Origin of the sequence: Allobosea sp. TWI1241 (assembly GCF_039673065.1) — a bacterium.
Taxonomy (GTDB): domain Bacteria; phylum Pseudomonadota; class Alphaproteobacteria; order Rhizobiales; family Beijerinckiaceae; genus Allobosea.
The window spans coordinates 1-113119 of sequence record NZ_JBDJKW010000005.1 but is presented as its reverse complement, the minus strand read 5'-3'; the positions used below and the strand labels follow the sequence as shown (position 1 = coordinate 113119).

Here is a 113119-nt window from a genome sequence, read left to right as displayed (position 1 = left end):
CATCTGCGCGGCGCTGAGCCTGTTTGCGCTGCTGCGCACCAACGATCTGAACTTCCGTGCTGCCACCCAGGCGCAGCTCGCCCTGCTGACCGAGCGCGTCAACGCTCAGGTCCTGGCGGTAGTGATGGATTCGCGCGGCATCTACATGGCGCGTACGCCGGCCGAGGTCGAGCGCTTCGGCTCGGCCAACGAGGCCCGCTTCCCGACGATGCGCAAGCTCGCGGCGGAGCTGGTCGCAACTGCGCCGGTAGATCAGCGCGAGGCCGCGAAGCAGCTCGAAAAGTCGATCCACGATTTCATCGGATTCCGCACCGAGACGGTACGGCTGGGGCGCCAAGTGTCGGTCGCAGCCGCTAACGAGCAGGGCAACAACGAGCTCAACCGTGCCAATCGCGAGACGCTCAACAAGCAACTCGTTGCTTTCAGCGAACTCACCGACCGCAACGCCGACGTTCTGGCTGCGGATGCCGCGACCTTCAGCAAGCAGGTCATGTGGATCCTGCCGCTCGTGCTGCTGACCATGCTGGCCGGCGCCCTGGGCGCTGCCATGGTCTTCGCCCGCAGCGCCATCACCAAGCCGCTCGGCGACATGACCGAGGCGATGAACGGCATCGCCTCGGGCAAGCTCGACACCACCGTGCCGCATGCCGAGCGCGCCGACGAGATCGGCGCCATGGCCTCGGCGCTGCGGGTCTTCCAGGAGAACCTCGTTCGGGTCCGTGCGCTCGAGCAGCAGGAGCGTACCGCCGCCGAGGCGCGCCTACGCTCGGCCGATGCCATGGCCTCCGTGGTCTCCGATGTCGGCGTCGTCGTAGCGGCCGCCGCCGCCGGCGACTTCTCGGCCCGGCTCCAGATCGCCCATGGCGATGCGCAGATGCAGCAGCTCGTCGACGGCATCAACGAGATCAACGCGGTGGTCGACAGCGCCACCACCGAGTTCGCTCAGGTGCTGCAGGCCATGGCCGAGGGCGACCTGACCCATCGCGTCGACACCGCTTATCGCGGCCGCTTCGCCGACCTCAAGGCGTCGATCAACGAGACCGCCGGCAAGCTCTCGGAGGCGCTGCGAACCGTGCAGACCACCGTCGCCGATGTCGGCCTCTCGGCGCGCGAGATCGCGACCGGTGCCGACGATTTGTCCAAGCGCACCGAGGAACAGGCTTCGGCGCTGGAGCAGAGCGCCGCGACCACCGAGGAGCTGGCGGCCTCCGTCAAGGCCTCGGCCCAGTCCTCCAAGCAGGGCGTCGTGCTCGCCGGCGAGGCGATGTCGGTGGCGCAGGCTGGCGGCGCGGTGGTGACGGACGCGGTCGCCGCCATGGCCCGGATCGAGGACGCCTCGCAAAAGATCTCCGACATCATCCGCGTGATTGACGACATCGCCTTCCAGACAAACCTGCTGGCGCTTAATGCGGCAGTGGAAGCGGCGCGTGCCGGCGATGCCGGCAAAGGCTTCGCCGTCGTCGCCTCCGAGGTACGCACGCTTGCGCAGCGCTCCGGCGAGGCGGCCAAGGACATCTCCACCCTGATCTCCTCCTCCAACAGCGAGGTCGGCGAGGGCGTTAGGCTGGTGCGGCAGGCCGGCGAGGCGCTGACGCGCATCGTCGACGCGGCCCGCAAGGTGCAGGAGACGGTCGCCGAGGTCGCCGCGGCTTCCGCGGAGCAGGCGAACGGCATCGACGAAATGAGCCAGACCGTCGCGCATATGGACGAAATGACCCAGCAGAACGCGGCGCTGTCGGAGCAGAGCGCGGCTTCGGCCGCGGCACTCTCGGGCAAGATCGGCGAGCTCGACACGCTGGTCGCGAGCTTCCGCACCGCGGCCGGCCCGGCCGGCGGTGCGATCATGACCGCGGCCGCCATGCCTGCCGGCCCGCGTCCCGCCCCTGCGCTGGTCGAGCGCCGGGCCCCGGCCGCGCGCAGCGAGTCCGCGGCGGAGCCGGAGCGCCTGCGCCGGCTGGCCGAGGCGGCCTTCGCCCAGCAGAAGGCGGCGCCGCAGCCGCGCCGCGCGGCGGGCGGTTCCCGCGGCGGCGATTCCGGCTGGGAAGAGTTCTAACGCCCTCGGGCGGTCCCGGCCGCCCGGCCGGGCTCAGGATCCGATGCCGCGGAGCGACGCCGCGCTCCGCGGCATTGTCGTGTCGGGCTGCCCGCTTTCGCGGCAGCCGCACGCCGGCTCATGCAGCCGCTGCCTGCCCGCAGGTCACATCGGGCCTTGCGCTGGCGGGCCGCTTCCGGCCTGCTTGCCCCATCGGCCCGCCGCATCGCGGGCGGGCAGGGGGGGGGCGACGCGGGGATGGGCAGCAATCTCAGGATCGATGGGGAGCGCCTGCTCGCGCGGCTGGCGGCCCTCGCCGCGATCGGCGCGACGCCGGAGGGCGGCTGTCGCCGGCTGGCGCTGACCGACGAGGACCGGCAGGGGCGCGACTGGCTGGTCGCCGAGATGCGCTCGCTCGGCCTCGACGTCCGCATCGATGCGATCGGCAACGTCGTCGGCATCCTGAAGGGCCGTGAGGACGGCCCGGCGGTGATCATGGGCTCTCATATCGACACGGTCGGCACCGGCGGGCGCTATGACGGCGCGCTCGGCGTCGTCGCCGGGCTCGAGGTTCTGGCGACGCTGCGCGCCGCCGGGATCGTGCCGCCGCGCGACATGGCGGTGATCGCCTTCACCAATGAGGAGGGCGCCCGCTTCCAGCCGGACATGCTCGGCTCGCTTGTCTGGGCCGGCGGCATGACGCTCGACGCAGCCTATGCGCAGGCCGATGCCGAGGGGGCCGGGCTCGGTGCCGAGCTGGCGCGGATCGGCTATCGCGGGCCGGAACGGCCGGGCTTCCTGCCGGCCGGTGCCTATTTCGAGCTGCATATCGAGCAGGGGCCGGTGCTCGAGAGCGAGGGCGGCGGCATCGGCGCGGTGACGGGCGTGCAGGCCATCACCTGGCTGGAATTGACGCTGGGCGGCAAGCCGAGCCATGCCGGCACTACCCCGATGGGCTATCGCCGCGACCCGGGCCTGGCCACCGCGCGCCTGATCGTCTTCGCCAACGAGCTGACCGGGACCATTCCCGGGCAGCTTGCGAATTGCGGCGTGGTCCGCGTCAGCCCCGGCAATGTCAACGTGGTGCCCGAGACGGTGACGATGACGCTCGACCTGCGCAATCCCGACGATGGCGGCATTGCCGAGGCCGAGACGGCGATCCGCCGCTTCTGCGCGGAATTGTCGGCGCGCGACGACGTCACCATCGCGCTGCGCGACCTCGCCCGCTTTCCCGCCACGCCCTTCGACGAGACGCTGATCGCCGGCATCGAGGCCTGTGCGGCCGAATTCGGCCTGCCCGTGCGCCGGATCATCTCGGGGGCCGGCCACGACGCGCAGATGATGGCGCGGCTCTGCCCGACCGCGATGATCTTCATCCCCTCGATCGGCGGGCTCTCGCACAACCCGGCCGAACGCAGCACCGACGCCGACATCGTCGCCGGCGCCGGCATCCTCCTCGCCGCCGCATGGCGCGCCGCCAACGCCTGACCCGGAGAAAGCCAGATGATCGACATCGCCTCGTTGTCCGCCGCCGAGCTCGGCGCCCGCTTCGCCGCCAGGGAGCTCTCGCCGGTGGAGGTCGCCCGCGACGTGCTGGCGCGGATCGAGCGTTTCGAGCCGAGCGTGAACGCCTTCATCGTGCGCGATCCGCAGGTCACGCTCGCCATGGCCGCCGAGTCCGAGGCGCGCTGGGCCGTCGGGCGCGCGCTCGGCCCGCTCGACGGCGTGCCGGTGACGATCAAGGACAATCTCGGCGTCGCAGGCTGGCCGATGCGGCGCGGCTCGGCGGCCGTTGGCTCGGACGCCCCGTTCGAGCAGGATTCCCCGGCGACGGCCCGCCTGCGCGAGGCGGGCTGCGTCTTCCTTGGCAAGACGACCATGCCGGAATATGGCTGGAAGGGCGTGGCGGACTCCCCGCTGACCGGCATCACCCGCAACCCCTGGGACATCGCCACCGGCCCGGGCGGGTCCTCCTCGGGCGCGGCGGTGGCCGCGGCGCTCAATCTCGGCTGCATCCATCTCGGCACGGACGGGGCCGGCTCGGTGCGCATCCCGGCCGCCTTCGCCGGCGTCTTCGGCCTGAAGCCGAGCTATGGCCGCGTGCCGGCCTGGCCGATCTCGACCATGGGCTTCCTCGCCCATCTCGGCCCGCTGACCCGCACTGTGCGCGACGCGGCGCTGGCGATGAACGCCATCGGCCGCCCCGATCTGCGCGACATGACCGCGATGCGAGACCTGCCGCCCGATTTCACGCAAGGCCTCGACGCCGGCGTCCGCGGCCTGCGCGTCGCCTGGTCGCCGCGCCTCGGCCTCGACGTGCCGGTCGATGCGGACGTGGCGCGGCTGACCCGCGAGGCGGCGCTGGCCTTCGGCGAGCTGGGCGCCACGGTCGAGGAGGTCGACCCGGGCTTCGACGATCCGATCGAGGTGCTGATGACGCTCTGGGCCGCCGGCGCGGCGCTGGCGCTGCGCAATGCCGGTGCGGCCGAGCGCCGGCAGATGGACCCCGGCCTCGTGGCTGTCGCCGAGCAGGGCGAGCGCATCGATTCCGCGGCTTATGTCGACGCGCTGCTCAACCGCCGCAACGCGCTGGCGCTGCGCATGGCCCGCTTCCACGAGCGCTACGATCTGCTGCTCACGCCCTCGCTGCCGCTGCCGGCCTTCGCCACCGGTCGCAACACTCCCGCGAGCGGCGCCTATGGCGACGACTGGACCCGGTGGACCCCGTTTACCTACCCGTTCAACATCACCCAGCAGCCGGCGGCCTCGGTACCCTGCGGGCTGACGCGCGACGGGCTGCCGGTCGGCCTGCAGATCGTCGCCGCCTTCGGCAATGACGCGCTGGTGATGCGGGCTTCCGCCGCGCTGGAGGCGGCACGGCCCTTCGCGCGCATCGACGCGCCGCGGGGCGAAGCCGGTTGAGAACACAACTTCGTGCTGCCGTCTCGGAGCTGACGCATCATCGTGCCGAATATGGCCGGTGATGCGTGGTTTTCTTGATTATGGCACGATGCGTGCAGGTCCTTTTCCCGTCCGGAGCGGCCGGTCTGCGGTGTTGTCAGCAGGGATTTTTCTGCCCACACTTCAGGCAAGGCCGCCCGCCAGAGGTTGCCGCTCGAGGGGAGAGACCAACAATGGATCGCAGGACGTTTCTGAAGACCGCTGCCGGGACCGGCCTCGTGGCGGCCTCCGGCGGGCTCGCCATGCCGGCCTTGTCGCAAGGCGCTGCCGCCAAGACCCTGCGCTTCGTGCCGCAGGCCAATCTCGCGAATTTCGACCCGATCTGGGGCACGCAATACGTCGTGCGCAACGCGGCCCTGATGGTCTGGGACACGCTCTACGGCATCGACGACAAGTTCCAGCCCAAGCCGCAGATGGCCGAGAGCGGCGAGGTCTCGTCCGATGGCCTCACCTGGACCTTCAAGCTGCGTCCCGGCCTGAAATTCCATGATGGCACGCCGGTGCTCGCCAAGGACGCGGTGGCCAGCCTGATCCGCTGGTCGGCGCGCGATCCGATGGGCCTGATGATCCGCGCCCTGCAGAACGAGATCACCGCCGTCGACGACCGCACCTTCAAATGGGTGCTGAAGAAGCCCTTCCCCAAGATGCTGTTCGCTCTGGCCAAGAACAACGCGCCCTGCACCTTCATCATGCCCGAGCGCATCGCCAAGACCGATCCCTTCCAGCAGATCACCGAATATGTCGGCTCCGGGCCGATGAAGTTCCTGCGCGAGGAATGGGTGCCGGGCGCCAAGGCGGTGTTCGAGACCTTCAAGGACTACGTCCCGCGCGACGAGCCGGCCTCCTGGCTGTCGGGCGGCAAGAAGATGCTGCTCGACCGCGTCGAGTGGATGATCATCCCCGATGCCGCCACCGCGGCCGCGGCCCTCCAGAGCGGCGAGGTCGACTGGTGGGAGATCGCGCTCTCCGACCTGGTGCCGGTGCTCAAGAGCAACAACGACATCGATCTCGGCATCGGCGACCCGCTCGGCAATATCGGGTCGTTCCGCATGAACCACCTGCATCCGCCCTTCGACAATCTGAAGATCCGCCAGGCGGTGCTGACGGCGCTCAACCAGGAGGACTACATGCGCGCCATCGTCGGCGACGACGATGCGCTGTGGAAGCCGATGGCGAGCTTCTTCACCCCCGGCACGCCCCTCTACACCGAGGAGGGCGGCGACATGCTCAAGGCGCGCAACGTCGCCGCCGCCAAGAAGCTTCTCGCCGAGGGCGGCTACAAGGGCGAGCCGGTGGTCTGCGTCGTCGCGCAGGACATGCCGGCCGTGAAGGCGATGGGTGACGTCACCGCCGAGCTGCTCAAGAGCATCGGCATGAAGGTCGACTTCGTCGCGACCGACTGGGGTACTGTCGGCGCCCGCCGCGCCCAGAAGACGCCGCCGAGCCAGGGCGGCTGGAACATGTTCCACACCTGGCATGCCGGCGCCGACTGCGTGAACCCGGCTTCCTACACCGCGATCCGCGCCAATGGCGACAAGGCCTGGTTCGGCTGGCCGGACGTGCCGGCGGTGGAGACCGAGATCACCGCCTGGTTCGATGCCAAGGACATGGCCGAGGAGAAGGCGGCGATGAACCGGCTGAACAAGGTGGCGATGGAGAACGTCGTCTTCGCGCCGACCGGCTTCTTCCTCGGCTACCAGGCTTGGCGCAAGCGGCTCAAGGGCGTCACCAGCGGCCCGTTCCCGGTGTTCTGGGGGGTCAGCAAGACCTGATCGCGGTCAAGGCGTCGCCCGGGCGCTGGCCCGGCCGACGCCGAGCCCTGCCTGCCTGCCCGTTTCGGATTGATCCAGTTCGGAACGGGCCGGCGCCTGCAAGCCCACGCTCAGGATTGCGATGCTCGCCTTCATCGTCAGACGTATCATCACGACGATCCCCGTCATGGCTTTCGTGGCGCTGTTCGTCTTCTCGCTGCTCTACATCGCGCCGGGCGACCCGGCCGCCATCATCGCCGGCGACCAGGCCACGCCCGAGGACGTCGAGCGCATCCGGCTCAGCCTGGGGCTCGACCGGCCCTATCTCGTCCGCTTCGGCGAGTGGTTCTTCAAGGTGCTCCAGGGCGACCTTGGCACCTCGATCTTCACCAACTTGCCGGTCACCCAGCTGATCGCCCAGCGCATCGAGCCGACCGTGTCGCTCATGGTGCTGACGCTGATCATGGCGGTGGCCGTCGCGGTGCCGCTTGGCGTCGTCGCGGCCTGGAAGGCCGGCACCTGGGTCGACCGCGTCGTGGTCGGCTTCGCGGTGCTCGGTTTCTCGGTGCCGGTCTTCGTGATCGGCTACCTGCTGGCCTATGTCTTCGCGCTCCAGCTGCAATGGGTGCCCGTCCAGGGCTACACGCCGCTCTCGGAGGGCGTCGGCCCCTGGCTGCGCAACCTTATCCTGCCGGCGATCACGCTCGGCACGGTCTATATCGCGCTGATCGCGCGCATCACCCGGGCGACCATGCTCGACGTGCTGCAGCAGGACTATGTCCGCACCGCCCGCTCCAAGGGCGTCTCGCAGAACAGCATCCTCTATCTGCACGCGCTCAAGAACGCGGCGGTGCCGATCATCACCATCATCGGCATCGGCGTCGCCCTGCTGATCGGCGGGGCGGTGGTCACCGAGAGCGTCTTCGCCATTCCGGGCCTGGGACGGCTGACGCTCGATGCGATCCTGCGCCGCGACTACCCCGTGATCCAGGGCGTCGTCCTGATCTTCTCCTTCGTCTATGTGCTGGTGAACCTGATCATCGACCTGATCTACACCCTCGTCGATCCGAGGATACGCTATTGAGCACCCGGCCTTCCTCCCCGATCCCGGCCGGCCTGGCGGTCGCCCCGGATCTTCCCGACGTCCTGAAGGCGCGCAAGCCGCTGACCGGTTTCACCGGCTTCCTGCGCCGCAATCCCGCGATCGCGATCGGCGGCTTCCTGCTGCTGCTGATGCTCCTGATTGCGGTGTTCGCACCCTGGCTCGGCACCAAGGACCCGACGGCGATCTCGCCCTCGCGCCGCACGCGCCTGCCGTCCGAGCTCTACTGGTTCGGCACCGACATGCTCGGCCGCGACGTCTATTCGCGCGTGCTCTACGGCGCGCGGGTCTCGCTGCTCGTCGGCTTCTCGGTCGCGGCGCTGGCCTCGGTGGCCGGGCTGATCATCGGCCTGTTCTCGGGCTTCGTGCGCTGGGCAGACGGCATCATCATGCGCGTCATCGACGGCATGATGTCGATCCCGCCGATCCTGCTCGCGATCGCGCTGATGGCGCTGACCCGCGGCTCGGTGCAGAACGTCATCATCGCCATCACCATAGCGGAGATCCCGCGCGTGGCGCGGCTCGTGCGCGGCGTGGTGCTGAGCCTGCGCGAGCAGCCCTATGTCGACGCGGCGGTCGCCGCCGGCACGCGCACGCCGATGATCGTGATGCGCCACATCCTGCCCAACACGCTGGCGCCGATGAGCGTCCAGGCGACCTATATCTGCGCCAGCGCGATGATCGTCGAGGCGATCCTCTCCTTCATCGGCGCGGGCGTGCCGCCGGCCACCCCGTCCTGGGGCAACATCATGGCCGAGGGCCGTGCGCTCTGGCAGGTCCGCCCGCACATCATCCTGTTCCCCGCCGTGTTCCTGTCGCTCACGGTTCTCGCCGTGAACATGCTCGGCGACGGCCTGCGTGACGCGCTCGACCCGCGCATGGCCAAGAGGCTCTGACATGCCGCTGCTCGAAATCGACAAGCTCCAGACCCATTTCCGCACACCCGACGGCATCAACCGCGCGGTGGACGGCGTGTCCTTCGCGATCGAGGCGGGCCAGACGCTCGCCGTGGTCGGCGAGAGCGGCTGCGGCAAGTCCGTCACCGCCATGTCGATCCTGCGGCTCATTCCCGAGCCGCCGGGCAAGATCGCCGGGGCGATCCGCTTCCAGGGCCGCAACCTGCTCGACTGCTCCGACGCCGAGATGCGCGCCATCCGCGGCAACGAGATCTCGATGATCTTCCAGGAGCCGATGACCAGCCTCAACCCGGTGCTGACCATCGGCCGCCAGATCGGCGAGACGCTGCGCCTGCACCAGAAGCTCTCCAAGGCGGATGCCAAGGAGCGCGCGGTCGAGATGCTGCAACTGGTCGGCATCCCGGAGCCGCGCCGGCGCGTCGACGAATATCCGCACCAGCTCTCCGGCGGCATGCGCCAGCGCGTGATGATCGCGATCGCGCTCGCCTGCTCGCCCAAGCTGCTGATCGCCGACGAGCCGACGACCGCGCTCGACGTCACCATCCAGGCGCAGATCCTCGACCTGATGCGCGACCTCAAGCAGCGCGTCGGCGCGGCGATCATGCTGATCACCCATGACCTCGGCGTCGTCGCCGAGGTCGCCGACCAGGTCGTGGTGATGTATGCCGGCCGCAAGGTCGAAGAGGCGCCGGTCGGCGAGCTCTTCGCCAATCCGCGCCATCCCTACACGCAAGGCCTGCTCGGCGCGGTGCCCAAGCTGGGCTCGTCGCTGACCGGCCATGTCGAGCGTCTTGCCGAGATTCCCGGTCTCGTGCCCAGCCTGAAGAAGAAGATCGAGGGCTGCGTCTTCGCCGGCCGCTGCCCAAAGGTGGCCGATCTCTGCCGCCAGGTCGCGCCGGGGCTGGAGACCAAGGCGCCCGGCCATGTCGCCGCCTGCCATTTCGCGCCGAAGGACGCCGTCGCGGCATGAGCCAGAGCCAGCCCATCCTTGAGGTCAACGACCTCAAGAAGCACTATCCGATCCGCGGTGGCCTGCTGTCGGGCATCACGGCGAACGTCTATGCGGTCGACGGCGTCTCCTTCAGCATCGCCCGCGGCGAGACCCTGTCGCTCGTCGGCGAATCCGGCTGCGGAAAGTCGACCGTCGGCAAGGCGATCCTGCGGCTGTTCGACATCACCTCCGGTCAGGTCGTGCTCGGCGGCCAGCGCATCGACCAGCTCTCGGCCGCCAAGCTGCGGCCGCTGCGCCAGCGCGTCCAGGTGGTGTTCCAGGACCCGTTCTCCAGCCTCAACCCGCGCATGAAGGTGCGCGACATCCTGGCCGAGCCGATCACCAATTTCGGCATCCTTTCGGGCCGCGAGGCCATCACCGAACGCACCATGCAGCTGATGGACAAGGTCGGCCTGCCGCGCGACGCGGTGCATCGCTGGCCGCACGAATTCTCGGGCGGGCAGCGCCAGCGCATCGGCATCGCCCGCGCGCTTGCGGCCGAGCCGGAGATCATCATCTGCGACGAGGCCGTCTCGGCCCTCGACGTCTCGGTGAAGGCGCAGATCGTCAACCTGCTCTGCGACCTGCAGAAGGAACTCGGCTTGGCGCTGCTCTTCATCAGCCACGACCTGGCCATCGTCGAGCACATGACGCACCGCGTCGCGGTGATGTATCTCGGCAAGATCGTCGAGATGGGCGAGAAGACGCAGATCTTCGGCGCGCCCAAGCATCCCTATACCGAGGCGCTGCTCTCGGCCGTGCCGGTGCCGGACCCGACGGTCAGGCGCGAGCGCATCCTGCTCAAGGGCGACGTGCCGAGCCCGGTAAACCCGCCCAAGGGCTGCCGTTTCAACACGCGCTGTCCCTATGTCTTCGAGCGCTGCCGCAGCGAGGAGCCGCCCTTGCGGCCGATGGCCGAAGGGCACGTCGCAGCCTGCCATCTTCACGATCGGCCGGCCGCGGAGAACCCGCTCGCCAAGCAGGGCGCGCCTGCGCCGGCTGCCGCTTGACCGGCGACGTAGCGGAACCGACCATCGCCTCATGACCAGCCAAGCCTCCGCTCTCCCGGCCACCGATTTCCTGTCGAATCCGTCGCTGGACCGCTCCGCCGCCTATGGCGACGATCTCCGCTCCATCCTCTCGCTGGCCGCCGGCCGCGTTGCCCACCAGGCCATCTCGGCCTGGGACGGCTATGCGCCGACGCCGCTGCGCGACCTGGCGGCGCTCGCCGACAGGCTCGATCTCGGCAAGGTGCTCTACAAGGACGAAGGCTTGCGCTTCGGCCTCAACAGCTTCAAGGCGCTCGGCGGGGCCTATGCGGTCGATCGCCTCGTCGCCGCGCGCGGCGTGCAGGGGCTGACCGTCGCCTGCGCCACCGACGGCAATCACGGCCGCTCCGTCGCCTGGGGCGCGCGCCGGGCCGGCGCCAAGGCCGTGATCTACATCCATGAGGGCGTGACCGAGGGCAGGGCGGAGGCGATCCGTTCCTATGGCGCCACGGTGGTGCGCGAGGGTCGCACCTATGACGACAGCGTGCGCGCCTGCAGCGAGGCGGCCGCCCGCAATGGCTGGCAGATCGTCTCCGACACCTCCTGGCCGGGCTATGAGGACGTGCCCAAGGACGTGATGCAGGGCTATTCGGTCATGGCGATCGAGGTCCAGGCGCAGCAGCCGGCGGCACCGACCCATGTCTTCGTGCAGGGCGGCGTCGGCGGGCTCGCGGCCGCCGTGCTCTCCGACACCTGGGAGCGGCTCGGCGCGCAGCGGCCGATCTTCGTGGTGGTCGAGCCCGAGACGGCCGCCTGCCTGATCGAGTCGGCCCGTGCCCGGGCGGTGACGGCGGTCGGCGGCGATCTCGACACCATCATGGCCGGGCTCGCCTGCGGCGGGCCCTCGATCCTGGCCTGGCGCATCCTGCAGCCCGGCGCCGACGCCTTCATGACGATCCGCGACAGCGATGCCGCCGAGGCGATGCGCCAGCTGGCGGCGCTCGGTGTGGTCGGCGGCGAATCCGGCGTCGCCGGTCTGGCGGGGCTCGCCAAGGCGGCCGCCGACCCGGCGCTGCGCGCCGCGCTCAAGCTCGATTCCGCCTCCGTCGTCCTCTGCTACGGCACCGAGGGCGCGACGGATGCGGAGGTCTATCGCGGCATCGTCGGCCGCACCGCCGAAGAGGTCCGAAGATGAGCCGCATCCTCACCGTCGCCGCGGCCCAGCTCGGCCCGATCCAGCGGGACGAGAGCCGGGCCTCGGCGGTCCGCCGCATGATCGCGCTGATGCGCCAGGCCAAGGGCCATGGCTGTGACCTCGTCGTCTTCCCGGAAGCGGCGCTGACCGCCTTCTTCCCGCATTGGTGGATGGAGGACGAGGCGGAGATCGACGCCTATTTCGAGAGCGCCATGCCCTCGAACGAGACCGCGCCGCTCTTCGCCGAGGCGCAGCGCCTCGAGATCGGCTTCCATCTCGGCTATCCGGAGCTGGCGATCGAAGGCGGCCGCAAGCGCCGCTTCAACACCGCGATCCTGGTCGACAAGAGCGGCACGATCGTCGGCAAGTACCGCAAGATCCATCTGCCCGGCCATGCCGAGCACCGGCCGGACGCCGCCTACCAGAACCTCGAGAAGCGCTATTTCGAGACCGGCGATCTCGGCTGGCCGGTCTTCGAGGCGATGGGCGCCCGGCTCGGCATGATGATCTGCAACGACCGGCGCTGGCCCGAGAGCTATCGCGTCATGGGCCTGCAGGGCGTCGAGATGATCGTGCTCGGCTACAACACGCCCAAGCACAACCCCTGGGCGCCGGACCACGACCGCCTCGGCGAGTTCCACAACCACCTCGTCATGCAGGCGGGCGCCTACCAGAACGCCAGCTGGGTGATCGGCGCCGCCAAGGCGGGCGTCGAGGCCGGCGTCGACCAGCTCGGCGGCTCCTGCATCATCGCGCCCAGCGGCGAACTGGTGGCGCAGGCGGTGACCGAGGGCGACGAGCTCGTCTTCGCGCGCTGCGACCTCGACCTCGGCAAGAGCTACAGCCGCTCGGTCTTCAACTTCGCCATGCACCGCGAGCCGCAATGCTACGGCATGATCGTCGAGCGCAAGGGCGCGGTGATCGCCTGAGCCCGGTCGCGGGCCGATATCGCCAGGAGATGCCCGGCCGACGCGAACGGCGGGCACGACGGACCACAGGCCGGGAGCCAGCATGACCCACGATCTCATCCTGAAGGGCGGGCGCGTCATCGACCCGTCGCAGAAGCATGACGGCGTCGCCGACATCGCCTTCACCGGCGGCAAGGTCTCCGGCTTCGGCAAGGACCTGACCGGCGCCCGCGAGATCCGCGACGTCTCCGGCTATATCGTCACCCCGGGCCTGATCGACCTGCACACCCATGTCTACTGGGGCGGCACCTCGCTCGGCATCGACGCCGACGAGTTCTGCCGCATGTCCGGCGTCACCACCTCGGTCGATACCGGCTCGGCCGGGCCGGGCAACTGGGCGGGCTTCCGCAAGCACGTCATCGAGCCGAGCCAGGCCCGCATCCTCGCCTATCTCCACGTCTCGCATGCCGGCATCTACGGCTTCGACCATCGCGTCATGGTCGGCGAGAGCGGCGATCTACGCCTGATGAACCCGATCGACTGCGCCGCGGTCGCCGACGCCAACCGCGACTACATCGTCGGCATCAAGGTCCGCGTCGGCCTGCACGCCTCGGGCACCTCCGGCACCGTGCCGCTCAATATCGCCCTGCAGGTCGCCGACGAGGTCGGCATGCCGCTGATGTGCCATATCGACCATCCGCCGCCCTCCTATGAGGAGGTTCTGGCGATGCTGCGCCCCGGCGACGTGCTGACCCACGCCTTCCGCCCCTTCCCGAACGCGCCCTGCACGGCGCAGGGCACGGTGAAGCCCGAGGTCGTCGCCGCCCGCAAGCGCGGGGTGATCTTCGACATCGGCCACGGCAAGGGCTCGTTCTCGTTCAAGACGACGCGCGCCATGCTCGCCAACGGCTTCGAGCCGGACGTGATCTCGTCGGACGTGCACAAGCTCTGCATCGAGGGCCCGGCCTTCGACCAGGTCACCACCATGTCGAAGTTCCTCTGCATGGGCATGGCGCTCAACGACGTCATCGCCGCCTCGACGGTGAACGCCGCCATGGCGCTGAAGCGGCCCGAATACGGCTCGCTCAGGGTCGGCTCGCTGGGCGATGCCACCATCCTCACCGTCAAGGAGGGCCGGTTCGACTATGTCGACGTAGTCGGCGAGCACCTGATAGGCGACCGCAAGATCGTTTCGGAAGGCGTGGTGCTCAAGGGCGCCTGGTGGCATCCGAAGCGCAGCGGCAAGTTCCGCAAGCTCCAGGCGTGAGCGCGGCCGGGCGCGGCGGCATCCACCGGCGCGCGAATCCCCCAAAGCCGGTAGAACAGGCGGCGCGACATGTCCGGGGCGGTCCCGGGCACGCTGCCCGGTTGCTGTGATGACGATATCTCCCTTTGCCTGGCGCGCCATGGCCGCCGCCGACCTGCCGGCGGTCGCGCGCGTCGCCGCCGAGGTCCATCCCGACTATCCCGAGGGCGAGCCGGTCTTCGCCGAGCGGCTGGCGCTGCATCCGCAGGGCTGTCTCGTCCTGGCGCGGGGGGAGGAGATCGGCGGCTATGTGCTGAGCCATCCCTGGCGCCTCGGCGAGGTGCCGGCGCTCGACAGCCTGCTCGGTGCGCTGCCGGGCGATGCCGACGCCTGTTACATCCACGACATCGCCCTGCTGCCGCAGGCGCGCGGCGGTGGCGCCGCCGGCGCGGCCGTCGCCCGGCTCGCGGGCCATGCCGCCGAGGCGGGGTTCGCCCGCATGGCGCTGGTCGCGGTCGGCGGCTCGACGGGCTTCTGGCAGCGCCAGGGCTTCCGTGACCTGCAGGACGAGCGGCTTGCCCGCAAACTCGCCAGCTATGACGATGCGGCCCGCTACATGGTCCGCGACCTCTGAAGACGGACGAAAGGGAGAGAACGATGAGTGCCGACGAGAAGCTCCGCAGCCTGGGCCTGACGCTGCCCCAGGTGCCGAACCCGGTCGCGACCTATGTCAGCTTCAAGCGCGTCGGCGACATGGTCTATCTCTCCGGGCAGGGACCGAAGCGTGCCGACGGCACCTATCCGACCGGCAAGGTCGGCGGCGACGTCTCGCTGGAGGAGGCCTATGAGCATGCCAAGCAGACCGGGCTCGGCCTGCTCGCGGCGATGAAGACGGCCGCGGGCTCGCTCGACAAGGTCGAGGTGGTGAAGCTGCTCGGCATGGTCAACGCGGTGCCGGACTTCTCCGACCATCCCAAGGTGATCAACGGCTGCTCTGACCTGTTCGTCGCGGTGCTCGGCGACAATGGCCGTCATGCCCGTTCTGCCGTCGGCATGGGCTCGCTGCCCAACAACATGACGGTGGAGATCGAAGCGATCGTGAGGATCCTGCCGTGACGACGCCGCTCGCCGAAGAGATCGCCCGCATCCACGGCACGCCGGCCGTGGTCATCGACCTCGACAAGGTCGAGGCCAACATCGCCCGGCTGCAGGCCGCCTGCGACGCCGCCGGCGTCGCCAACCGCCCGCACATCAAGACCCATAAGTCGCCGGAGCTCGCCCGCCAGCAGATCGCCGCCGGTGCGCGCGGCATCACCTGCCAGAAGCTCGGCGAGGCCGAGATCATGGCCGATGGCGGGATCGACGACATCCTGATCAGCTACAACCTGCTCGGCGAGCAGAAGCTGGGGCGGCTCGGCCATCTCCAGCGCCGCGTCCGGGTGATCGCTACCGCCGACAACCCCGTCACCATCGCCGGTCTGCCGCAGGCGGCGGAGATCGCCGGGCGCGACCTCGAGGTCGTGGTGGAATGCGACAGCGGCCGCAAACGCGCCGGTGTCGAGACGCCCGGCGAGGCGGTCGCGCTCGCCAAAATGATCGCGGGGTCCAAGGGGCTCTCCTTCGCCGGCTTCCTGATGTATCCGCCGGAGGATGGCTGGGAGGCGACGCAGGTCTTCCTCGACACCGCCAATGCCGGGTTGCGCGATGCCGGGCTGGAGGCGCGCATCGTCTCGACCGGCGGCTCGCCCAACATCCCCAATATCGGCAAGCTGAAGGGCGCCACCGAGCACCGCGCCGGCACCTCGATCTTCAACGACCGCATGCAGATCGCAGCCGGCGTCGCCGGGATCGAGGACTGTGCGCTGACCGTCTACGCCACCGTGGTCAGCCGGGCAGGGCCGGAGCGCGGCATCCTCGATTCCGGCTCGAAGACCCTGACCAGCGACAGCGGCGGGCTCGACGGCCACGGGCTCATCCTCGAATACCCGCTGGCGAAGATCGCCAAGTTCGCCGAGGAGCACGGCTTCCTCGACCTTTCCGGCAGCAATGAGCGGCCAGAGGTCGGCGAGATCGTCCGCATCGTGCCGAACCATGTCTGCGTCGTGGTGAACATGGTGGACAAGCTCGTCACCGTGCGCGGCGACAGGCTGGTGGGCGAGCTCCCTGTCGCGGCACGCGGCCGGCTGACCTAGCGCTGCCGCCTGCGCAGCCACCGCATGGCCGGGCGCGCCCCGGTCATGATGCTCCGAGGACGGCGCAGCCGCGCCGTCATTCCGGATGGCGGGCGTTCCAGGACGCGGCGTAGTCGGTGCAGTAGCGGTCGATCTCCGCCTGCTCCGGCGGGACGGCGTTGCGGGCGCGCGACGGCGCGAAATGCTGGTAGGGCAGATGGCGCTGATGCGCGACGCGCCAGAGCCGGCGCAGCTCCTTCAGCGGGTCGGCATGGTCGTCGACGCGGATGTCCATGGCCGGCACCGGATCCTGCGTCCAGATGCGGATCGAGGCCGATTGGCGGCCGCGCTTGTCGCCGCCGGCCTTCTCGCCCGCCTCGAGCGCGACCAGCAGCCGCTCGTCGAAATCCAGGGCCGAGTGCTTCACATAGGCCTTCAGCGTCTCCTCGACGACCTCGGGGCCGGCGAGCATGTTGCCGGCCACCGAGACCTGCGGCCCGTCCACCGCCCCGCACCAGTCGACGCAGGCATTGCCGGTGAAGGAGGCGGTGCGCCCGTCGCGGTCGATGACGTGCAGCTGGCGATGGGCGCGGCCCTCGTCCGAGCCGGTGAGGATCGTGATCACCTCAACCGCCGAGCGCCCCTCGCGCAGCAGCGTCAGCCCGTCGACGCCATAGAGCGGATTGGTGAAGGCCTGGGTCGCCAGCGCGCCGAGGCGGCCGCCACCATGCGGGACGCGAGCGCCGACCGCGAAGGCGCAGGTGGAGACGGCGACGCCATAGGCGCCGGTCGCGGCGTCGCGGGCGACGATGGACCAGGTCATCAGTACTCTTCCTCAGCGTCCGCAGGCATAGGCCTGCATGAGACGGGGCGTCGCCGCCGCGCGCAAGAGGCCGTCGGCGCTCTTCTCGGCGGCGGTGAGTCGCCCCACCGTCCAGGCGGGAGCCTTTTCCAGCCGATGGCCGCGCCGCGCAAGCTCGGCCATCGCGGCAGCCCCGATGCTCTCCTCGACCGTGAGGTGCCCCGGCCGCGCCTCGCGCGGATAGAAGGTCGAGGGGAAATGCTGGGTATGGAACAGCGGCAGGTCGATCGCCTCCTGCAGGTTCAGCCCGTGATGCACCCGGCGCAGGAACATGCCGAGCTGCCACTGCTCCTGCTGGTCGCCGCCCGGCGTGCCGAAGGCCAGGCGCGGCGCGCCGTCCTCGAAGGCGAGGGTCGGGGTCAGCGTGGTGCGCGGCCGCTTGCCCGGCGCCAGCGAGGAGGGCAGGCCCTCGTCGAGGAAGAAGGCCTGTGCCCGCGAGTTCAGCGGGAAGCCGAGTTCGGGGATCACCGGCGAGGATTGCAGCCAGCCGCCGGAGGGCGTCGCCGCGATCATGTTGCCCCAGCGGTCGATCACGTCGATATGCACGGTGTCGCCGCGCCGCGACGAGGCGACCATGGCGGCGAGCGTCGGCTCGCCGACCGTCGCGCCGCCGGTCGCGCCGTTCTCGCCGGCGATGCGGAAGGCGGCGCGCGCCCGCTCTACCTGCGCCTCGAAGCCGGGAACGAGGCCGGGGCGGATCTCCAGCGAGGCCATCTCGCCGATCTGGGCGCGGCGCGTGGCGCCATAGGCGTCCGAGAGCAGCGTCTCCAGCGGCACGTCAACGAAATCCGGGTCGCCGTAATAGGCCTCGCGATCGGCGAAGGCGAGCTTCATCGCCTCGGTGACGTAATGCGTGAATTCCGGGCTTGCCGGCCCCATCGTGCCGAGGTCGATGCCCTCGAGGATCTTCAGCGTCTGCAGGAAGACCGGGCCCTGGCCCCAGGGGCCGATCTTGAACACCTCCCAGTCGCGATAGCGCACGCTGGCGGGTGTCTCGTAATGTGGCGTCCAGCCGGCCATGTCATCGGCGGTCAGCAGGCCGCGATGGCGCCGGCCGGTCGAATCCATTGCCTCCGTGCCGCGGCAGAAGGCGTCGATCGCCTCGGCGACGAAGCCTTTGTACCAGGCGTCCTGCGCCGCCTGGATCTGCGTCTGGCGGTCCGGTCCGGCGGCCTCCGCCTCGCGCAGGATGCGCTTGTAGGTCTCGGCCGCCGCGACGTTGCGGAACAGGCTGCGCCCGGCCGGCACGGCCCCGCCGGGCAGGTAGACGTCGCCGGAGCTGCGCCATTCGCCGCTGAACAGCGCGGTGAGCCCGGCGATGGTATCGCTGACACGCGGCAGCAGCGGGTGTCCGTTCTCATAATAGCCGATCGCCGGTTCCAGCACCTCGCGCAGCGGCAGCAGGCCATGGTCGCGCAGCAGCGTCATCCAGCCGCCGAAGGCGCCGGGGATCACGGTGGAGAGCAGTCCGTCGCCGGGAATGACGTCGATTCCGAGCGCCTTGTAGGCGGCGATGGTCGCGGCCTGCGGCGCCGGCCCCTGCGCGCAGAGCACCTCGGTGCGGCCGGTCTTCGCCGCGTGGAAGATAGCGGGCATGTCGCCCGCCGGCCCGCAGAGATGCGGCTCGACCACCTGCAGCACGAAGGCGGCGGCGGCGCAGGCGTCGAAGGCATTTCCGCCCTTTTCCAGCATCGCCATGCCGCTGGCGCTGGCGAGCCAGTGGGTCGAGGTCACGACGCCGAAGGTGCCGAGGATTTCGGGGCGGGTGGTGAACATGCAGGCGGTCCTCGGCGAGATGGCGTCTGGCGGCAGTCTAGCGCCTGATCGCGGCAGGGCTATGCTCGGCACCGCGCAGGCCGGTCAGCCGGCCGGCGCATGGCGTCGCGCCATGGCGGGGCTGTCGCTCCGCCGCGCGATTCTGGTATGCAAGATTCCTGAGGCGTCCTTCTGCCGGCGCCCGAGCCTGAATAGAGAGTGCCGAACCATGCTTCTGGGTGTGATCGCCGACGACATGACGGGCGCGACAGACGTCGCGCTGATGCTGAACCGCGCCGGCATGCGCACGGTCCAGGTCATCGGCGCACCGGCCGAGGGTGCCAGCCTGCCGGACGCCGACGCGGTGGTGGTCGCCCTGAAATCGCGCACCAACCCCGTCGAGGAGGCGATCGCCGATTCGCTCGCCGCCTGCGAGGCCCTGCTGGCCGCCGGCGCCCGCCAGATCCTGTTCAAATACTGCTCGACCTTCGATTCGACCGAGCGCGGCAATATCGGCCCGGTCGCGGATGCGCTGATGGAGCGCCTCGGCGCCCGCCAGGCCATCGTCTGTCCGGCCTTCCCGGCCAATGGCCGCTCGATCTTCAACGGCTATCTCTTCGTCGGCGAGGTGCCGCTGCACGAGAGCTCGATGAAGGATCATCCGCTCACCCCGATGCGCGATTCCAGCCTCGTCCGGCTGATGGGCGCGCAGGCGAAGCATCCGGTCGGGCTCGTCTCCTACGCTACCGTGAAGCAGGGCGTCGACGCGGTGAGCAAGCGCCTCGCCGAGCTCGAGCAGGACGGCAGGCGCTATGTCGTGACCGACGCGCTCGACAACGACCATCTCATGGTGCTGGGCGCCGCGATCGCCGACCATGTGCTGCTGACCGGCGGGTCGGGCATCGCGATGGGCCTGCCGGAGAACTTCCGCAAGGCCGGCCTGCTGCCGAACCGCGAGACAGCGAGCCATCTCGCCGCCGCCGCGGGCCGCCCCGGCATCATCTCGGGCAGCTGCTCGACTGCGACGCGTGGCCAGATCCGCCAGGCGCTCGAGGCCGGAATCCCGGCGCTGAAGGTCGATCCGCTGGCGCTGGCCTCCGGCACGCAGACGGCGGCCGAACTGGCCGACTGGGCGCTCGCCCAGCCGCAGGACAAGCCCTTCCTGGTCTATTCCAGCGACGATCCGGCCGAGGTCGCCGCCGTGCAGCAGAAGCTCGGGCGCGAGCGTGCCGGCGCCATCGTCGAGGAGGCCTTCGCCGAGCTGGCGCGCCGGCTGGTGGCAGGCGGCGTCTCCCGCCTGCTGGTCGCCGGCGGCGAGACCTCCGGCGCCGTGGTGCAGGGACTGTCGATCCGCACGCTCGAAATCGGCCCCGAGATCGATCCCGGCGTGCCGTGGACCCGCGTGGTCGAGGGGCCGGAGCTGGTGGTCGCGCTCAAATCCGGCAATTTCGGCGCGCCCGACTTCTTCCTGAAGGCCTGGAGCCTGCTGCGCTGACGTGACCGCCTTCCGTTTGCGGGACGAAACCTCGTAGACTGCGGGCCGGATCTCGGATGGGGGCAGGCATGGCGTTTCTCGGCGATCTCCTGACGACGGTGGCGGATCGCGGCCGCGCGCTGATCGGCTTCGAGCGCACGGGCAGCGGCCGGCGCCGGCCGCTCGCCGATCTCTGCGAGGACCTGCTGTCCGGTCGTGGCGAGGCCTCGGGCATGGCGCTGGCGCAGGCCGTGCTCGACGAATGGGACCGGCTCGACGCCGAGGGCCGCCTCGGCTTCTTCCGCCTGCTGCTCACCCATTTCGGCCCGGACCATGAGCGCCTCGCCGCCGCGCTCGAAGCCTATCGCGAGGACGGCGATGCCGGCCCGCTGCATCTGGCCTCCGAACCGCGCCGCCAGGAGCTGTTCCGGCGCCTCAACCTGGCGCCCGGCGGCACCCGCGTGCTGGTGCGCATGCGCGAGAGCCTGTTCACCGCGATGAAGGAGGAGCCGGCGCTGGCGGCGGTCGACGCCGATTTCCGCCATCTCTTCGCCTCCTGGTTCAATCGCGGCTTCCTGGTGCTGCGCCGCATCGACTGGCGCACCCCGGCCAATGTGCTGGAGAAGATCATCCGCTACGAGGCGGTGCACGCCATCGCCGACTGGGACGATCTGCGCCGCCGGCTCGAACCCGGCGACCGGCGCTGCTTCGCCTTCTTCCATCCGCAGCTGATCGACGATCCGCTGATCTTCGTCGAGGTGGCGCTGACCCGCGAGATTCCGGGCCGCATCGACGACCTGCTCAGCGACGAGCGGGCCGTGCTGCCGGCGACGTCCGCGACGACCGCGGTGTTCTATTCGATCTCCAACTGCCAGGAGGGGCTGCGCGGCATCTCCTTCGGCAATTTCCTGATCAAGCAGGTCGCCGAGGATTTGAAGCGCGAACTGCCGGGGCTGGACGTCTTCGTCACCCTGTCGCCGGTGCCGGGCTTCGCGCGCTGGCTCGGCCGGGCGCTGGACGAGCCCGGCGCGATCGGCCTCTCCGAGGAGGAGGCGGCGCTGCTGCGCCTGCCGCAGGTCGAGGTCGCGGCGCTGGACGAGGCCGGCCGGGCCCGGCGCGACAAGCTGCTCGGCCACGCCATGGCCGACTACATGTTACGCGCCCGCAGCCCGGCCGGGCGGATCGTCGATCCGGTGGCGCGCTTCCATCTCGGCAATGGTGCGCGGCTGGAGCGGATCAATGTCGGCGGCAACCTCTCGCCGCGCGGCCTGCGGGAAGCGCATGGCGTCATGGTCAATTACCGCTATGAACTCGCCGATATCGAGGCCAATCACGAAGCCTTCGCCAGCCGCGACATCGTCGTCGCCTCGTCGGCGGTGAAGAAGCTTCTGCGCCCGCCGGCAGGCTGAGCGCGACGGACGGTTCGGAAACGCTGAAAGGACCCGAAAACATGGGCAACTACCTGTTCGATCTCGTACGGGCGCGGATTCCCGCCCCCGATGCGCCCTTCGCGCTGCTCGATGACGGACGCAGGCTCAGCTACGCCGACATGGTCGCGGTCTCCGCCCGCTTCGCCAATGCGCTCGTCGCGCTTGGCGTGAAGCCGGGAGACCGCGTCGCCGTGCAGGTCGAGAAGTCGATCGAGGCGCTGATGCTCTATCTCGGCACCGTCCGGGCCGGCGCCGTCTTCCTGCCGCTCAACACCGCCTATACCCCGGCCGAGATCGAGTATTTCCTCGGCGATGCCGAGCCGGCGGTCTTCGTCTGCGATCCCGCCCGCGCCGAGGCGCTGCGCCCCTATGCCGAGAAGGCCGGCGCCAAGCTGGAGACGCTCGGCATCTGGCGTTCGCCCGAGGTCTCGGCCGGCACGCTCGCCGACAAGGGGCTCGCCGCCTCGCCCGAATTCGCCGACGTCGCCCGCGGCGCCGACGACCTCGCCGCCATCCTCTACACATCCGGCACCACCGGCCGGTCGAAGGGGGCGATGCTGAGCCATGACAACCTCGCCTCGAACGCGCTGGCGCTGGTCGATTACTGGCGCTTCACCAGCAAGGACGTGCTGCTGCACGCCCTGCCGATCTTCCACACCCACGGGCTCTTCGTCGCCACGAACACCATCCTTTTCTCCGGCGCCTCGATGATCCTGCTGCCGAAATTCGATCCGGACCAGGTCTTCAGATACCTGCCGCAGGCGACCTGCATGATGGGCGTGCCGACCTTCTATGTCCGCCTTCTGCAGGACGAGCGGCTGACCAAGGCGGCGACGGCCCATATCCGCCTGTTCGTCTCGGGGTCCGCGCCGCTGCTGGCCGAGACGCACCGAGCCTGGCGCGAGCGCACCGGCCACGCCATCCTCGAGCGCTACGGCATGACCGAGACCAATATGAGCACCTCGAACCCCTATGACGGCGACCGCATCGCCGGCACGGTCGGGTTCCCGCTGCCCGGCGTCTCCGCCCGCGTCGTCGATCCCGAGACCGGCGCCGCGCTCGCCCGAGACGAGATCGGCATGATCGAGGTCAAGGGCCCCAACGTCTTCAAGGGCTACTGGCGCAACCCCGAGAAGACCGCGGCCGAGTTCCGTCCCGACGGCTTCTTCATCACCGGCGACCTCGGCAAGATCGACCCGGCCGGCTACGTCCACATCGTCGGGCGCGGCAAGGACCTGATCATCACCGGCGGCTACAACGTCTATCCCAAGGAGGTCGAGGCCGAGATCGACGAGATGGAGGGCGTGATCGAGAGCGCCGTCATCGGCGTGCCGCATCCCGATTTCGGCGAGGGCGTCACCGCGGTCGTCGTGGCCAAGCCGGGCGCCAGCATCACCGCCAAGGGCATCGCCACCGCGCTGGAACAGCGGCTGGCGAAGTTCAAGCAGCCCAAGCAGGTCTTCGTGGTGCCGGAACTGCCGCGCAACACCATGGGCAAGGTCCAGAAGAACCTGCTGCGCGAGCAGTACAAGGACATCTACGCCCCGGCGCTGAAGGCCGGCGAATAGCGACGGACCAGCCGCCCCGCTGCGGCGGGGCGGCGATCGCGTCAGGCGGCGAAGCGGCCATAGGGCACGCTCCGCCGCGCCGATTTCAGCGCGCTCGCCCACCAGTGCAGCTGTGCCAGCATGGTCGCCATGGCGCGCTCGGCCCGTTCGGTCGCGAGCGGAAGTTCCTGCGCCTCGAGCTGGTCGGAGGCGTGGGCGAAGCAGACCCCGTCGCGGATCGGTGCGGCGTGGAGTTCCCCGAAGACCAGCCGCAGCTGCTCGACCGCCCGCAGCCCGCCCGAGACCCCGCCATAGGACACGAAGGCGACCGGCTTGCCCTGCCATTCGTGGCGTGCGGCGTCGATCAGCGCCTTGAGCGGCGCCGGAAAGCTGCGGTTGTATTCGGGCGTCACCACGATGAAGGCGTCGGCCCGGTCGAGCCGGGCATTGCGATCGGCGGCGGCCGATGCGTTGCTTTCGATCAGGTCGGCGGTGAACGGCCCGTCCCCAGCGACCTGTGCCAGCGTCCAGCGGGTGATCGCCGCGCCGGCCCCGTCTGCGCGCGTGCTGCCGCCGATGATCGCGAGATGGATGGGAAACAGGGAGGCGGGCGGCATGACGGCTCCGGCGCGGGCGGTTGCGGAGCCTGCGCCTATAGGACCTCAACCATTGTCGAGGTCAAGCCGTCCCCGCGCGCCTCGCCGGTGACGCGCCGCCGCCTCAGCCGGCCCGGTGCAGGGTCGCGAGCGGGAAGCGCGCCAGATCGCCCAGGAGTTCGACGAAACCCTTCGCCTGGTGCTCGGCGGTCGCCTTGCCCTTGGCGGCCGTGGCGAGACTTGCGTCGCCGACCGCGCCGGACGGGTGGACGTCCTGCGCCATCCAGGCCAGCGCGTGCACGCCGGTCGGGCGCAGATGGGCGTAGCCCTCTTCCGCCATGGTCACGGTCAGCGGCTTGAAGCGGCCGGCCGCGCTCATATCGACCAGGTCTGGCCGGAAATGCAGCATCAGCGAGGTCTCGACATCGCCGCCATGGATGCCGTGGCGGGCGTCGAATTCGTCATAGAGCCCGTCGGGCAGGCCGAAACCGCTCCAGGAGGTGGTGACGACCGCCATGCCCTGCGTCACCCGCAATTCGCGCGCGACCACCTTCATCGGGTCGACATTGCCGCCATGGGAGGTGACGAGCACCAGCTTGCGCAGGCCGGCGCGGCGAACGCTCTCGCCGATCTCCAGCCAGCTGCGGATCGCGCTCTCCCACGAGACGGTCAGCGTGCCCGGCGAATGCAGGTGCTCGTTCGACTTGCAGACCGCCTGCGTCGGCAGCACCAGCACATCGAGCCCGGCCGGAACCTGCGGCATGGCCAGCGCCAGCATCGCGTCCATCACGGAGGTGTCGACCGAGACGGGAAGATGCGGGCCGTGCTGCTCGATCGCCGCCAGCGGCAGCACCGCCACCGTGCGCTCGGGCGAGAGGGCTGCGAAATCGGTGGTCTTGAGGTCGCCCCAGAAGCGCGCGGTCATGGTCGTGGTCTCGTCCTGTCTTGCAAGCGGCGCGAGCATAGCGATGGCGGAGCGCGAAGGAAGCGTGTTGCACGCGTGCCCTGCCTTGTGAAAACCGCGCGCGAAGCATTCCGCCTGCGCCGTCACCATGGCATAGAGGGCGGAACGGCGAGCCGCCCGGGAGGCCTCTGGCCCGGCCGCCGCCGCAAAGACCGAAGGGAACGGCCATGACGATGAAGTACCGTCTCGACCGGCGCGCCGCGCTCGGTCTTCTCGGTGGCACCGCCGCCTCGATGCTGGTGCCGATGCCGGGTGCGCGCGTCAACGCGCAGACGCTCGACAAGGTCAGCTACCAGACCAACTGGCGCGCCCAGGCCGAGCATGGCGGCTTCTATCTCGCGGCGGGCAACGGCATCTACAAGAAGTACGGCCTCGAGGTGGATATCCGCCCGGGCGGGCCGCAGCAGAACCCGACCCAGCTGCTGATGGGCGGCCGCGTCGACATGATCATGGGTAACTCGCTCGAGGCGCTGCATTTCGCCGCCGAGAATCTGCCCTTCCTCTGCGTCGCGGCGATCTTCCAGAAGGACCCGCAGGTGCTGATCTCGCATCCGGGGCAGGGCAACGACACGCTGGCCGACCTCAAGGGCAAGCCGATCCTGATCGCGGCACAGGGCCGTGTCGCCTTCTGGCCGTTCCTCAAGCAGAAGTTCGGCTACAAGGACGAGCAGGTCCGTCCCTACACCTACAACATGGCCCCCTTCCTCGCCGACAAGACGGTGACGCAGCAGGGCTATCTCTCCTCGGAGCCCTATGTCATCCGCCAGGCCGGCATCGATCCGGTGGTGCACCTGCTCGCCGATGCCGGCTTCGAGAACTACAACACCACCATCACTACCTCCCGGAAGATGGTCGGCGAGCGCAAGGAGGTGCTGCAGCGCTTCGTCGACGCGACGCTCGAGGGCTGGGCTGAGTACATCAAGGGCGGCGAGGGGATCGCCGCGGCCAATGCCCGCATCCTCAAGGACAATCCCGACATGGACGCCGCGAAGCTCGCCTACGCGCTCAAGGTGATGAACGAGTACGGCATCATCCGCTCGGGCGACGCCGAGACGCTCGGCCTCGGCGCGATGAGCGACGCCCGCTGGGCCCGCTTCTACAAGACGATGAACGAGACCGGCGTGGTGCCGTCGGGCGTCGACATCGCCAAGGCCTACACCCTCGACTTCGTCAACAAGGGCATCGGCAAGGCCTGAGGGCCGGCCGCGACCGGCGGGATCAACAGAGAGCGGGACCACTGAGTTTGGACACGTCTTCCAATCGCCCGGCGGCGGGTACGGCGTCGGGCGTCGGCGACGGCACGCCGCTGGTTTCCATCCGCCATGTTTCCAAGCGCTTCGGAAACGGCACGCTCGCGGTGCGCGACGTTCATCTCGATCTCGCATCGGGTGAGTTCGTCAGCCTGCTAGGCCCGTCGGGTTGCGGCAAGTCCACCCTGCTGCGGATGATCGCCGGCCTGGCGGCGCCCTCGGAAGGGTCGATCGACTGGCCGGCGGAAGCGGGCGGCAAGCCCGGCGAGGGCAGGGGGCTGGGCTTCGTCTTCCAGGACCCGACCCTGATGCCCTGGGCTGACACGCTCTCCAACGTCATGCTGCCGCTCAAGCTGCGGCATGTGCCGCTCGACGAGGCGCGCGACCGCGCCGCCGAGATGCTGGCGCTGGTCGGGCTCAAGGGCTTCGAGAAATCCTATCCGCGCGAGCTTTCGGGCGGCATGAAGATGCGCGTCTCGATCGCGCGCGCGCTGGTGCTGCGCCCCAAGATCCTGCTGATGGACGAGCCCTTCGCGGCGCTCGACGAGATCACCCGCCATCGCCTCAACGACGACCTGCTCGGCCTGTGGTGGAAGGAGCGCTTCACCGCGGTCTTCGTCACGCATTCGGTGTTCGAGTCGGTCTATCTCTCGCAGCGCATCGTGGTGATGGCGGCGCGTCCCGGGCGCGTCATGGCCGATCTCGATGTCTCCGCGCCCTATCCGCGCGACGAACTGTTCCGGACCTCGGGGGATTACGCGCGGCTCTGCCGGCTCGCCTCCGGCAAGCTCAAGGAGGCGATCGGCTCATGAGCACGCCTGCCGTGCCGCATGACGGCACCGACGCCGAAGCCAGGCCCGTCGCCAGCGTCGAGCGGCGCGTGCTCGGCGTCTCGACCGAGGTCTGGCCGCGCATCCTCGCCCCCTTCGCCATCGGCGTGGTGGTGCTCGGCCTCTGGGAGTTCCTGGTGCGCTGGTATGCCGTGCCGGCCTATGTGCTGCCCGGCCCTGTCCTGATCGGCGAAACGCTGGTCGCCGACTGGGGCACGCTGTTCGGCTCGCTGCTGATCACGCTGCGCATCACCTTCCTGGCGCTGGCGGCGGCGGTGATCGTCGGCGTCTCGCTGGCGGTGCTGTTCACCCAGTCGAAATGGCTGGAGATGGCGCTGCTGCCCTATGCGGTGATCCTGCAGGTGACGCCGGTCGTCGCCATCGCGCCGCTGATCATCATCTGGGCCGGCGACATCAACCTGTCGCTGCTGATCTGCGCCTGGCTCGTCGCCTTCTTCCCGATCCTGTCCAACACGATCCTCGGGCTGAACTCGGCCGATCACAACCTCGTCGACTATTTCCGGCTGAACGGCGCCACGCGCTGGCAGACGCTGCGCTATCTCAAGCTGCCGGCCGCACTGCCCTATTTCCTCGCCGGGCTGAAGATCTCGGGCGGGCTGGCGCTGATCGGCGCAGTCGTCGCCGAGTTCGTCGCCGGCACCGGCGGCTCGGAATCGGGTCTGGCTTACCGCATCCTGGAATCGGGCTACCAGCTCAAGATTCCGCGCGTCTTCGCGGCGCTGCTGATGATCTCGCTGACAGGCGTGGCGATCTTCCTGGCGACCAGCACGATCTCGCATCTGCTGCTGCGGCGCTGGCACGAGAGCGCGCTGAAGCGCGAGAGCTGAGCGGGCACGGGCAGCGACGGGCCGCCCTGGCCGCTCAGGCGAAGAAGCGCAGCCGGTCCTGCACTGGCAGCGCGCCGATCGCCCGCAGGTCGGCTTCCGAATAGCTGACATCGACACTGGCCGAGGTCGCCGCCGGCTCCTCGGGCAGGGGCTCCGGCTCGGCGCCCGGTTCCGCCAGCAGCAGGTCGCGCTCGCTGACCAGCGAGCTACCGCGTCGCCGTAGCCGCGCATGGTGCGAAGGCGCGCCGTCTGTCAGCGGCATGCGCGCCTGTGTCTCGACCTCGACCACGTCGATATCGGCCGGGTCGGTCGGCGAGTGCCGAGCCATGCCACGCGCGCCGGCGACCGCCATGGCGGGCATCGGCAGCGCCGGCTGGGCCGGCAGGCGGCCGAGCCGGGCGGCGACGGCCTCGATCGCCGAGGCCGCCAGATGGATCACGGTGCTGCGCCGGTCGATCCGGTCGCAGATCTCGCCGGCGCCGCCGCTCTCGCGCAGCGACCAGGCGGCTTCCTGGATGTCCTCGACGGCGGAGAGAATGCGGGCGGTGCAGTCCTGCACATGTGCGCTCAGCCCGGTGCCGTCGTCCACGGCGGGACGCGTGGGGGTCTCGCCGCCCGCCTCGCCGCCGCCTGCGGCCTCGCGGACGAAGCTGTCGAGCCGCTCGATCGCCGCGAGCACGGCGGTGGTGTCGGCCTGGCGGTTGCGGCGGGCGTATTCGGCGAGGAACCAGCGGCCGCGCCCCGTCTCCATCACGGCGGCGGCGATGGCCTCGTAGTCCATCTCGCTGAGCGGAGTCAGCGATCGCGTATCGCTCATGGCTAGCCTGCTCTCCGTGGGCTGGCCGAATCGCGACGCGCCGCCCCAAGATGCCCAAACGGCACGGTGCCGGGTGATTGTTTAAGAAATCGCTGCGGCGGGCATGTCCTCCCCTGATCCGAACCGGGCCGGTCCGCCCGCCTTCCTGGCGGGCCGTCTCTCGCTGATGCAGGCGACGAGCTTCGCCGGCATCGGATTCTACATGCCGTTCTTCCCGGTCTGGCTCGGCTCCAAGGGGCTCGGCGACGTCGAGATCGGCTATGTTCTGGCGGTACCGATCCTGGTGCGCGTCGTCGCCGCCTCCTGGATCACCGGCCTGGCCGACCGGCATCTGCCGCCGGTCCTGCTGCTCGCCCTGCTCAATGCGTGCGCCGCGGCGGCCTATCTCGGCCTGGCGGGGCTCGACGGGCTGCTGCCGATCGCGCTCGGCACCACGCTGGCGGCGGTCGCGCTCTCGGGCGTGGTGCCGCTCGCCGACATCCTCACCACCGCGCAGGTGCGCGCCGGCTGGCGCATCGACTACGGCAAGGTGCGGCTCTGGGGCTCGGTCGCCTTCGTGCTCTGCAACCTGCTCGGCGGCTATCTCGTCGCCCGCCACGGCGCCTGGCCGATTCCCTTCGTGCTCGCCGGCTGCAGCCTGCTCGCCGCGCTCGCCGCTCTGCAGGCGCCGCGGCCGCCGCCGCTCGACCTCGCAGCCGGGGAGGGCGGCACGCCCTCGTCCCGGCGCTTTCCGCCGGTGTTCTGGTTCGTCATCTTCGCCGCGGCGCTGGTCAACGCCAGCCATGCGGCGCTCTACGCCTTCGGCTCGCTGCACTGGCGCCGGCTTGGCATCGGCGACGAGCAGATCGGCCAGCTCTGGGCCGTCGCCGTCGTCGCCGAGATCGCGGTCTTCCTCGTCGCCGGGCGTATCGTTTCGCTCGGTACCGGCGGGCTGCGCTGGATCGCGCTCGGGGGGCTCGCCGCCATGTTGCGATTCGGGCTGATGGCGGCGGAGCCCGGCTTCGCCGTGACCGTGCTGCTTCAGCTCCTGCACGGAGTCACCTTCGCCTGCACGCATATGGGCGCGCTGGCCGCCGTGTCCGCGCTGGCGCCGGCGGGCCGGCGCGCCGCGGCGCAGGGTCGCCTCGTCGCGGCTGCCGCCCTGGCCATGGGCAGCCTGACCGTGCTCGCCGGCTATCTCTACCGCACCTTCGAGGCCGGCGCGTTTTTTGCGATGATTCCGGTCGCCGCGGCCGGAAGCGGCCTCGCCCTGCTTGCCATCGCGCGTCTGCGCAGCGATACAGGCCGGGGGCGAGCATAGTATTTCCGCGGGGAACGGACGGAGCTACATGGCTGTCGCCGACGACGCCGAGCCGCAGGCGGCCTATCGTGACGAGAGTGGCGCCCTCGCGATCACCCTCTCCGGGGACTGGACGGCCGTGCAGGCGCCCCGCCTCGAACCGCTTGTGGCGGAGATCGCCGCGCGCGTGCAGGCGGTCGCGACCGCGCAGCTCGACCTCTCCGGCATCGCCCGGCTCGACACGCTGGGCGCCTATCTGCTGCGCCGCCTCGAGCGCACCGCGCAGGAGGGCGGCGCCGAGGTCAGCCTGACCACCAGCCAGCCGGCCCACGCCACGCTGATGGAGGAGGTCAGCCTCAACCCGGCCGACTATCAGCCGCCGAGTACCGTGCTCGGCCCCGTCGACATCCTCGCCAATGTCGGACGCGCGGTGACGCGCTTCGGCCGCGACATGGTCGGCGGCGCGGTGTTCCTCGGCGAGGTGATGACCGCCTGCCTCAGCGTGCTGCTCGGCCCGCGCCGCTTCCGCGGCCCCTCGCTGGTCAACCAGATCGAGCTGATCGCCTTCAGCGGCGCGCCGATCATCATCCTGATCTCGTTCCTGGTCGGCTGCATCGTCGCCCAGCAGGGCATCTTCCAGCTCCAGCAGTTCGGCGCGACCGTCTTCGTGGTGAACCTCACCGGCATCCTGATCCTGCGCGAGCTCGCGGTGCTGCTGACCTCGATCATGGTCGCCGGCCGCTCGGGCTCGGCTTTCACCGCCGAGATCGGCTCGATGAAGATGCGCGAGGAGATCGACGCGCTGCGGGTGATGGGGCTCGACCCGATCGAGGTGCTGGTGGTGCCGCGCATCATGGCGCTGGTGATCTCGCTGCCGATCCTCACCTTCATCTCGACCATGTCGGGGCTGTTCGGCGCCGGGCTGGTCTCCTGGCTCTATGGCGGCATCGGGCTCGACACCTTCGTCGAGCGCCTGAAATCGGTGATCACCTGGAAGCATTTCGCGGTGGGCCTGATCAAGGCGCCGTTCATGGCCTTCATGATCGGCCTGATCGCCTCGATCGAGGGGCTCGCCGTCAAGGGCTCGGCCGAATCGCTCGGCCGGCAGGTCACCGCCTCGGTGGTGAAGGCGATCTTCATGGTGATCGTCGTCGACGGCCTGTTCGCCATGTTCTTCGCCTCGATCAATTTCTGAGCGGATCCCGATGCGTGACGATTCGCAGCTTCAGGCCGGCACGGCCCAGCCCGATCCCGAGGACGGGCAGGAGGCGGTGATCCGCGTGCGCGACCTCAAGGTCGCGTTCGGCGACAAGGTCATCATGGACGGGCTCGACCTCGACGTCAGGCGCGGCGAGATCCTGGGCTTCGTCGGCGGCTCGGGCACCGGCAAGTCGGTGCTGACCCGCACCATTCTCGGCCTTGTGCGCAAGCAGCGTGGCACGATCGAGGTCTTCGGCGAGGATGTCGACAAGCTTGACAGCAGCCATCGCAGCCGGCTCGAGCGCCGCTTCGGCGTGATGTTCCAGCACGGCGCGCTGTTCTCGGCGCTCAGCGTCAAGCAGAACATCCAGGTGCCGATGCGCGAATATCTCCAGCTCTCGCCCCGGCTGATGGACGAGCTCGCCATGCTCAAGCTCGAGATGGTCGGCCTCAACCCGGACGCCGCCGACAAGTCGCCCTCCGAGCTCTCGGGCGGCATGATCAAGCGCGCGGCCCTGGCGCGCGCGCTCGCCCTCGACCCCGAGATCGTCTTCCTCGACGAGCCGACATCCGGGCTCGATCCGGTCGGCGCGGCGGAGTTCGACGCGCTGATCATGACGCTGAAGCAGACTTTGGGCCTGACCGTGTTCATGGTAACCCATGACCTCGACAGTCTTTTCGTCGCCTGCGACAGGATCGCGGCGCTGGCCGACAAGCATGTCATCGCGGTGGGACCGCTGGCGACCATGCTGGCGTCGGACCATCCCTGGTTGAAGGCCTATTTCGGTGGCGAACGGGCGCTGGCGCGCCTGCCCAAGCAAGACATGAGGACCTGAACGGCACCATGGAGTCGCGCGCCAATTACGCTCTTGTCGGGCTGTTCACGCTGGCGGTGATCGCGGCGATGTTCGGTTTCGCCTTCTGGTTCAGCAGCACCGGCACCGGCCGCAAGCAGGATGTCCGCGTGGTGTTCACCGGCTCTGTAACCGGCCTCGGCCGCGGCTCCAGCGTGCTGTTCAACGGCCTGCGCGTCGGCGAGGTCAAGCAGATCGGGCTGCAGCCCGACGATCCGCGCCGCATCTACGGCGTCATCGAGGTCGAGAGCACCACGCCGCTGCGCGTCGACACCCGCGCCCGCATCGAGGCGCAGGGCCTGGCCGGCGTCGTGGCGCTGCAGCTGATCGGCGGCGATTCGGATGCCGCCGTGCTGCAGGCCCAGCCGGGCGAGCCGCTGCCGACCATCTATGCCGAGCGTTCCGAGTTCCAGGACATCATCGAATCGGTCCGCAACGTCGCCCGCAAGGCCGACGAGGTGCTGGGCAGCCTGGACGGGCTGATCAAGGAGAACGCCGGCTCGATCAGCACCACCGTCCGCAATGTCGAGAAGTTCTCGAGCGCGCTCGGCAACAATGCCGACGGCGTCGACAAGCTGATGGCGAGCTTCGGCCAGATCGCCGAGACGATCAGCCCGCTCACCCAGAAGTTGGGTACGCTCAGCGAGGAGCTCACCGCCACGGTGCGCGCCATCGACCAGAAGAAGATCGCCGGCATCGTCGACAATATCGACAAGTTCACCGCGGCCCTCGGCGGTTCCAGCGCCGACGTCTCGAAGACGGTGCGCGAGGTCGCCTCGATCACCGAGAAGCTCAACCGCGCGGCCGACCAGGTCGAGGGCGTGCTCAAGGCCGCCCAGTCCTTCCTCAACGCCGAGGACGGGCAGGGCGCGCTCGCCGAGGTCGGCAACGCCGCCAAGTCGATCCGCGTGCTCGCCGACAATCTCGACAAGCGCACCGCCGAGATCACCACCGGCATCAACCGCTTTACCGGCCCGGGCCTGCGCGATTTCGAATCGCTGGCGGCCGACGGGCGGCGCACGCTCTCCGATCTCGACCGGACGCTGCGCAACCTGCAGCGTAATCCGCAGCAGTTCATCTTCGGCGGGCGGCCGCCGCTGCCGCAATACGGGGGCTCCCGCTGAGATCGCCGCAGCCTGCTCGTTGGGGGCGGCGAGGGGCTGCGTATCTGTCGCTGCATCGTTTATCGCCGGGGACTGGATTTCCCTTCCCGGCCCGATGCGTTAGGTCGGAATCGTGATGCGAGACATGTCCAAACTGCCCGCCCTTCGCCTTCCCCTCGTCGCCCTCGCGGTCTCGCTCGCCCTGGCGGGCTGCGGCGGCGGCGCGGCGCCCACCACCTTCGACCTCTCGGCGCCGAGCGATTTCGGCCGGGTCGGCGGCTCGCGCGCCACGCTGATCGTCGCCGAGCCGACGACGGTGCAGGCGCTCGATTCCGACCGCATGATCGTGCGCGACGGCAGCGGCTCGCTCTCCTTCCTCGGCGGCGCGCAATGGGCCGACCGGGTGCCGCGCCTCGTCCAGACGCGCCTGATCCAGACCTTCGAGAACGGCAGCCGCATCGGCTCGGTCAGCCGGCCGGGCGAGCGGATCGTGCCCGATCTCCAGCTCAATACCGACATACGCAGCTTCAATATCGACGCGCCCTCCGGCCAGGCCGTGGTCGAGATCACCGCCAAGCTGGTCGGCGACCGCAACGGCAAGATCCAGCGCGCCAAGCTGTTCAGCGCGCGCGTGCCGAGCGTCGCCGGCGACGGCGGCGCGGCCGCACAGGCGCTCGACCGGGCGCTCTCGCAGGTGATGATCGAGATCGTCCGCTGGGCCGGCCGGGGCTGAGCTTAAGGGGTGTCTGGCCGGTTATGTCGCCGGCCCACCCCACGTTAAAGCTGCCCGCGGCGCGAAGGGCCGGGTTGGGCGTCGTGGACGATGCGGCTGGCGTCTTCCAATCCGGCGAATCTCCGCTAGATTCCCGTCAGGCGTCGCCCACGCCTCCCCCCTCCAGCCGGGGCAGCACCATCGTGCAGGGCTTCGCCATCATCTCACCGACTATTCGGGTCTACGCATGAGGAGGGATTGCGACGGTCACCCGCGATAGGAGGTTCGTGATGAGATTATCCGCTCCGGTTCGTCGCCTCAGGCATCGTGCGAGGCAATTGGCGCGTTCAGAGGGAATTCCTCTGCATGCGGCGCTGGACCGCGTCGCCGCCGGTGAGGGCTTCGCCCGCTGGAGCCTGCTGGTGGCGAAGGCATCGGCGCTCGATAGGGTCAGCGGGGTGCTGGCGCATCTCAGCCATGGCGACATGCTCCTGCTGGGCGCACGGCCGGGGCAGGGCAAGACCCTGTTCGGTTTCGGCTTGATGGCGGCCGCGATGAGGGCGGGCCGCAGCGCTGCGCTCTTCACCCTGGAGGAGACGGCAGGCGACGTCATCGCGCGGTTTCGAGCGATGGGCATCGAACCATCGGCCTTGGAGCCCCGCTTTCGGCTGGAGGATGCCGACGAGATCAGCGCGTCCCTGATCACGGCGAAACTGGCGAGCGCACCGCCCGGAACGATTGCGACGATCGACTATCTGCAGCTGCTCGATCAGAGGCGCGACAAGCCTGCGTTGAGCGAGCAGGTTGCGGTGCTGCGACGCTTCGCCCGAGAGAGGGGCGTGATCCTGATCTTCCTCTCGCAGATCGACCGGTCCTACGACCCGTCCGCCAAGCCGTTTCCCGATCTCACCGACATCCGGCTGCCGAATCCGCTCGATCTCGGATTGTTCAGTAAGGCGTGTTTCCTGAACGAGGGGGCGATGCGTTTCGAGAACGGCCTGCACTGAGGCGTGCTGCACGCCGTTCCGGCGCGAAGGCCGTTGCCTGCAGAAAAGGAAAGGCCGCGCCTCCCGGAGCGGCCTTTCGTCGTTTCGGCCTGTCTGCGCCGCTTACTCGAAGCGCCCGCTGGCATGGGCCAGCATGGTGTAGACCTTGCCGGTCTCCGAGGTCAGGTAGGTCTTGGCCACCATCGAGTCGCGGTCGTCCTTGGCCGCTTCGCCGAGCAGGCGCTCGAACTCCTCGATATAGCGGTCGACCGTCTCCTTGAACTCGCTGTCGCGGCGGTACTTGCGACGGATCTCGTCGAAGGTCTGCTGGCCCTGCAGCGTGTAGAGCCGGCGCGTGAAGACGTTGCGCTCACCCCGCTTGTAGCGGTCCCAGAGCTCGACGGCCGCGTCATGGTCGATCATCCGGGCGATGTCGACCGAGAGCGAATCGAGCTTCTCGATGCTGTGGGCGGTCGGCTTCGACGCCTCCGGCTCGCGGTCGTCGCGCGAGGCGCGGTTGAGCAGGTCGGAGAGCCAGCCCGTCTTGGCGACGGGGGCGGCCTCGACCGGCTTGCGCGTCTCGGCGCGAGCGGCGGCCTGCGGCGCCGGCTGGGCCGGGGTCGGGTCGATCGAGGCGCGCAGCGGCTCGGTCAGGGCAGGGGCCCGCGGGCTCTCCACCGCGACGGCGGTCGCCGTGGTGGTGGCGGGGAAGGCGGCCGGGCGCCGGCTGGCGCTCTCCGGCGCGGGCCGGGTCACGTCCATGCTGCGGCCGGAGCGGCTGACGATCTCGGTCAGTTCGTTGAGCGCCTTGATCTGGTCGGCCACGACGCGGCGCATGGCGGCGGTCGATTCCTGCGTCTCGCGCGGCAGGTCGAGCACGCCGCGCTTGAGCTCGGAGCGGGTCGCCTCCAGCTCCTGCTGGATGGCGGCCGACATCGCACGCATCTCGTCGGCGGAGCTCTGGAAGCGCTCGGTGACCTTGGCGATCTCCGCGCCGACCTCGCCGACGACCTGCTCGTAGGAGGCGCGCAGGGCCTGCGCGATGCGTTCGCGCTCGCGGCCCGTCGCGGTGCGGATCGTGTCGAACTGCTGGGTAATCGCCCCGCTGGCGACCTCTGCCGACTCGGTGAGCAGGCTGCCGATCTGGCGGGTGCGCTCCTGAGCCGAGCCGAGCGATTCGTCGAGCGAGGAGGCGAAGCCGCGGGTGATCTCGCCGATCTCGTCGGTGCGGCTGGAGATCAGCGTGTGCAGTTGCTCCAGCGCGTCCTTGCGCTCGGCGAGCGCGTTGCCGACCCGGGCCTCGACCTGCTCCAGACGCTGGGCGACGGCATTGAGGGCCGCCGTGTTGGTCTGGGTGGTCTCGGTCATCGAGGAGCCCTGCTCGTCGATGCGGCTGATCAGCTCGGCGGTGTCGCGCAGCGTGCCCTCGGCGAAGCCCTTGAGCATCTGGACCTGGTTGCCGACCTCCATGGACGTGCGGCCCGTCTCCTCGACCACGGTCGAGAGCACGGATTGCAGCTCCTCGACGCGGCTCGACAGGCTGCTCTCGATCGCCACGAGGTTCTTGTTCGCGCCGGTGACGATCTGCTGCATCAGTTTGTTGGCCTCGGCCAGGCGGCCGAGCATGCCGCCGAGCTCGGTGCGCAGCTGGTCGTTGGTCTGGAGCAGCGCCTCGACGGACTGGCCGGTGCCGGTCTCGATGGTCTCGCGCAGCTGGGTCGAAGCGGCGTCGAGCGCGGCGGCGATCTCGGCGCCGTGGTCGCGCAGGCCGGCGACCAGCGAGCCGCTGCGGCCCTCCAGGTCGCGCACCAGCGTCTCGGCCGTGCCGGCGATCTCGCCGACGATGGCCGCGCCGCGCTGGCCGACCGTCTCGACGATGCGGCTGCCGCTCTCTTCGAACAGGGTGCGCAGCGCCTCGGTACGGCTGTCGAGCGCGTTCGCGATCTGGCCGGAGCCGGCGTCGAGCCGCGCCGCGATCTGGTTGCCGCGGCGGTCGAGCACCTCGACCACGCCCTGGCCCTTTTCGTCGAACAGGGCGCGCAGGTCCTCGCTGCGGGCGCCGAAGCTGGCGGCGATCTCGGTCGCCTTGGCCTCGAGCGTGTCGATCACGCGCGTGCCGCTGCTGCCCAGCGCAACCACCATGCCGCTGCCCTTGTCGTCGAACAGGGCGCGCAGCTCCTCGGTGCGGTGGCCGAAGCCGTCGGCCAGCTCGTCGGCCTTGCTCTGCAGGGTCTGGACGAGGCGGGTGCCGCTCTCGCCGAGGGCGGCGACCAGGCTGCTGCCCTTGTCCTCGAACAGGGCGTGCAGCTCCTGCGTGCTCGCGCCGAGCGTGGCCGAGATCGCGCTGGAGGTCGACTGCAGCCGCTCGGCGATCTCCGAGCCGCGGGCGTCGAGCGTGCCGGAGACGCTGTCGAGCCGGCCGACCACGCGCTCCTCGAAGCGCGCCACGCTCTGGTCGAGCGTGTCGGCGATCTGCAGGGCGCGGCCGCCCAGCGTCGCGTTGATGGAATCGGCCTTCTCGGCCAGCGTCTGGGTCAGCGCCTCGCTCTTGGAGGTGACGATCTCGCCGATCTCGTCGGCCTTGGCCGCCAGCGCGCGCGTGACCTCGCGGCCGCCCTCCGCCATGACGCGGGCGATGTCGACCGTGCGCTCGACCAGCGCCTCGTTGAGCGCCGTGGCGCGGGAGCCGAGATTGCCGTCGATGCGCGCGATCAGCCCGTCCAGCGAGGTCGCGATCTCGGCGCTCTTGGCGCTGGAACGCTCCTCGAAGATGCGGATCTGGTTCTCCATGGCCGCCGCCGCATCCTGCGTGCGGGTGGTCATGATCTCCGCCGCCTGCTGCGAGCGCTCGCCGATGCGCTCGGCCAGCTCCTGCGCCTCGGTGCCGAGCAGCTTCTCGACCTGCGACAGGCGCGTCGTGACCGTGTCGGTGAAGCGATGTGCATCGCCGGCGATGCGCTCGGCAAGGGCACCACCGCGGGTGACGATGATCTCCTGGAAGCCGCCGAGGCGGGCGCTGAGATTGGCCTCGATCTCGCGACCCTGCACATCGAACAGCCGGTTGAGCGCGTCATGGCGGCTGGCGAGCAGCTCGTTGAGCGCCTGCGAGCGCTCGTCGACCGAGCGCAGCAGCGAGGCGGCGTTGGCGGCCAGGGCCTCGTTGACGCGGCCGCCCTGCTGGGTCAGCGCGATCATCACGTCCTTGCCGGTCGAGGCCAGCAGCCCGCTGGCCTGCTCGGCCTGCGAGGTGAAGCTCTCGCGCAGAGCCTTGGCGGCCTCGTCGACGCGCTCGGCGACCAGGCGGCCGTCGAGGTTGATCGTGTCGGACAGCGCGCGGTTGGCGGCGGCGAGACGCGCGGCGAGTTCCTCGCCCTGCGTGCCGAGCAGCGCGTGGACCTCGCTGCCGGTGGCGGTGAGGCCGGCGATGATGCTCTCGCGCTGGCTGCCGAGCAGGCTGACGACCTCATTGCCGGTGTCGTTGAGGCGGGCGATGAAGCCGGCCTGCTGATCGTCGAACACTGCGCGCGCGCTCTGGCTCGCGGCGTTGATGCGGGCGGCGATCGCCTCGCCCTGTTCGCCGAGCTGCTCCTGCAGCGTCTGGCCGGCTTCGGCCAGCTTGCCGATCAGGGCGCCGCTGCGCTCCGCCAGCAGGCCGTGGACCGAGCGGCCGACATCGGCGACGCGGGTGACCAGCGCCTGGCTCTGGCCCGAGAGCAGCTCCTGCATGTCCTGGCCGGTGGCCAGCACGCGGCCGGCCAGCGCCTCGCTCTCGGCCGCGAGCAGCTTGCGCACGCCCGAGCCGGCTTCGGCGAGCTGGAGGATGAGGTTTTCGCGCTGCTCGCTGATCGCCGACTGCACGTCGGCGCCGACCTCGGCGAGGCGGCTGGCGAGGCCTTCGCCGCGCTCGCCGAGCGCGGTGTGGATCTCCTGACCGACCTCGGAGAGGCGGCCGACCAGACGGTCGCCCTTGTCGCCGAGCGTGCCCTCGACCTCGCGGCTGACCGCGGCGAGGCGATCGACCAGCCCGCCGCCGCGCTCATCGATCGCGGTCTCGACGCCGCGGGTGACCTCGGCCAAGCGGGTGACGAGCCCGTCGCCGCGCGCGCCGATGGCGTTCTCGATCTCGCGGGTGACATCGGAGAGACGGGTGACCAGGTCCTCGCTGCGCGAGCCGATGACCTGCTGGACCTCCTGCGTGACCTCGGCGAGGCGGGCGAGCAGCCCGTCGCCGCCGGAGCCGATCGCCTGCTCGACGTCACGGCTGACGCCGGCCAGACGCTCGACCAGCCCCTCGGCGCGGGCGCCGAGCGCGTCCTGCATGCTGCGGCCGACCTCGGAGAGGCGCTCGACCAGCGTGTCGCCCTGCGAGCCGATGGCGCCGCGCACTTCATGCCCGACATCGGAGAGGCGGGTGACGAGGCTGCCGGCCTCTTCCGAGAACAGGCTGTGGACGGTGGCGCCGACGGCGGAGATCCGCGAGGTCAGCTCCTCGCCGCGCTCGCCGATCACCGTATCGAGGCTGCGGCCGGCTTCGTCGAAGCGCAGGATGATGGAATCGCTGCGCTCGCGCAGCAGCCCGTCGACGGTCTGCACCGTCTCGGTCAGGCGGCCGACCAACTCCTCGCTCTGCTTGCCCAGCAGCGCGTGGACGGTGTCGCCGGCCTGCTGGATGCGCGAGGCGACCAGCTCGTTCTGCTTGCCGAGCAGCGAATGCACGCCGCGGCCGACCTCGGCCAGGCGGGTGGTGACGCTCTCGCCTTCCTCCGACAGGGTGGAGCGCAGCGTCTCGCCGGTCTCGGCGAGGCGGCTGGTGAGGCTCTGGCCCTCGACGGCGATCGAGCTGCGCACCGCTTCGCCGGTCTCTGCCAGGCGCGAGGTGACGCTGCCACCCTCGTCGGCGATCGCCGAGCGCAGGGTCTCGCCGGTCTCGGCGAGGCGGCGGGTCAGGTCGCCGCTCTGGCGCTCGATCAGCTCGGCCAGGCTGTTGCCGCTCTGCTCGAAGCGCTCGGCGACCAGCGTGCCGCGCTGCGAAATCTCCTGGGCGAGTGTCTCGCCGGTGCTGCGCAGCGTCTCGTTAACGGTCTCGGCGCGGCTGGCCAGCGATTCCGCGACCTGCGAGCCGGTCTCGCTGATGGCGCGGGTGACGTCGCGGGCGCCGGCGGTCAGGCCCTCGGTCAGCACGGCGCCGGTGCGCTCGAGCGAGGAGGAAATGTCCTGCACGCGGCTGTCGATCAGCGCCGCGACGCTCTCGCTGGCCGTGGTGAGCTTGGTGCCGACCTCGCCGGAGGTGATCTGCAGGCGCTCGACCAGCTCGTTGCCGCGCCCGCCGATCTCGTCGACCATGCGCTCGCCGGCCCGGCCCAGCGCGATGGTGATCTGGTCGCCCTTCTCGGTGAGGGTGGAGGTCACGCGCTCGCCGGCCTGCGACACCGCCTCCGAGATCGAGCGGCTGGCGGTCTCGAGGTTCTTGCTGATGGTCTCGTGGGCGCCGCTGATGGCGAACTTCACGCGCTCGGCATTGCCGACCACGGATTCGCGCTGCGTCACCAGTTCGTCGATCAGGGCACGCAGCCGGATCTCGTTGTCGGCATAGGCGCGCTCCAGCGTGGCGATCTCGCCGCGCACGATGGTCTCCAGCTCGCCGGCGCGGGCGACCGCGCGCTCGATGCCGTCGCCCATGGCGGCGACCTCGCGGCGGATGGTCTGGCTCAGCGACAGCACGGAATCGCCGGCCACCACCTCGGGCTCGGCCAGGCGGAGCGCGACCTCGGTCATGGCGCGCGAGACCAGGCGCATCTCCTGGGTGCGACGGTAGAGCGCGGCGAGGACGAAGAAGAAGACGATGGGCGCGCCGATGGCGAGCGCCATCAGGATCCACTCGCCGGCGCCCCAGGCGGCCAGCGTCGGCGGCAGGCCGTCGGTGAAGGAGCCGTAGCGGCTGACGAGCGCGAAGGCGGACGCGCCCAGCCAGGCGACGGCGGCGAGCGCGGCGAAGACGTAGGGGCGAGCGGACGGGCGGGCGGAGAAGGCCTGGACGAGCGAGCTGGAATCGCGGCGGTCGTCATTGGCGACGCGGCTGGTGTCGGGCGCGATGGCCGGCCGGGCGCGCGGGGCCGGCTGGGCGCTCTCCGGCTGGGCGGCTGCGGAAGCGGCGGGAGCCGCCGGCGGGGCGGCGGGCAGGGCGGGGGCGGATTCCACCCTCGGCAGTTCGAGCTTGAGGTCGCCGGCGCCGGGCAGCTTGCCGCCATCGGAGCCCGCCGGACGCTCGCCCTGCGGCTGGTCCAGCTTCAGGGCCTCCTCGATCGCCGACATCGCCGCTTCGGTCGGATCCTGGAGCTTGGTTTGCCGGGTCATGAATGCCGCCTCGCTACGCTACTGACGACGGGGTCGCGCATCGCGTGCCCGTCACCCTCCGGCAAACTGGGCCGGAAAGCGTGCGGGGACAAGACGCCCATCGTTTACTCGGTTGAAGGGTAGTTGAGGCAGTGAGGGATGGAAACCCGATTGCCGGCGGGATTCACAAACGTCGTTAACGCCTCGTTCACCATAAAAGCGCTTGCTGAGAGATTGCGCTACCGCGGCGGGAGAGCGCTCGCGCGCCCCGAAATCGAGTGATCCGACATGTCCCAGTCAGCCATCGACACCGAGCACCTGTCGCGCCAGACCGGCGGCGACCTCGCGCTGGAGCGCGAGCTCCTCGGCCTCTTCGCCCAGCAATGCGTGCGGCACCTGCGCACCATCCACAGCGCCGAGGATCCGGCGGCACGGCGCGACGCCGCCCACACGCTGAAGGGCGCGGCGCGCGCCATCGGTGCGTGGCAGGTGGCCGAGGCCGCCGATCTGGTCGAGCAGCAGCTGGCGCTGCCGCCCTGCGCCAAGCTGGAAAACCGCATGGACGCGCTGGCGCTGGCGGCGGCCGAGGCCCGGGCCGTGATCGCCAGGCTCGATCTCGCCGCCTGAAACCGGCCCGTCACAGGGCCGTTTCGCAGCCCTTGGAAATCCTCTAGAGACAGGGCGGCCGCGGGTTCCCCCGAGGGCCGTTCCTCCCGGCCGACGCGCGAGGCGCCGCGGTTCGCGATCGCGAGCCCGTCTCCGCCAGGCCCTGACAGCAGCGAACCCGCCGGCGGCGGGCCGGAGTCGAGCATGGCCAAGATCACCTTCATCGATGCGCAGGGCACCGCACGCACCGTCGAGGGCGAAACCGGCGCGACCGTGATGGAGGTCGCCATCCGCAACGGCGTGCCGGGCGTCGAGGCCGAATGCGGCGGCGCCTGCGCCTGCGCCACCTGCCATGTCTATGTCGACGACGCCTGGGCCGAGGCGGTCGGCGGGCCCGAGCCGATGGAGGAGGACATGCTGGACTTCGCCTATGATGTCCGCCCGACCTCGCGGCTCTCCTGCCAGATCCGCGTCCGCGACGATCTCGACGGCCTCGTGGTCCGCACGCCCGAGCGCCAGGGCTGAGCCCCGGCGCTCAGCCGCCCTCGGCCCGCGGCTTAAGCGTGGTCTCGCGTCCCACCTCGGGATGGCGGGGCACCAGCAGCGACAGGCCGAGCGAGACCGTCGCCACCGCCGCGCCGATATAGAAGACGATCGCCGGATCGCGGATCCAGATCAGCCCGAAGGTGATCGGCAGGAAGACCGCGGCGATGTGGTTGATGGTGAACGCCACCGCCGAGGTGGGCGCGATGTCGGCCGGGTCGGCGATCTTCTGGAAATAGGTGCGCTGCGCCAGGACGAGCGTGAAGAACACGCCGTCGACCACGAAGAGCGCGCCGGCGACCGTCGCGCCCCGCGCGCCGAACACGCCATGGCTCGCCAGCGCGTAGCCGATGAAGACCGCGACCAGCGACAGGTTCTCGAGCTGGATCGTGGCGCGCTCGCCGATGCGCCCGACCAGGCTGCCGAGCATCGGGCCGGCCACGGTGTTGATGCCATAGGTGACGAGGAACAGCGTCGCGGTGGCGGCGACGTCGTAGCCGAAGCGCTCGACCAGCAGAAAGCCGCCGAAGGCCATGAATATCTGGCGCCGGGCGCCGGACATGAAGGTCAGCGCGTAATAGAGCCAGTAGCGCTTGCGCAGCACGAAGCCCTTGTTCTGCGGCACCGTGCCCTGGAAGCGCGGGAACAGCGCCATGGCGACCAGGATCAGCACCATGGTGACAAGGCCGGCGCCGAGGAACACCGTCTCATAGGCCGGCTGCCAGATCGTCCAGATCAGCGCGATGCCGCCGAAGGCCGAGAGCTGGGCCACGGCCGAGGCGCCGGCGATCCGGCCGAGCAGGCGCGGCGCCTCGGCTTTCGGTAGAAGCTGCAGCTGCAGCGACTGCTGGGCCGTCTCGTAATAGTGGAAGCCGATCGACATGATCGTCGTGGTCAGCAGCAGGCCGCCCAGGCTCGGGAAGAAGCCGGTCAGCGCGATACCGATGCCGAGCGTCAGCAGGCTGAGATAGGCCAGGACCTGCTCGCGCATGATCCAGAACAGGATGATCGCGGTGAAGGCCAGGAAACCGGGAATCTCGCGCACCGATTGCAGCACGCCGATGTCCTGGCCGGTGAAGCCGGCGGCCTCCTTGGCGAAGTTGTTGATCAGCGCGCTCCAGCTGGCGAAGCCGAACCAGTTGACGAAGGCCAGCACCATCAGGAAGCTGGTCGGCGAAGCGAGCAGGCCGGCGGGCCGTCGCGAGGGAGAGGCGTTCGACATCGGCGGGTCCAGGGTCGGCCGGAGCGCGGTCGCGAGGGCCGTTGGGACTGTCGGCCGCGGCGGTGGCGGCCGTCAAATTCCGTTGCGTCATGGCATGCATGCGCGGCGCCGGTTGATCTAACGCAAAGACCCCGCGCCGGCGCGGCGCGAGGGTGCATCAGTCGCTCAAAGCGGGGAGACGAGCATGTACAAGTCGATTCTGGTTCCGGTCGATCTGGCCGAGGCCGAGCTGGCGGCGCCGGCCATCAGGGCCGCCGAGGAATTTGCGACGATGTCGGAGGGCACGGTCCGGCTGGTCTATGTCCGCTCGCTCGTGCCGGTGACCTATATGGAGTTCGTCCCGGCCGATTTCGATGCCGGCCAGCAGGCCGATGCCGAGGCGAAGCTCGCCGAGATCGCCGCCAAGGTGAAGCTGCCGGCCGAGCGCGTCTCGGCGCGCGTCCTGGTCGGCTCGGTGCATGGCGAGGTGCTGGCCGAGGCCGATGCCAGCGGCGCCGACCTCGTGGTGCTCGGCTCGCACGAGCCGGGCATGCTGGCCTATGTCATTGGCTCGAACGCCTCGGCGATCGTGCGCCGGGCGAAATGCTCGGTGCTGGTGGTCCGCTGAGCTGAGCGCCGCCGGCGGCGCTCAGCCGCCGGGCACCAGATCGGGCGGGACCGTGCCGGGCGCCAGTTCGCGCGGCCGGTTCAGCCTGACCATCGGGATCACCTGCCAGGCCGAGAGGGCCGCGAAGGCGATGCCGAGCCAGCCGGCCGCGGTCGCGCCCTGCCGGAAGGCGCTGACGCTGAACCAGGTCAACATGAGCATCGCCGCCACGCCTGCGATCGCTAAGGCCAGCCAGAACACGCGGTTGCGCCCGGCGACGAAGCGCACCTGCGGGTTCGCCCGCACGATCGCGGCGCTGAGCCCGCTGACGAAGGCGTGATAGCGCGCATCGTCGCGCTCGACATCGGTCATGGAACGCCAGGACAGGTTGCCGAAGGTCACGGTCCGCCGGTCGGCCAGGGTGAGCTGCGTCCGGAAGGCGTTCGATGTGACGTTGCTGGGCGCGTAGAAGAAGCGCACCCGCTCGATCGCGGCCAGGCGGATCCGGTAGGATTTGCGGCCGGAATCCACCTCGAGCTCGCCGTCATGGAGGCGGTAGACCATCTCCTGCCCGATCGGGCGGGGGCGCTGGCGCCAGGAGAGCGGGAGGCTGTCGTCGTCCTGCATGCGCGTGGCTTACAGCATCGTGCCCCCGGCGCAAATCGGCCGTCAGCGCACCAGCGCCTTCATCGCGCCGTCGAGCCCGTCCAGCGTCAGCGGGAACATGCGTCCCTCCATCAGCCCGCCGATCTGGCGGATGGACTGGGTGTAGCTCCACAGATGCCGCTGTACCGGGTTGAGCCAGACCGAGCGCGGGAAATGCCCGATCAGCCGGCGCAGCCAGACCTCGCCGGCCTCCTCGTTCCAGTGCTCGACCGAGCCGCCCGGCATGGCGATCTCATAGGGGCTCATCGAGGCGTCGCCGACGAAGACGAGGCGGTAATCGGGCGGGTAGGTGCGCAGCACGTCCCAGGTCGCGATCTGCTGCTCGTGCCGGCGCCGGTTCTCCTTCCAGACCCGCTCATAGGGGCAGTTGTGGAAGTAGAAATGCTCGAAATGCTTGAACTCGGCGCGCGCGGCGGAGAACAGCTCCTCGGCCAGCTCGACATGCCAGTCCATCGAGCCGCCGACATCGAGAAAGAGCAGCACCTTCACGGCGTTGCGCCGCTCGGGCCGCAGCTGCACGTCGAGATAGCCCTGCCGCGCCGTCTCGGCGATGGTGCGGTCGAGATCGAGCTCCTCGGCGGCGCCGGTGCGCGCGAACTTGCGCAGCCGCCGCAGCGCGATGCGCAGATTGCGCACGCCGAGCTCGCGCGTGTCGTCGAAATCCTTGAAGTCGCGCTGGTCCCAGACCTTCACCGCGCGGAAATTGCGGTTGCCGTCCTGGCCGATGCGGACTCCCTCGGGATTGTAGCCATAGGCGCCGTAAGGCGAGGTGCCGGCGGTACCGATCCACTTGCTGCCGCCCTGATGGCGGCCCTTCTGCTCGGCGAGGCGCTGCTTCAGCGTGTCGAGCAGCTTGTCCCAGCCCAGCGCCTGGAGCTGGGCCTTCTCATCGTCGGTGAGGTATTTCTCGGCGAGGCGGCGCAGCCATTCCTCGGGGATCTCGGCGGCGTCCAGCGCCTCGCCGAGCGTCTCGACACCCTTGAACACCTGGCCGAAGACGCGGTCGAAGCGGTCGAGATGCCGCTCGTCCTTCACCAGGCAGGTGCGGGCGAGATAATAGAAATCGTCGACGCGGTAGCCCGCCAGCTCGGCCTGCACGCCTTCGAGCAGGGCTAGATGCTCGCGCAGGGTCACCGGAACCCCGGCCGCGCGCAGATCGGTGAAGAGGCGCAGGAACATCGCGCTAATGTGGCCGATGGCCGGCGCGGGTCAAGCAGCGGCGGCGGCACGAGGCCGCCGCCTGCCGGAATCAGGCCACGGCCTCGGCGAGGTCCTTGGTGACCTTGAACTTCACCACCGTCTTGGCCGGAACCTTGATCATCGCGCCGGTGGCCGGGTTGCGGGCCTCGCGGGCCTCGCGCTTGGCCGCGGCGAGCTTGCCGATGCCGCCCAGCGTGACGTCGCCGCCGTCCTTGAGCGCCTTGGTGACGACGCCGGCCATGGACGCCAGCACCGCCGAGACGTCCGCCTTGGACTTGCCGGTCTCGTCGGCGATGGCGGCGATCAGTTCGTTCTTGGTCATGGAATCCTCCTGGACCTGTGGTGGACGTGAATGAGCGTGGGCAGGCCGCAATGGCGCATGAACGCTCCGCGAATCGTCGTCATGAGCCACACAAGACACCATTTCGCATGACGACTATCCGGAAATCGACGGTGTCGGCGAAAGATACGCACAGAAACTGCCTTCGTTCCGGCCGAAAACGCCGGAAAATGCGAGGCGGCGGCAGGGGCGGCCGTATGAGGGCGCCGCGGCGCCGCCGATTGACAAGCTCCCGAATAATATTTGAAGCTTGAAATAAATAAGCGGGAACGGTCTGTCATGAAGGTCATCATCGTCGGCGGCGGCATCGGCGGGCTCACGCTCGCGCTCATGCTGCACGCCAGGGGCATCGGCGCCACGGTCTACGAGCAGTCCGGCGAGATCCGCGAGGTCGGCGTCGGCATCAACACGCTGCCGCACGCCATCGGCGAGCTGGCCGAGCTCGGCCTGCTGCCGGCTCTCGATGCGGTCGCGATCCGCACGCGCGAGCTGCGTTATCTCAACCGCTTCGGCCAGGAGGTCTGGCGCGAGCCGCGCGGCCTGCATGCCGGCGCCAAGGTGCCGCAGTTCTCGATCCATCGCGGCCGTTTGCAAGGCGTGATCCACGACGCGGTCGCCGCGCGCCTCGGCGAGGATGCGATCCGCACCGGCCGGCGCCTGCAGGGCTTCTTCCAGGACGAGGGCGGCGTCACCGCCCATTTCGCCGATACCCGCTTCGGCGAGAGCGGCGAGACGGTGAGGGGCGACATCCTGATCGGCGCCGACGGCATCCATTCCGCCGTGCGCGCGCATTACTTCCCGGACCAGGGCCCGCCCTGCTGGAACGGCGTGCAGATGTGGCGCGGCGCGCTCGACTGGCCGGTCTTCCTCGACGGGCAGAGCATGATCGTCGCCGGCGGCATGGCCGGCAAGCTCGTGCTCTATCCGATCGGGGCCGGCGCGACGCCGGGCACGCGGCTGACCAACTGGGTCGTCAACATCCGCACCGGCGACCCGGCGAAGCCGCCGCCGAAGGAGGCCTGGTCGAAGCCAGGCCGGCTCGAGGACGTGCTGCCCTTCGCGCGGCGCTTCACCGTGCCGGGCGTCGACATCATGGCGATGATCCGGGCGACACCGGGCTTCTGGGACTATCCGATGTGCGACCGCGATCCGCTGCCGCGCTGGACCCATGGCCGTGTCAGCCTGCTCGGCGACGCCGCCCATCCGATGTACCCGGTCGGCTCCAACGGCGCCTCGCAGGCGATCCTCGACGCGCGTTGCCTCGCCGACCTTCTGGTCACGGCCGAGCATCCGCGCCATGCGCTGCAGGCCTATGAGGCGAAGCGCCTGCCCGCCACCGCCGAGATCGTCGCGATGAACCGCATCGGCGGCCCCGAGCGTGTCATCGATGCGGTCGAGGCGCTGGCGCCGAACGGCTTCGACGATGTCGAGCGGGTGCTCGGCTACGCCAAGCGCGAGATGATCGTGAAGACCTATGCCGGCAAGACCGGCGCCACGAAGGCCGACGCCGCCCGCCGGTGAGGGCGCGGCGGCGGGGGGGCGTCCGGTTGGGCCGCGAGGCGGCCCGTGGCTCACTCCGCCTCGGGCGGCGGCGGCAGGAAATCGACCTCGTGGCGGGCCGAGATCGCCACGACCTCGGACGGGATCTGCTCCTTCATCGAGTGCAGCGCCCAGAACAGGTCGTAGAGCCGTCCCGTGGGCGCGACCCAGAACAGGCACTTCACCGGCGCCTCGCTCTTGTTGAACAGCCCATGCGGGACATTGCGCGGCAGCCGCACCAGATCGCCGGCGAGCGCATGCGATTCCTGCCCGTCCAGCACCACGTCGAGGCGGCCCTCCAGCATGTAGACGAACTCGTCCTGCGTCGGATGGATATGCGGCGGCACGAAGGTGCCGGGCGGGAAGGTGGCGTGCCAGGCGAAGCTGTCCTCGCTCAGCATCTTCGGCACATAGATCTGGCCGAGGATGTTCCAGGAAATCGCGTCGAGGCCCTCATTGGCCCGGGTTACGCCGGCGGTCAGCGGCTTCATGATGGTCTCCCTCTCAGGTCTCACAGGTGCAGGAAGCGGTCCTTGACCGCCGCATCGGCCCGCAGGTCGTCGCTGCTGCCGCGCCAGACGATGCGCCCTTTCTCCAGCACGAGGTGCCGGTCGGCGATCCGCGCCAGCGCGTCGACGTTCTTGTCGATCACCAGGATCGACTCGCCCTCCGCCTTGAGCGCGGCGAGGCAGGACCAGATCTCCTGGCGGATGATCGGCGCCAGCCCCTCGGTCGCCTCGTCGAGGATGACGAGCTTGGGATTGGTCATCAGCGCCCGGCCGATCGCCAGCATCTGCTGCTCGCCGCCCGAGAGCTGGTTGCCGCGATTGCCGCGCCGCTCCTTCAGCCGCGGCAGGAAGGCGTAGACCCGCTCGAGCGTCCAGCGCGGCTTGCCGAAGCGGCTGGCGGCGGTGGCGATCAGGTTTTCCTCCACCGAGAGCGTCGGGAAGATCTGCCTTCCTTCCGGCACCAGCCCGATCCCGGCCTGCGCCAGCCGGAAGGGCGCGCTGCCGGTCAGATCGACGCCCGCGAAGCTGACGCGGCCGGCGCGCGGCGGGATCAGCCCCATGATCGCGCGGATGGTGGTGGTCTTGCCCATGCCGTTGCGGCCGAGCAGCGTCACCACCTCGCCGGCGGCGACGGACAGATCCAGCCCGAACAGGATCTGCGCCTCGCCATAGCCGGCATCGAGGTTCTCGACGGTCAGCATGGCGCGCTCCTCGGCATGGCGCTCTCCGGCGGGACGCATAGGCTAAGGCGCGGGCGGCGTCCGGTGGCGGCGCGTACAGGCTCGAAGACGAGGCGGGCGCGCATCTCAACCCTCCTCGCCGAGATAGGCCTCGCGCACGGCCGGATCGGCGCGGACGGCGGCCGGGGCGCCCGAGGCGATGACGCGGCCGTAGACCAGCACGCTGACGCTGTCGGCCAGGGCGAAGACCGCCTCCATGTCGTGCTCCACCAGCAGCATCGCATAGCGGCCCTTCAGGCTGGCGAGCAGCGCGATCAGTCGCTCGCCTTCCTCCTTGCCGACGCCGGCCAGCGGCTCGTCGAGCAGGATCGCGGCCGGCTCGAGCGCCAGCGCCATGGCGAGTTCCAGCGCGCGCTTCTCGCCATGCGAGAGGCTTCCGGCGGCGATGTGGGCCCGGTCGGCGAGGCCGACCGCCGCGAGCGCCTCGCGCGCCGGGCGGTTCAGGCTCTCGTCCGAGGCCGCGTCGCGGAACAGCGCGAGCGGATGCGCGGCGCGCGCCTGCACGCCGAGTGCGACGTTCTCCAGCGCCGAGAGCGAGGCGATGGTCGAGGTGATCTGGAAGGTGCGCGCCAGCCCGCGCCGGGCGCGCGCCTTGGCGTCGAGCCCGGTGACGTCCTGCCCGCGGAAGCGGATCGTGCCCGCATCCGGTTTGAGCATGCCGGAGATCTGGTGGACCAGCGTGGTCTTGCCGGCGCCGTTGGGGCCGATCAGCGCGTGCAGCTCGCCCGGCCGCAGGGCGAGATCGACGCCATCGGTGACCTTGAGCGCGCCGAAAGCCTTGCGCAGGCCGTCGAGGACGAGGACGGGTTCGCTCATCGTCCGCCTCCCGCGCGCTTGAGCATGCCGACGATGCCGCCGCGGGTGAACAGCACGAACAGCACGATCTGCGGCCCGAAGATCACCCGCCAGTGCTCGGTGAGATGCGACAGCGCGTCCTCGGCGATCAGATAGGCGATCGCCCCGATGATCGCCCCGTGCAGCGAGCCAACGCCGCCGAGCACGGTCATGAAGATCAACTCGCCCGAGCGCTGCCAGGAGATGAAGGCCGGGCTGACGAACTCGGTGTGGTTGGCGAGGAAGAAGCCGGCGAGGCCGGCGATCATGCCGCTGAGCACATAGGCGATCAGCCGGACGCGATCGACATCGAAACCGGTGACCGAGACGCGCGTCGGGTTCTCGCGCGCGGCACGCAGCACCCGCCCGAAGCGCGAGGCGACGATCGCCCGCACCAGCAGGTAGCAGCCCGCCAGGCTCGCCAGCACGGTGTAGAAGAAGCTGCTGCGGCTGGCGAACAGGTCGATGCCGAGCAGGGTCGAGCGCTCGTAGAGGGTCAGCCCGTCATCGCCGCCATAGGCCGAGAGCGCCTGCGCCAGGAAGTAGACCATCTGGCCGAAGGCGAGCGTGATCATGATGAAGGCGACGCCGCGCGTGCGCAGGCAGACCGCGCCGGTCACTGCGCCGAACACGGCGCAGGCCAGCAGCACCACCGGCAGGATCAGCAGCGTCTCGGAGCGCCCCTCGGTGATCATGATGCCGGTGGCATAGGCGCCGATGCCGAGGAAGGCGGCGTGGCCGAACGAGACCAGCCCGCCGACGCCGAGGATCAAGTCGAGCGACAGGGCCGCGATCGCGAAGATCAGCGCGCGCGTCAGCAGCGGCAGCCAGGAGGCGGGCATGCCGAGATGGACGGCGAGCGGCGCCAGCGCCAGCAGCAGGAAGATGACGGCCGGCAGCAGCAGCTTGCGCCGCTCGCCGCCGCTGCGGCCTTCGGTCGCCAGGGCAGGCGCGCCGCTCACGAGCGCCCCCTTGCCGGCAGCAGCCCGTCCGGCCGCAGGAACAGCACCACCGCCATCAGCAGGTAGATCAGCATGGAGGAGAGCGCCGCGCCGGTCGCCCGCGCCGAGGGAGCGCTCATGAAGAAGCGCAGCAGGTCGTTCATGAAGGAGCGGCCGAGCGTGTCGACCAGCCCGACGATCAGCGCCGCGACGAAGGCGCCGCGGATCGAGCCGATGCCGCCGATCACGATCACCACGAAGGCGAGGATCAGCACCGTGTCGCCCATGCCGGGCTCGACCGAGAGGATCGGCGCCGCCATCGCCCCGGCGAAGCCCGCCAGCATGGTGCCGAAGGCGAAGACCACCATGAACAGCCGGCGGATATCGACGCCGAGCGCCGACACCATCGGCGCGTTGGAGGCGCCGGCGCGCAGCAGCATGCCGGTGCGGGTGCGCTCGACCACGAACCAGAGCAGGCCGGCGACCGCGAGCCCCGCGCCGATCAGGGCGAAGCGGTAGGTCGGGTAGAGGATACCGTCGAGCAGCCGGACATTGCCCGAAAGCAGCTCCGGGATCGGCACCGAGAGCGGCGCCGCCCCCCAGATCATCTTGACCCCCTGGTTGAGCAGCAGGATCAGCCCGAAGGTCGCCAGAACCTGGTCGAGATGGTCGCGGTCGTAGAGATGCCGGAAGACCAGGAACTCCAGCACCAGCCCGAAGACGAGCGCCGCCGCCAGCGCCAGCACCAGCCCGAGCGCGAAGCTGCCGGTCAGCGAGACGAAGGTCACCGCGAGATAGGCGCCCAGCATGTACTGCACGCCATGGGCGAGGTTGATGAAGTCCATCACCCCGAAGACCAGCGTCAGCCCGGCCGCGACCAGGAAGAGCAGGATTCCGAGCTGGAGCCCGTTGAGAATCTGGACGAGGAGGAGGCCTGTGGTCATCGGTGTCCTGGCGTCGGGGGAGGGCGCAAGACGTCGTGCCCGGGCAGGGCCCGTGCAGAGGCGGCTCGGACGATCCCCGGGCCGCCGGCTGGCAGGGCCCGGGGAGGCGGCACGGCGTGCCGCCGCGCCGTCACTTCAGCGCGCAGTCCTTGGCGTGCGGGTCGGCATAGTCCTCGAACACCTTCTGCACGATCTCGGTCTGGAACTTACCGTCGGCGCGCTTGGCCGCCTTGACGAGGTAGAAGTCCTGGATCGGGTAGCCGTTGGTGTTGAATTTGAACTTGCCGCGCAGCGAGGTGAAGTCGGCCTTCTTGATCGCGGCGCGCAGCTTGTCCTTGTCGGCGGTGCCGCCGGCGGCCTTCACCGCGGAATCGATCAGCTGCGCCGCGTCATAGGCCTGCTGGGCATAGGAGCCTGGCACGATCTTGTAGGCCGCCTCATAGGCCGCGACGAACTTCTTCGTCTGCGGGTTGTCCATGTTGGGCGCCCAGGTCATGCCGCCATAGAGGCCGACAGCGGCGTCCTGCTGAGCCGGCAGCGTCGATTCGTCGACGGTGAAGGCGGAGAGGAATGGCACCTTGCCCGTGAGACCGGCCTGCGACCACTGCTTGACGAAGTTGACGCCCAGCCCGCCGGGCAGGAAGGCGAAGACCACGTCGGGCTTCGCCGAGGCGATCTTGGCGAGCTCGGCCGAGAAGTCGAGCGAGGTCAGCGGGACATAGACCTCGTCGACGATCTCGCCCTTGAAGTAGCGCTTGAAGCCGGCCAGCGAGTCCTTACCCGCCTGGTAGTTCGGCGCGATGATGTAGGCCTTCTTGAAGTTCTGGTCCTGCGCGTATTTGCCGAGGACCTCGTGCACCTGGTCGTTCTGGTAGGAGGTGACGAAGAAGTTCTGGTGGCAGCCCTTGCCCGCCATGGTCGAGGGGCCGGCATTTGGGCTGATCAGGATCGCGCCCGAATCCAGCACCGGCTTGGCGATGGCGCCGAGGATGTTGGAGAAGACCGGGCCGACGACGAAGTCGACCTTGCCGCCGTCGACGAAGCTGCGGACCTTGCCGACCGCAACGTCCGGCTTGAGTTCGTCGTCGATCACGGTGACCTGCACCGGCACGCCGCCGAGCTTGCCGCCGTTCTGGTCGATCGCGAGCTGGAAGCCGTCGCGGACCTGCTGGCCGAGTGCGGCGGCCGGGCCGGTGAGCACGCTGACCACGCCGATCTTCAGCGGTTCCTGGGCCTGGGCCGCGGAGAGGCCGAGAGCCAGCGCGCCGGCACCGAGCGACAGAGCGAATTTCAGGGTCATGTCGGATGTCCTCCCGGGACCTTCGAGGAGCGGTCGCAGGCGGGTTCCCCGTCCCGTCTCTGCAACCTCGCCTCCATATTGTTTCAAGCTTAAAACATCTGCAAGTGCCTGATCGCAGCCGATCGCGTCCGCCGGGCGTCGAGGCCGCTGGCAGGGGAGGCGTCCCGCCTGGCGCGGGACGCCTGTCGGCCGGTCAGGCCTGCACGCCGTCGACGTACCAGTCCATCTTGGACAGCATCTCGTCGGAAGCGGTCTCGCCGGCCTTGAGGCGCAGCGTGCCCTTCTGGTCCTTGAGCTCGCCGGTGAAGGGATGGATCGTGCCCGCGACGATGCCCTTCTGCAGCGCGTCGGCGGCGGCGCGGGCCTCCGGCGTCACGGCGTCATTATAGGGCGCGAGCTTGACCATGCCGTCCTTGATGCCGCCCCAGACGTCGCCGCTCTTCCAGCTGCCGTCCATCGCCTCCTTGACGCGGCGGATGTAGTAGCCCGACCAGTCGTCGACGATCGCCGAGAGATGCGCCTTGGGCGCGAAGGCCTTCATGTCGGAGGCCTGGCCGAAGGCGAACACGCCGCGCTGCTCGGCGGCCTGCAGGGCGGCCGGGCTGTCGGTGTGCTGGCTGATCACGTCGCAGCCCTGGTCGATCAGCGCCTTGGCGGCGTCGGCCTCCTTGGCCGGGTCGTACCAGGTCGAGGCCCAGATCACCTTGGTCTTGAAGTTCGGGTTCACCTTCTTCGCGGCGAGATGGAAGGCGTTGATGCCCATCACCACCTCGGGAATCGGGAAGGAGGCGATATAGCCGGCCTGGCCGGCCTTCGACATGTGGCCGGCGATGGTGCCGATCACGGCGCGGCCCTCGTAGAAGCGGGCATTGTAGGTCGCGACGTTTGCGGCGCGCTGATAGCCGGTGGCGTGTTCGAAATTGATCTTCGGGAACTGCTTCGCGACCTGGATGGTCGGGTTCATGAAGCCGAAGGAGGTGGCGAAGATCAGCTGGTTGCCGGCCTGGGCGAGCTGGCGGATGGCGCGCACCGCGTCCGGCCCCTCGGCGACGTTCTCGATGAAGCTGGTCTTGATCTTGTCGCCGTATTCGGCCTCCAGCGCCTTGCGGCCCTGGTCGTGCGTCCAGGTCCAGCCATGGTCGCCGACCGGGCCGACATAGATGAAGCCGACGCCGAAGGGCGACTGGGCCCGGGCGCCGAGGATCGGCAGGGCGGAGGTCGCGGCGGCGCCCGCGAGCAGGGTGCGGCGGCTGATGATGCTCGACATGGTCTGGCTTTCCGTCAGGGGTTGAGGCTTCGTCACGCTCACGAAGCCGGAAAGGGTTTTCCGAGGCAGGCGGGCGTGTTGCGCCCGGCACTGCCGCGACCGAGCGACATCATCGTCAGAACGGCGATCGTCGCAAGATAGGGCGTCATCGCCAGCACCTCGGGCGCCAGGAAGCTCCAGCCCGCGGCCTTGGCCTGCAGCTCGAAGGTCGCGACCGCGCCGAAGAGATAGGCGCCGATCAGCAGCCGGCCCGGCTTCCAGGCGGCGAAGACGACCAGCGCCACCGCGATCCAGCCGCGCCCGGCGGTCAGCCGGTCGGCCCACATCGGCGTCAGCGCCAGCGAGAAATAGGCGCCGCCAAGCCCGGCTAGCGCACCGCCGAAGCCGGTCGCGGCCGTCCGGATCGCCAGCACGCGATAGCCGATCGCATGCGCCGACTCGGCGTTCTCGCCGACCGCGCGCAGGATCAGCCCGGCCCGCGTCCGCGTCAGGAACAGCCCGACCGCCGCGGTGAGCCCGAGCGCGAGATAGACCATGGCGTCGTGGCCGAAGGCGAGGCGCAGCCAGGGATGCGTGGCGTAGTCGGCCGGGAAGAGCGGGCCCAGCCGCGTGATCGTCTTGCCGACGAAGCCGGCGCCGAACAGCGAGGAGGCGCCGATGCCGAAGATCGTCAGGGCAAGCCCGGTGGCCACCTGGTTCGCGCCGAGGCCGAGGCTGAGCAGGGCGAAGATCATCGCCGCCGCGATGCCGGCCAGCGCCGCCGCGGCGAAGCCCGCCGGCACGCTGCCGGTCGACCACGCCACCGCGAAGCCGGCGACCGCGCCGCAGAGCATCATGCCCTCGACGCCGAGATTGAGCACGCCGGACTTCTCGGCCACCAGCTCGCCGAGGCCGGCGAGCAGCAGCGGCGTCGCCGCCGCCGCAATGGTCATCAGGATCGAGACAAGGACGACGGCGCTCATCTCAGCCCCTCCGCCGCAGCACGGGCCGGTAGCGCACCAGAACGTCGGTCGCCAGTAGGAAGAACAGCAGCATAGCCTGGAACATGCCGGCCGCCGCCGCCGGCAGGCGCACCGTGCTCTGGGCGATCTCGCCGCCGACATAGGTCACCGCCAGCACCAGCGCGCCGAAGACGATGCCGGGCGGCGAGAGCCGCCCCATGAAGGCGACGATGATCGCGGTGAAACCGTAGCCGACCGGGAATTGCGGGGTGAGCTGGCCGAAGGGGCCGGTCGCCTCGACGATGCCGGCAAGCCCCGCCAGCCCGCCGCTGGCGAGCATGGTGGCCCAGGTGATCCGCCCGGCGTCGAAGCCGCCATGGCGTGCGGCGGCAGGCGCGCGGCCCACGACCTCGACCGCATAGCCCGCGACGCTGCGCGAGAGCAGGAACCAGGCGCAGAGCGCCAGCAGCAGCGCGGCCGGGACGCCGAGATGCACCAGCGAGCCCTCGGCGATCGCCGGCAGGGTCTGGTCGGCGCTGAACATCCTGGTCTGGGGGAAATTGAAGCCGTCCGGGTCCTTCCAAGGGCCGCGCACGAGATAATACAGCACCTGCACCGCGACATAGGTCAGCATCAGGCTGGTCAGGATCTCGCTGACCTGCAACCGCACCTTGAGCAAGGCCGGCAGCACGGCCCAGGCGGCCCCGCCGACGATGCCGGCCAGGAGCATGCAGGGCAGGATCCACCAGCCGGTGAGATCGTGCGTCAGCAGCGCGATGCCGGTGCCGGCGATGGCGCCCATCACGTATTGCCCCTCGGCGCCGATGTTCCAGACATTGGCACGGAAGCCGATCGCCAGCCCGAGCGCGATGACGATCAGCGGGGCGGCCTTGACCCCGAGATCGGGCCAGCGCTGCGGCTCGAGCAGCGGGGTCAGGAAGATCGCCTCGACGGCGCGCAGCCCGTCATAGCCGAGCGCGCCGAACACCAGCGTGCCGGTCGCCATGGTCGCTGCGATCGCGATCAGCGGGCTGAGATAGGTCATGATCCGGCTCGGCGCGCGCCGGGGCCTCAGTTCAAGCATGGGCAGGCTCCGCCGGACTCTCGCCGTGGATGCCGCCCATCAGCAGGCCGATCTCCTCGAGCGCGAGGCCGGCGACCGGCCGCGCCGGCGACAGCCGCCCCTCGTTGATGACGCAGAGCCGGTCGGCCAGCTCCAGCAACTCGTCGAGATCCTGCGAGATCACCACGATGGCCGAGCCCCGCGCCGCCAGATCGACCAGCGCCTGCCGGATCGCGGCGGCTGCACCCGCGTCGACGCCCCAGGTCGGCTGGGCGACGACGAGGACCTCCGGGGTCTGGCCGATCTCGCGGCCCATGATGAATTTCTGCAGGTTGCCGCCGGAAAGCGAGCCGGCCAGCGCTTCGGGGCCGGTGGTGCGCACGTCGAAGCGTGCGATCACCTCGCGCGCGAAGCGGGCGACGGCGCCGCCGCGCACCAGGCCCGAACGGGTCAGCGGCAGCCGGTGGCGCGCCGTCAGCAGCGCGTTCTCGGCCAAGGTGAAGCCCGGCACGGCGGCATGGCCGTTGCGCTCCTCGGGGACGCAGGCGAGCCCTGCCGCCCGGCGCGTGCCGGCATCCGCCAGCCCGAGCGGGCGCCCGTCGAGGCGGATCGCGTCGTCGCTGGCGGCGCGATGCTCGCCCGAGAGCGCCAGCAGCAGCTCGGCCTGGCCGTTGCCGGCGACGCCCGCGATCCCGAGGATCTCGCCGGCGTGCACGGAGAAGGAGACGTTCTTCAGGCTGGTGCCGAAGGGCGGTTCGCCCGGCATGTCGAGCCCGTCTACGGCGAGGCGCAACGCGCCGCCGCGCCTCTCGCCGGCCGGTCGCTCGATGCTCTTGAGCTCGGCGCCGATCATCAGCTCGGCCATGCGCCGCGTCGTCTCGGCGCGCGGATCGCAGGTCGCGACCACCTTGCCGCCGCGCAGGATGGTGGCGCTCTCGCAGAGCGCGCGGATCTCGTCGAGCTTGTGGCTGATATAGAGGATCGAGCAGCCTTGCGTCGCGATCCGCCGCAGCGTCTCGAACAGGCGCTCGACCTCCTGCGGCGTCAGCACCGAGGTCGGCTCGTCCATGATCAGCAGCTTCGGGTCCTGCAGCAGGCAGCGGACGATCTCGATGCGCTGGCGCTCGCCGACGGAGAGCGTGTGCACGGCGCGGTTGGGATCGAGCGGCAGGGAATAGCTGTCGAGCACCGCGCGGATGCGCGCTTCCAGCACGTCGCGCGGCACCGTCTCGTCGAGGCCGAGCGCGATATTCTCCAGCACGGTCATGCCGTCGAACAGCGAGAAATGCTGGAAGACCATGCCGATGCCGAGCCGGCGCGCCGCCTTGGGCGAGGCGATCTCGACCGGCCTGCCGTCGAAGCGGATCTCGCCGGAATCGGCCTGCTGGACGCCGTAGATGATTTTTACCAGCGTCGACTTGCCGGCGCCGTTCTCCCCGAGCAGGGCGTGGATTTCGCCGGGGCGCACCGCCAGGCTGACATCGTCATTGGCGCGCACGCCGGGGAAGCTCTTCGAGACGTGCGAGAGCGACAGGCGCATGCCGACGGTTGCGTCAGGCGGCTGCGACATGGCGCGCTCGTTTCCCCGGTGCCGTGGCGGCGTGCCTCCCCGCGAGGGCCGCTCCCGATCCAAGCAAGGACCGCACCAGATCGGCCGCCGTCAAGGCCGCGATGACCTCGGGACGCTTGTCATGCACATCCGATCCGCCGATCGGGCAGGTGAGGGCGGCCAGCGCCGGGCTCTGCGGGTGGCGGCGGCGGAAGCTGGCGGCGAAGCGGGCGCGCTTGGTGGCCGAGCCGATCATGCCGACATAGGCCGCATCGCCGCGCACCAGGGCGGCCTCGGTCAGCCGGTAGTCAAGCGCGTGGCTGTGGGTCATCACCACGAAACCCGTGCCGGCGGGTGCGGCCGCGAGCGCTGCCTCCGGATCGTCGAGCCGCAGGCAGGCGATGCCGGCGGGGACGTCGCCGAACAGGCCGGCACGGTCGTCCACCAGCGTCACCGCCATCGGCAGCAAGGCGAGGCTGCGGGCCAGGGCCAGCCCGGTATGGCCGGCGCCGAACACCATCACGCCGGGGCGGGCGGCGCGCGCGCCCGCTTCCTGCGCCCGCAGCGCCGCCAGGGCGACCGCATCGGCGAGCGCCAGCGCGACGCGCACCCGGCCGCCGCAGCACTGGCCCATCTGCGGACCGAGCGGGATGTCGAGCAGCTGGGGCGAGGCCGAGGCGCCTTCCGCGAGCAGGCCGCGCGCGAAATCGATGCAATGCAGTTCGAGCTGGCCGCCGCCGATCGTCCCGGCGCTGCCGCCGCGGGTGACGACCATCGTCGCGCCCGCCTCGCGCGGGGTCGAGCCTTCCGCCGCGGCGATGCGGACGATGACGGCGCCTTCTTCGAGGTTCGCGGCGAGGAAATCGGTGGCCGTCATCCGGGGCCTCCGCATGACAGGTGCGGGAGCCGCGAGAGGCTCTCTCTCCCGGAACGGGGGAGAGATGGAGAGGGGGCCTGAGCGAGGTCAGCCGGCCTCGGCGCCGCCCCCTCCCAACCCTCCACCGTTCCGGGAGAGGGCTCCCGCGTTTCGATGAGACCGGTCAAACGCTGCTCTGCGTGTTTGGCAGCAGAGGAATGCCTGGCGCACACTTCCCCCATCATGCCGAGCCCTCCGCCAAGACCCTGACCCGCTCGACCGCCGCCAGCACGCGCTCGGGCGTCGCCGGTGCGTCGAGCCGCGGGCAGAACCGGTGGTCGCCGACACTCGCCACCGCGTCGGAGAGCGCGTGCAGCACGCTGATCGCCAGCATCAGCGGCGGTTCGCCGACCGCCTTGGAGCGGTGGATGGTCGGCTCGCGATTGGGCGCGTCCTCCAGCAGCGCGACGTTGAAGATGCGCGGCCGGTCGGACGCGACGGGGATCTTGTAGGTCGAGGGCGAATGGGTGCGCAGCCGGCCCTTCTCGTCCCAGACCAGCTCCTCCGTGGTCAGCCAGCCCATGCCCTGCACGAAGCCGCCCTCGATCTGGCCCTTGTCGATTGCCGGGTTCAGCGAGGTGCCGCAATCATGGAGGATGTCGACGCGCTCGACCCGGTATTCGCCGGTCAGCGTGTCGACCGCGACCTCGGAGGCCGCCGCGCCATAGGCGAAATAGTAGAACGGGTGGCCGCGCCCGGCCTTGCGGTCCCAATGGATTTTCGGCGTCGCGTAGAAGCCGGTGGCGGAGAGCGGGATCCGCGCCATATAGGCCGCCTTGACCAGCTCGGCGAAACCGATCTCGCGCGCCCCGACCTGCACATGCCCATTGCGGAAGGCGATCGCCTCGGGCTCTTCTTGCCAATGGCGCGCGGCGAAGGCGACGAGCCGCGCCTTGATCGTCTCGCAGGCGTCGAGCGCCGCCATGCCGTTGAGGTCGGAGCCGGAGGAGGCGGCGGTCGCGGAGGTGTTCGGCACCTTGCCGGTGGTCGTCGCCGTGTTCCTGACGCGGTCGAGGCCGATGCCGAAGGCCTGCGCCACCACCTGCGCCACCTTCTGGTACAGGCCCTGGCCCATTTCGGTGCCGCCATGGTTCAGCGCCACCGTGCCGTCGGTGTAGACATGCACCAGCGCGCCGGCCTGATTGTACCAGGTCGCGGTGAAGGAGATGCCGAACTTCACCGGCGTCAGCGCGATGCCGCGCCGGATCACCTTGCTGTCGCGGTTGAAGGCCCGGATCGCCTCCTGGCGGGCGGCGTAGTCGCAGCGGCTGGCGAGCCGGTCGATCACTGCGCCCGCGATCATGTCCTCCACCGGCTGGTGATAGGGCGTCAGCGCGCGGCCCGCGCCGCCATAGAGATTGCGCCGGCGCACCTCGAGCGGGTCCAGCCCGGTGGCATAGGCGACCTCCTCGATGAAGCGCTCGGCGCCGACCATGCCCTGCGGGCCGCCGAAGCCGCGAAAGGCGGTGTTCGAGACCGTATGCGTACGCAGGGGCTGCGAGCGCCCGCGCACCGCCGGGTAGAAATAGCAATTGTCCATGTGGAACAGCGCGCGGTCCGTCACCGGGCCGGAGAGGTCGGCGTTCCAGCCGCAGCGCGCCGCATAGACCGCGTCGACCGCGTGGATGCGGCCCTCCGCGTCGAAGCCGATCTCGTAGTCGACGACGAAATCATGGCGCTTGCCGGTGATCGCCATGTCGTCGTCGCGGTCGGGCCTGAGCTTGACCGGCCGGCCGAGCCGCCGGGCGCCGAGCGCCGCCACGCAGGCGAAGAGATTGGCCTGCGTCTCCTTGCCGCCGAAGCCGCCGCCCATGCGCCGGACCTCGACCGTGACCGCATGCGCGCCGACGCCGAGCACGGCGGCGACCATGTGCTGGACCTCCGACGGGTGCTGCGTCGAGGAGTGAACCAGCATGTCGCCGTCCTCGCCCGGCACGGCGAGCGCGATCTGGCTTTCCAGATAGAAATGCTCCTGCCCGCCGATCGTCATCGCCCCGCTGAGCCGGCGCGGGCTCGCCGCCAGCGCGGCCTCGACGTCGCCGCGTTGCAGCACCAGCGGGTCGGTGACGATCTCGCCGCCGGCCGCGCGCGCCGCCGCGATATCGACGAGCGGCGGCGCCTCCTCGTATTCCGCTTTTGCGAGTGCCGCCGCCTGCCGCGCCTGCTCGCGCGTCTCGGCCAGCACTGCGAAGAGCGGCTGCCGGTGATGCAGGATCGCCTCGGTCGCGAAGACCGGCTCGTCATGGCGGTGGGTCGAGGAAATGTCGTTGACGCCGGGGATGTCGGCCGCGGTCAGCACCGCCAGCACGCCGGGCGCCGCCGCGACCGCCGCGAGGTCGAGCGCCAGCAGCCGGCCATGCGCGATGGTCGAGAGGCCGAGGCAGGCATGGGCCAGCCCGGCCGGCTCGGCGATGTCGTCGATATAGATCGCTTCGCCCGCCACGTGCTTGGCGGCCGAATCATGTGCGAGCGGCGCGCCGACGATCGGCCGGGACGCTGCCGTGTCGAGGCGCTTGCGGGCGTCAGCCATGGGCTTCCTCCGCCAGCGGTCCGGCCACGCGCGTCGCGGCGGCCCCGTGCCGGCTTTCGATCAGGAAGCGGCGCAGCAGATTGCCCGCCACGCTGAGCCGGTAGGCGGCCGAGGCGCGCATGTCGGAGAGCGGGGTAAAGTCGCGTTCCAGCGCGGCGGCTGCCGCGGCCACCGCCTCCTCGTCGAAGGCGCGGCCGGTGAGCGCGGCCTCCGCTGCGGCCGCCCGCTTTGGGATGGCCGCCATGCCGCCATAGGCGAGGCGGGCCTCGGCGACCCGCCCATCGGGGCCGATCCGCAGCAGGAAGGCGCCGCAGACCGCCGAGATATCCTCGTCGAAGCGTTTCGAGATCTTCGAGACATGGAAGAGCGCATCGGCCGGCGGCTTCGGCACCAGCACCGCCTCGACGACCTCGCCCGGACGCCGGTCCTGCTTGCGATAGTCGAGGAAGAAGGCTTCGAGCGGGATCTCGCGGCGCGCGATCGTGGCTGCCGGCGCGCCGTCCGCCGGTCCGCCCCGCTCGGCGCCGGCCAGCACCAGCCGGGCGCCGAGCGCGATCAGGGCCGGCGGCAGGTCGCCGATCGGCGAGCCGTTGGCGATGTTGCCGCCGATCGTGCCGGCATTGCGCACCTGTTCGCCGCCGAAGCGGCGCATCAGCTCGTCGAGCTGCGGCGAGAGCGCGGCGAGCGCCCGGCGCACCGCGACATGGTTCGCCATCGCGCCGAGCCGCAGCTGCGCACCCTCGTCGGCGATCGCCTGCAGCCCCGCGACGCGCCCGAGATGGATCACCGGGTCGAGCCGGCGCATCGCCTTGGTGACCCAGAGCCCGACATCGGTCGCGCCCGCCACCAGCGTCGCCTCGGGATGGGCGGAGGTCAGGCCGGCCAAAGCCTCCAGCGTCGCCGGAGCGTAATAGCGCTTCGTGCCGTCGCCGAATGCGACCGTCTCGAGATCCGCCAGCGCAGCCAAGCGCGCCGCCACCGCCGGCATCGCCGCGACGAACCGGTCCTGCCCGCGATCGGCCTCGTCCATCAGCCGCGCCGCGGCGATGATCGGCTCATAGCCGGTGCAGCGGCAGAGATTGCCGGCGAGTGCGTCCTCGACGCGCTGGAGCGAGGGGGCGCGCTCGTTCAGCCAGAGCGCGAAGAGCGACATCACGAAGCCGGGCGTGCAGAAGCCGCATTGCGAACCGTGGCAGTCCACCATCGCCTGCTGGACCGGGTGCAGCTTGCCGTCCGGCCCCCTGAGATGCTCGACCGTCAGCACCTGGCAGCCGTCCAGCGTCGGCAGGAAGCGGATGCAGGCGTTGATCGCCTCGTAGCGCAGCGCCCCGTCGTCGAGCCGCCCGACCACCACGGTGCAGGCCCCGCAATCGCCCTCGGCGCAGCCTTCCTTGGTGCCCATGCGGCGCCGGTCGATCCGCAGCCAGTCGAGCAGGGTCCGCGTCGGATCGCAGGCGCCGATCTCGACAAGCTCGTCGCCGAGGAGGAAGCGCACCGTCTCACGCATGGCGCCGTCTCCCGTCTCCCGCTCGCGGCATGGAGGGCGGTGTCGGCGAGCAGCCGGTGCGATCGTCGATAGGCCGGTCGGGCAGCGTCATGCCACGAGATTAGGCATGTTCGCGGCTTGGCCGGAAGCTTTGATTTGGTGAAGATATGAGCTGCCGGTTGAGCGGGAGCGCAGGGTTTTGAGCACGGGTGACGCGGTCCGCGCCCTCAGGGGCCGGCTTCTCTGGTTCGTCGACGATCCGCACAGCGCGGGCGAGGCGGCGCATCGCTATCTCGCCGACGGCCTGCTGGTGATCGAAAACGGACTAATCCGCGCGGTCGGCGAGGCGCAGGCGCTGCTGCCGACCCTGCCGGCCGATGCCGCCATCGTCGATCATCGCCCGCATCTGATCATGCCGGGCTTCATCGACGCCCATCTGCACATGCCGCAGACTCAGGTGATCGCCTCCTATGGCGCCCAGCTGATGGAATGGCTGAACCGCTATACCTTCGTCGAAGAGCAGAAGCTGGCGCAGCAGGGCCATGCCGAGGCGCTGTGCGCCTTCCTGCTCGACGAGCTTCTGGCGAGCGGCACGACTACGGCGGCGGTCTACTGCTCGGTGCATCGCCGGTCGGCCGAGGCGTTCTTCGCCGAATCGCACCGGCGCAATACCCGCATGATCGCCGGCAAGGTGATGATGGACCGCAACGCGCCGGAAGCGCTGCGCGACACGCCGGAGAGCGGCTATGCCGACAGCAAGGCGCTGATCGCCCGCTGGCACGGGCGGGGCCGCCAGCTCTATGCGATTACCCCGCGCTTCGCGATCACCTCCTCGCCGGAGCAGATGGCGGCGGCGCAGCGGCTGGTCGCCGAGCATCCGGACTGCCACGTCCAGACCCATATCGACGAGAACCGCGCCGAGATCGCCTTCGCTCGCGAGCTCTATCCGCAGGCGGCCGATTACGCCGGCATCTACGAGGATTACGACCTGCTCGGGCCACGCAGCCTGATGGGCCACTGCATCCATATGGAGGACCGCGAATGGCGGGCCTTCGCCGCCCATGGCGCGGTGGCGGTGTTCTGCCCGACCTCGAACCTCTTCCTCGGCTCGGGCCTGTTCGACTGGGCGCGCGCCCGGCGCGAAGGCGTCCGGGTGGCGGTCGCGACCGACATCGGCGGCGGCACCTCCTATTCGATGCTGCGCACGCTCGCCGAGGCCTACAAGGTGCTGCAGTTGCAGGGGCAGACGCTGCCGGCTTTCGAGGCGCTCCACGCCATCACCCGCGGCAACGCGGTCGCGCTCGGCCTCGACCACCTGATCGGCTCGTTCGAGATCGGCCGCGAGGCCGATCTCGTCGTGCTCGATCCCGCCGCGACGCGCGCGATGGCGCACCGGCTGGAGACGGCGCGCGATCTCGACGAGCAGCTCTTCGTGCTGGTCACGCTGGGCGACGAGCGCAACGTGGTGGCGACCTATGTCGCGGGGGAGCGGGTGGCGAGTGCGGGCCAGCGGGTGGCCGCGCCGGCGCGCTGAACCACCCACCCCGTCATTCCGGGTTCGCCCTTCGGGCGCCCCGGAATGACGGGGGGGCGCTCACCCCAGCACGCCGCCCTTGCGGGCGAAGTCGACATAGATCTCGCGCAGGCGGAGCGAGGTCGGGCCGGGTGCGCCGTTGTGGACGGTGTGCCCGTCGATCGAGGTCACCGGCATCACGAGGCTGGTCGCCGAGGTGATGAAGGCCTCGTCGGCGTCCAGCGCTTCCTGCAGCGAGAATTCGCGCTCCTCGAAGGTGAAGCCGCTCTCGGCGATATAAGCCAGCACGGCGCGGCGGGTGATGCCCGGCAGCACCTTGTTGGAGAGCGGACGCGAGACCAGCGTCTTGCCCTTGACGATCCAGGCGGTGGAGGAGGCGCCCTCGGTCACCATCTCGCCCTCGAGCAGCCAGGCCTCCTGCGCGCCGTTCTCGGCGGCGAACTGCTTGGCGAGGACCGGGGCGAGCAGGTTCACGCTCTTGATGTCGCGGCGCGCCCAGCGCAGGTCGGGGGTCGAGACGACCTTGATGCCGGTCTTGACGCTCGGCGCGTCAACGAAGTTGCGTGCCTGGGTGAACAGCACCAGCGTCGGCCGGGTGCCGGCCGGCGGGAAGGGGAAGTCGCGGTCGGCGGCGCCGCGCGTCACCTGGAGATAGATGCCGCCCTCGTCGAGGCCGTTGCGGCTGATCAGCTCGCGGTGGATGGCGACCAGCTCGTCGCGCGAGCAGGGCAGGGCGAGGCCGATTTCCCTGGCCGAGCGCTCCAGCCGCTCCAGATGCGCCTCGCAGTCCACCAGCTTGCCGCCGATCACCGCCGAGACCTCGTAGATGCCATCGCCGAAGACGAAACCGCGGTCGAAGATCGAGATCGTCGCCTCCTCTTCCGGGAGATAGGCGCCATTGACGTAGACGATACGGCTCATCGGACAGGTCTCTTCGCGGACGGGAAGCCCAGTCCTAGCGGAAGGCTCCGGCGGGCGCGAGAGTGTCGCCGCCGTGACGGATCGGCGCGCCGCGCATTGCTGCCTCAGTGCCGGAGTGCCGCCTCGACCAGGCGCTTGGTATAGTCCTGCTGCGGCCGTGCCAGGATCGTCTCCGTCGGCCCCGCTTCGACCACGCGCCCGTCCTTCATCACCATCACCGTGTCGGCCATGGCGCGCACCACGGCGAGATCATGGCTGATGAACAGGAAGGCGAGGTCGTGCTTCGCCTGCAGTTCGGCGAGCAGGCGGCAGATGCTGGCCTGCACCGTGCGGTCGAGCGCCGAGGTCGGCTCGTCGAGCACGACCAGCGCCGGCTTGAGGATCATCGCGCGGGCGATCGCGATGCGCTGGCGCTGGCCGCCGGAGAATTCGTGCGGATAGCGGTTGCGCATCGCGGGATCGAGCGAGACCTCGGCCAGCGCGTCGGCGGCCCGGCCGTCGCGCTGCACTCGGCTCAGCCCCGGCTCGTGCACCAGCAGCCCCTCGGTGACGATCTCGCCGACGGTCATGCGCGGCGACAGCGAGCCGTAAGGGTCCTGGAACACCGATTGCAGGTGCCGGCGCAGCGGTCGCATCGCCCGCCGGTCGAGTGGCGCCAGCGCCCGGTCTTCGAAGCGGATCTCGCCCGCGGCCGGAACGAGCTTCAGCAGCGCGCGCCCCAGCGTCGACTTGCCGGAGCCGGATTCGCCGACCAGCCCGAGAGTCTGGCCGCGGCTTATCGTCAGCGAGACGCCGTCGACCGCATGCAGCGCCAGGCGATGACGCCCGAGGAAGCCGCGCGAGAGGTCGTAGGTGACGCGCACCTCGCGCGCCTCCAGCAGCACCGGCGCACCGGCCGGCGGCGGCGACTTGCGGCCGCTCGGTTCGGCTGCGACCAGTGCGCGGGTATAGGACTGGCGTGGCCGGGTCAGGATCGTCTCGGTCGGGCCTTCCTCGACCACGGCGCCGTCCTTCATCACCACGATCCGCCCGGCATGGCGGCGCACCAGCCCGAGATCATGGCTGATCAGGATCACCGCCATGCCGAGCCGGGCGCGCAGATCGGCGATCAATGCGAGGATTTCCGCCTCGATCGTCACGTCGAGCGCTGTGGTCGGCTCGTCGGCGATCAGGATGTCGGGGTCGGCGGCGAGGGCCATGGCGATCATCACGCGCTGGCGCTGGCCGCCGGAGAGTTCGTGCGGGTAGCTGTCGAGCCGCCGCTCCGGCTGCGGCATGCGCACCAGCTCCAGTAGTTCCAGCGCGCGCGCCCGTGCCGCCCGGCGCGAGAGCCCGAGATGCCGGCGCAGCGGCGCCGCGATCTGCGCGCCGATGCGGAACAGCGGATCGAGCGAGGTCATCGGCTCCTGGAAGATCATGGCGATTCGCCGGCCGCGATAGGCGTTGAGCGCCGCGGGCGGCAGGCCGAGGATCTCGCTGCCGCGGTAGCGGACGGAGCCTGAGGCGGTGCCGTTGGCCGCGAGGAGGCCCATCGCGGCCATCATGGCCTGGCTCTTGCCGGAGCCGGACTCGCCGACGATGCCGAGGAACTCGCCCGCCTCGAGGTCGAGGTCGAGCCCGCGGACCGCATCCACCCTGCCGTCGCGCCCGTCGAAGCGCACATGGAGATCGCGGATGCGCAGAAGCGGTGCGTCCACGGCTCAGCGCTCCCGCGGGTCGAGCGCGTCGCGCAGGCCGTCCCCGAGGAAGTTCAGCGCGAACAGCGTCGTCACCAGGAAGGCGGCGGGGAAGGCGAGCAGCCCGGGTTCGCCCTGGATGGCCCGGGCGCCGTCGGCGATCAGCACGCCCCAGCTCGTCATCGGTTCCTGCACGCCGAGCCCGAGGAAGGAGAGGAAGCTCTCGAGCAGGATGACCTTGGGCACCAGCAGGGTCACGTAGACGATCAGCGGGCCGAGCAGGTTGGGCACGATATGCCGCCGCAGCACGCCGCCCGGCGGCACGCCCAGCGCTTCCGCCGCCAGCACATAGTCGCGCCGCCGGATCGACAGCGTCTGCCCGCGCACGATGCGGGCCATGTCGAGCCATTCGATCGCACCGACCGCGATGAACATCAGCACGAGGTTCCGCCCGAAGAACACCACGAGCAGGATGGCGAGGAAGATGAAGGGCAGCGCGTAGAGCACGTCGACCACCCTCATCATCACCATGTCGATGCGCCCGCCGGCATAGCCCGCCACCGCGCCATAGGTCACGCCGATCACCAGTGCGACGCCGGTGGCGAGCAGGCCGATGGCGAGCGAGACCCGGCCCGCCATCAGCGTGCGGGTGAGCAGGTCGCGCCCGTTGCCGTCCGTGCCCAAGAGGAAGCGCTGACGCTCGATCGGCACGCTCAACACCAGCCGCCGCCCGTCCTCCTCGCTGGCGACGAGCCGGGCCGGCCCGAACAGGTCGGAGCGCTCGAAATAGGCCAGCAGCCGCTGGTCGATCGGCCGCGCGGCGGTCAGCACCACGCGCAGATCCTCGCCCGATTGGCCCGTCTCGACCACGCTCGCCCGCATGCGCGCGGCGATGCGGCGCACCGCTTCCGGCAGGGCCTCGGCGCGCGGGTGCGCCTCCAGGCTCGCCGGGACGCGGACATAGTCGCGATAGGCCCGGTCGTGCGGATGGCCGGTCAGCCAGGGGCCGACCAGGCAGGCGAGCGCCATCGCGACCAGCACCGCCAGGCTCGCCATGGCGGCACGGTTGGCGCGCAGGCGCCGGGCGGCATCCTGCCAGAGCGAGCGGCCGGCGGGCGGGGCGGTGCGTGCGGAGGCGACGGCGCTCATCGCCTCACTCCGGCCTGACGCGCGGATCGAGCAGCGCGTAGAGGATGTCGACCGCGAGATTGAAGACGAGCACGAAGATCGCGACCACGACGACCGTGCCCATGACCAGAGTGTAGTCTCGGTTCAGCGCGCCCTCGACGAAGTAGCGGCCGATGCCGGGGATGCCGAAGATCGTCTCCACCACTACCGAGCCGGTGAGCAGCGCCGCCGCGGCCGGGCCGAGATAGGACAACACCGGCAGGGCGGCGCCACGCGCGGCGTGAAGGGCGATGGTCGCGGCCGGCAGCCCCTGCGCCCTGAGCGTGCGGATATGGTCGGCGCACAGTGTCTCGATCATCGCCGCCCGCATCATCCGGGCGATCACCGCGATCTGCGGCAGGGCGAGCGTGACGATCGGCAGGATGGTGTTGCGGACGGCGCCACCGTTCCAGCCGCCGACCGGCAGCCAGGCGAGGCCGAGCCCGAAGACGAGCTGCAGCACGGGGGCGACGACGAAGCTCGGGATGGTGATGCCGGCGGTGGCGAAGCCCATCACTGCATGGTCGGCGAGGCGGTTGTGCCGGAAGGCGGCGAGCACCCCCAGCGGACCGCCGATCGCCAGCGCCAGCAGCAATGCGCTGGCGCCGAGCCGCATCGAGACCGGCAGCCCGTGCGCGAAGAGCTCGCCGATGGTGAAGTCGCGGAAATAGAAGGACGGGCCGAAATCGCCGCGCAGAAGCGCGCCGAGATAGGTCAGGTACTGCGCGAGAAGCGGCTGGTCGAGCCGGTAGATCCGCCGCAGGTTCGCCATCACCTTGGCCTCGAGTGGCTGTTCGAGGTCGAACGGGCCGCCCGGCGCCAGCCGCATCAGGAAGAAGGAGAGCGTCACCACCACGAAGAGCGTGGGCAGGGCGGTGGCGAGGCGGCGCAGGATGTAGCTCGGCACGGCGTTCTATCCCGGCGCGGGCGGCGGATCGCCGCGCCCGTTACGCGGCCTCAGGGCTTCAGGCTCATGAAGCGGGTCGGCAGGGCCCCGCGCAGGTTCTGGCGGAAGCCCTCCAGCTTGGGCGAGACCAGGTTCTTCGAGGAGTAGTAGAGCAGGGGGATCCAGGGCTGCTCTGCGGCGAGGATCGCGTCCGCCTCGCGCAGGATCGCGGCACGCCGGCCGATGTCGAGCTCCTCGGCGCCGCGCTTCAGCAGCGCGTCGAATTGCGGGTTGCTGTACTTGCCGGAGTTGAAGCCGGCGTTGTCGCTCTGGAACAGGAAGAGGAAGTTCTGCGGGTCGGAATAGTCGCCGATCCAGCCATAGCGGGCCACGTCGAAATCGCCGCCGTCGCGCAGGAAGGCGAAGTGAGTCTTGCCGTCGGTGTTGACGAAGCGCGTCTCGACGCCGATCGCCTTCCACTGCTCGGCGATGGCGATGGCGGTCCGGCGGTTGTTGTCGGTGGTGTTGTAGCGCAGCTCGACTGTCAGCGGCATGCGCGGCCCGTAGCCCGCAGCCTCGAGCAGGCGCCTGGCCTCCTCCTCGCGGTCGATGGGCGACATCGCCTTGAAGTCGGCCTCGGCGCGCTCGCCGTAATTGCCGATATTGGGCGGGATCACCCCATAGGCCGGCAGCATCGTCCCGGCCCAGATCTCGTCGGCGATGAACTCCCGGTCGATCGCCATGGACAGCGCCCGGCGCACCCGGAGATCGTCGAAGGGCTTCTTGGCGCTGTTCACGACCAGGAAATACGTGCCGAGATAGGGCGCGACCTTGACCTGGTCGCCGAGCTTCTCGCGCAGCTGCTTGATCTGGTCGGCCGGGATGTCGGTCGTCATGTGCAGCTCGCCGGCCTGGAAGCGGCGCGCCGCCGCCGCGAGGTCGGGCGCGGGATAGTAGATCACCCGGTCGATCCTGACATTGGCCCGGTCGTGGAACTGCTCGTTGCGGTCGAGCCGGATATGCGAGTTCGGCACGAACTCCTTGAGCACATAGGCGCCGTTGGAGACCCAGTTCTCGGGCTTCACGAACGCGGCGCCATGGGTCTCGACCGAGCGCGGATGGACCGGCAGCCCGGTCTGGTGCGTCAGCAATTCGAGGAAATAGGGCGTCGGCCGCTCCAGCGTGATCTCGAGCGTGCGGGGATCGCGCGCGACGACGCCGAGATCGGCGACCATGACACCGTCAGTGCCCTTGTTGAAGCGCTCGGCATTGCGGATCGGGTAGAGGATGTTGGCGTATTTCGCCCCCGTGGCGGGCGTCAGGATCCGCCGCAGCGAGAAGACGAAATCCTCGGCCGTGACGGGATCGCCGTTCGACCATTTCGCGTCGGCCCGCAGCCTGAACAGGTAGCGCAGCCCGTCCTCGCTCATCTCCCAGCTCTCGGCGACGCCGGGAACGACCTCGCCGTTCATGTTGTGGATGACGAGGCCTTCGGAGAGGTCGCGCAGCAGATGCGCCTCGCTCACCGTCGAGGTCTTGTGGGCGTCGAGCGTCTCGGGGTCGCCGTCATTGCCGCGGTGGAAGACCACCTGTGCCAGTGCCGCGCAGTTCATCCCGAGCAGGAGGAGAAAGGCCAGCGCGCCCCGCCGCGCCGAGATCACCAGGCTTCGCCGACGACCGATGTCACACATGCGCGCTCTCCGAATGATTCGGACGGGCCCCTTCCCGCATGCTGGCGAGTATGAGCGCAGCCCACCGCGCTCGCCAAGGCCGAAAAGGCTTCGGGGGCGGGGGGAGCGAGCGTGGCGGATCGCGCCGGCGCGGCGTGCCGCGCCGGCGCTGCCGGCCTCAGGAGGCGGAAGCGGCCTTGCCCTGCGCTTCGGCGACCGCGACGGCGGTCATGTTGACGACGCCGCGGGCGGTGACCGAGCTCGTCAGGATGTGCACCGGCTTGGCGGTGCCCATCAGGATCGGCCCCACCGGCAGCGCGTCCGAGAGCACGCGGGCGAACTGGTAGCCGATATTGGCGGCGTCCAGATTGGGGAAGATCAGCACGTTGGCGATGCCCTTCAGCCGCGAGGAGGGCAGGACGCGGTCGCGCATGCTGGCGACCAGCGCGGTGCTGGCCTCCATCTCGCCGTCGCATTCGAGATCGGGCGCGCGCTCGCGGATCAGCTTCAGCGCCTTGCGCATCTTCAGCGCGCTCGGCGTGTCGGCCGCGCCGAAATCGGAATGCGAGAGCAGGGCGATCTTCGGCGTGATGCCGAAGCGCTCGACATGGCTGGCGGCGAGCAGCGTCGTGTCGGCTATCTCCTCGGCGGTCGGATCGTAGCGGACATGGGTGTCCGCCAGGAAGAAGGCGCCCTCGCTGGTGATGATCAGCGTCATCGCCGCGATGTCGGAGACGCCGGGCTCCAGCCCGATGATGTCGCGGATATGGCGGAGGCGCGAGAGGAAGCGGCCTTCGAGGCCGGTGATCATCGCATCCGCCTCGCCGCGCATCACGGCCAGCGCCGCGATCACGGTGTTGTTGGTGCGCACCAGCACGCGCGCCGCGTCGGGCGTGATGCCGCGGCGCCCGGCGATATCGAGATAGGTCTGGACATAGTCGCGATAGCGCGGATCGTCCTCGGGATTGACCACCTCGAAGTCGACGCCGGGGCGGATCGTCAGGCCGAAGCGTTCGATGCGGCTCTCGATGACGCTCGGGCGGCCGATCAGGATCGGGATCGCCAGCCCTTCCTCGAGCGCGACCTGGGCGGCGCGCAGCACGCGCTCGTCCTCGCCCTCGGCATAGATCACCCGCTTCGGGTCGGTCTTGGCGCGAGCAAAGAGCGGCTTCATCAGGAAGCCGGAGCGGAAGACGAAGCGCGACAAATCCTCGCGATAGGCCTCGAGGTCGATCAGCGGCTTGCGGGCGACGCCGGTGGTCATCGCCGCCTGGGCGACAGCGGGCGCGATGCGCAGGATCAGGCGCGGGTCGAACGGGTTGGGGATCAGCGAGGTGGCGCCGAAGGTCTGTGCCTCGCCGCCATAGGCGCGGGCGGCGACGTCGGAGGTCGCCTCGCGCGCCAGCGCCGCGATGGCGCGCACCGCGGCGAGCTTCATCGCCTCGTTGATCGTCGTGGCGTGCACGTCGAGCGCGCCGCGGAAGATGTAGGGGAAGCACAGGACGTTGTTGACCTGGTTCGGATAGTCCGAGCGGCCGGTGCAGATCATCGCGTCGGGGCGGGCGGCCAGCGCCTCCTCCGGCATGATCTCTGGGTTCGGATTGGCCAGCGCCAGGATCAGCGGCTTCGGCGCCATGCGCTTCAGCATGTCGGGCTTGAGCACGCCGGCGGCCGAGAGGCCGAGGAAGATGTCGGCGTCGCCGATCACGTCGGAGAGGGTGCGCGCCTCCGTCTCCTGCGCATAGACCTCCTTCCAGCGGTCCATCAGCGTGTTGCGGCCCTTGAACACCACGCCGTCGATGTCGGTGAGCCAGACGTTCTCGCGCCTGGCGCCGAGCTCGATCAGCAGGTTTGTGCAGGCCAGCGCCGCTGCGCCGGCACCGGAGACGACGATCTTGACCTCGCCGATGCGCTTGCCGGCGAGGTCGAGCCCGTTCAGCACCGCCGCGCCGACGATGATCGCCGTGCCGTGCTGGTCGTCATGGAAGACCGGGATGTTCATCCGGGCCTTGAGTTTCTCCTCGATCTCGAAGCACTCGGGGCCCTTGATGTCCTCGAGGTTGATGCCGCCGAAGGTTGGCTCCAGCACCGCGATCGCGTCGACCAGCTTGTCGATGTCCTTCTGGTCGACCTCGATGTCGAAGCAGTCGATGCCGGCGAACTTCTTGAAGAGGACGGCCTTGCCCTCCATCACCGGCTTCGAGGCCAGCGGGCCGATATCGCCGAGGCCGAGCACCGCCGTGCCGTTGGTGACCACGGCGACGAGGTTCTGCCGCGCGGTCAGTTCGGCCGCCTGGGACGGGTCGTCGACGATCGCCTCGCAGGCGGCGGCGACGCCGGGCGAATAGGCGAGCGCGAGGTCGCGCTGGTTGCCGAGGGGCTTGGTGGCCTGGATCTCGAGCTTACCGGGCTTGGGGGCGCGGTGGTAGACCAATGCGCCCGAACGCAGGTCGCTCGACAGGGTGCTCTTCATCACGTTCGTTGTCCCCGGCTTAAGGCCGTTCGGTGGCGGCGGCCGCCCGGAGGTTGCGCGGAAGCCGGGCGCCGTCAAGGGAGATCGCAGGAATAGCGCCGGGGCGCCGCCGGCGCTATGCGGCCCGAGCGCCCACGCCGCCGTCATGCAGGTGGCAGGCCGCGACATGGCCGCTCGCCAGCTCGCGCAGCGCCGGCCGCTCCACCTTGCAGCGCGGCCCGGCCTGCGGGCAGCGCGGATGGAAATGGCAGCCCGGCGGCGGGTGCAGCGGCGAGGGGATTTCGCCCTTCAGCGCGGCGAAGCGCTTCCGCCGCGCCGCGATGGTCGGGACGTTGGCGAGCAGGGCCTGGCTGTAGGGATGCTGCGGCCCCTTGAACAGCGCGCTCGCCGTGGCGCTCTCGACCACGCGGCCGAGATACATGATCACCACCCGGTCGGAGAGATGGCGCACCACCGAGAGGTCGTGGCTGATGAAGAGATAGGTCAGCCCGAGCTCGTCGCGCAGGTTCATGAACAGGTTGAGGACCTGCGCCTGGATCGAGACGTCGAGCGCCGCGACGCTCTCGTCGCAGACCAGGAAGCGCGGCTTCACCGCCAGCGCCCGCGCGATGCCGATGCGCGCCCGCTGGCCGCCCGAGAACTGGTGCGGATAGCGCCGGCGATAGCTGGGATCGAGCCCGACCCGCTCCAGCATCGCCGCGACATAGCCGTCCTGCTCGGCCTTCGGCACCAGCCCGTGCACGACCGGGGCCTCGCCGACGATGTCGGTGACCCGCATGCGCGGGTTCAGCGACGACATCGGGTCCTGGAAGATCATCTGGATCGCCAGTGTCGCGGCCCGGCGCTCCTGGGCGCTCATCGTGGCGGTGGGCTGGCCCTGCCAGCGCACCGTGCCGCTGCTGGCGGGATGGATGCCGGCGACGACGCGGCCCAGCGTCGACTTCCCGCAGCCCGATTCGCCGACGAGGCCTACCACCTCGCCCTCCGCGATGGCGAGATCGACGCCGTCGACGGCGTGGACGACCTCCTCGCGATAGCCCGCGCCGAACATGTTGGCGAAGCGCGAGGCGGCGTCGAGCGGCTTGGTGAAGCGCTTGGAGACGCCTTCCAGCGTCAGGATCGGGCCGCTCATGCCGCGACTCCTGCCAGGTTCAGCGGGTGGTGGCAGCGCGTCTGGCGCCCGTCCGGGAACGGGGTGACGCCGGGCGCGCTGGCGAGGCAGTCGGCCTGCGCATAGTCGCAGCGCGACGCGAAGGCGCAGCCCGGCAGCAGGCTGGCGAGCGAGGGCGTCGCGCCCCGGACCTGGCGCAGCGGCTGCCCCGGCTCGCCCTCGGCGGGCAGCGAGCCGAGCAGGCCGGCTGTGTAGGGATGCAGCGGCCAGTCGAGCACGTCGTCGACGCCGCCGGTCTCGACCACGCGGCCGGCATACATCACCGCGATCCGGTCGGCGAGGCCGGCGACCACGCCGAGATCATGCGTGATCCAGACCAGGGCCGTGCCTGTCTCGGCGCAGAGGGCCTGCATCTCGGCGAGGATCTGGCTCTGGATGGTGACGTCGAGCGCGGTGGTCGGCTCGTCGCAGATGATCAGCGGCGGGCTGTGCAGCAGCGCGATCGCGATCGCGACGCGCTGGCGCATGCCGCCGGAGAACTGGTGCGGATAGGCGTTGAGCCGTTCCTCGGGCGAGGGGATGCCGACACGGGCCAGCGCGTCGCGGGCCCGGGCGCGCGCCGCCTTGTGCGAGACCCGCTCATGGGCGGTGACGGCCTCGATCATCTGCGTGTCGATGCGCAGCACCGGGTTCAGCGTCATCATAGGGTCCTGGAAGATCATCGCGATCTCCCGGCCGCGGATGGCGCGGTAGCCGGCTTCGTCGAGCCCGACGATCTCGCGGCCCGACAGCTTGATCGAGCCGCCGACGATCCGCCCGGGTGGATCGATCAGCCCCATCACCGAAAACCCGGTGACCGACTTGCCGGAACCGGACTCGCCGACCAGGCCGAGCACCTCGCCCTTCGCCACGGTGAACGACACGTCGTCCACCGACTTCACCACGCCGGCCCGCGTGAAGAAATGCGTCTTCAGACCGGAAACCTCGAGGACGGCAGCCATGCTCACTTCCCCTTTCGCACGCCGCCCGCACAGCCAGGGGCGCGGGAGCCCTCTCCCGGAACGGGGGAGGGTTGGGAGGGGGCGGCCGCGTCGTTCCCGAGGGAGGGCAACGAAGACCCCCTCTCCATCTCTCCCCCGTTCCGGGAGAGAGGGCCTGTCGCGGTTCCGCAGTCTCGGAGGGCCGGGATGTCGCCGATCGTCGCCGGTGCGGCGGCGTAGGTGGACAGGTCGAGCGCGCCGTCCAGAGCGGCCTCGATCGTCAGTATCACGCTCTCGAATTCGTTCATCACCTGCCAATTGCTGAAGCGAAGCGTACGATAGCCCCGATCCGAGAACCAATGATCGCGACGCCGGTCGCTGGCGAGCTGTGCGCCGGCTCCGTGCTGATCGCCGTCCACCTCGATCACCAGATGGTGCGACCGGCAGAGAAAATCCGCGATATAGGGGCCGACGGGCACCTGCCGCCGGACATGGGCGCCGCTGCGATGCGCGCGGAGCTGCTGCCAGAGCTTCTTTTCCGCCCCGGTCATCTCCCTGCGCAGAGTCCGCGCGCGATCGAGACGATCCGGCGTAGGTCTGTCCGGCATGACCGTTGGCCTCCGTGACGCCGCGGCCCGCACGTGCCGCGGCGCAGTCTGGCGCTTGGTGCCGGCGCTACAGCGTGCGATGGCCTCAACCATGCTCACTTCTCCAGCCGCGGATTGAGCACGTCGCGCAGCCGGTCGCCGACCAGGTTGATCGAGACGATGGTCAAAAGCAGCGCCAGGCCGGGGAAGACCGAGATCCAGTAGGAACCGGACAGCATGTACTGGAAGCCGTTGGCGATCAGCACTCCGAGCGAGGGCTCGGTCTGCGGCAGGCCGACGCCGAGGAAGGACAGCGTCGCCTCCAGCGAGATCGCATGCGCCGTCTGCACGGTGACGATGACGATCACCGGCGCCAGGCAGTTCGGCAGGATGTGCCGGAACACGGTCCGCGCATGGGATAGCCCGAGCGACTGCGCCGCCTCGACATATTCCTTGCGGCGCTCGACCAGCGCGGTGCCGCGCACGGTGCGGGCGTAATAGGCCCACTGCACCAGTACGAGCGCGATGATGATCTTGTCGACGCCCTTGCCGAGCCCCGCGACCAGAATCAGCGCCACCAGCACCGAGGGCAGCGAGAGCTGCAGGTCGACGAGGCGCATGATCGCGGATTCGGTGCGCCCGCCGGCATAGGCGGCGATCAGCCCGACCGCCATGCCGATCGCCGCCGCGAGGATGCCCGAGAAGGCGCCGACCGTCAGCGAGATGCGCAGGCCGTAGAGGATGCCGGAGAGCAGGTCGCGCCCGACGCCGTCCGAGCCGAGCCACATGGTGAAGCCCTCGCCGGAGACCTCGCCCGGCGGCAGGCGCGAATCCATCACGTCGACGGCCGAAAGGTCGTAGGGGTTCTGCGGCGCGATCAGTGGCGCGGCCAACGCCAACAGGACGATCAGCGCGAACAGGCCCAGGCCGAAGACCGCGACGCGGTCCTCGAAGAAGGAGCGCACGAAGCGGCGCAGCGGCGTCTCCTCGCGGGCAGGCGCCGGAGGCGGGGCGGTCTGGGGCAGCGCAGTGTCGCTCACGAGGTCGCCTCCGTCAGGCGCACGCGCGGATCGAGCGCGGAATAGACCAGGTCGACCAAGAGGTTGATGACCACGAACAGCACCACCACCACCATGACGTAGGCGACGATCACCGGCCGGTCGAGGCGGGTGATCGCCTCCAGCAGCAGGCGGCCCATGCCCGGCCAGGCGAAGATCGTCTCGGTGACCACCGAGAACGCCACCAGCGAACCGAACTCGAGCCCGAGCACGGTGACGATCGGGATCATGATGTTCTTCAGGATGTGCACGCCGATGATCCGGCTCTGCGACAGGCCCTTGGCGCGCGCGAACTTCACATAGTCCATCAGCGCCGCCTCGCGGGCGCCGGCACGCGCCAGGCGGATCACCAGCGAGATCTTGAGCAGCGCGAGGTTCAGCGCCGGCAGCGTGACATGCTTCCAGCCCTGCAGCGAGAGCAGCGAGGTCTCGATGCCGAGGATGGAGACGGTGGGCCCGCGCCCGGTCGCCGGCAGCCAGCCCAGGCTGACCGCGAAGGTCAGGATCAGCATCAGGCCGACCCAGAAGGTCGGCAGCGAGAAGCCCAGGATCGAGATCGCCATGATCATCCGCGAGATGCGGCTTTCGGGCTTCAGCCCGGCATAGAGGCCGAGCGGCAGGCCGATCAGGATCGCCATGAACAGGGCGACGAAGGCGAGCTCCAGCGTCGCGGGCATGCGGTCGAGGATCAGCTTGATGGCGGATTCGCCATGGATGAAGGAGCGGCCGAGATCGCCCTGCGCCGCGTTCTTCAGGAAGATCAGGAACTGCTCCCAGATCGGGCGGTCGAGGCCGAAGGCGCGGGCCGTCTCGGCGATCTGCTGCTGGTCCATCTCCGGGGAGACGAGCATCCAGATCGGATCGCCGACCACGTTCACGCCGAAGAACACGATGACGAGCATCGCCGCCACGACGAAGGCGGACTGTGCGAGCCGGCGCAGGATGAAGGCGATCATGGTGCGTTCCCTGGGAGAAGGCGGGGACGGGGCCGGTGCATGCTCACCGGCCCCGCGTCCCTCATTCCTTCCGGATACCCATCGCCAGGGTGTACTCGTCGGTGCGCGGCAGCACCTTGAAGCCCTTGCGCGCGGCCCAGGTGTTGAGCTGGTAGTGGGTCGGGATCAGCCCGACATCCTTCATGCCGATCTCCATCGCCGCGGCCAGCGCCAGGTCGCGCTTGGCGTCGTCGACGGTGCGCAGCGCCTCGTCGAGCTTGGCGTCGAAATCGGGGTTGGAGTAGCGGCCGCGATTGGTGGCGCCCATGCCCTTCTTCGGGTCGAAGGTCGCCAGCAGCGCCTTGAGCGAATCCGAGGATTCGCCGGTGCCCGCGCCCCAGCCGACCAGGATGAAGGAGAACTCCGGCGTGTTGCCGGCGCCGCCCTGCGAGGCGCGGGAGAAGAAGTTCGCCGCCGGCAGCGTCTCGACCTCGGTCTCGATGCCCAGGCGCGAGAACATCTGCGCCACCGCCTCGATGATCTTGGTGTCGTTGAGATAGCGGCCGTTCGTGCCGTGCAGCTTCATCTTGAAGCCGTCCGGATAGCCAGCCTCGGCGAGCAGCTTCTTGGCGCCGGCGAGGTCGAACTTCACTGGCGGCAGGTTCTTCGAGGTGCCGAAGAAGACGTCGGGCAGGAGCTGGCCGGCGGGAATCGCCTCCTTCTCCATGATGCGGTCGACGATGCCGGGGCGGTTGATCGCCATGGAGAGCGCCTGGCGCACCTTGAGGTTGCGCAGCGGGTTCTTGATCTCCGAGCCGTTCTTGGCGGTGATGAAGGGCGAAACCTCGCGGAAGTGATCCATGTGGAAATAGATCACGCGGTTCGAGACCGTGCTGAACACCTCGAGCTTGGCGTCGCCCTTGAGGCGCGCCACGTCGGCGGTCGGAACGTGCTCGATCACGTCGACATCGCCCGCCAGCAGCGCCGCCACGCGGGTCGGCGCCGAGGTCATCACGCGGAAGGTGACCTTCGACCAGGGCTCCTTGCCGCCCCAGTAATTCTCGTTGGCGGTGAGCACGACGCGGTCGCCCGCGACATATTCAGCCTGCTTGTAGGGGCCGGTGCCGCCGGTGGCGCACTTGCCGAGGTTGAAGTCCTCGGTGGTGGAATCCTTGCACTTGGCGGGGATGATGGCGACGACCGACATGTCGGTCGGCACGAGCGGTGCCGGCTGCGCGGTCTTGATGCGGATGGTGTGGTCGTCGACCTTGCTCAGCTCCTTGCCGCGCACATAGGCGCTGAAGCTGGAGGGGCTCTTCGGCACGTTCGGCGCGCGCTGCAAGGTCGCGATCACGTCGTCGGCGGTGAAGGGCGAGCCGTCATGGAAGGTGACGCCCTTGCGCAGCTTGAACTCCCAGGTGGTGTCGTCGATCGCCTTCCAGCTCTCGGCGAGGCGCGGCACCAGCCGCTGCTTCTCGTCCTGGCCGACCAGCGTCTCGTAGATGTGCCGCGAAACCATGTTGTTGGGAGTGAGGTTGTGGTAGTGCGGATCCATCGCGCTGAGCTCGGCGGAGATGCCGACCTTGAGCTCCTGCGCCGGAGCCGTCACGGCCAGGACGGGCATCGCGATAGCCGCGAGGCCGAGGGCTTTCAGCCCGGTGACGCTGAACGGTTTCATTCGTGATTCTCCCGGATGGCGTCGAGGCCATCTGCCGCCGACTGGACCTTGCGACGCAGGCTGGTCGCCGGCTTCTGCCGGTCTACCCCTCGTCCCGCTCCGGCCGGAGAGTAAGGCGGTTCGCGCGAACTGCAAACGCCGGATCGGCGGACCTGTGGACGCAGGGGGCGCAGGGAGAGCTCGAAAAGGCGTCAAACGCCGCCTGACGGGCAGGCGCCTTGCCGCGCGGTTTGCCGCAAACGGTAGCGGAGCAGCGCCCGCCTTGGGGCAGCGGGGGCTCTGAAGAAAGCCGTGCGCGCCGCCGGGGCGGGTTCAGAACGCCTTAAATATTTTTTAAAGTAAAAATAACTATTATTATTCAGTAGTTTGCTGCCGGTAAGGCATTCCGATATGTAGATTTCGATAAAAGGGGGTGTGATCGATGGCGAGGCCAGGAGATTTTCTTTTTAGGCGCAAGGTAAGTCGGATCTGGAATTTTCGTCTACAGTATCAGTACAACGCGATGCGCCAATTCGCGCTGTACGTACTCGGCACACCTTCATGAATTTCGAGAAATGGGCCGCCGACCATTTCCTGAAGAGCACCGAACTTACCCCTTGTACGATTCTCGCGGCCTCTACGTCGCCTGCGAACATCCAGACGCCCATCTCAGCGAAACATTGCCGAAGCTCATGAGCTTTATGAGCGCCTGAAGAACGCGCCCGCGCTACCGACCGCGCCAAAGTTCGATACTGTGGCCCTAGAAGCTGCGATGAAAGATCTCGAAGCAAAAACCTGCTGCATGGTCACCGGCTTTTCACCGGAGGCGTGCTGACCTTCCAAATTCAAGCCGAAACTCAAGCCGAACTAATGGCAAAATCTCTGAGCGCGACGTTGCGTTGCGGATGATTGGCCTAGAGCGGGCGACGCAGCGACTTCAGGAAACACTCGCGGCGCTTGGCCGACTCGGGACGAACGTCCCGTTGTGCCCCCTTTGGCCTGGAAAATGCTACCAAATCCGAATCGGATAATTATCTAAGTGTTTCAGTGTGTTATTCCCGTATCTGGCGATTCTAACGTGGACAACTCGCACGGAATTTTCGCACTTCGCTTGCGCTGTCAACCATTCCGAGCGCTATGATTCTTAGTCGGCCCGCTGCCCTCTCAATTTTTTTCTTGCTGAGAGGACCGTCATGAGTGACCAGCCGAAACCGCCCGCCAAAAAGCGCAAAAGCCAGCCCGATCATTCGGTATGGGTGAAGTCCCGATGGGTGGAGGCGGCTGGGCACGGCCACGGAATTTACGTGGTGCCTATCGTCGTGGGGATCATCGCCGTGATCGTGTTGAATCTCGCGGCCCTCATGTGGCTGCGGTGATCGCTTGGTACGACAGTCTAAAGCATCAAAATCGAGCAACCCGAAGTTGAGCGGACTGCCTTCAAAATAATGCCGATATAGCCACGTACCGAGTGTCTAAGTCATTGATTTGGCTGATATTAGAACGCCTTGAACGTGATGATCGTGTGGGTGTCGGCGATCTCGGGGATCGACTGCACCTTCTGCGCGACGAAATGGCCGATATCGACGTCGCTGGCGACGTGGAACTTCGCGAGGATGTCGTAGTTGCCGGCGGTCGAGTAGATCTCGGAGGCGATCTCGCGATCGGCCAGCTCGCTCGCGACCTCGTAGGTCTTGCCGAGCCTGCACTTGATCTCGACGAAGAAGGTCTGCATCGCGCGCTCCGGTTTGCGGTTGCCCCCTCGATAGCCGCTGGGGCGGGAAGATCAAGCGCCGGCGAGGGCGGCGACGCGCCGCGTCAGCGTGTCGTCCGGATCGGCGAGGCCCTTGATCACCGTGAAATGGTTGGCCTCCGGGATCGCCTCATAGCGGGTCCTGACGCCTTCCAGCGCCCAGACATCGACGATCCGCCGGCTCTGGCGCAGATATTCGGCGCTTTCGGCGCCGCCGACGACGGCATCCATGGTCAGTCCCGAGGGGGCCGGCCAGAACAGCGGGCTCTCGCGCTCGGCGCCCTCCAGCGTCAGGCCGAGTGCGGTGTTGATCGAGGTCTCGGTCAGCGGCTTGAGATTGTAGAGCCCGGAAATGCCGCAGGCGGCCGGCACCAGCCGCTCGGGCAGGCCGGCATCGACATTCGCCCAGTTGGTCGCGAGCAGGCAGGCCGAGAGATGGCCGCCCGCCGAATGGCCGATCGCCACCACCGGCCGCTCGAACCGGCGCCACAGCGCCGCCGCCGCGTGCTGGACCTCCCAGACGATGTGCCCGACCTCGACCTGCGGGCAGAGATCGTAGCCCGCCACCGCCACCGGCACGCCGAGGCGGTTCAGCCCGCGGGCCATGTGCGAGAAGAAGCTCGGGTCCAGCGCCTGCCAGTAGCCGCCATGGATGAAGAGCACGATCGCCTCGCCCTTCGCCTCCTGCGGCTTGAACAGGTCGTAGCTCTGGCGCGCGCCCTCGCCATAGCGCACGCCGAGCTCGCAGACCGCTTCGGCGCGGTAGGCGGCGGCGTCGCGCTGCCAGCCCGCGATGATGCCGGGATGCTCGGGGACGCGGGCGCGGTTGTTGTACTCGGCCTCGTAGTCCGGCGTGCTGGTCTGGTCGTTCATGATGTCCCGGCCCTGGTCGCAGCCGCGATGCGTCCGGGCACCGGCGGCGCGACACTCTGCGGTATCGGCTTTGACAGGTCGAGAGACAAACGCGACAAGCGCTGCCAGCCTCCGCGGGAGAAGGACATGGGCATGGACAATCCGGTACTGGCCGAGGTCACGCGCGGCGGCATCGTCGAATCGCGCCACCGCGGAGCCGTCGCGGTGGTCGACGCCGATGGCGCGCTCGTCCTGTCGCTCGGCGATATCGAGCGGCCCGTCTTCCCGCGCTCGGCCGTCAAGGCGCTGCAGGCGCTGCCGCTGCTCGAGAGCGGCGCGGCCGACCGCTTCGGCCTGACCCCGGCCGAGATCGCGCTCGCCGTCTCCTCGCATTCCGGCGAGGAGCGCCACGCCGAGACCGCGCTCGGCATGCTGCGCAAGGCCGGCCGCGACGCCTCCTGCCTGGAATGCGGCGCCCACCGCCCGATGGGGGAGGCCGCCGCGCGCCTGCTCGACCGCGAGGGCCGCAAGCCGACGGCGCTCAACAATAACTGCTCCGGCAAGCATGCCGGCTTCATCTGCTTCGCCTGCGGCACCGGCGAGGACACGAAGGGCTATGTCGGCGCCGACCACCCGGTGCAGCGGGCCGTGCGCGGCGCGCTGGAGGAGGTCACCGGCGCGGCGCATACGCAGGCGCTCTCCGGCATCGACGGCTGCTCGATCCCGACCTACGCCGTGCCGCTGAAGGCGCTGGCGCTCGGCTTCGCCCGCTTCGGCACCGGCCATGGCCTCGGCCCGCAGCGCGCCGCCGCCGCCCGGCGCATCCGCGAGGCGGTGGCGGAGAACCCGTTCATGGTCGCCGGCACCGGCCGGTTCGACACCCGCTTCATGGAGCGCTTCGGCCAGCGCGCTTTCGTCAAGACCGGCGCCGAAGGCGTCTATTGCGGCACGCTGCCGGAACTCGGCTACGGCATCGCGCTGAAATGCGACGATGGCGCCGGCCGCGCCACCGAGGTGGCGATGGCGGCGCTGATCGAGCGCCTGCTCCCGGCCGATGCCGATGCGACGGACGCCTTCGCGCCTTTCCGCGAGGTCGTGCTGTCAAACTGGAACGGCATCGAGGTCGGGCGCGTCAGGGCCGCCGAGGCCGTACGCGGCTGAGCCCGCGCCTCAGCCCACCGCATTGTTCTCGACGCGCACCCCGGCGGCACGCGGGTCGCTCGCCCGGGTCAGGTCTCCGGTGACGGGCTTGCCGTATTCGGTGCCGACCACCGCGCCCAGGCTCGCATCGCTGATCAGGTTGTTGGCGATCAGGGCGTTGCGCTGCTTCGGCACCAGCGAGACCGAGACGCCGATGCCGGTGCGGCGGATCACGTTGCCGGTGGCGACGAGGTTGCGCATGCCCCAGGACCAGCCGAGCGAGATGCCGACATCGCTGGCGTCCTCGATGACGTTGCCGGTGACGGCGGCCTCCGCCTCGACATGCACGCCCATGCCGCCGATGATCTCCTTGCCCTTCGGCGCCAGCCCCTTGCGGGCCATGCGCACGATGTTGTTGGCGAAGACCGAGAGCCGGCCGCCATGGTCGAGATTGGTGATGTTGGCGCCCTGCGCGCACTCCTCGACCAAATTGTTGGCGATGATCGCGCCCTCGAAGGCGAATTCCGAATAGAGCGCCACCTCGCCGCAGCGCCGGCCCTGATTGCCGAGAATCTGCACGCCCGAGCCGGAATTGTTGCGGATGAAGGTCAGCGCGCAGTCGCGCAGCGTGTTGCCCTCGATGATCACGCCGCCGGCCCTAAACAGGCTGATGCCGTTGCCGTTCGGCCCGTCGCCGCCGGCATCGTTGCGGATGCGGTTCACCCGGTTGCCGCGCACCAGGCTCTGTTCGTCGCCCGCCTCGCTGCGCCAGAGCTGGATGCCGTTGTTGCCGCAATCCTCGACCGTGTTGCCTTCTATGGCGAGCCCGCGCGAATCCAGCGAGAAGAGCGCGGAATCGCGCATGCCGCGAAAGCGGCAGCGCTCGATCCGGCCGCCCGAGCGTTGCAGCGTCAGCCCGACCGAGCCGGCATTGGCGAATTCGCAATCCGACACGGTGAATTCGGCGACCTCGTTCGCCTCGACCAGGCCGGCACGGCCGTCGCGGCGCATGTCGAGCCCGTCCAGCGTGAGGCCGACGAGTGTGGCGCGCCGGATCCGTCTTGCCAGCAGCAGGGGCGCGGCGCGGGCGGCGACGAAGCGGGTGGCGCCGGGCACGCCGATGAGCCGGGCGCCCTCGGGCAGCACCACCTCGGCGATGCGGTAGCGGCCGGGCGCGACGAGGAGCGGCGCCTCGCGGGCCATCGCCTCCTCCAGCGCCCGGCGCAGCACGCCGGACTGGTCCTCGGCAGAACCGGGCGTCAGCCCGAAGCGCGAAGCCTCCAGCCCGAGCGTGCCGAGCGGCGCGGGGGCGGATGGCGCGCGGCGCGCGGCCTGTGCCAGCACGGGACCGGCCCCGGCCATGACTGTGCCGAAAGCGGCCGCCCGCAGCAGGCTGCGGCGTGTCGGTTCGTCCAAAAACGCCATGGCGGCCTCCTGGCCGCGCACGCCTTCAAGGCCCGTGCCGCAAACGGCCCTGGCAGGCGAGGGCGCGCCCGATACCCGCCAGCGTGCGCGCCAAACTGGCCTGCGACGGGCGGAAGCCGGCGACGGCATCAAGCCGGACTGTGCCGGCCGCCGGGCGCGGCCACGGGATGTGAATGAAGATCACCGACACTTCGCGCGGCAACCCGCGCAGCGCCAGGGCATAGGCGCTGTCGCAGAGATAGCGCCCGGCGCAGGCCGAGAGCCTGGCGCGCAGGCCGGCGCGGCGCAGGCAGGCGAGGGCGGCCTCGATCCGGGCGGTGCTGCGCGCCGGCAGCGGCGCATCGGGCCGCTCCCGGGCGGGGCCGGCACCGCGGGCGTCGGGATGCAGCAGGCTCGCCCGGCCGCGTCCGAACCGCTCGACCCTGACGGCACGTTCGGCGGCGGCGAGGCCGAGCATGAGCACGGCCAGCGGTCGCTCACGCGACAGCCCGGCGGCCAGCGCCGGCAGGCCCCCGGCATAGCTGGTTTCGAGCACCAGGGCGCGCGCGTCGATCCCGGCCCGCCGGAGGGTGCTGGCGACCTGACGGGCGAGCGTGCCCGTCGGGTTGATCCGCACATGGGGAAAGGGGCCGAAGCCGGTGATCAACAGCGCGGCCGGGCGCGCCGTGCTCATAGCCCCAGTGCCCGCGCGATCTCCTCGGCGGCGGCGGTCGGCGCCATGCCGCCGGCGGCGACGGCCGCCTCCAGCTCCGGCGTGCGGGCCTTCAGCGCCGGGTCGTGCCGCAGCCTGGCCTGCAGCCGGTCCTGCACCATCGCCCACATCCATTTGACGTCCTGCCTGCGGCGCTTCTCGGCGATGAGGCCCTTGGCGTCGAAGCGGGCATGATGGTCCTGGATCTTGGCCCAGAGCGCGTCGAGACCGTCGCCGGTCAGGCCCGAGATCGTCACCACCGGCGTCGACCAGAGCGACGAGGCCGGCGCCAGGATATGCAGCGCGGCGCGGTACTGGGCGGCGGCGGCGCGGGCGGCGGTCGCGCCCGCGCCGTCTGCCTTGTTGACCGCGATCATATCGGCGAGCTCGATGATGCCCTTCTTGATGCCCTGCAGTTCGTCGCCGGCATTGGGCAGCATCAGCACGAGGAAGAAGTCGGTGAGGTCGGCGACCGCAGTCTCCGACTGGCCGACGCCGACCGTCTCGACCAGGATCACGTCGAAGCCGGCGGCCTCGCAGAGCAGCATGGTCTCGCGGGTGCGCGCCGCGACGCCGCCAAGCGTGCCGGAGGACGGCGAGGGGCGGATATAGGCGTTCGGGTCGACGGCGAGCCGCGCCATCCGGGTCTTGTCACCGAGGATGGAGCCGCCGCTGCGCGTCGAGGACGGGTCGACCGCCAGCACCGCGACCTTGTGGCCCAGCCCGGTGAGATGGCTGCCGAGCGCGTCGATCGTCGTCGACTTGCCGACGCCGGGCACGCCGGTGATGCCGACGCGGATCGCCTTGCCCGTCCTGGGCAGCAGCTCTTTCAGCAAAGCCTGCGCCTGCTCGCGATGGTCGGCGCGGCGGCTTTCCGACAGGGTGATGGCGCGCGCCAGCGCGGCGCGCTCGCCTGCCAGAATCGCCTCGCTGAGCCGGTCGGGAGCGGTCATGTCACGCTGGTAGCAAGAGTGGGCGCGTGGCGGAAGCCACGCCGGCGCGGGGCGTGATGCCGCAATCTGGCCGTGTTGCTCTGGCCTTAGAGGGGCCAGCGCGCATCGGCGTGCCCCCCCTCCCGTCACCCCCATACGCCCAGGACCGGATCATGCGGCCCGCCGCCACCCGCCGTTCGTTTCTCGCGCTCATCCCGCTGCTCGGTGCGGGTCTGTCGGCCTGCGTGCAGAGCGAGGCGATGGTCTCGCCCTTCGTCGGCCCGGCCGATTCCTCCGGCTTCGGCAAGGAGCCGCAGCTGCTCGTCGCCACCACGCGCAAGTCCGTGGGCGACCGGGCGCCCTGGTTCGGCTCGGAGCGCGGGCCGCTGACCTTCGCCGAGGCGCGGCTGTCGGCGCCGGGACGCGGGCTCGCCGCCCGCGTCAGCTCCGCCGTCTCGGGCGACTGGCAGGTGCTCGGCGTCACGCGCCGCACCTCGGCCGACGCCGCGCGCGCCTTCGCCGAGGCCTCCAACGGCCGCGACGTGCTGCTTTATGTCCATGGCTTCAACGAGACATTCGAATCCGCCGCGCGCAGCGCCGGCCAGCTCTCGCACAGTCTCGCCTTCGAGGGGCGCACCGCGCTGTTCACCTGGCCGTCCGGCGGCGGACTGCTGGCCTATGCCTATGACCGCGAGAGCGCGCTCTGGTCGCGCGACGGCTTTACCCGCACGCTGAAGGCACTGGTCGACAACCCGACGATCGGCCGCGTGCACATCGTCGCGCATTCCATGGGCAGCTTCCTGACGCTCGAGGGCCTGCGCGAGCTGCGCGACCTCGAAGGCTTCTCCGACCGGATCGGCGCGGTCGTGCTGGCCTCGCCGGATGTCGACATCGACGCCTTCGAGCAGACGGTGCCGCGCCTCGGCACGATCGCCGGGCGCATGACCGTGATCGTCGATCCGGGCGACCGGGCGCTCGCCGTCTCCTCGCGCATCGCCGGCGGCGTGGCGCGGGCGGGTGCCGCCGATCGCGAGCGCCTCGACAAGCTCGGCGTGCGCGTGGCCGACACGGCCGGGCGCGGCTGGAGCATGCTGCGCCACGATCTCTTCCTGTCGGATGCCGAAGTGACGCAGGTGGTGCGCCGCGCCATCGACCGCGTCGGGGGCTGAGCCGCTTCCGCTCTGGCTCCCGTGCTCCGGGTTGGCTATCGATAGCCGAAGGCCAGCCCGAGCTGAGGAGAGACGCGATGCGCGATGACGATTATCACAAGGATCGGATCGCCAACCGGCGCCTGCATCCCGAGACGCTGATGATGGGCTACGGCTATTCGCCGGCCATGTCGGAAGGCGCGCTCAAGCCGCCGGTCTTCCTGACCTCGACCTTCGTCTTCGAGAACGCCCAGCAGGGCAAGGACTTCTTCGACCTGACCTCCGGGCGCCGCCAGCTCAAGCCCGGCGAGAAGTCGGGACTGGTCTATTCCCGCTTCAACCACCCCAACATGGAGATCCTCGAGGACCGGCTCGCCATCTGGGACGAGGCGGAGGCCTGCGCGGTATTCGCCAGCGGCATGGCGGCGATCGCCACCACCTGCTTCGCCTTCCTGCGCCCGGGCGACACCATCCTGCACAGCCGTCCGCTCTATGGCGGCACCGAGACGCTGCTGAAGAACCAGATGGGCGCCTTCGGCGTCACGCCCTTCGGCTTCACCGACGGCGTCGATGTGGCGCAGATGCGCAAGGTCGCGCAGGCCGCCGCCGCCAAGGGCCGCGTCGCGATGATCCTGGTCGAGACGCCGGCCAACCCGACCAACGGACTGGTCGATCTCGCCGCCTGCGCCCTGATCGCCGACGAACTGGAGAAGTCGCAGGGCCATCGCCCGCCGGTCGTGGTCGACAACACCATGCTCGGCCCGCTCTTCCAGAAGCCGCTGCATCACGGCGCCGATCTCTCGCTGCTCTCGCTGACCAAATATGTCGGCGGCCACAGCGACCTCGTCGGCGGCTCGATCTCCGGTTCGCGCGCTCTGGTGCGGCAGGTGAAGGGCTGGCGCAGTTCGCTCGGCACCCAGGCCGATCCCAATTCCTGCTGGATGCTGATGCGCTCGCTCGAGACCCTCGAGATCCGCATGCGCCGCGCCAACGAGAACGGCCGCAAGGTCGCGGACTATCTGCGCAAGCATCCCAAGATCGCCCGCCTGCACTATCTCGGCGATCTCGCGGCCGACGATCCGCGCAAGGCGGTGTTCGACCGGCAGTGCACCGAGCCGGGCTCGACCTTCTCCTTCGACGTCAAGGGCGGCGAGAAGGAAGCCTTCGCCGTGCTCGACAACCTGCAGATCATGAAGCTCGCGGTCAGCCTCGGCGGCACCGAGACCCTGGTCTCCCACCCGGCGGCGATGACGCATTCCGGCGTGGCGCGCGAGCTGCGCGAGGAGATCGGCCTCACCGACGCGCTGATCCGCATTTCGGTCGGCATCGAGAACATCGAGGATCTGATCGCCGACCTCTCGCAGGCGCTGGACGCGATGTGAGCCCGGGGCCGCGGGGCATCCTCGTCGCGGCCTTCGCCGCCACGCTCCTCTCCGCCCCGGCCGAAGCCGCGCCGGAGACCGAGAGCGTGGCGCAGACCATCTGCCGGCTGATCGAGGGCGCCGCGCGCCGCCACGATCTGCCGGCGGCCTTCCTGACCCGGCTGATCTGGCGCGAGAGCAGCTTCCGCAGCCATGTCACCAGCCCGGCCGGCGCGCAGGGCATCGCCCAGTTCATGCCGGGCACGGCCAATGAGCGCGGGCTCGCAGACCCCTTCGATCCTGAGGCGGCCATCCCGCATTCGGCCGCCTTCCTCGCCGATCTGCGCGACCGGTTCGGCAATCTCGGCCTCGCGGCGGCGGCCTATAATGGCGGGCCGAACCGTGTCGAGCGCTGGCTGGCGCGCGGGGGCCAGCTGCCCTTCGAGACGCAGGCCTATGTCCGTTTCATCACCGGCCGGCCGGTCGAGGAATGGCGGCCGGGGCCGGGCGAGACGCCGCCCCCGGCCACACGCGAGCAGACCGACTGCCTCGCCACCGTGGCCTCGATCCGCACCACGACGCCGGCCCTGCTCGCCGAGGGCGCCTATGGGCCGTTCGGCGTCCAGCTGGCCGGCAATGTCTCGAAGGGTCGCGCCGTCGCCGCCTATCGCCGCGTCGCGTCGCGCTTCCCGGCGCTGCTGGAGGGGCGGCCGACCATGGTGCTGGGCACGCCGGTGCCGGGGCGCGGCAAGGCCCGCTATTATCGCGTGCGGCTGCCGGCGCAGTCGCTGCGCGAGGCGACGGCCTTCTGCAACCGGCTGCGGCAGGCGGGCGGCGCCTGCCTCGTGCTGCGCAACTGAGCGGCCTCAGAGGCCGATCCGCCCCCAGCCCGGCAGCTTCACGGCCGGACGGCGCAGGTCGAGCCCCGCGACGAGGCCGAGCAGGTTGACCTCGACGCCCTCGACCCAGCCGAGCGAGACGCCGAGCAGCCCATAGAGCGAGGCTTGCAGGCCGGTCCGGCTCGGCGTCGTGCCGGCATAGATTCCCTCGGCGCGCCAGTCCTTGCCGATCGCGGTCGGCGGCAGCGCCCGGCCGAGCTCCGGCACGGCGGCGAGGATATGCTGGACGAAGCTGTTCGAGTTCGGGCCCGGCCAGGCGGCATAGCTGCCATAGCCGTCATAGGGATAGTCGCGCACCGCGGCGCGGATGCGCGGGATCAGCGCCTCGGCCTCCCTGCCGCGGACCTCCGCGACCAGCTCCGGCAGGTTGCCGAACCAGCGCCCGTCGGCGACGCGGACATTGACCCGCACCGGATTGCCCCAGCCCACCACGTCGAAGCGCGTATAGGCGTCGGCGCCGGCCTCCTTCACCACCACCCAGGAATGATGGGCGAAGATGCCACGCCAGCGCCCGACGCGTGCCGCGAAGACATGGACGGTCGCCTCCGGCTCGGTGGCCGGCACCGGCAGCAGCCTGGCGCTCGACCAGTCGGCGCCGCGCCAGTCGGGCGCGCGCGGCTGCCAGGTCCACCACAGCGCGTGACTGGCCAGCGGCAGCAGGAAGGCGACCAGGAAGAGAAGGAGGAAGGCTCGCAGCGTGCGCATCGACGGTCGGCGTCTCCGGGCGATCAGGGCCGGCCGCGGCCGAGCGGGGCGGCCGTAGCCGGGTTGGAGGCGGGGCCGCCGACGAAGACCACCGGCACTCGGACCTCGTGCGCCGCGTCGGGCAGGTCGGCCGGCGGCTTCGGCAGGAGCGTGCCGGGCCGCGCCATGGCGAGCGCCGCGGCGTCGAGCTCGGGGATGCCCGAGGATCTGGTGATCGAAGCCGAGAGCACGCGCCCCTCGCGGTCGAGCGTGAAGCCGAGTTCCGCCTTGCCGGAGGGCGAGGGCTGGCCCGAGGCTTTCGCCGCCAGCGTCAGCGCCGCCGGATAGCGCTTTCGCCGCTGCAGCGCCGCCATGAGCTGCCGGCGCCACGCCTGTACGTCGCGCGGCGGACGTGGCGGCTGCGGCTGGCGGGCGAGGGCTGAGGCCGCGAGACAGAACGGCAGCAGGAGCGACGAGGCGATGAGTGTGCGGCGGTTCAAGGCGGGGCGATCCTCCTGCGGCATGGGGGCTTGCGATGGCTGGCGCGGCAATCGGGCTTTCCTGTGTCGTGTCGCCTTTCCGTCACGCAAGAGTCGTTGAGGCTTTCGGGAAAACTGCTAGCTTCGCGCCGTTCTCGGCGAAGCAGCCTGAGGGAGGGGCAGATTGAGCGGGTTGACCAAGGGTCTCGGAATTAGGGTGGCGGGCGCGGCGTTCGGCCTCGCGCTGGCGACCGCCTCGGTGGCGCAGGACAAGGAACTGCGCATCTACAACTGGTCCGACTACGTCAATCCGGAGGTGCTGGACGCCTTCAAGCGCGAGACCGGCATCACGGTCGTCTACGACACCTTCGACCAGATGGAGACCGTCGAGACCAAGCTGCTCGCCGGCAAGACCGGCTACGATCTCGTCGTCGTCACCGCCTCCTTCCTGCCCCGGCACATTCCGCTCGGCCTCTATGCGCCGATCGACGCCGCCAAGGCGCCGAACCTCAAGAACGCCTGGCCCGAGATCCAGAAGCGCCTCTCGAAATACGATCCCGGCAACACCTACGCCGTGAACTACATGTGGGGCACCACCGGCATCGGCTACAACGCCGCCAAGGTGAAGGAACGCCTCGGCGCCGACTTCAAGGTCGATTCCTGGAACGTCGTTTTCGATCCGGAGGTGCTGAAGAAGCTCTCCAATTGCGGCGTCCACGTGCTGGACGCGGTCGAGGAGATGTTCCCGGCGGCGCTGCGCCATCTCGGCCTCGATCCGGACTCCAAGAAGGAGGCCGATCTCAACAAGGCCGGCGAGCTGCTGCGCAAGATCCGCCCGCACATCCAGAAATTCCACTCCTCCGAATACATCAACGCGCTGGCCAATGGCGATATCTGCCTCGCCGTCGGCTACTCGGGCGACATCCTCCAGGCCAAGAAGCGCGCCGAGGAGGCCAGGAACAAAGTCGAGATCGGCTATGCGATCCCGAAGGAGGGCGCGCTGATGTGGTTCGATTCCTTCGTGATGCCGAAGGACGCGACCAATCAGGACGCGGCGATGAAGTTCATCGACTTCGTCAACCGCCCCGAGATGGCGGCCAAGAATTCCGACTTCATCCAGTACGCCAACGGCAACATCGCCTCGAAGCCGCTGCTCTCGCCGGCGGTGCGCGACAATCCGGGCATCTACCCATCCGACGAGGTGATGGCGCGCCTCTACACGATCACGCCCTACGACCAGAAGACGCAGCGCGTGGTCAATCGCCTGTGGACCCGCGTCAAGAGCGGACGGTGAACCGCCCTCCGGATGGCGGCGGACGCCGCGCCTCACCGGGCAGCGTCCGCCGCGACTTCCAGCCCTGGAACGACCCGGCGGCCAGGCCCCTGGTCGAATTCCGGAACGTCACCAAGCGCTTCGGCGCGACGACGGCTGTGGACGGCCTGTCGCTGTCGATCCATGCCAGCGAGTTCTTCGCGCTGCTCGGCCCGTCCGGCTGCGGCAAGACCACCTTGATGCGCATGCTGGCGGGCTTCGAGCAGCCGGATGAAGGCGAGATCCTGCTGGACGGCGTCGACATCACCGCCGTGCCGCCGCATCGCCGGCCGGTGAACATGATGTTCCAGTCCTATGCGCTCTTTCCGCATATGAGCATCGGCGACAACATCGCCTATGGCCTGCGCCGTGACGGCCTGCCGAAGGACGAGATCCGCGCCCGCGTCGACACCATGCTGCGCCGCGTCCGCCTGGAGGGCATGGAACGCCGCCGTCCGGACCAGCTCTCCGGCGGCCAGCGCCAGCGCGTCGCGCTCGCCCGTGCCCTGGTGAAGCAGCCCAAGCTGCTGCTGCTCGACGAGCCGCTCGGCGCGCTCGACAAGAAGCTGCGCGAGCAGACCCAGTACGAGCTGATGGACCTCCAGGCCGATCTCGGCCTGACCTTCATGGTCGTCACCCACGACCAGGACGAGGCGATGACCATGGCCGACCGCATGGCGGTGATGAGCCATGGCCGCCTGCTGCAGATCGCCCCGCCGGACGTGATCTACGAGGCGCCGGCAAACCGCTTCGTCGCCGAATTCGTCGGCGACATCAACGTGATCGACGCCACGGTGAGCGCGGTCGACGGCGATCTGGTCACGCTGGAGAGCCCGCTGCTCGGCCGCATCGAGCTCGACGAGGACGCCCCGACCTGCCGGCCGGGCGACCGGCTCGGCGTCGGCCTGCGGCCCGAGAAGATCACGCTCGGCCACGAGGAGCCGCAGCAGGGCGCCAACAAGGCCCGCGGCGAGATCTGGGACATCGGCTATCTCGGCGACATGACCATGGTGCAGGTGATGGTCGGCGGCGATGACGGATTGCTCTGCAAGGTCTCGCTGACCAACCGGACACGCCGCAACGAGCGGCCCTTCGCCTGGGAGGATGAGGTCTGGCTCTCCTGGGACATCGAGGCCGGCATGGTGCTGCCGCCATGAGCGCGCCCGTGCGCGCCGGCTCGAGTGCCTCCGTGTCGCGCGGCGAGGCGCGGCGCGGCCTGCTGGCGGCCGCCGTGCCCTATCTCTGGCTGCTCGCCTTCTTCCTGGCGCCCTTCGCGCTGGTGTTGCGCATCGCGCTCTCGGACGCGGAGACGGCGCAGCCGCCCTATACGCCGCATTTCGACGGCTTCGCCGAGCTTGGCAGCTTCATCGGCGCGCTCGACCTCGACAATTTCCGCCTGCTCTTCGCCGACCCGCTCTACTGGGAGAGCTATCTCTCCTCGCTGCGCATGGCGGCGCTGACCACGCTCGCGGCCCTGCTGATCGGCTATCCGATGGCCTATGCCATGGCGCTGGCGCCGAAGCGCTGGCAGGGCCTGCTGCTCGTGCTGGTGATCCTGCCGTTCTGGACCTCCTTCCTGATCCGCGTCTACGCCTGGATCGGCATTCTGCGGCCGGACGGGCTGCTCGACATGGCGCTGATGGGGCTCGGTCTCACAGCTGAGCCGCTGCGCCTGCTCAACACCGACGCCGCCGTGCTGATCGGCATGGTCTATTCCTACCTGCCCTTCATGGTGCTGCCGCTCTACGCCACCTTGCAGAAGCTCGACGGCACGCTGCTCGAGGCGGCGGCCGATCTCGGCGCCACGCCGGCCACGATCTTCCGCACCGTGACGCTGCCGCTGTCGCTGCCCGGCATCCTCGCCGGCTCGGCGCTGGTCTTCATCCCGGCGATCGGCGAGTTCGTCATCCCCGACCTGCTCGGCGGGCCCGACACGCTGATGGTCGGCAAGGTGCTCTGGAACGAGTTCTTCTCGAACCGCGACTGGCCGCTGGCCTCGGCGGTGGCGATCGTGCTGCTGGTCGTGCTGGTGCTGCCGCTGATGCTGCTGCAGCGCATGCGGGGGGCGGCGTCGTGAAGCGCTTCGGCTCGCTGCATCTCGCCGCGCTGGTCGCCGGCTTCGCCTTCCTCTATTTGCCGATCGTCGCGCTGGTCGCCTATTCCTTCAACGCCTCGCGGCTGGTGACCGTCTGGGGCGGCTTCTCGACCCATTGGTATGGCGAGCTGATGCGCAACCAGCCGCTGCTCGACGCCGCCTGGCTGACGATCCGTGTCGCGCTGGTCTCGGCGAGCTTTGCCACCGTGCTCGGCACGCTGGCGGCGCTGGCGCTCACCCGCTATCGCTGCTTCGCCGGGCGGACCCTGTTCTCGGGCATGGTGATGGCGCCGCTGGTGATGCCCGAGGTGATTACCGGCCTGTCGCTGCTGCTGCTCTTCGTCGCCGGCGATGTCGAGCGCGGCTACTGGACGGTGGTGATCGCCCACGCGACCTTCAGCCTCGGCTTCGCCTGCATCGTCGTGCAGGCGCGCCTCGCCGGCTTCGACCGCTCGCTGGAGGAGGCCGCGCGCGATCTCGGCGCGACGCCGCTCGTGACCTTCGGCACGGTGACGCTGCCGCTGATCTGGCCGGCGGTGGCGGCGGCCTGGATGCTGGCCTTCACGCTCTCGCTCGACGATCTGGTGATCGCGAGCTTCACCACGGGGCCGGGCGCGACGACGCTGCCGATGCGGCTCTATTCGGCGATCCGGCTCGGCGTGACGCCGGAGATCAACGCCGCCTGCACCATCATGATCGCCGCGGTCGCGGTGGCGGTGATCGGCGCGTCGCTGCTGATGAAGCGCGAGGCGCTGGCGGGGCGCTGAGCGCCCCGTCGCTCACAGGTCCGCGCGTTCGAGCTCCGCTGCGGCGAAGGCGACGTGGTAGATCACGCGCGTCGGCGCTGTGGTTTCGAGCGGCTGGCCGGCCTCGCCGATCCGGTTGTACCAGAGCAGGGCGCCGCCGCCGAAGAACACCTGGCGGATCATGCGGAAATGCGCCTGGGCCCGGCCGAGTGCGCCGATATCGCCGAGATGCACGTGCCGGGCGATCTCGGCCTTGACGTACTCCGTCTGCGGCCAGAGCAGGCGGTCGTGCGAGAGCGGCCGCCCGCCGGCGCTCATCGCCTCGATCACGCCGAGCGTGTCGTCCTCGAAGCGCGCCAGCCCATGGGCCATGCCGCTACGGTAGAGCTGCTCGGCCGGCGCCGAGACCCGCTCGTCGCCGCTCAGCGCCTGATAGTCCAGCAGCAGCCAGACCCATTCGAAATGGTGGCCGGGCTCGCGCCAGTCGCCGCGCGCGCCCGGCAGGGCCCGCAGCTCCTCGTCCATGAACTCGATCAGCGAGCCGGTGCGCGCATCGAAGAAGCGGGCCAGGAAGAGCTCGACGATGCCGCGCGCCCGCTCCAGCCACTCCGCCTCGCCGGTGACGCGGTGGGCGGCGAGCAGCGCCTCGAGCAGGTGCATGTGCGGGTTCTGGCGGCGCGGGCCGTCGGCCGGCTCCAGGCTTTCGCGATAGCCGCCGGCCGGATGCGCCATGCGTTCGTCGAGCAGCGCGATCACCTCGCGCAGGATGCTGCGATAGTGCGGCTCGCCGGTCGCCAGTTCCATCCAGGCGGCCGCGAAGACGACGAAGCTGAGATCGTAGAAGTCGCGCCGGCCGCCATCCTCGGCCGTGGTCTGGCGGAAGCCGCCATCGCGCGAACGCAGCGCCTCCTCGATGACGCGGAAGCAGGCGCGGGCCTGGGCGAGCGCGAGCTCGCCGCCGCCGAGGCGGTAGGCGAGGGCGAAACTGTAGGCCAGCCGCGCATGCACCAGCAGCGCGCGCGGCGCGTCGCGCTGCGGCCGGCCCTCGGCATCGAGCGCGCTGACCAGTCCGCCGGCGGGATGCCGCGCCGCCAGCGCCCAGTTCGGCAGCAGCTCCTCGACGAGCCAGCGTCCGGCCTCGCCGCGCTGCGGCGCGAAAACGGGGTGAAGGGCGGTGGTCATGGCGGCTGTCCGTCTCAGGCGACGCCGTGGACGGCCAGCAGCTGGCGCATGCGCGCCGCGGCCAGTTCCGGATCGGTCAGCACCCGCGCCGCGTCGGCGAGGCGCAGGACCCGGGCGAAATGCAGGATCGAGCGCGTGCTCTGCTGGCCGCCGAGCATGGTGAAATGGTCCTGATGGCCGTTCAGCCAGGCCAGGAAGACGACGCCGGTTTTGTAGAAGCGCGTCGGCGCCCGGAAGATCTCGCGGCTGAGCGGCACGGTCGGCGCCAGCGCGGCGCGAAACCCCTCGGTGTCGCCCTGCGCCAGCGCGCCCAAGGCGGCGTTCACGGCCGGGGCGATCGGGTTGAAGATGCCGAGCAGCGCGTCGGAATGGCGCTGCCCGTCGCCCTCGATCAGCTCGGCATAGTTGAAGTCGTCGCCGGTGAACATGCGCACCCCGGCCGGCAGCCGGTTGCGGAGGGCGATCTCCTTGTCCTTGTCGAGCAGCGAGATCTTGATGCCCTCGACCTTGTCGGCATGGGCGGCGATGATGTCGAGCACCGTCTCCAGTGCCGGATCGAAGGCGTCAGCGCCCCAGTAGCCGGCCAGCGCCGGGTCGAACATGTCGCCGAGCCAGTGCAGGATCACCGGCTCGCGCACCTGCGAGAGGATGCGGCCATAGACGCGCGCATAGTCCTGCGGGGACGTCGCCGTGGCGGCGAGCGCGCGCGAGGCCATCAGGATGATGCGCCCGCCCAGCGCTTCGACCGCCTCGCACTGTTCCTCATAGGCGCGCAGCACGCCGTCGACGGTCAGGCCGGCGGCGGGGTCGAGATGGTCGGTGCCGACGCCGGAGGCGACGAGGGCGCCGGGCACGTCGCGGCTGGCCTCGACGCTGCGGCGGATCAGCTCCAGCGCCTGCGGCCAGGCCAGGCCCATGCCGCGCTGGGCGGTGTCCATCGCCTCGGCGACGCCGAGCCCGAGCGACCAGAGATGGCGGCGGAAGGCGATGGTGCGGTCCCAGTCGATCGGCGAGTCGAGCCAGGGATCCTGCTCGGCCAGCGGGTCGACGATGACATGCGGTGCGGCATAGGCGACGCGGCTGAAGCCGCCCTCATGGCGGGTGAAGGGCCGTGCCGGCGCAAGCGTGAAGGGCTCGCTGCGGCCGGGCGCGACGGGCAGGACAAGGGTCGTCATGGCAGACCTCGACGGCGGCTAGAGACGGTGGAGATGGAGCCCGCCGTCGACGTGGAAGGCGTCGCCGGTGGTGAAGGGCATGGCGCCGGCCGCGAGGCCGGCGATGGTGCGGGCGACGTCCTCGGCCTCGCCCCAGCGGGCGATCGGCGTCAGCCCGCCGGCGATCATCGCGTCGTAGCGGGCGGTGACGGGCGCGGTCATCGGCGTGCGGATCACGCCGGGGCGGATCTCGTGGCACATGATGCCGTGCTCGGCGAGGCGCATGGCGAAGAGCTTCACCATCATCGAGGCGCCGGCCTTCGACATGCAGTAGGCGCCGCGCTCGGGCGAGACGGTGACGGCGCTGGCGGAGGTCACGCTGATGATCGAGCGATAGCCGCCCTCGGGCGCCGTCTCCGCCGCCATGCGCCGCGCCACCGCCTGGGTCAGCAGGAAGGTGCCGCGCAGGTTGACGCCGAGGACATGGTCGAACTCCTCAGCGCTGCCCTCCAGCAGGTCGCCGCGCTGGCACATCGGCACGCCGGCATTGTTGACATGGCAGGCCAGCGGCCCGAGCGCGGTGGCGAGACGCTCGCCGATCGCGGCGGCGTCGGTCGCGATGTCGCCCGCCACCAGCGCGTGCCGGCGGCCGAGCGCGGCGACGCCGGCCGCGGTCTCGGCCAGCGCATCCTCGCCGAGATCGTTGAGGACGAGGTCGAAGCCCACCCCGGCGAGCGCGAGCGCGATGGCGCGGCCGATGCCGCGGCCCGCGCCGGTGACGCTGGCGACCGGCACGGCTCAGCGCCCCTGCCAGACCGGCGGGCGCTTCTCGCGGAAGGAGGCGAGGCCCTCGCGCGCATCGGCGCTGGCCGAGGCGATCGCGCCGCCCAGCGCTTCCAGCGCGCGCATCGGCGCATCGTTCTCCTGCGCGGCGAGCGCGAGCTTCGCCGCCGCGACCGCGACCGGCGCGCGCGAGGCGATCAGCGCGGCGAGGCGCTCGGCCTCGGCGCGGGCGCCGTCACCGTCGAAGACGCCGTTGACCAGGCCCCATTGCTCGGCGCGGGTCGCCTCGACCCGCTCGCCCGAGAAGATCATCTGGCGGGCGCGCGGCAGGCCGACGGCCCGCGGTAGCCGGCCGGTGCCGCCCCAGCCGGGCAGGGTGCCGATCGAGACCTCGGGCATGGAGAAGTTCGCTGCCTGCGAGGCGAAGCGCATGTCGCAGCACAGGGCGAGTTCGAGCCCGCCGCCGAAGCAGGGGCCCTCGACCACCGCGATGCTCGGCACGCGCAAGGCGGCGAGCCGCCCGAAGGCGGAGTGGCCGGGCACGATCCAGCGCTGCCACATCTCGACCGGGCTCAGCCCGGACCAGGCGTTGATGTCGGCACCGGCGCAGAAGGCCTTGCCCTCGGCCAGTAGCAGGGCGCAGCGGATCGCCGGGTCCGTATCGATCGCGTCGCAGGCGGCGACGAGCGCCGACAGCATCGCCGGCGTCAGCGCGTTGAGCTTGGCCGGGCGCCGCAGGGTGATGCGGGCGATCGGGCCGTCGGTCTCGAAGGCGAGTTCCTCGGTCATCAGCGGTCTCCGAGCACGAGGCCCATCGGGGCGGGGTCGAACAGGCGGGGATCCATCGGCTTGAGATCGGGCGAGACCTTGAGCGCGATCTCGGCCTGGCCGAGCACGTCGCGCTGCAGGTCGACGCCCTTGGCGATCTCGATCACCTCTGGCCCTTCATCGCCGAGGCGCAGCACGCAGCGCTCGGTGACGTAGAGTACCTCGGTGCCGACGCTGCGGCTGCGGCGGCCGCTGAAGGTGACGTGCTCGGCCTCGGGCACGAATTTGCGCAGCTTGCCCTCGCGCCGGATCGTCAAACCGCCATCGCCGATGGCGACGTCGAGCCCGCCGGTGGTGAAGGTGCCGCTGAAGATCACGCGCCTGGCATGGGCGGTGATGTCGACGAAGCCGCCGGCGCCGGCCGTCAGATAGGGCCTGGCCGCCAGGCGCGAGACGTTGACGTCGCCCGCCGCCGAGACCTGCAGGAAGGAGAGCAGCGCGCAGTCGAAGCCGCCGCCCTGGAAATAGGTGAACTGCTGCGGCGAGGGCAGGATCGCGTCGGCATTGGCGGCGCAGCCGAAGGCGAAGCCGGTGAGCGGCATGCCGCCGACCGCGCCCTGCTCGATCGCCCAGGTGACCTTGCCGGCCTGGCCCTCGGCCAGCAGCACGCGCGGCACCAGCGCCGAGACGCCGAAGCCGAGATTGACCGCCCAGCCGTCGCGCAAGGCCAGCGCGGCGCGGCGCGCGATCACGGTCTCGACGCCGAATTCCGGGGTCTCGAAGGCCGACATCGGCAGGCGGATCTCGCCGCTGATCGCCGGGTCGTAGACGATCTCGGTGGTCTGGCGCTGCTCGGGATCGACCACGACATAGTCGACGAGATGGCCGGGCACCACGACCTGCCGGGTCGGGATCGAGCCCTCGGCCACGGCGCGCTTCACCTGCGCGATGACGATGCCGCCATGGTTGCGCACGGCGATCGCCTGGTCGAGCGCGCCCAGCGGGGCGCCCTCGTGCTCCATGCTGATATTGCCGCGCTCGTCGGCCGAGGTGCCGCGGATGATCGCGACCTGCGGCACGATATTGGGGAAGTGCAGCCACTCCTCGCCGTCGAACTCCACCAGCCGGACCACAGGCGCCTTGGCGCGGGCGGCGTCGTTCATGGCGCAGCCCTGCCGGCGCGGATCGGCGAAGGTGTCGAGCCCGACCTTGGTGAGCACGCCGGCGCGGCGGGCCGCCACATCGCGGTGCATGTCGAATAGAATGCCGGATGGAACGTTCCAGGCCGCGACCTGATTGTCGCCGATCATCGACCAGATCCGCGGCGAGGGCAGCGAGGATGGGCCGGACGGGTAGGACCCGGCCAGGATCGCCGACAGCAGTCCGGGCTTGGCGAGATGGTCGATGCCGACCACGCCGTACATGTCGCCGGCGGCGATCGGATGCAGTGTCGTCAGGTTGCGCGGGTGGCCCTCCGCGTCGAAGCGCTCGCCGATGGCGCGCAGCACCGCGTCGGGACAGTTCAGCGCCGAGGAGGAGGAGACCGTGACGACGGCGTCGTCCGGGATCAGGCGGGCCGCTTCGGCGGCGGTGATGACGGGCTTAGACATGTCCATGTCCGTTGCTGGGGGGAGCGCAGCTGGTCTGCCGCACCACGAGGCGTGCGGGCTGCGAGGAGGAGCGGGGCGCGCCGCCGGGGGAATCGAGGCGCTGGAGCACGAGTTCCGCGGCACGGCGGCCGAGCTGCCGCGGCTCGATCGCGACCGTGGTCAGCGCGGGCGTGCGCAAAGCGGCCTCCATGATGTCGTCGAAGCCGACGACGGAGAGGTCCTTGCCCGGGGTGAGCCCGTGCTGGGCGAGGGCGAGCGTCACCCCGATGGCGACGAGATCGTTGAAGCAGACCAGCGCGGTCGGCCGCTGCGGCGCGGCGAGCGCCGCTTCTGCCGCGGCGATGCCGCCGGCGAGCGTCGGCTCGCAATGCAGCACCGGCGGCGCGCCGAGCCCGGCTTCGGCCGTGGCCTGCGCCAGGCCGGCGAAGCGCTCGCGCTGCACGGAGGTCGCGTCGCTGGAACCGGCGAAGGCGATGCGGCGATGGCCGAGCTCGATGAGATGGCGGCCGGCGGCGTAGGTGCCCGCCGCGTTCTCGGCGCCGGAGTAATCCGAGGTCAGCCCGTCGACATGGCGCAGCGCCTGGACGAGCGGCAGGTCCTCGGGAATCTGCGCCCGCAATTCGGCGCCGTCGCTGCCGGTGGCCGGGCAGAGGATCAGCCCGTCGAGCCGCTGCTCGCGCATCCGGGTGAGGAAGCGCGACTGGCGCCGGGTATCCTCGCGCGTATCGGCGATCAGGACGAGGGCACCCTCAGCCTCTAGGCTCTCGGAGACGCCGGCGGCGAGCTCCGAATAGAACGGGTTGGCGAGGTCGAAGACGATCAGGCCGATCGTGCCCGAGCGGGCGCCGCGCATGGCGGCGGCCGCCCGGTCGTAGACATAGCCGAGCTGGGAGGCGGCGCGCTGTACGCGCACACGGGCGTCCGCCGAGACGGCCGCGCCGCGCAGGGCCAGCGAGGCGGTCGATTTCGACACGCCCGCCAGCTCCGCCACCTCGATCAGCGTCGGCCGCGGCATGGCTAGAGGACGGCCCCGAGGAACTGCTGCAGCTCGGGCGTCTTCGGCGCGCCGAAGAACTCCTCCGGCGGCCCCTGCTCGTGGATGCGGCCCTGGTGGAAGTAGACGACGCGGCTGGCGGCCTTGCGGGCGAAGGCCATCTCGTGGGTGACGAGCAGCATGGTCATGCCGGAGCGCGACAGCCCCTCCATCACCTTCAGCACCTCGCCGGTCAGCTCGGGATCGAGCGCCGAGGTCACCTCGTCGAACAGCATGACCTTGGGCCGCATCGCCAGCGAGCGGGCGATGGCGACGCGCTGCTGCTGCCCGCCGGAGAGCTGCTCCGGATAGGACTCGTACTTATCCGCCAGCCCGACCTCCGCCAGCACGGAGCGGGCGATGTCGGCGGCTTCCGCCCGGCTGATCTTCTTCACCAGCCGCGGCGCCAGCTCGATATTGGCGCCGACCGTCAGGTGAGGGAACAGGTTGTAGGACTGGAACACCATGCCGACGTCCTGGCGCAGCGCGCGCAGAGCGTCCTCGCCGGGGGCGAGTTCGTGGTCGGCCACGCTGATTTTGCCGGAATCAGGCGTCTCCAGCCCGTTCAGGCAGCGCAGGAAGGTGCTCTTGCCCGAGCCCGAGCGGCCGATGACGGCGATGAGCTCGCCTTCGTTGACGCTTAGCGAGACGCCATCGAGAACCTTGAGCGATCCGAAGGACTTGCGAACGTCCTTAGCTACGACGACCGGCATGGAGCCTCCTCTCGAGCCGCTGGCTCATCACGCTCAGCGGCCAGCACATGACGAAGTAAAGCAGGGCGACCGAGCCGAAGACCCAGAAGGGCTGGAAGGTCACGTTGTTCATCAGGGTTCCGGCGCGGGTCAGCTCGACGAAGCCGATGATCGAGGCGACGGAGGTGTTCTTCACGATCTGCACCATGAAGCCGACGGTCGGCGGCACGGCGAGCCGGAAGGCCTGGGGCAGCACGACGTAGATCATGCGCTGCGCCGGCTTCAGCGCCAGGGAGGACGCAGCCTCCCATTGCTGGCGCGGAACGGCCTCGATGCAGCCCCGCCAGATCTCGGCGAGGAAGGCGCTGGCATAGATCGTCATGCCGGCCGCGGCCGCGATCAGCGGCGGGAAGCGCAGGCCGAAGAAGGGCAGGCCGTAGAAGACCAGGAACAGCACGATCAGCACCGGCGTGCCCTGGATCACGTTGATCCAGCCCGCGGCGATGCTGCGGATGACGAGGTTGCGCGAGACCCGCATCAGCGCCACGACGATGCCGAGCAGGCCGCCGCCGACGAAGGCGCAGAGCGAGAGGACCAGCGTCCAGCGCGCGGCTTCGAGCAGGAAGGTGAACTCGGCGGGACCGAAGGAGCGGATCATCGGCGCGCCCCCACGGCACGGCGGCGCGGGAACAGCACCCGTCCGGCCAGGTCGAAGGCGAGGCGGAACACCATGGTCAGCGCCAGATAGAAGCCGGCCAGCAGGATGTAGACCTCCATCGAGCGATAGGTGCGGCTGTCGATCAGCGCGCCGGCCGAGGTCAGCTCCTCGACCGAGATCTGCGACAGGATCGAGGAGGCCAGCATGGTCAGCACGAACTGGCTCGACAGGGCGGGCCAGACCTTCTCCAGCGCCGGCAGCAGCACGACGTGGAGCAGGATGTCGCGCCGGGTCAGGCCGAGCGCCATGCCCGCCTCGATCTGCGAGCGATGCGTCGCCTCGATGCCGGCACGGATGATCTCGGTGGAATAGGCGCCGAGATTGAGGGTCAGCGCGATCAGCCCGGCCTGGACGGCGGTGATCTGCACACCCATGCTCGGCAGGCCGAAGAAGACGATGAAGAGCTGGACGATGAAGGGCGTGTTGCGCATGCTCTCGACATAGAAGGTCGAGGCTGCGCGCAGGACGCGGCTGTCGGCGCTGCGCGCCACGGCGCAGGCGATCCCGATGAAGACGCCGAGCACGATCGCGACGGCCGAAATCCAGACGGTTTGCACCAGGCCGCTGAGAAGCGTGTCCACTTGCGCCCACACGTCCGCGAAGACGAGGCTTTGCATGGCGGTAACGATGTCGCTGGCTTGAAGGGAACGAGGCGGCGCGCCCGCGTCAGGCGGGCGCGCCGTGAAGCCCGGTCAGAAGACCGGCAGCTCCGGCAGCGGGGCCTTGAGCCACTTCTTCGAGATCTCGTCGAGCTCGCCCGAGTTCTTCATGAACCAGATGGTGTTGTTGAGCCACTGATGCAGCTCCATCTGGTCCTTGCGCACGGCCATGGAGTTCGGCTGCAGCGCGAAGGCGAACTTCAGCTCCGCATTGGCGCTGGCGTTCTTCTCGATGATCGCGTTGATCGTGGTGTCGGGCAGGGCGGCGGCCTCGACCTGGCGGCTGAACACCGCCTGGGCGCAGATCGCGTCGTCGTCGAAGCGCACGATGTTGGTGCCCGGCATCGCCAGGCGGGTCAGCGTGGCGTCCTGCGGGCTGCCCCGCGGCACGGCGACGCGCTTGCCGGCGAGATCCTGCAGCGACTTAGCCTCGAGGTCCTTCGACGCCATGATCGACAGGCGGAAGGCGCTGTAGGGCATCGGGAAGACGATGGTCTTGGCGCGCTCGGGTGTCGGGCCGAGAGTGGCGACCAGCAGGTCGACGCGGCGCGACTGCAGCGCGGGAATGCGGGCCGGCGGGGCCAGCGCGGTGATCTCGGCCTTCACGCCCATGTACTTGGCGATCAGGTTGGCGACGTCGACGTCGTAGCCCGAGGGCTCGCCGCGCTCGTTGACGATGCCGAAGGGCGGAACGCCCGAGACGACGCCGATCGCGATCGAGCCGCGCTTGCTGAATTCCTCAGGGGTGCTGGCCTGGGCGGCGGTGGAACTCACGGCGACGGTGGCGGCCGCAGCGGTCCCGATCGCCAGTGCGCCCAATGCGCCGCGACGGGACGGGTTGTGATCGTCCATGCACTTCTCCTTACTGCGCTTCCACGGACTGGCCTTCTGGATCGTTCCAGTCGCGGGCTGGAACGTTCCATGCCGGGATTGGCCTGTCAAGCGTGCACAACGTCCGGGGCAGGGGACGCGAGGTCGCGGTCAACAGGCTTTCGAGAGCGCGGTTAAGGAGGCGGTGCCGCCGCGGGGAGCGGGCGGACGGCTCAGGCCATCACCAGCCCGCCATCGACCAGGAGCGTCTGGCCGGTGACGAAGCCGCTCCATGGCCCGGCCAGAAACAGCACCGGCCCGGCCACATCCTGCGGCGTCGCCAGCCGCCGCAGCGGCGTCTGCGCGATCAGCGTCTCGCGTGCCTCCTCGCGCGTCGCGGCGCTGGCTTCGGTCGGCTGTACCAGGCCGGGCGCAACGCAGTTGACGCGGATGCCCTGCGGCCCCAGCTCGACGGCGAGGTTGCGGCTGAAGCCGATCAGCGCGGCCTTGGCGGTGGTGTAGTCGTGATAGGGCACGCTCGGGCGCGCCACGAGATCGCTGGCGAGGTTGACGATGCTGGCGTCTGGGCTGCGGCCGAGCAGCGGCAGCATCGCACGGCAGACGGTGTAGCTCGCCTTCACCGCACCCTCGAACTGCAGATTGTAGGCGGCCCAGTCCAGCTCGGGGAATCGGGCCCGGCGCTCGGGATCGAAGCGGTAGGGCGCGAAGGCGTTGTTCACCACCACGTCGAGCCGGCCGACCTCCTCCGCGATCCGCGCCGCCATCGCCGTGACTTCCTCCGGCACGGTCACGTCGGCGGCGATGGCGAGCGCCTGCCCGCCGAGCGCGCGGCAGCGTTCCACGACCGCCTCGGCGGCCTGTGCCCGCTCGCGATAGTTGACGATCACCAGCCCGCCCTCGGCGGCGAAGGCGGTGGCAATCGCGGCGCCGATGCCGCGGCTCGCCCCGGTGACGAGGATGGCGCGGTCGCGGAACATCATGGCGTCGCGGCCTTGGCGGGGATGAGGTCCGACTTGACGACATGGGCCATGTCGAGCGGGCGGCGGATGAGGCCGAGCGCGCGGAAGCTGTCGGCGCCCTGCTGCATCAGCGCCATGTCGAACCGGCCGAGCCCGTCGCGCTCGGTCGTGGGCGAGACGCTCGACAGGTTGCGCAGCCCGATGATCGCGCGGTTGACCGCCTCGTCGCGGCCGTTGATCGCGCGGGTCACGGCGAGCTTCGCCGCCTCGTCCGGCTGCGCGATCATCCAGGCGGCGGAGTCGCGATAGGCGGCGAGGAAGCGCTTCAGCAGCGGCTTCTTTGCCTCGTAATCCTTGCGCGTCACCACGAAGATGTCGCTCGGCAGGTTGAGATGGTCGCGCACCTCGATTACCCGCGCCTCGCCGAGGCCGCGCTGCCGGGCGACCAGCAGGCCGGTATCGGTGGCCGCCGTTGCGTCGACCTGGCCCTGCATCAGCGGGGCGAAGTTGAGCAGCCCCGTGACCTCGATCGTCACGTCCGTTTCGGTCAGCCCGACCTGGTGCAGCAGCACCTGCAGGTTCTGGCGAGTGCCGCTCGACAGGCTGTAGACGCCGATGCGCTTGCCCTTGAGATCGGCGGCGCTTTTGATGCCGCTGCCCGGCCGCGCCACCACGTTGAAGACGTTCTGCGGGTAGATGTTGTAGATCGCGACAAGGTCCTCGCCCTTGTCGAGCGCGAGATAGAAGGCGGCCGGATCGGTGAAGGCGATGTCGGCCTGGCCGGCGAGCATGTTGTGGATCGCTGAGCCGCCGCCGCTGCCCGGCACATAGCCCAGATCGATGCCGTGCTTGCGGAAGAAGCCCTTGTCGGGCTCGACCAGCAGGTTGGTGATCTCGCTGATCGGCTGGCTCCAGCCGGCGACGGTGACCTTGTCGAGCGGCTGGGCGGCGAGGGGGCCGGCCGCGGGCAGGAGCAGGGCGAGCGCGGCGAGCGCCTTCAGGGCGACGGAGCGGATCATGTTCAGCCTTTCGAGAAGCGACGCAGCACGCGGCGTTCCAGCACGCGCACCGCCTCGTAGAGCGCCATGCCGAGCGCGGTGATCACGATGAACAGGGCGAAGATCAGGCTCGAATCCATCACGCTCTGCGCCGCGATGATCGAGGCGCCGAGCCCGACGCGCCCGCCGATGAACTCGCCGACGACGGCGCCGACCAGCGAGAGCACGACCGCGACCCGTAGGCCCGCCATGATCGTCGGCAGCGCGGCCGGCAGCTCGAGCCGCAGCAGCGTCTGGGGCCGGGTGGCTCCCAGCATGCGGAACAGCTCGCGCCGCGCCGGATCGACCTCGCGCAGGCCGGTCAGCGCCGTCTCCATCAGCGGGAAGAAGCAGATCAGCGCCGTGATGGCGACGGTCGGCGTCATGCCGAAGCCGAACCAGATGATGAAGAGCGGCCCCAGCGCCAGCTTGGGCACGAGCTGGCTCGCCAGCACATAGGGCCGCAGCAGCCGGTCGAGCGCCGGGCTCTTGGCGAGCGCGATCCCGCTGGCCAGCCCGATCAGGGCGCCGAGCCCGAGGCCGAGCAGCATCTCGCTCGCGGTGACGGCGAGATGCGGCCAGAGCCGGCCGGAGGCGATCTCGCTCCACAGGGTCGCCAGCACCGCGGAGGGCGGCGGCAGGATCAGCGTCGGCACGGCGGCGAGCCTGACCCAGGTTTCCCAGAGCAGCAGCAGCGCCACCAGCAGCGCGAGCGAGGGCAGGCTGCGCCTCATACGGCGCTCCGCTGGCCGGCAGAGGTTTCGTCCATCGCCGCTCGCAGCGCCCGGCAGGCTGCGGCGAAGCCGGGCTCGTATCGCAGCGCCGCGCGTCGTGGCCGCGGCAGCGCGATCGGCGCGTCATGCACCAGCCGGCCCGCCGCCATCACCGCGACGCGGTCGCCGAGATAGACGGCTTCCGCGATGTCGTGGGTGACGAAGAGGGCGGTGGTGCCGCGCGCGGCGCAGAGCGCCAGCAGGTCGTCCTGCAATTCCTCCCGCGTCAGCGCGTCGAGCGCCGCGAAAGGCTCGTCGAGCAGCAGCAGCTCCGGCTCGGCCACCAGCGCGCGGGCCAGCGCGACGCGGCTCTGCTGCCCGCCGGAGAGCGATGCCGGCCGGCGCTGCGCCAGCTCGCCCAGCCCGACCAGCGCCAGGAGCCGGTCGGCGGCGGCATGGTCCGCGGCATCGGGGCGGCGCTTCAGCGAGAGCGGCAGCAGCACATTGTCGCGCACGCTGAGCCAGTCGAGCAGGGTCGGCGCCTGGAAGACGAAGCCGATGCGCGCGCCCGGGCCGGACAGCTGCGCGCCGCCGAGACGGACCGAGCCCTCCTGCGGCGCCAGCAGGCCCGCAGCGAGCTTGAGCAGGGTGGTCTTGCCGCAGCCGCTGCGGCCGAGCAGGCAATGGATCGCGCCGCGCGGGATCGCCCAGTCGACGCCATCGACGATCGCCGGCCCGTCCGGGTGATAGCGGTGCCGCACGCCCGTGAAGCGCATGAAGGCCGCGTCCTGTGCCGCCGATTCAGTCGACATAGGCGGCGAAGCCTTCCGCTGCGGTCTCGGCGCCCTGCTCGATCTCGCAGAAGCTGACGAGGTCGAGCAGGCTGAAGCGGCCGTCATGGTGCCAGCCGGCTTCCGGCGCCGTCATCCGCCCGAGCGCGGCGATGCGCGTCACGCCGGCCGCCGCCAGTTGCTCCGACAGGGCGAGGAGCCGCTCCGGCGAGGCGGCGAGGCCGGCCGTCTGCAGGAAGCGGCGATGCGGCGCGACGAGCCCGGCGACCTCGGCGAGGTCGTCGAGCGCGACCGTCCGCACGGTGCGGTTGAGCCCGCTCGGCAGCAGCGCGGCGCCCGCCTCGGCATGGGAAACGCCCCAGGGCGCCGCCGCCGGGCCGAGCAACTCGCTCTCGCCCGCCGCGGCCGCGATCTCCTGCCGTCCGCGCCACTGCGCCAGCGCGTTGGCCTCGGCCGGGGCCAGCGCCCGGCGGGGATGGCGATAGGCGAGGGCGGCGAGCTCCTGGGCGAGATGACGGGCGAAGACGGCCGGTGCCACCGGCCCGCCGCGTTCGACGAAGATCGCTTGCGGCGAATAGCAGCCCTGCTGCTCCCAGCGCACGATGTCCTGCGCCGCGAGCCGGGCGAGGGCGGGGGCCTTGCGGCTGTCGAGCGCCTCGCGGGCGATCATCGCGAAGCCGATGCGATGGCCGTGGCCGAGGAAGCGGGTCGAGACCGGCAGCCTGTCGCGCAGCGCCGCCAGCGTCGCGTCCGTGCCATAGGCCATCACCGTGTCGGCCTCGCGCAGGAACACGGGCTCGCAGGCGTCCTGCCCGCCCTTCCAGCCGAGAATGGCGAGGCAGGCGCCCAGCTCCGGATCGATTTCGGCGAGCAGGCCGGCGAACCAGCCGGCCATCAGCGGTTCGGCGCTCGCCACCTTTCCGATGGTGCCGGCCTTGACCAGGAGCCCGCAGATCAGGCTCCAGAGCGAGAGCGCCGGCACGTTGCCGGCCCAGACATGCAGCAGCAGCTCCGGCCCCTGCGCTCGCACCAGCCCGCCCTTCGGTGCCGGGCGAAACCCGTCCAGCACCCCCGGATCGCGGAAATCCTCGGCCAGGAAACGGCGCAGCTGCGGCGCGCGAAAGCTCTTGAGATAGCTGGTGAGCGCGAGCCCGACCGTCTCGGGACCGTAGCCGGTGACGACTGGCAGCAATTCGTCCGCCTTGGCCCGCACCGGATGGCTGCGGTCGAGCAGGCGGGCGACGGCCTGGTCGATCGCGGCGACGATGCGGCCGGTCTCCATGGCGCGCAGGACGCGGCGGCCCTGTTCGCGGACATGCCCGCAGAGCGCGCCGGCCTGGCCTGCATCGAGCTGCGGCAGCGCGATCTCGACCTCGCGCCCCCAGGCTGCGTGCGCGACATGGCGCCAGCCGATCGCCTCGCGCGGCAGCCCGGGCAGATGACCGGCGAATTCCGTCACGGCTCAGCCCCGCGCCGCGGCGAGGAATTCGGCCACGGCCAGCGAGCAGCCCCTGGAGGCCTCGCCGTCGACGCGGCCGAACAGCCGGAACCCGCCGGGCACCAGCTCGCCGGCATCCTCGGTCAGGATCGCCGAGACCGAATTGAAATGGGCAAGGTCGTGATGGACCAGCACGCCCCGCGCGCCCTCGGGCAGGTCGGCGCCCGTGAGGGGATCGACCACGCGGGTGCGGACCCAATGCGGGCCGGACTTCACCGGCGGGCAGACCGCGTTGCCCTCGTCGTAGAACTGCGAGGAGAGCTCGGTCATGCCGTACATGTTGAGGCAGGCGCTGCGCGGCACGCCGAAGGCCGCGGACAGCGCGTCGTAGAACGGATCGGGCGCGATCTCGCGCGACTGGCCCTTGAACCCGCCGGTATCGAGCAAAAGGCTGCCCTCGGGCAGGCGAAAGCGCCGGCCACGCGCAGCCAGCGCATCGAGCAGCGGCACGAAGGCGTAGGACGCGCCGAGCAGCATATAGGGCTCGCCTGTGGCCTCGACCTCGGCCAGCGTCGACAGCAGCGGCTCGAGCTCGAGCCCGGCCGCGCCGATGAAGGCGCGGCTGTCGGGCGTGCCGCAGGCGCTGCGGGCGAGGTCGAGATAGGTCGCCAGCGAGGAATTGGGCAGGCTCGCCCCATCGGGGAAGAGCGTGCCCATGCGGATGCGCTCGCGCCCGCGCATCACCCGCCGGCGGAAGGTGTCGAGCATCGAGCGGCGCCAGACCGCCAGCGTCGCGTGATAGCTGCGCCCGCGCACGCCCTGCGTCGTGCCGCTGGTCATGAACACCGCCTCGGCGTCCTCCGGCGGGCAGCAGCTCAGCGTCAGCTCCTTGAAGGCGTCGATCGGCACGGCCGGGATGTCGCGCCAGGCGCGCACGGTGAGCGGCGTGCGGCCGCGCTGCCGGGCGAAGGCGCGATAGGGCGCGTTATGGGCGAACTGGTAGGCGAAGACCGCGAGCGCCATCGCCTCGAAGGCGGCCTCGTCGGCGTCCGGCGCGGCCATGAAGGCCAGCAGGGCCTCGATGGTCTGGGCCTGCATCCGGGCCTGGTTCTCGGCCTGCGTCGTCACCGCCACCTCCCGCGCCGGCCGCCGCGAGGCGGTCGCCGGCATGCTGGGATCATCGGCGCGACGATGGATGGGCGGCCACGCATGGCCCGCCTGTCCCGCATCCCTACGCCGGCATGATCCGGATCAGGTTCGTAGGGTCACCGCGTTGCCGGGCAGGCCCGGCCGGCGGAATCTCAGCCTCCTAGCGAGGCCCCCCTGGGAACGCGGCTAGATGGCGACCGGCTCGGCCCGATGTCAAGCCTCGGACCGGGCGGGCGTGTGCCGCGCGGCGCGGGAGGGTCTGCACGATCCGGCATTGCGGGCGGGCCTGCGATCGGCCAGCCTGTCGGGCGATGACAGACGACCGCAGTCAAGCACCGCGCGACCATGCCCTGCCGCCCGCAGAGGGTGGGGCCGGGGCACAATCCGCCCCGAAGCGCGGGACAGGCCGGGCGGCCGCCGGCGCGCCCGATCTCGCCCGCGAGCTGGGCCGTCGCGCCCGGGCGATGCGCAAGGCTGCGGGGCTGACGCTGGAGGCGCTCGCCGCCCGCTCGGGCGTCAGCCGCGCGATGCTCTCCAAGGTGGAGCGTGGCGAGAAGAGCCCAACGCTTTCGGTGGTGACGCGCATCGCCGGCGGGCTCGACGTTTCGCTCTCGGCTCTGATGGGGGCCGATCCGCTGCCCGCCGGCGTCGCCGTGCGCCGCGCAGGCGAGCGGCCCTGCTTCCGCGATCCCGAGACCGGCTTCGAGCGGCACGTGCTCTCGCCCGCCAATGCCGGCGGCGATGTCGAGCTGATCCTGCACGTCATCCCGCCGGGCGTGTCGTCGGGCGTGCTGCCGACCTATGAGGGCGGCGTCGAGAAATACCTGATCGTTCAGGAGGGGCGGCTCAGCGTCTATCTCGGCACGGTCCGCCATGAGCTCGGCGTCGGCGACAGCTTCTTCTTCCGCATCACCGAGCCCTATCGCTTCGTCAACGAGGGCGCGCAGCGCTGCAGCTATTACTGCCTGATCGTCTCGCGCCCCTGATCGTGTGCGCTATTGCAGCGTGAACGGGTTCGCCACGCCGGGTCTGGCGTTGATGAACACGCTCTTGGTCTCGAGATATTCCATGATCGCGGCCTGGCCGTTCTCGCGGCCGATGCCGGATTCCTTGAAGCCGCCGAAGGGCGCCAGGAAGGAGACCACGCGGTAGGCGTTGATCCAGACCGTGCCGGCGCGCAGCCGCTTCGGCATGGTCATGGCTCGGGCGAGGTCGCGGGTCCAGACGCCGGCCGCCAGCCCGAACGGCGTGTCGTTGGCGATGGCGATCGCCTCCTCCTCGGTCTCGAAGCGGATCACGCTGAGGATCGGCCCGAACACCTCCTCGCGGGCGACGCGCATGTCGTTTCTGACGTCGGCGAAGATGGTCGGCTCGACGAACCAGCCCTCGGTGCAGCCGGGGCGGCTGCTGCGCCTGCCGCCGAGCACGCAGCGCGCCCCCTCGGCCTCGGCGATCGCGATGTAGTCGAGCACCTTGGCGAGCTGCTGCTCGGTGGCGACGGGGCCGACATCGGTGTCGGCGGCATTGGGATCGCCGAGGCGGGCCTCGCGCATGCGGGCGACCAGCGCCTCCAGGAAGCGGTCATGGATGGCGGCATGCAGCAGCAGCCGCGAGCCGGCCATGCAGGTCTGGCCACCGGCGGCGAAGATGCCCGAGATCACGCCTTTCACCGCGGCGTCGAGGTCCGCGTCGTCGAAGACGATATTGGGCGACTTGCCGCCGAGTTCCAGCAAGACCCGCTTGAACTGCCGTGCCGCCGCCTCGTAGATCTTGCGGCCGCCGGGATTGCCGCCGGTGAAGGCGATGCGCGCGACCAGCGGGTGCTCGACCAGCGGCTCGCCCGCCTCCGGCCCGAGCCCGGTGACGACATTCACCACGCCAGGCGGGAAACCGGCCTCGTCGAACAGCCGCGCCAGCGCCAGCATCGAGACCGAGGCGTGCTCGGAGGGCTTCACCACGACGGTGTTGCCGGCGGCCATTGCCGGGGCGAGCTTCCAGACGGTGAGCAGGAGCGGGGAGTTCCACGGCGTGATCGCGCCGACCACGCCCAGCGGCTCGTGGGTGACGTAGTGGAACATGTTGGGCTTGTCGATCGGGGTGACGCTGCCCTCGATCTTGTCGGCGAGGCCGCCATAATACTGGAACCAGCGCGGCAGGTATTTCATCTGGCCGAGCATCTCGACGCGCAGCTTGCCGTTGTCGCGCACCTCGAGGTCGGCCAGCCGCTCGGCATTGGCGGCGATCAGCTCGGCGAGCCGGTACATCAGCAGGCCGCGGTCGCTGGCGGTCATGCGCGACCAGGGACCGGAGGTGAAGGCCTCGTGCGCGGCGGTGACGGCGCGATCGATATCAGCCGCGCCGCCCCGCGGGATCAGCGCCCAGGGCCTGCCGGTATAGGGGTTCATCGTCTCGAGCCAGCGGCCGTCGGCGGCCTCGCGGCTCTCGCTGCCGATGACCATGGTGAAGCGTTCGAGCGCGGCGTCGGAAGCGGGTGTGGTCGTCATGATCGGGCCTCGGCCTTGCGGAAGGGCCGGGCCCCCCCGGCGCGGGGGCGGGGGCGCGGGGTGGGGGGGTGGAAATGTGGGGGGCGGCGCGCTCAGAAGGCCAG

At 70.1% G+C, this 113119-nt stretch carries 101 protein-coding genes and 1 riboswitch (1 of these 102 cut by a window edge); of the genes, 41 read left to right on the top strand and 60 right to left on the bottom strand.

Features of this window, described 5'->3' with window-relative positions; translation table 11 throughout:
* The 4 genes from ABE438_RS08760 to ABE438_RS08745 form a co-directional block, all read left to right on the top strand.
* Window positions 1-2053, top strand: the 3' portion of a protein-coding gene (locus ABE438_RS08760) for a methyl-accepting chemotaxis protein (RefSeq protein ID WP_346502216.1). The gene continues 59 nt to the left of window position 1, outside the view; 2053 of the gene's 2112 nt are visible here — the last part of the coding sequence; the start codon falls outside the window, past its left edge; it ends in the stop codon at window positions 2051-2053.
* Between the two features lie 237 nt (window positions 2054-2290).
* Window positions 2291-3520, top strand: coding sequence for a M20 family metallo-hydrolase (locus ABE438_RS08755; protein WP_346502215.1), 1230 nt, complete (start codon window positions 2291-2293; stop codon window positions 3518-3520).
* Window positions 3521-3535: 15 nt separating this feature from the next.
* On the top strand, window positions 3536-4954 hold the full coding sequence (locus tag ABE438_RS08750) for an amidase (protein ID WP_346502214.1): 1419 nt from the start codon (window positions 3536-3538) through the stop codon (window positions 4952-4954).
* A gap of 212 nt (window positions 4955-5166) precedes the next feature.
* A complete protein-coding gene (locus tag ABE438_RS08745) occupies window positions 5167-6765 on the top strand; it encodes an ABC transporter substrate-binding protein (RefSeq protein ID WP_346502213.1) in 1599 nt (532 codons plus the stop codon).
* A gap of 6 nt (window positions 6766-6771) precedes the next feature.
* On the opposite strand, the gene ABE438_RS08740 is transcribed toward ABE438_RS08745, so the two are convergent.
* Complete coding sequence (locus ABE438_RS08740) at window positions 6772-6933, bottom strand: hypothetical protein (protein WP_346502357.1); 162 nt, start codon at window positions 6931-6933, stop codon at window positions 6772-6774.
* Between ABE438_RS08740 and ABE438_RS08735 the strand changes: the two genes are divergently transcribed.
* From ABE438_RS08735 to ABE438_RS08690, 10 genes are all read left to right on the top strand, one after another.
* Window positions 6887-7828, top strand: coding sequence for an ABC transporter permease (locus ABE438_RS08735; protein ID WP_346502212.1), 942 nt, complete (start codon window positions 6887-6889; stop codon window positions 7826-7828). The genes ABE438_RS08740 and ABE438_RS08735 overlap by 47 nt on opposite strands.
* A complete protein-coding gene (locus ABE438_RS08730) occupies window positions 7825-8742 on the top strand; it encodes an ABC transporter permease (protein WP_346502211.1) in 918 nt (305 codons plus the stop codon). The genes ABE438_RS08735 and ABE438_RS08730 overlap by 4 nt, the downstream gene beginning before the upstream one ends.
* 1 nt (window position 8743) lies before the next feature.
* Window positions 8744-9733 carry an ABC transporter ATP-binding protein gene (locus ABE438_RS08725; RefSeq protein WP_346502210.1) on the top strand — a complete coding sequence of 330 codons (990 nt, stop codon included), beginning with the start codon at window positions 8744-8746 and terminating at the stop codon, window positions 9731-9733.
* Window positions 9730-10764 carry an ABC transporter ATP-binding protein gene (locus ABE438_RS08720; RefSeq protein WP_346502209.1) on the top strand — a complete coding sequence of 345 codons (1035 nt, stop codon included), beginning with the start codon at window positions 9730-9732 and terminating at the stop codon, window positions 10762-10764. The genes ABE438_RS08725 and ABE438_RS08720 overlap by 4 nt, the downstream gene beginning before the upstream one ends.
* 31 nt (window positions 10765-10795) lie before the next feature.
* Window positions 10796-11938, top strand: a complete 1143-nt coding sequence (locus tag ABE438_RS08715; protein WP_346502208.1) for a diaminopropionate ammonia-lyase — start codon at window positions 10796-10798, stop codon at window positions 11936-11938.
* On the top strand, window positions 11935-12867 hold the full coding sequence (locus ABE438_RS08710) for an N-carbamoyl-D-amino-acid hydrolase (protein ID WP_346502207.1): 933 nt from the start codon (window positions 11935-11937) through the stop codon (window positions 12865-12867). Before ABE438_RS08715 ends, ABE438_RS08710 begins: the two co-directional genes overlap by 4 nt.
* Before the next feature lie 82 nt (window positions 12868-12949).
* Window positions 12950-14113 (top strand): amidohydrolase/deacetylase family metallohydrolase, encoded by a 1164-nt coding sequence (locus ABE438_RS08705; protein WP_346502206.1) that lies wholly within the window; start codon window positions 12950-12952, stop codon window positions 14111-14113.
* A gap of 109 nt (window positions 14114-14222) precedes the next feature.
* The gene (locus ABE438_RS08700; RefSeq protein WP_346502205.1) at window positions 14223-14726 is read left to right on the top strand and encodes a GNAT family N-acetyltransferase; all 504 of its coding nucleotides are present in this window, start codon (window positions 14223-14225) and stop codon (window positions 14724-14726) included.
* Window positions 14727-14749: 23 nt separating this feature from the next.
* Complete coding sequence (locus tag ABE438_RS08695; RefSeq protein ID WP_346502204.1) at window positions 14750-15208, top strand: RidA family protein; 459 nt, start codon at window positions 14750-14752, stop codon at window positions 15206-15208.
* Complete coding sequence (locus ABE438_RS08690) at window positions 15205-16284, top strand: D-TA family PLP-dependent enzyme (RefSeq protein ID WP_346502203.1); 1080 nt, start codon at window positions 15205-15207, stop codon at window positions 16282-16284. Before ABE438_RS08695 ends, ABE438_RS08690 begins: the two co-directional genes overlap by 4 nt.
* Before the next feature lie 76 nt (window positions 16285-16360).
* On the opposite strand, the gene ABE438_RS08685 is transcribed toward ABE438_RS08690, so the two are convergent.
* Together ABE438_RS08685 and ABE438_RS08680 are read right to left on the bottom strand one after the other, a co-directional pair.
* Window positions 16361-17086 carry a DUF1028 domain-containing protein gene (locus ABE438_RS08685; RefSeq protein WP_346502202.1) on the bottom strand — a complete coding sequence of 242 codons (726 nt, stop codon included), beginning with the start codon at window positions 17084-17086 and terminating at the stop codon, window positions 16361-16363.
* 12 nt (window positions 17087-17098) lie between these two features.
* A complete protein-coding gene (locus tag ABE438_RS08680; RefSeq protein WP_346502201.1) occupies window positions 17099-18901 on the bottom strand; it encodes a gamma-glutamyltransferase family protein in 1803 nt (600 codons plus the stop codon).
* A gap of 208 nt (window positions 18902-19109) precedes the next feature.
* Here ABE438_RS08680 and otnK point away from each other — a divergent pair, with 208 nt between their 5' ends.
* From otnK to ABE438_RS08665, 3 genes are all read left to right on the top strand, one after another.
* The gene (gene otnK, locus ABE438_RS08675; RefSeq protein ID WP_346502200.1) at window positions 19110-20375 is read left to right on the top strand and encodes a 3-oxo-tetronate kinase; all 1266 of its coding nucleotides are present in this window, start codon (window positions 19110-19112) and stop codon (window positions 20373-20375) included.
* A 68-nt stretch (window positions 20376-20443) separates the two neighbouring features.
* Window positions 20444-21763 (top strand): malonyl-CoA decarboxylase, encoded by a 1320-nt coding sequence (locus tag ABE438_RS08670; protein WP_346502199.1) that lies wholly within the window; start codon window positions 20444-20446, stop codon window positions 21761-21763.
* Between the two features lie 41 nt (window positions 21764-21804).
* Complete coding sequence (locus ABE438_RS08665; protein WP_346502198.1) at window positions 21805-23352, top strand: malonate--CoA ligase; 1548 nt, start codon at window positions 21805-21807, stop codon at window positions 23350-23352.
* 41 nt (window positions 23353-23393) lie between these two features.
* Here ABE438_RS08665 and ABE438_RS08660 read toward each other — a convergent pair whose 3' ends face one another.
* Window positions 23394-23948, bottom strand: coding sequence for an NADPH-dependent FMN reductase (locus tag ABE438_RS08660; protein WP_346502197.1), 555 nt, complete (start codon window positions 23946-23948; stop codon window positions 23394-23396).
* A gap of 103 nt (window positions 23949-24051) precedes the next feature.
* A complete protein-coding gene (locus tag ABE438_RS08655; RefSeq protein ID WP_346502196.1) occupies window positions 24052-24852 on the bottom strand; it encodes a creatininase family protein in 801 nt (266 codons plus the stop codon).
* A gap of 206 nt (window positions 24853-25058) precedes the next feature.
* Here ABE438_RS08655 and ABE438_RS08650 point away from each other — a divergent pair, with 206 nt between their 5' ends.
* The 3 genes from ABE438_RS08650 to ABE438_RS08640 are packed head-to-tail and all read left to right on the top strand — an operon-like array spanning window position 25059 to window position 27819.
* Entirely contained in the window at window positions 25059-26087 is a 1029-nt protein-coding gene (locus tag ABE438_RS08650; protein ID WP_346502195.1) for an ABC transporter substrate-binding protein, read from the top strand.
* Between the two features lie 41 nt (window positions 26088-26128).
* Window positions 26129-26953: an ABC transporter ATP-binding protein gene (locus tag ABE438_RS08645; RefSeq protein WP_465248592.1), complete on the top strand. Its 825-nt coding sequence runs from the start codon at window positions 26129-26131 to the stop codon at window positions 26951-26953.
* The gene (locus ABE438_RS08640) at window positions 26950-27819 is read left to right on the top strand and encodes an ABC transporter permease (RefSeq protein ID WP_346502194.1); all 870 of its coding nucleotides are present in this window, start codon (window positions 26950-26952) and stop codon (window positions 27817-27819) included. The genes ABE438_RS08645 and ABE438_RS08640 overlap by 4 nt, the downstream gene beginning before the upstream one ends.
* Window positions 27820-27853: 34 nt before the next feature.
* Here the strand turns inward: ABE438_RS08640 and ABE438_RS08635 are convergent, their stop codons facing one another.
* Window positions 27854-28636 (bottom strand): hypothetical protein, encoded by a 783-nt coding sequence (locus ABE438_RS08635; RefSeq protein ID WP_346502193.1) that lies wholly within the window; start codon window positions 28634-28636, stop codon window positions 27854-27856.
* A gap of 103 nt (window positions 28637-28739) precedes the next feature.
* Here ABE438_RS08635 and ABE438_RS08630 point away from each other — a divergent pair, with 103 nt between their 5' ends.
* The 6 genes from ABE438_RS08630 (at window position 28740) to ABE438_RS08605 (ending at window position 34791) form a co-directional block, all read left to right on the top strand.
* Window positions 28740-29936, top strand: a complete 1197-nt coding sequence (locus tag ABE438_RS08630) for an MFS transporter (protein ID WP_346502192.1) — start codon at window positions 28740-28742, stop codon at window positions 29934-29936.
* A gap of 28 nt (window positions 29937-29964) precedes the next feature.
* Window positions 29965-31110 (top strand): ABC transporter permease, encoded by a 1146-nt coding sequence (locus tag ABE438_RS08625; protein WP_346502191.1) that lies wholly within the window; start codon window positions 29965-29967, stop codon window positions 31108-31110.
* Window positions 31111-31120: 10 nt separating this feature from the next.
* A complete protein-coding gene (locus ABE438_RS08620; protein ID WP_346502190.1) occupies window positions 31121-31951 on the top strand; it encodes an ABC transporter ATP-binding protein in 831 nt (276 codons plus the stop codon).
* An 8-nt stretch (window positions 31952-31959) separates the two neighbouring features.
* Window positions 31960-33093 (top strand): MlaD family protein, encoded by a 1134-nt coding sequence (locus ABE438_RS08615; RefSeq protein WP_346502189.1) that lies wholly within the window; start codon window positions 31960-31962, stop codon window positions 33091-33093.
* 124 nt (window positions 33094-33217) lie between these two features.
* Entirely contained in the window at window positions 33218-33805 is a 588-nt protein-coding gene (locus tag ABE438_RS08610) for an ABC-type transport auxiliary lipoprotein family protein (RefSeq protein ID WP_346502188.1), read from the top strand.
* 269 nt (window positions 33806-34074) lie between these two features.
* Window positions 34075-34791, top strand: a complete 717-nt coding sequence (locus ABE438_RS08605) for a DNA helicase (RefSeq protein WP_346502187.1) — start codon at window positions 34075-34077, stop codon at window positions 34789-34791.
* Between the two features lie 102 nt (window positions 34792-34893).
* Here the strand turns inward: ABE438_RS08605 and ABE438_RS08600 are convergent, their stop codons facing one another.
* Window positions 34894-41124, bottom strand: coding sequence for an apolipoprotein A-IV repeat region-like domain-containing protein (locus ABE438_RS08600; RefSeq protein WP_346502186.1), 6231 nt, complete (start codon window positions 41122-41124; stop codon window positions 34894-34896).
* A gap of 267 nt (window positions 41125-41391) precedes the next feature.
* Between ABE438_RS08600 and ABE438_RS08595 the strand changes: the two genes are divergently transcribed.
* Window positions 41392-41730 (top strand): Hpt domain-containing protein, encoded by a 339-nt coding sequence (locus ABE438_RS08595; protein ID WP_346502185.1) that lies wholly within the window; start codon window positions 41392-41394, stop codon window positions 41728-41730.
* A 183-nt stretch (window positions 41731-41913) separates the two neighbouring features.
* Complete coding sequence (locus ABE438_RS08590) at window positions 41914-42234, top strand: 2Fe-2S iron-sulfur cluster-binding protein (protein WP_346502184.1); 321 nt, start codon at window positions 41914-41916, stop codon at window positions 42232-42234.
* Between the two features lie 10 nt (window positions 42235-42244).
* Here ABE438_RS08590 and ABE438_RS08585 read toward each other — a convergent pair whose 3' ends face one another.
* On the bottom strand, window positions 42245-43474 hold the full coding sequence (locus ABE438_RS08585; RefSeq protein WP_346502183.1) for an MFS transporter: 1230 nt from the start codon (window positions 43472-43474) through the stop codon (window positions 42245-42247).
* 184 nt (window positions 43475-43658) lie between these two features.
* On the opposite strand from ABE438_RS08585, the gene ABE438_RS08580 reads away from it, so the two are divergent.
* Complete coding sequence (locus ABE438_RS08580; protein WP_346502182.1) at window positions 43659-44081, top strand: universal stress protein; 423 nt, start codon at window positions 43659-43661, stop codon at window positions 44079-44081.
* Between the two features lie 21 nt (window positions 44082-44102).
* Here the strand turns inward: ABE438_RS08580 and ABE438_RS08575 are convergent, their stop codons facing one another.
* The 3 genes from ABE438_RS08575 to ABE438_RS08565 form a co-directional block, all read right to left on the bottom strand.
* Window positions 44103-44687, bottom strand: a complete 585-nt coding sequence (locus ABE438_RS08575; protein WP_346502181.1) for a hypothetical protein — start codon at window positions 44685-44687, stop codon at window positions 44103-44105.
* 42 nt (window positions 44688-44729) lie between these two features.
* Window positions 44730-45905 (bottom strand): vWA domain-containing protein, encoded by a 1176-nt coding sequence (locus tag ABE438_RS08570; protein ID WP_346502180.1) that lies wholly within the window; start codon window positions 45903-45905, stop codon window positions 44730-44732.
* A 70-nt stretch (window positions 45906-45975) separates the two neighbouring features.
* Window positions 45976-46350 carry an HU family DNA-binding protein gene (locus tag ABE438_RS08565; RefSeq protein WP_346502179.1) on the bottom strand — a complete coding sequence of 125 codons (375 nt, stop codon included), beginning with the start codon at window positions 46348-46350 and terminating at the stop codon, window positions 45976-45978.
* Between the two features lie 195 nt (window positions 46351-46545).
* On the opposite strand from ABE438_RS08565, the gene ABE438_RS08560 reads away from it, so the two are divergent.
* Window positions 46546-47787 (top strand): flavin-dependent oxidoreductase, encoded by a 1242-nt coding sequence (locus ABE438_RS08560; RefSeq protein ID WP_346502178.1) that lies wholly within the window; start codon window positions 46546-46548, stop codon window positions 47785-47787.
* A 50-nt stretch (window positions 47788-47837) separates the two neighbouring features.
* Here ABE438_RS08560 and ABE438_RS08555 read toward each other — a convergent pair whose 3' ends face one another.
* The 13 genes from ABE438_RS08555 to xdhA all read right to left on the bottom strand — a co-directional run bounded on the left by ABE438_RS08555 (window position 47838) and on the right by xdhA (window position 62846).
* On the bottom strand, window positions 47838-48296 hold the full coding sequence (locus ABE438_RS08555; protein ID WP_346502177.1) for a cupin domain-containing protein: 459 nt from the start codon (window positions 48294-48296) through the stop codon (window positions 47838-47840).
* Window positions 48297-48316: 20 nt separating this feature from the next.
* Entirely contained in the window at window positions 48317-49015 is a 699-nt protein-coding gene (locus tag ABE438_RS08550; protein ID WP_346502176.1) for an ABC transporter ATP-binding protein, read from the bottom strand.
* 105 nt (window positions 49016-49120) lie between these two features.
* Entirely contained in the window at window positions 49121-49870 is a 750-nt protein-coding gene (locus ABE438_RS08545; RefSeq protein WP_346502175.1) for an ABC transporter ATP-binding protein, read from the bottom strand.
* Entirely contained in the window at window positions 49867-50850 is a 984-nt protein-coding gene (locus ABE438_RS08540) for a branched-chain amino acid ABC transporter permease (protein WP_346502174.1), read from the bottom strand. The genes ABE438_RS08545 and ABE438_RS08540 overlap by 4 nt, the downstream gene beginning before the upstream one ends.
* Window positions 50847-51773 (bottom strand): branched-chain amino acid ABC transporter permease, encoded by a 927-nt coding sequence (locus tag ABE438_RS08535; RefSeq protein ID WP_346502173.1) that lies wholly within the window; start codon window positions 51771-51773, stop codon window positions 50847-50849. The genes ABE438_RS08540 and ABE438_RS08535 overlap by 4 nt, the downstream gene beginning before the upstream one ends.
* A 130-nt stretch (window positions 51774-51903) precedes the next feature.
* The gene (locus tag ABE438_RS08530; RefSeq protein WP_465248591.1) at window positions 51904-53067 is read right to left on the bottom strand and encodes an ABC transporter substrate-binding protein; all 1164 of its coding nucleotides are present in this window, start codon (window positions 53065-53067) and stop codon (window positions 51904-51906) included.
* Between the two features lie 199 nt (window positions 53068-53266).
* Window positions 53267-54340 carry a BMP family ABC transporter substrate-binding protein gene (locus tag ABE438_RS08525; protein ID WP_346502171.1) on the bottom strand — a complete coding sequence of 358 codons (1074 nt, stop codon included), beginning with the start codon at window positions 54338-54340 and terminating at the stop codon, window positions 53267-53269.
* 38 nt (window positions 54341-54378) lie between these two features.
* Window positions 54379-55302, bottom strand: a complete 924-nt coding sequence (locus tag ABE438_RS08520; protein ID WP_346502170.1) for an ABC transporter permease — start codon at window positions 55300-55302, stop codon at window positions 54379-54381.
* A gap of 1 nt (window position 55303) precedes the next feature.
* A complete protein-coding gene (locus tag ABE438_RS08515) occupies window positions 55304-56371 on the bottom strand; it encodes an ABC transporter permease (protein WP_346502344.1) in 1068 nt (355 codons plus the stop codon).
* Entirely contained in the window at window positions 56358-57914 is a 1557-nt protein-coding gene (locus ABE438_RS08510; protein ID WP_346502169.1) for an ABC transporter ATP-binding protein, read from the bottom strand. The genes ABE438_RS08515 and ABE438_RS08510 overlap by 14 nt, the downstream gene beginning before the upstream one ends.
* The gene (xdhC, locus tag ABE438_RS08505; RefSeq protein ID WP_346502168.1) at window positions 57898-58770 is read right to left on the bottom strand and encodes a xanthine dehydrogenase accessory protein XdhC; all 873 of its coding nucleotides are present in this window, start codon (window positions 58768-58770) and stop codon (window positions 57898-57900) included. The genes ABE438_RS08510 and xdhC overlap by 17 nt, the downstream gene beginning before the upstream one ends.
* A gap of 220 nt (window positions 58771-58990) precedes the next feature.
* Window positions 58991-61339, bottom strand: coding sequence for a xanthine dehydrogenase molybdopterin binding subunit (gene xdhB, locus ABE438_RS08500; protein WP_346502167.1), 2349 nt, complete (start codon window positions 61337-61339; stop codon window positions 58991-58993).
* A complete protein-coding gene (gene xdhA, locus ABE438_RS08495) occupies window positions 61332-62846 on the bottom strand; it encodes a xanthine dehydrogenase small subunit (RefSeq protein WP_346502166.1) in 1515 nt (504 codons plus the stop codon). Before xdhA ends, xdhB begins: the two co-directional genes overlap by 8 nt.
* Window positions 62847-63024: 178 nt before the next feature.
* Between xdhA and guaD the strand changes: the two genes are divergently transcribed.
* Window positions 63025-64359: a guanine deaminase gene (gene guaD / locus ABE438_RS08490; RefSeq protein ID WP_346502165.1), complete on the top strand. Its 1335-nt coding sequence runs from the start codon at window positions 63025-63027 to the stop codon at window positions 64357-64359.
* A gap of 60 nt (window positions 64360-64419) precedes the next feature.
* On the opposite strand, the gene ABE438_RS08485 is transcribed toward guaD, so the two are convergent.
* The 12 genes from ABE438_RS08485 to ABE438_RS08430 all read right to left on the bottom strand — a co-directional run bounded on the left by ABE438_RS08485 (window position 64420) and on the right by ABE438_RS08430 (window position 79501).
* A complete protein-coding gene (locus ABE438_RS08485; RefSeq protein WP_346502164.1) occupies window positions 64420-65280 on the bottom strand; it encodes a D-amino-acid transaminase in 861 nt (286 codons plus the stop codon).
* Between the two features lie 104 nt (window positions 65281-65384).
* Window positions 65385-66977 (bottom strand): ABC transporter ATP-binding protein, encoded by a 1593-nt coding sequence (locus ABE438_RS08480; RefSeq protein WP_346502163.1) that lies wholly within the window; start codon window positions 66975-66977, stop codon window positions 65385-65387.
* Window positions 66978-66980: 3 nt separating this feature from the next.
* Window positions 66981-68105, bottom strand: a complete 1125-nt coding sequence (locus ABE438_RS08475) for an ABC transporter permease (RefSeq protein WP_346502162.1) — start codon at window positions 68103-68105, stop codon at window positions 66981-66983.
* Between the two features lie 4 nt (window positions 68106-68109).
* The gene (locus ABE438_RS08470; protein ID WP_346502161.1) at window positions 68110-69030 is read right to left on the bottom strand and encodes an ABC transporter permease subunit; all 921 of its coding nucleotides are present in this window, start codon (window positions 69028-69030) and stop codon (window positions 68110-68112) included.
* Window positions 69031-69080: 50 nt separating this feature from the next.
* Window positions 69081-70700 carry a peptide ABC transporter substrate-binding protein gene (locus ABE438_RS08465; protein ID WP_346502160.1) on the bottom strand — a complete coding sequence of 540 codons (1620 nt, stop codon included), beginning with the start codon at window positions 70698-70700 and terminating at the stop codon, window positions 69081-69083.
* Window positions 70701-70857: 157 nt separating this feature from the next.
* Window positions 70858-73152: an NADP-dependent malic enzyme gene (locus ABE438_RS08460; protein WP_346502343.1), complete on the bottom strand. Its 2295-nt coding sequence runs from the start codon at window positions 73150-73152 to the stop codon at window positions 70858-70860.
* Between the two features lie 115 nt (window positions 73153-73267).
* Window positions 73268-74284, bottom strand: coding sequence for an ABC transporter ATP-binding protein (locus ABE438_RS08455; protein ID WP_346502159.1), 1017 nt, complete (start codon window positions 74282-74284; stop codon window positions 73268-73270).
* Window positions 74281-75264 (bottom strand): ABC transporter ATP-binding protein, encoded by a 984-nt coding sequence (locus ABE438_RS08450; RefSeq protein ID WP_346502158.1) that lies wholly within the window; start codon window positions 75262-75264, stop codon window positions 74281-74283. The genes ABE438_RS08455 and ABE438_RS08450 overlap by 4 nt, the downstream gene beginning before the upstream one ends.
* A gap of 2 nt (window positions 75265-75266) precedes the next feature.
* Complete coding sequence (locus ABE438_RS08445) at window positions 75267-75851, bottom strand: endonuclease domain-containing protein (protein WP_346502157.1); 585 nt, start codon at window positions 75849-75851, stop codon at window positions 75267-75269.
* Between the two features lie 95 nt (window positions 75852-75946).
* Window positions 75947-76870 carry an ABC transporter permease gene (locus ABE438_RS08440; RefSeq protein WP_346502156.1) on the bottom strand — a complete coding sequence of 308 codons (924 nt, stop codon included), beginning with the start codon at window positions 76868-76870 and terminating at the stop codon, window positions 75947-75949.
* The gene (locus tag ABE438_RS08435) at window positions 76867-77844 is read right to left on the bottom strand and encodes an ABC transporter permease (RefSeq protein ID WP_346502155.1); all 978 of its coding nucleotides are present in this window, start codon (window positions 77842-77844) and stop codon (window positions 76867-76869) included. The genes ABE438_RS08440 and ABE438_RS08435 overlap by 4 nt, the downstream gene beginning before the upstream one ends.
* A gap of 61 nt (window positions 77845-77905) precedes the next feature.
* Window positions 77906-79501 (bottom strand): ABC transporter substrate-binding protein, encoded by a 1596-nt coding sequence (locus ABE438_RS08430; RefSeq protein ID WP_346502154.1) that lies wholly within the window; start codon window positions 79499-79501, stop codon window positions 77906-77908.
* 1172 nt (window positions 79502-80673) lie between these two features.
* Between ABE438_RS08430 and ABE438_RS08425 the strand changes: the two genes are divergently transcribed.
* Window positions 80674-80856, top strand: coding sequence for a hypothetical protein (locus tag ABE438_RS08425; protein WP_346502153.1), 183 nt, complete (start codon window positions 80674-80676; stop codon window positions 80854-80856).
* 119 nt (window positions 80857-80975) lie between these two features.
* On the opposite strand, the gene ABE438_RS08420 is transcribed toward ABE438_RS08425, so the two are convergent.
* Complete coding sequence (locus ABE438_RS08420; protein ID WP_346502152.1) at window positions 80976-81212, bottom strand: Lrp/AsnC ligand binding domain-containing protein; 237 nt, start codon at window positions 81210-81212, stop codon at window positions 80976-80978.
* 51 nt (window positions 81213-81263) lie between these two features.
* Window positions 81264-82103, bottom strand: coding sequence for an alpha/beta hydrolase (locus ABE438_RS08415; protein ID WP_346502151.1), 840 nt, complete (start codon window positions 82101-82103; stop codon window positions 81264-81266).
* Window positions 82104-82235: 132 nt separating this feature from the next.
* On the opposite strand from ABE438_RS08415, the gene ABE438_RS08410 reads away from it, so the two are divergent.
* On the top strand, window positions 82236-83243 hold the full coding sequence (locus ABE438_RS08410) for an asparaginase (RefSeq protein WP_346502150.1): 1008 nt from the start codon (window positions 82236-82238) through the stop codon (window positions 83241-83243).
* A 9-nt stretch (window positions 83244-83252) separates the two neighbouring features.
* On the opposite strand, the gene ABE438_RS08405 is transcribed toward ABE438_RS08410, so the two are convergent.
* From ABE438_RS08405 to meaB, 3 genes are read right to left on the bottom strand one after another with little or no spacing between them, the layout of a single operon-like run.
* Complete coding sequence (locus tag ABE438_RS08405; RefSeq protein WP_346502149.1) at window positions 83253-84647, bottom strand: TIGR03808 family TAT-translocated repetitive protein; 1395 nt, start codon at window positions 84645-84647, stop codon at window positions 83253-83255.
* A gap of 25 nt (window positions 84648-84672) precedes the next feature.
* Window positions 84673-85320: a pyroglutamyl-peptidase I gene (locus tag ABE438_RS08400; RefSeq protein ID WP_346502148.1), complete on the bottom strand. Its 648-nt coding sequence runs from the start codon at window positions 85318-85320 to the stop codon at window positions 84673-84675.
* Window positions 85317-86291: a methylmalonyl Co-A mutase-associated GTPase MeaB gene (meaB, locus tag ABE438_RS08395; RefSeq protein ID WP_346502147.1), complete on the bottom strand. Its 975-nt coding sequence runs from the start codon at window positions 86289-86291 to the stop codon at window positions 85317-85319. The genes ABE438_RS08400 and meaB overlap by 4 nt, the downstream gene beginning before the upstream one ends.
* A gap of 152 nt (window positions 86292-86443) precedes the next feature.
* On the opposite strand from meaB, the gene ABE438_RS08390 reads away from it, so the two are divergent.
* The 3 genes from ABE438_RS08390 to ABE438_RS08380 all read left to right on the top strand — a co-directional run bounded on the left by ABE438_RS08390 (window position 86444) and on the right by ABE438_RS08380 (window position 89639).
* Complete coding sequence (locus ABE438_RS08390; RefSeq protein WP_346502146.1) at window positions 86444-87439, top strand: alpha/beta hydrolase; 996 nt, start codon at window positions 86444-86446, stop codon at window positions 87437-87439.
* Between the two features lie 77 nt (window positions 87440-87516).
* Window positions 87517-88800 carry a cystathionine gamma-synthase family protein gene (locus ABE438_RS08385; protein ID WP_346502145.1) on the top strand — a complete coding sequence of 428 codons (1284 nt, stop codon included), beginning with the start codon at window positions 87517-87519 and terminating at the stop codon, window positions 88798-88800.
* Window positions 88797-89639 carry a lytic transglycosylase domain-containing protein gene (locus tag ABE438_RS08380; RefSeq protein ID WP_346502144.1) on the top strand — a complete coding sequence of 281 codons (843 nt, stop codon included), beginning with the start codon at window positions 88797-88799 and terminating at the stop codon, window positions 89637-89639. The genes ABE438_RS08385 and ABE438_RS08380 overlap by 4 nt, the downstream gene beginning before the upstream one ends.
* Window positions 89640-89645: 6 nt before the next feature.
* On the opposite strand, the gene ABE438_RS08375 is transcribed toward ABE438_RS08380, so the two are convergent.
* Together ABE438_RS08375 and ABE438_RS08370 are read right to left on the bottom strand one after the other, a co-directional pair.
* Entirely contained in the window at window positions 89646-90383 is a 738-nt protein-coding gene (locus tag ABE438_RS08375) for a DUF3750 domain-containing protein (RefSeq protein ID WP_346502143.1), read from the bottom strand.
* A 23-nt stretch (window positions 90384-90406) separates the two neighbouring features.
* The gene (locus ABE438_RS08370) at window positions 90407-90862 is read right to left on the bottom strand and encodes an energy transducer TonB family protein (protein ID WP_346502142.1); all 456 of its coding nucleotides are present in this window, start codon (window positions 90860-90862) and stop codon (window positions 90407-90409) included.
* 163 nt (window positions 90863-91025) lie between these two features.
* Here ABE438_RS08370 and ABE438_RS08365 point away from each other — a divergent pair, with 163 nt between their 5' ends.
* Genes ABE438_RS08365 through ABE438_RS08350 form a run of 4 tightly spaced genes read left to right on the top strand, consistent with a single transcriptional unit; the run spans window position 91026 to window position 95015 of the window.
* Complete coding sequence (locus ABE438_RS08365) at window positions 91026-92135, top strand: polyamine ABC transporter substrate-binding protein (RefSeq protein WP_346502141.1); 1110 nt, start codon at window positions 91026-91028, stop codon at window positions 92133-92135.
* Window positions 92132-93310: an ABC transporter ATP-binding protein gene (locus tag ABE438_RS08360; RefSeq protein ID WP_346502140.1), complete on the top strand. Its 1179-nt coding sequence runs from the start codon at window positions 92132-92134 to the stop codon at window positions 93308-93310. The genes ABE438_RS08365 and ABE438_RS08360 overlap by 4 nt, the downstream gene beginning before the upstream one ends.
* On the top strand, window positions 93307-94230 hold the full coding sequence (locus ABE438_RS08355; protein ID WP_346502139.1) for an ABC transporter permease: 924 nt from the start codon (window positions 93307-93309) through the stop codon (window positions 94228-94230). Before ABE438_RS08360 ends, ABE438_RS08355 begins: the two co-directional genes overlap by 4 nt.
* Window positions 94227-95015 carry an ABC transporter permease gene (locus tag ABE438_RS08350; protein WP_346502138.1) on the top strand — a complete coding sequence of 263 codons (789 nt, stop codon included), beginning with the start codon at window positions 94227-94229 and terminating at the stop codon, window positions 95013-95015. The genes ABE438_RS08355 and ABE438_RS08350 overlap by 4 nt, the downstream gene beginning before the upstream one ends.
* Window positions 95016-95027: 12 nt before the next feature.
* Here the strand turns inward: ABE438_RS08350 and ABE438_RS08345 are convergent, their stop codons facing one another.
* From ABE438_RS08345 to ABE438_RS08270, 16 genes are all read right to left on the bottom strand, one after another.
* The gene (locus ABE438_RS08345; protein ID WP_346502137.1) at window positions 95028-96176 is read right to left on the bottom strand and encodes an AGE family epimerase/isomerase; all 1149 of its coding nucleotides are present in this window, start codon (window positions 96174-96176) and stop codon (window positions 95028-95030) included.
* A 14-nt stretch (window positions 96177-96190) separates the two neighbouring features.
* Complete coding sequence (locus ABE438_RS08340) at window positions 96191-97351, bottom strand: dihydrodipicolinate synthase family protein (protein WP_346502136.1); 1161 nt, start codon at window positions 97349-97351, stop codon at window positions 96191-96193.
* An 18-nt stretch (window positions 97352-97369) separates the two neighbouring features.
* A complete protein-coding gene (locus tag ABE438_RS08335; RefSeq protein ID WP_346502135.1) occupies window positions 97370-98125 on the bottom strand; it encodes a 3-ketoacyl-ACP reductase in 756 nt (251 codons plus the stop codon).
* Window positions 98126-98128: 3 nt separating this feature from the next.
* Window positions 98129-98902, bottom strand: a complete 774-nt coding sequence (locus ABE438_RS08330; RefSeq protein ID WP_346502134.1) for an enoyl-CoA hydratase/isomerase family protein — start codon at window positions 98900-98902, stop codon at window positions 98129-98131.
* Window positions 98902-100497, bottom strand: coding sequence for an acyl CoA:acetate/3-ketoacid CoA transferase (locus ABE438_RS08325; RefSeq protein WP_465248584.1), 1596 nt, complete (start codon window positions 100495-100497; stop codon window positions 98902-98904). Before ABE438_RS08325 ends, ABE438_RS08330 begins: the two co-directional genes overlap by 1 nt.
* Window positions 100484-101506 (bottom strand): LacI family DNA-binding transcriptional regulator, encoded by a 1023-nt coding sequence (locus ABE438_RS08320; protein ID WP_346502132.1) that lies wholly within the window; start codon window positions 101504-101506, stop codon window positions 100484-100486. The genes ABE438_RS08325 and ABE438_RS08320 overlap by 14 nt, the downstream gene beginning before the upstream one ends.
* 2 nt (window positions 101507-101508) lie before the next feature.
* Window positions 101509-102237 carry an amino acid ABC transporter ATP-binding protein gene (locus ABE438_RS08315; protein WP_346502131.1) on the bottom strand — a complete coding sequence of 243 codons (729 nt, stop codon included), beginning with the start codon at window positions 102235-102237 and terminating at the stop codon, window positions 101509-101511.
* Window positions 102218-102874, bottom strand: a complete 657-nt coding sequence (locus ABE438_RS08310) for an amino acid ABC transporter permease (protein WP_346502130.1) — start codon at window positions 102872-102874, stop codon at window positions 102218-102220. The genes ABE438_RS08315 and ABE438_RS08310 overlap by 20 nt, the downstream gene beginning before the upstream one ends.
* Window positions 102871-103551 (bottom strand): amino acid ABC transporter permease, encoded by a 681-nt coding sequence (locus tag ABE438_RS08305; protein ID WP_465248583.1) that lies wholly within the window; start codon window positions 103549-103551, stop codon window positions 102871-102873. Before ABE438_RS08305 ends, ABE438_RS08310 begins: the two co-directional genes overlap by 4 nt.
* Window positions 103552-103626: 75 nt before the next feature.
* On the bottom strand, window positions 103627-104445 hold the full coding sequence (locus tag ABE438_RS08300; RefSeq protein WP_346502128.1) for a transporter substrate-binding domain-containing protein: 819 nt from the start codon (window positions 104443-104445) through the stop codon (window positions 103627-103629).
* A 191-nt stretch (window positions 104446-104636) separates the two neighbouring features.
* Window positions 104637-105404: an SDR family oxidoreductase gene (locus ABE438_RS08295; protein WP_346502127.1), complete on the bottom strand. Its 768-nt coding sequence runs from the start codon at window positions 105402-105404 to the stop codon at window positions 104637-104639.
* Window positions 105401-106402, bottom strand: a complete 1002-nt coding sequence (locus tag ABE438_RS08290) for an ABC transporter substrate-binding protein (RefSeq protein WP_346502126.1) — start codon at window positions 106400-106402, stop codon at window positions 105401-105403. The genes ABE438_RS08295 and ABE438_RS08290 overlap by 4 nt, the downstream gene beginning before the upstream one ends.
* Before the next feature lie 2 nt (window positions 106403-106404).
* Window positions 106405-107154, bottom strand: a complete 750-nt coding sequence (locus tag ABE438_RS08285) for an ABC transporter permease (RefSeq protein ID WP_346502125.1) — start codon at window positions 107152-107154, stop codon at window positions 106405-106407.
* Window positions 107151-107945, bottom strand: coding sequence for an ABC transporter ATP-binding protein (locus ABE438_RS08280; RefSeq protein ID WP_346502124.1), 795 nt, complete (start codon window positions 107943-107945; stop codon window positions 107151-107153). Before ABE438_RS08280 ends, ABE438_RS08285 begins: the two co-directional genes overlap by 4 nt.
* The gene (locus tag ABE438_RS08275; protein WP_346502123.1) at window positions 107935-109383 is read right to left on the bottom strand and encodes an acyl-CoA reductase; all 1449 of its coding nucleotides are present in this window, start codon (window positions 109381-109383) and stop codon (window positions 107935-107937) included. The genes ABE438_RS08280 and ABE438_RS08275 overlap by 11 nt, the downstream gene beginning before the upstream one ends.
* Before the next feature lie 3 nt (window positions 109384-109386).
* Window positions 109387-110532 (bottom strand): LuxE/PaaK family acyltransferase, encoded by a 1146-nt coding sequence (locus tag ABE438_RS08270; protein WP_346502122.1) that lies wholly within the window; start codon window positions 110530-110532, stop codon window positions 109387-109389.
* Window positions 110533-110572: 40 nt separating this feature from the next.
* Window positions 110573-110697: riboswitch (TPP riboswitch) on the bottom strand.
* 125 nt (window positions 110698-110822) lie between these two features.
* Between ABE438_RS08270 and ABE438_RS08265 the strand changes: the two genes are divergently transcribed.
* Window positions 110823-111497: a helix-turn-helix domain-containing protein gene (locus tag ABE438_RS08265; RefSeq protein WP_346502121.1), complete on the top strand. Its 675-nt coding sequence runs from the start codon at window positions 110823-110825 to the stop codon at window positions 111495-111497.
* 9 nt (window positions 111498-111506) lie between these two features.
* Here ABE438_RS08265 and ABE438_RS08260 read toward each other — a convergent pair whose 3' ends face one another.
* Entirely contained in the window at window positions 111507-113015 is a 1509-nt protein-coding gene (locus tag ABE438_RS08260; RefSeq protein ID WP_465248582.1) for an aldehyde dehydrogenase, read from the bottom strand.
* Window positions 113016-113119 lie beyond the last annotated feature (104 nt).

Coding starts and splice junctions, on each gene's coding strand:
- ABE438_RS08650 (WP_346502195.1), top strand. CDS start 25,059: ATGACGATGAAGTACCGTCTCGACCGGCGCGCCGCGCTCGGTCTTCTC.
- ABE438_RS08310 (WP_346502130.1), bottom strand. CDS start 102,874: ATGATCCGCTCCTTCGGTCCCGCCGAGTTCACCTTCCTGCTCGAAGCC.
- ABE438_RS08340 (WP_346502136.1), bottom strand. CDS start 97,351: ATGACGACCCTTGTCCTGCCCGTCGCGCCCGGCCGCAGCGAGCCCTTC.
- ABE438_RS08385 (WP_346502145.1), top strand. CDS start 87,517: ATGCGCGATGACGATTATCACAAGGATCGGATCGCCAACCGGCGCCTG.
- ABE438_RS08545 (WP_346502175.1), bottom strand. CDS start 49,870: ATGAGCGAACCCGTCCTCGTCCTCGACGGCCTGCGCAAGGCTTTCGGC.
- ABE438_RS08595 (WP_346502185.1), top strand. CDS start 41,392: ATGTCCCAGTCAGCCATCGACACCGAGCACCTGTCGCGCCAGACCGGC.
- ABE438_RS08415 (WP_346502151.1), bottom strand. CDS start 82,103: ATGAACGACCAGACCAGCACGCCGGACTACGAGGCCGAGTACAACAAC.
- otnK (WP_346502200.1), top strand. CDS start 19,110: ATGCTTCTGGGTGTGATCGCCGACGACATGACGGGCGCGACAGACGTC.
- xdhC (WP_346502168.1), bottom strand. CDS start 58,770: ATGACGGCCACCGATTTCCTCGCCGCGAACCTCGAAGAAGGCGCCGTC.
- ABE438_RS08740 (WP_346502357.1), bottom strand. CDS start 6,933: ATGACGGGGATCGTCGTGATGATACGTCTGACGATGAAGGCGAGCATC.
- ABE438_RS08575 (WP_346502181.1), bottom strand. CDS start 44,687: ATGCAGGACGACGACAGCCTCCCGCTCTCCTGGCGCCAGCGCCCCCGC.
- xdhA (WP_346502166.1), bottom strand. CDS start 62,846: ATGCGTGAGACGGTGCGCTTCCTCCTCGGCGACGAGCTTGTCGAGATC.
- xdhB (WP_346502167.1), bottom strand. CDS start 61,339: ATGGCTGACGCCCGCAAGCGCCTCGACACGGCAGCGTCCCGGCCGATC.
- ABE438_RS08400 (WP_346502148.1), bottom strand. CDS start 85,320: ATGAGCACGGCGCGCCCGGCCGCGCTGTTGATCACCGGCTTCGGCCCC.
- ABE438_RS08485 (WP_346502164.1), bottom strand. CDS start 65,280: ATGAGCCGTATCGTCTACGTCAATGGCGCCTATCTCCCGGAAGAGGAG.
- ABE438_RS08555 (WP_346502177.1), bottom strand. CDS start 48,296: ATGAAGCCGCTGACCGCCGGCGTAACCCGGGCCAATGAGGGCCTCGAC.
- ABE438_RS08405 (WP_346502149.1), bottom strand. CDS start 84,647: ATGGCGTTTTTGGACGAACCGACACGCCGCAGCCTGCTGCGGGCGGCC.
- ABE438_RS08330 (WP_346502134.1), bottom strand. CDS start 98,902: ATGACCGAGGAACTCGCCTTCGAGACCGACGGCCCGATCGCCCGCATC.
- ABE438_RS08750 (WP_346502214.1), top strand. CDS start 3,536: ATGATCGACATCGCCTCGTTGTCCGCCGCCGAGCTCGGCGCCCGCTTC.
- ABE438_RS08625 (WP_346502191.1), top strand. CDS start 29,965: ATGGCTGTCGCCGACGACGCCGAGCCGCAGGCGGCCTATCGTGACGAG.
- ABE438_RS08570 (WP_346502180.1), bottom strand. CDS start 45,905: ATGTTCCTGCGCCTCTTCACCGATCTGCGCGCGGCCGGGGTTCCGGTG.
- ABE438_RS08295 (WP_346502127.1), bottom strand. CDS start 105,404: ATGATGTTCCGCGACCGCGCCATCCTCGTCACCGGGGCGAGCCGCGGC.
- ABE438_RS08720 (WP_346502209.1), top strand. CDS start 9,730: ATGAGCCAGAGCCAGCCCATCCTTGAGGTCAACGACCTCAAGAAGCAC.
- ABE438_RS08710 (WP_346502207.1), top strand. CDS start 11,935: ATGAGCCGCATCCTCACCGTCGCCGCGGCCCAGCTCGGCCCGATCCAG.
- ABE438_RS08345 (WP_346502137.1), bottom strand. CDS start 96,176: ATGACCACCGCCCTTCACCCCGTTTTCGCGCCGCAGCGCGGCGAGGCC.
- ABE438_RS08355 (WP_346502139.1), top strand. CDS start 93,307: ATGAGCGCGCCCGTGCGCGCCGGCTCGAGTGCCTCCGTGTCGCGCGGC.
- ABE438_RS08630 (WP_346502192.1), top strand. CDS start 28,740: ATGTCCTCCCCTGATCCGAACCGGGCCGGTCCGCCCGCCTTCCTGGCG.
- ABE438_RS08290 (WP_346502126.1), bottom strand. CDS start 106,402: ATGATCCGCTCCGTCGCCCTGAAGGCGCTCGCCGCGCTCGCCCTGCTC.
- ABE438_RS08435 (WP_346502155.1), bottom strand. CDS start 77,844: ATGATCGCCTTCATCCTGCGCCGGCTCGCACAGTCCGCCTTCGTCGTG.
- ABE438_RS08715 (WP_346502208.1), top strand. CDS start 10,796: ATGACCAGCCAAGCCTCCGCTCTCCCGGCCACCGATTTCCTGTCGAAT.
- ABE438_RS08620 (WP_346502190.1), top strand. CDS start 31,121: ATGCGTGACGATTCGCAGCTTCAGGCCGGCACGGCCCAGCCCGATCCC.
- ABE438_RS08520 (WP_346502170.1), bottom strand. CDS start 55,302: ATGAGCGCCGTCGTCCTTGTCTCGATCCTGATGACCATTGCGGCGGCG.
- ABE438_RS08450 (WP_346502158.1), bottom strand. CDS start 75,264: ATGGCTGCCGTCCTCGAGGTTTCCGGTCTGAAGACGCATTTCTTCACG.
- ABE438_RS08465 (WP_346502160.1), bottom strand. CDS start 70,700: ATGTGTGACATCGGTCGTCGGCGAAGCCTGGTGATCTCGGCGCGGCGG.
- ABE438_RS08685 (WP_346502202.1), bottom strand. CDS start 17,086: ATGACCTGGTCCATCGTCGCCCGCGACGCCGCGACCGGCGCCTATGGC.
- ABE438_RS08605 (WP_346502187.1), top strand. CDS start 34,075: ATGAGATTATCCGCTCCGGTTCGTCGCCTCAGGCATCGTGCGAGGCAA.
- ABE438_RS08390 (WP_346502146.1), top strand. CDS start 86,444: ATGCGGCCCGCCGCCACCCGCCGTTCGTTTCTCGCGCTCATCCCGCTG.
- ABE438_RS08745 (WP_346502213.1), top strand. CDS start 5,167: ATGGATCGCAGGACGTTTCTGAAGACCGCTGCCGGGACCGGCCTCGTG.
- ABE438_RS08640 (WP_346502194.1), top strand. CDS start 26,950: ATGAGCACGCCTGCCGTGCCGCATGACGGCACCGACGCCGAAGCCAGG.
- ABE438_RS08375 (WP_346502143.1), bottom strand. CDS start 90,383: ATGCGCACGCTGCGAGCCTTCCTCCTTCTCTTCCTGGTCGCCTTCCTG.
- ABE438_RS08565 (WP_346502179.1), bottom strand. CDS start 46,350: ATGGTGTCTTGTGTGGCTCATGACGACGATTCGCGGAGCGTTCATGCG.
- ABE438_RS08285 (WP_346502125.1), bottom strand. CDS start 107,154: ATGAGGCGCAGCCTGCCCTCGCTCGCGCTGCTGGTGGCGCTGCTGCTG.
- ABE438_RS08635 (WP_346502193.1), bottom strand. CDS start 28,636: ATGAGCGATACGCGATCGCTGACTCCGCTCAGCGAGATGGACTACGAG.
- ABE438_RS08460 (WP_346502343.1), bottom strand. CDS start 73,152: ATGAAGAGCACCCTGTCGAGCGACCTGCGTTCGGGCGCATTGGTCTAC.
- ABE438_RS08725 (WP_346502210.1), top strand. CDS start 8,744: ATGCCGCTGCTCGAAATCGACAAGCTCCAGACCCATTTCCGCACACCC.
- ABE438_RS08430 (WP_346502154.1), bottom strand. CDS start 79,501: ATGAAACCGTTCAGCGTCACCGGGCTGAAAGCCCTCGGCCTCGCGGCT.
- ABE438_RS08610 (WP_346502188.1), top strand. CDS start 33,218: ATGTCCAAACTGCCCGCCCTTCGCCTTCCCCTCGTCGCCCTCGCGGTC.
- ABE438_RS08600 (WP_346502186.1), bottom strand. CDS start 41,124: ATGACCCGGCAAACCAAGCTCCAGGATCCGACCGAAGCGGCGATGTCG.
- ABE438_RS08270 (WP_346502122.1), bottom strand. CDS start 110,532: ATGCCGGCGACCGCCTCGCGGCGGCCGGCGCGGGAGGTGGCGGTGACG.
- ABE438_RS08590 (WP_346502184.1), top strand. CDS start 41,914: ATGGCCAAGATCACCTTCATCGATGCGCAGGGCACCGCACGCACCGTC.
- ABE438_RS08420 (WP_346502152.1), bottom strand. CDS start 81,212: ATGCAGACCTTCTTCGTCGAGATCAAGTGCAGGCTCGGCAAGACCTAC.
- ABE438_RS08735 (WP_346502212.1), top strand. CDS start 6,887: ATGCTCGCCTTCATCGTCAGACGTATCATCACGACGATCCCCGTCATG.
- ABE438_RS08585 (WP_346502183.1), bottom strand. CDS start 43,474: ATGTCGAACGCCTCTCCCTCGCGACGGCCCGCCGGCCTGCTCGCTTCG.
- ABE438_RS08325 (WP_465248584.1), bottom strand. CDS start 100,497: ATGGACATGTCTAAGCCCGTCATCACCGCCGCCGAAGCGGCCCGCCTG.
- ABE438_RS08445 (WP_346502157.1), bottom strand. CDS start 75,851: ATGCCGGACAGACCTACGCCGGATCGTCTCGATCGCGCGCGGACTCTG.
- ABE438_RS08755 (WP_346502215.1), top strand. CDS start 2,291: ATGGGCAGCAATCTCAGGATCGATGGGGAGCGCCTGCTCGCGCGGCTG.
- ABE438_RS08305 (WP_465248583.1), bottom strand. CDS start 103,551: ATGCAAAGCCTCGTCTTCGCGGACGTGTGGGCGCAAGTGGACACGCTT.
- ABE438_RS08315 (WP_346502131.1), bottom strand. CDS start 102,237: ATGCCGGTCGTCGTAGCTAAGGACGTTCGCAAGTCCTTCGGATCGCTC.
- ABE438_RS08705 (WP_346502206.1), top strand. CDS start 12,950: ATGACCCACGATCTCATCCTGAAGGGCGGGCGCGTCATCGACCCGTCG.
- ABE438_RS08300 (WP_346502128.1), bottom strand. CDS start 104,445: ATGGACGATCACAACCCGTCCCGTCGCGGCGCATTGGGCGCACTGGCG.
- ABE438_RS08670 (WP_346502199.1), top strand. CDS start 20,444: ATGGCGTTTCTCGGCGATCTCCTGACGACGGTGGCGGATCGCGGCCGC.
- meaB (WP_346502147.1), bottom strand. CDS start 86,291: ATGACCGCTCCCGACCGGCTCAGCGAGGCGATTCTGGCAGGCGAGCGC.
- ABE438_RS08510 (WP_346502169.1), bottom strand. CDS start 57,914: ATGTCGCAGCCGCCTGACGCAACCGTCGGCATGCGCCTGTCGCTCTCG.
- ABE438_RS08260 (WP_465248582.1), bottom strand. CDS start 113,015: ATGACGACCACACCCGCTTCCGACGCCGCGCTCGAACGCTTCACCATG.
- ABE438_RS08660 (WP_346502197.1), bottom strand. CDS start 23,948: ATGCCGCCCGCCTCCCTGTTTCCCATCCATCTCGCGATCATCGGCGGC.
- ABE438_RS08655 (WP_346502196.1), bottom strand. CDS start 24,852: ATGACCGCGCGCTTCTGGGGCGACCTCAAGACCACCGATTTCGCAGCC.
- ABE438_RS08560 (WP_346502178.1), top strand. CDS start 46,546: ATGAAGGTCATCATCGTCGGCGGCGGCATCGGCGGGCTCACGCTCGCG.
- ABE438_RS08615 (WP_346502189.1), top strand. CDS start 31,960: ATGGAGTCGCGCGCCAATTACGCTCTTGTCGGGCTGTTCACGCTGGCG.
- ABE438_RS08455 (WP_346502159.1), bottom strand. CDS start 74,284: ATGAGCGGCCCGATCCTGACGCTGGAAGGCGTCTCCAAGCGCTTCACC.
- ABE438_RS08265 (WP_346502121.1), top strand. CDS start 110,823: ATGACAGACGACCGCAGTCAAGCACCGCGCGACCATGCCCTGCCGCCC.
- ABE438_RS08695 (WP_346502204.1), top strand. CDS start 14,750: ATGAGTGCCGACGAGAAGCTCCGCAGCCTGGGCCTGACGCTGCCCCAG.
- ABE438_RS08665 (WP_346502198.1), top strand. CDS start 21,805: ATGGGCAACTACCTGTTCGATCTCGTACGGGCGCGGATTCCCGCCCCC.
- ABE438_RS08700 (WP_346502205.1), top strand. CDS start 14,223: ATGACGATATCTCCCTTTGCCTGGCGCGCCATGGCCGCCGCCGACCTG.
- ABE438_RS08280 (WP_346502124.1), bottom strand. CDS start 107,945: ATGTCGACTGAATCGGCGGCACAGGACGCGGCCTTCATGCGCTTCACG.
- ABE438_RS08425 (WP_346502153.1), top strand. CDS start 80,674: ATGAGTGACCAGCCGAAACCGCCCGCCAAAAAGCGCAAAAGCCAGCCC.
- ABE438_RS08525 (WP_346502171.1), bottom strand. CDS start 54,340: ATGTCGAGCATCATCAGCCGCCGCACCCTGCTCGCGGGCGCCGCCGCG.
- ABE438_RS08680 (WP_346502201.1), bottom strand. CDS start 18,901: ATGTTCACCACCCGCCCCGAAATCCTCGGCACCTTCGGCGTCGTGACC.
- ABE438_RS08475 (WP_346502162.1), bottom strand. CDS start 68,105: ATGAGCGCCGTCGCCTCCGCACGCACCGCCCCGCCCGCCGGCCGCTCG.
- ABE438_RS08410 (WP_346502150.1), top strand. CDS start 82,236: ATGGACAATCCGGTACTGGCCGAGGTCACGCGCGGCGGCATCGTCGAA.
- ABE438_RS08550 (WP_346502176.1), bottom strand. CDS start 49,015: ATGCTGACCGTCGAGAACCTCGATGCCGGCTATGGCGAGGCGCAGATC.
- ABE438_RS08580 (WP_346502182.1), top strand. CDS start 43,659: ATGTACAAGTCGATTCTGGTTCCGGTCGATCTGGCCGAGGCCGAGCTG.
- ABE438_RS08320 (WP_346502132.1), bottom strand. CDS start 101,506: ATGCCGCGGCCGACGCTGATCGAGGTGGCGGAGCTGGCGGGCGTGTCG.
- ABE438_RS08535 (WP_346502173.1), bottom strand. CDS start 51,773: ATGACCACAGGCCTCCTCCTCGTCCAGATTCTCAACGGGCTCCAGCTC.